The organism is Pseudomonas sp. RA_35y_Pfl2_P32, assembly GCF_963970735.1.
In the GTDB taxonomy this organism is placed as follows: Bacteria; Pseudomonadota; Gammaproteobacteria; order Pseudomonadales; family Pseudomonadaceae; genus Aquipseudomonas.
In genome coordinates this window covers 114,148-228,091 of sequence record NZ_CAXAQF010000002.1, presented here as the reverse complement: position 1 = coordinate 228,091, position 113,944 = coordinate 114,148, and the positions used below count along the sequence as shown (strand labels likewise).

The 113,944-nt window shown below is 62.5% G+C and carries 99 protein-coding genes and 1 riboswitch (2 of these 100 running past the window's edge); of the genes, 48 read left to right on the top strand and 51 right to left on the bottom strand.

Going from position 1 to position 113,944, the window contains the following annotated elements:
- Both proC and AACY45_RS03065 read right to left on the bottom strand, forming a co-directional pair.
- Positions 1–655, bottom strand: partial view of a pyrroline-5-carboxylate reductase gene (gene proC, locus AACY45_RS03070; RefSeq protein WP_339544094.1) — the 5' portion only. It extends 164 nt beyond the left edge of the window; only the first 655 of its 819 coding nucleotides appear in the window; the start codon lies at positions 653–655; the stop codon falls past the left edge of the window.
- Between the two features lie 54 nt (positions 656–709).
- Complete coding sequence (locus AACY45_RS03065) at positions 710–1,402, bottom strand: YggS family pyridoxal phosphate-dependent enzyme (RefSeq protein WP_339544093.1); 693 nt, start codon at positions 1,400–1,402, stop codon at positions 710–712.
- Positions 1,403–1,458: 56 nt separating this feature from the next.
- On the opposite strand from AACY45_RS03065, the gene AACY45_RS03060 reads away from it, so the two are divergent.
- Positions 1,459–2,493: a type IV pilus twitching motility protein PilT gene (locus AACY45_RS03060; protein ID WP_339544092.1), complete on the top strand. Its 1,035-nt coding sequence runs from the start codon at positions 1,459–1,461 to the stop codon at positions 2,491–2,493.
- A 115-nt stretch (positions 2,494–2,608) separates the two neighbouring features.
- Here the strand turns inward: AACY45_RS03060 and AACY45_RS03055 are convergent, their stop codons facing one another.
- Entirely contained in the window at positions 2,609–3,229 is a 621-nt protein-coding gene (locus tag AACY45_RS03055) for a C40 family peptidase (RefSeq protein WP_339544186.1), read from the bottom strand.
- A 250-nt stretch (positions 3,230–3,479) separates the two neighbouring features.
- Here AACY45_RS03055 and AACY45_RS03050 point away from each other — a divergent pair, with 250 nt between their 5' ends.
- Positions 3,480–3,911, top strand: a complete 432-nt coding sequence (locus AACY45_RS03050) for a TM2 domain-containing protein (protein WP_339544091.1) — start codon at positions 3,480–3,482, stop codon at positions 3,909–3,911.
- Positions 3,912–3,964: 53 nt separating this feature from the next.
- Here AACY45_RS03050 and AACY45_RS03045 read toward each other — a convergent pair whose 3' ends face one another.
- From AACY45_RS03045 to gshB, 7 genes are all read right to left on the bottom strand, one after another.
- Positions 3,965–5,236 carry a dihydroorotase gene (locus AACY45_RS03045; protein WP_339544090.1) on the bottom strand — a complete coding sequence of 424 codons (1,272 nt, stop codon included), beginning with the start codon at positions 5,234–5,236 and terminating at the stop codon, positions 3,965–3,967.
- Positions 5,233–6,237, bottom strand: a complete 1,005-nt coding sequence (locus AACY45_RS03040) for an aspartate carbamoyltransferase catalytic subunit (RefSeq protein ID WP_095164512.1) — start codon at positions 6,235–6,237, stop codon at positions 5,233–5,235. Before AACY45_RS03040 ends, AACY45_RS03045 begins: the two co-directional genes overlap by 4 nt.
- A gap of 27 nt (positions 6,238–6,264) precedes the next feature.
- Entirely contained in the window at positions 6,265–6,768 is a 504-nt protein-coding gene (gene pyrR / locus AACY45_RS03035) for a bifunctional pyr operon transcriptional regulator/uracil phosphoribosyltransferase PyrR (RefSeq protein ID WP_166592582.1), read from the bottom strand.
- A gap of 81 nt (positions 6,769–6,849) precedes the next feature.
- Entirely contained in the window at positions 6,850–7,287 is a 438-nt protein-coding gene (ruvX, locus tag AACY45_RS03030; RefSeq protein ID WP_008007435.1) for a Holliday junction resolvase RuvX, read from the bottom strand.
- Positions 7,287–7,859 (bottom strand): YqgE/AlgH family protein, encoded by a 573-nt coding sequence (locus tag AACY45_RS03025; RefSeq protein ID WP_339544089.1) that lies wholly within the window; start codon positions 7,857–7,859, stop codon positions 7,287–7,289. The genes ruvX and AACY45_RS03025 overlap by 1 nt, the downstream gene beginning before the upstream one ends.
- A gap of 93 nt (positions 7,860–7,952) precedes the next feature.
- Complete coding sequence (locus AACY45_RS03020; RefSeq protein ID WP_339544088.1) at positions 7,953–8,843, bottom strand: energy transducer TonB; 891 nt, start codon at positions 8,841–8,843, stop codon at positions 7,953–7,955.
- Between the two features lie 77 nt (positions 8,844–8,920).
- Entirely contained in the window at positions 8,921–9,874 is a 954-nt protein-coding gene (gene gshB, locus AACY45_RS03015) for a glutathione synthase (protein WP_339544087.1), read from the bottom strand.
- A 280-nt stretch (positions 9,875–10,154) separates the two neighbouring features.
- Between gshB and pilG the strand changes: the two genes are divergently transcribed.
- The 7 genes from pilG (at position 10,155) to trhA (ending at position 20,747) form a co-directional block, all read left to right on the top strand.
- On the top strand, positions 10,155–10,559 hold the full coding sequence (gene pilG, locus AACY45_RS03010; protein ID WP_166592586.1) for a twitching motility response regulator PilG: 405 nt from the start codon (positions 10,155–10,157) through the stop codon (positions 10,557–10,559).
- Positions 10,560–10,616: 57 nt separating this feature from the next.
- Positions 10,617–10,982: a twitching motility response regulator PilH gene (gene pilH / locus AACY45_RS03005; RefSeq protein ID WP_339544086.1), complete on the top strand. Its 366-nt coding sequence runs from the start codon at positions 10,617–10,619 to the stop codon at positions 10,980–10,982.
- Positions 10,983–10,992: 10 nt separating this feature from the next.
- Positions 10,993–11,532 carry a chemotaxis protein CheW gene (locus tag AACY45_RS03000; protein ID WP_339544085.1) on the top strand — a complete coding sequence of 180 codons (540 nt, stop codon included), beginning with the start codon at positions 10,993–10,995 and terminating at the stop codon, positions 11,530–11,532.
- Positions 11,533–11,628: 96 nt separating this feature from the next.
- The gene (locus AACY45_RS02995) at positions 11,629–13,689 is read left to right on the top strand and encodes a methyl-accepting chemotaxis protein (protein WP_339544084.1); all 2,061 of its coding nucleotides are present in this window, start codon (positions 11,629–11,631) and stop codon (positions 13,687–13,689) included.
- Between the two features lie 38 nt (positions 13,690–13,727).
- The gene (locus tag AACY45_RS02990) at positions 13,728–19,610 is read left to right on the top strand and encodes an Hpt domain-containing protein (protein ID WP_339544083.1); all 5,883 of its coding nucleotides are present in this window, start codon (positions 13,728–13,730) and stop codon (positions 19,608–19,610) included.
- On the top strand, positions 19,603–20,064 hold the full coding sequence (locus tag AACY45_RS02985) for a chemotaxis protein CheW (protein WP_339544082.1): 462 nt from the start codon (positions 19,603–19,605) through the stop codon (positions 20,062–20,064). Before AACY45_RS02990 ends, AACY45_RS02985 begins: the two co-directional genes overlap by 8 nt.
- Positions 20,065–20,129: 65 nt before the next feature.
- Positions 20,130–20,747, top strand: coding sequence for a PAQR family membrane homeostasis protein TrhA (gene trhA, locus AACY45_RS02980; protein WP_339544081.1), 618 nt, complete (start codon positions 20,130–20,132; stop codon positions 20,745–20,747).
- Between the two features lie 33 nt (positions 20,748–20,780).
- Here trhA and AACY45_RS02975 read toward each other — a convergent pair whose 3' ends face one another.
- A complete protein-coding gene (locus tag AACY45_RS02975) occupies positions 20,781–21,695 on the bottom strand; it encodes a LysR family transcriptional regulator (protein ID WP_339544080.1) in 915 nt (304 codons plus the stop codon).
- 107 nt (positions 21,696–21,802) lie between these two features.
- Between AACY45_RS02975 and AACY45_RS02970 the strand changes: the two genes are divergently transcribed.
- The 3 genes from AACY45_RS02970 to AACY45_RS02960 are packed head-to-tail and all read left to right on the top strand — an operon-like array spanning position 21,803 to position 24,355.
- On the top strand, positions 21,803–23,044 hold the full coding sequence (locus AACY45_RS02970; protein WP_445261154.1) for a D-amino acid dehydrogenase: 1,242 nt from the start codon (positions 21,803–21,805) through the stop codon (positions 23,042–23,044).
- Positions 23,045–23,071: 27 nt separating this feature from the next.
- Complete coding sequence (locus AACY45_RS02965) at positions 23,072–23,422, top strand: RidA family protein (RefSeq protein ID WP_339544079.1); 351 nt, start codon at positions 23,072–23,074, stop codon at positions 23,420–23,422.
- Between the two features lie 30 nt (positions 23,423–23,452).
- A complete protein-coding gene (locus tag AACY45_RS02960) occupies positions 23,453–24,355 on the top strand; it encodes a transporter substrate-binding domain-containing protein (protein WP_339544078.1) in 903 nt (300 codons plus the stop codon).
- Between the two features lie 32 nt (positions 24,356–24,387).
- Here the strand turns inward: AACY45_RS02960 and AACY45_RS02955 are convergent, their stop codons facing one another.
- Both AACY45_RS02955 and AACY45_RS02950 read right to left on the bottom strand, forming a co-directional pair.
- Positions 24,388–25,107 carry a 16S rRNA (uracil(1498)-N(3))-methyltransferase gene (locus AACY45_RS02955; protein WP_339544077.1) on the bottom strand — a complete coding sequence of 240 codons (720 nt, stop codon included), beginning with the start codon at positions 25,105–25,107 and terminating at the stop codon, positions 24,388–24,390.
- A 79-nt stretch (positions 25,108–25,186) separates the two neighbouring features.
- On the bottom strand, positions 25,187–26,593 hold the full coding sequence (locus tag AACY45_RS02950) for an adenosylmethionine--8-amino-7-oxononanoate transaminase (RefSeq protein ID WP_339544076.1): 1,407 nt from the start codon (positions 26,591–26,593) through the stop codon (positions 25,187–25,189).
- Positions 26,594–26,893: 300 nt separating this feature from the next.
- Between AACY45_RS02950 and AACY45_RS02945 the strand changes: the two genes are divergently transcribed.
- Together AACY45_RS02945 and AACY45_RS02940 are read left to right on the top strand one after the other, a co-directional pair.
- Positions 26,894–27,445 (top strand): cytochrome b, encoded by a 552-nt coding sequence (locus AACY45_RS02945; RefSeq protein ID WP_339544075.1) that lies wholly within the window; start codon positions 26,894–26,896, stop codon positions 27,443–27,445.
- 31 nt (positions 27,446–27,476) lie between these two features.
- Positions 27,477–28,070, top strand: coding sequence for a YceI family protein (locus tag AACY45_RS02940; protein WP_339544074.1), 594 nt, complete (start codon positions 27,477–27,479; stop codon positions 28,068–28,070).
- Between the two features lie 67 nt (positions 28,071–28,137).
- Here the strand turns inward: AACY45_RS02940 and AACY45_RS02935 are convergent, their stop codons facing one another.
- The 5 genes from AACY45_RS02935 to ahcY form a co-directional block, all read right to left on the bottom strand.
- Positions 28,138–29,997 (bottom strand): DEAD/DEAH box helicase, encoded by a 1,860-nt coding sequence (locus AACY45_RS02935; protein WP_185818087.1) that lies wholly within the window; start codon positions 29,995–29,997, stop codon positions 28,138–28,140.
- A gap of 226 nt (positions 29,998–30,223) precedes the next feature.
- A complete protein-coding gene (locus AACY45_RS02930) occupies positions 30,224–31,039 on the bottom strand; it encodes a substrate-binding periplasmic protein (RefSeq protein ID WP_339544073.1) in 816 nt (271 codons plus the stop codon).
- A gap of 56 nt (positions 31,040–31,095) precedes the next feature.
- Positions 31,096–32,178, bottom strand: coding sequence for a hypothetical protein (locus tag AACY45_RS02925; RefSeq protein ID WP_339544072.1), 1,083 nt, complete (start codon positions 32,176–32,178; stop codon positions 31,096–31,098).
- A gap of 84 nt (positions 32,179–32,262) precedes the next feature.
- The gene (metF, locus tag AACY45_RS02920) at positions 32,263–33,108 is read right to left on the bottom strand and encodes a methylenetetrahydrofolate reductase [NAD(P)H] (protein WP_339544071.1); all 846 of its coding nucleotides are present in this window, start codon (positions 33,106–33,108) and stop codon (positions 32,263–32,265) included.
- A gap of 156 nt (positions 33,109–33,264) precedes the next feature.
- Positions 33,265–34,674 (bottom strand): adenosylhomocysteinase, encoded by a 1,410-nt coding sequence (gene ahcY, locus AACY45_RS02915; protein ID WP_339544070.1) that lies wholly within the window; start codon positions 34,672–34,674, stop codon positions 33,265–33,267.
- Positions 34,675–34,697: 23 nt separating this feature from the next.
- A riboswitch (S-adenosyl-L-homocysteine riboswitch) is annotated at positions 34,698–34,800 on the bottom strand.
- Between the two features lie 197 nt (positions 34,801–34,997).
- Here ahcY and AACY45_RS02910 point away from each other — a divergent pair.
- From AACY45_RS02910 to AACY45_RS02900, 3 genes are all read left to right on the top strand, one after another.
- Entirely contained in the window at positions 34,998–35,402 is a 405-nt protein-coding gene (locus AACY45_RS02910; RefSeq protein ID WP_339544069.1) for an acyl-CoA thioesterase, read from the top strand.
- A gap of 65 nt (positions 35,403–35,467) precedes the next feature.
- A complete protein-coding gene (locus AACY45_RS02905; protein WP_339544068.1) occupies positions 35,468–36,349 on the top strand; it encodes a formate/nitrite transporter family protein in 882 nt (293 codons plus the stop codon).
- 127 nt (positions 36,350–36,476) lie between these two features.
- Entirely contained in the window at positions 36,477–38,339 is a 1,863-nt protein-coding gene (locus AACY45_RS02900) for a DUF3857 domain-containing transglutaminase family protein (RefSeq protein WP_339544067.1), read from the top strand.
- On the opposite strand, the gene AACY45_RS02895 is transcribed toward AACY45_RS02900, so the two are convergent.
- Positions 38,320–39,495, bottom strand: a complete 1,176-nt coding sequence (locus tag AACY45_RS02895) for an MFS transporter (RefSeq protein WP_339544066.1) — start codon at positions 39,493–39,495, stop codon at positions 38,320–38,322. The two genes, AACY45_RS02900 and AACY45_RS02895, sit on opposite strands and share 20 nt — an antisense overlap.
- Before the next feature lie 193 nt (positions 39,496–39,688).
- Between AACY45_RS02895 and AACY45_RS02890 the strand changes: the two genes are divergently transcribed.
- Positions 39,689–40,522, top strand: coding sequence for an EamA family transporter (locus AACY45_RS02890; protein WP_339544065.1), 834 nt, complete (start codon positions 39,689–39,691; stop codon positions 40,520–40,522).
- Positions 40,523–40,560: 38 nt separating this feature from the next.
- Positions 40,561–40,944: an MAPEG family protein gene (locus tag AACY45_RS02885; protein ID WP_339544064.1), complete on the top strand. Its 384-nt coding sequence runs from the start codon at positions 40,561–40,563 to the stop codon at positions 40,942–40,944.
- 9 nt (positions 40,945–40,953) lie between these two features.
- Here AACY45_RS02885 and mltA read toward each other — a convergent pair whose 3' ends face one another.
- Positions 40,954–42,126 carry a murein transglycosylase A gene (gene mltA / locus AACY45_RS02880; RefSeq protein WP_339544063.1) on the bottom strand — a complete coding sequence of 391 codons (1,173 nt, stop codon included), beginning with the start codon at positions 42,124–42,126 and terminating at the stop codon, positions 40,954–40,956.
- A gap of 129 nt (positions 42,127–42,255) precedes the next feature.
- Here mltA and AACY45_RS02875 point away from each other — a divergent pair, with 129 nt between their 5' ends.
- Positions 42,256–42,705, top strand: coding sequence for a c-type cytochrome (locus AACY45_RS02875; protein ID WP_339544062.1), 450 nt, complete (start codon positions 42,256–42,258; stop codon positions 42,703–42,705).
- 39 nt (positions 42,706–42,744) lie between these two features.
- Here AACY45_RS02875 and AACY45_RS02870 read toward each other — a convergent pair whose 3' ends face one another.
- The 4 genes from AACY45_RS02870 to AACY45_RS02855 form a co-directional block, all read right to left on the bottom strand.
- Complete coding sequence (locus AACY45_RS02870) at positions 42,745–43,140, bottom strand: DUF1090 domain-containing protein (RefSeq protein WP_339544061.1); 396 nt, start codon at positions 43,138–43,140, stop codon at positions 42,745–42,747.
- Between the two features lie 93 nt (positions 43,141–43,233).
- Entirely contained in the window at positions 43,234–44,919 is a 1,686-nt protein-coding gene (gene ligB, locus AACY45_RS02865; RefSeq protein ID WP_339544060.1) for an NAD-dependent DNA ligase LigB, read from the bottom strand.
- Between the two features lie 151 nt (positions 44,920–45,070).
- On the bottom strand, positions 45,071–46,261 hold the full coding sequence (metK, locus tag AACY45_RS02860) for a methionine adenosyltransferase (RefSeq protein WP_339544059.1): 1,191 nt from the start codon (positions 46,259–46,261) through the stop codon (positions 45,071–45,073).
- A 19-nt stretch (positions 46,262–46,280) separates the two neighbouring features.
- The gene (locus tag AACY45_RS02855; protein ID WP_339544058.1) at positions 46,281–47,276 is read right to left on the bottom strand and encodes an ArsR/SmtB family transcription factor; all 996 of its coding nucleotides are present in this window, start codon (positions 47,274–47,276) and stop codon (positions 46,281–46,283) included.
- A 273-nt stretch (positions 47,277–47,549) separates the two neighbouring features.
- On the opposite strand from AACY45_RS02855, the gene tkt reads away from it, so the two are divergent.
- The 6 genes from tkt (at position 47,550) to fba (ending at position 53,806) form a co-directional block, all read left to right on the top strand.
- Positions 47,550–49,547: a transketolase gene (tkt, locus tag AACY45_RS02850; RefSeq protein ID WP_339544057.1), complete on the top strand. Its 1,998-nt coding sequence runs from the start codon at positions 47,550–47,552 to the stop codon at positions 49,545–49,547.
- 186 nt (positions 49,548–49,733) lie between these two features.
- Positions 49,734–50,789 (top strand): erythrose-4-phosphate dehydrogenase, encoded by a 1,056-nt coding sequence (gene epd / locus AACY45_RS02845; RefSeq protein ID WP_339544056.1) that lies wholly within the window; start codon positions 49,734–49,736, stop codon positions 50,787–50,789.
- Between the two features lie 25 nt (positions 50,790–50,814).
- A complete protein-coding gene (locus AACY45_RS02840; RefSeq protein ID WP_339544055.1) occupies positions 50,815–51,978 on the top strand; it encodes a phosphoglycerate kinase in 1,164 nt (387 codons plus the stop codon).
- Positions 51,979–52,011: 33 nt separating this feature from the next.
- Complete coding sequence (locus AACY45_RS02835) at positions 52,012–52,233, top strand: hypothetical protein (RefSeq protein ID WP_095164428.1); 222 nt, start codon at positions 52,012–52,014, stop codon at positions 52,231–52,233.
- A gap of 59 nt (positions 52,234–52,292) precedes the next feature.
- Entirely contained in the window at positions 52,293–52,625 is a 333-nt protein-coding gene (locus tag AACY45_RS02830) for an MliC family protein (RefSeq protein WP_339544054.1), read from the top strand.
- Positions 52,626–52,741: 116 nt separating this feature from the next.
- Positions 52,742–53,806, top strand: coding sequence for a class II fructose-bisphosphate aldolase (gene fba, locus AACY45_RS02825; RefSeq protein WP_027617054.1), 1,065 nt, complete (start codon positions 52,742–52,744; stop codon positions 53,804–53,806).
- Positions 53,807–53,874: 68 nt separating this feature from the next.
- Here the strand turns inward: fba and alr are convergent, their stop codons facing one another.
- Together alr and AACY45_RS02815 are read right to left on the bottom strand one after the other, a co-directional pair.
- Positions 53,875–55,104, bottom strand: coding sequence for an alanine racemase (alr, locus tag AACY45_RS02820; protein ID WP_339544053.1), 1,230 nt, complete (start codon positions 55,102–55,104; stop codon positions 53,875–53,877).
- A gap of 166 nt (positions 55,105–55,270) precedes the next feature.
- Positions 55,271–55,939 (bottom strand): polysaccharide lyase family 7 protein, encoded by a 669-nt coding sequence (locus tag AACY45_RS02815; protein ID WP_339544052.1) that lies wholly within the window; start codon positions 55,937–55,939, stop codon positions 55,271–55,273.
- 326 nt (positions 55,940–56,265) lie between these two features.
- On the opposite strand from AACY45_RS02815, the gene AACY45_RS02810 reads away from it, so the two are divergent.
- From AACY45_RS02810 to AACY45_RS02800, 3 genes are read left to right on the top strand one after another with little or no spacing between them, the layout of a single operon-like run.
- The gene (locus AACY45_RS02810; protein ID WP_339544051.1) at positions 56,266–58,389 is read left to right on the top strand and encodes a putative bifunctional diguanylate cyclase/phosphodiesterase; all 2,124 of its coding nucleotides are present in this window, start codon (positions 56,266–56,268) and stop codon (positions 58,387–58,389) included.
- A gap of 43 nt (positions 58,390–58,432) precedes the next feature.
- On the top strand, positions 58,433–58,924 hold the full coding sequence (locus tag AACY45_RS02805; protein WP_339544050.1) for a M48 metallopeptidase family protein: 492 nt from the start codon (positions 58,433–58,435) through the stop codon (positions 58,922–58,924).
- Between the two features lie 23 nt (positions 58,925–58,947).
- Positions 58,948–59,244: a winged helix-turn-helix domain-containing protein gene (locus AACY45_RS02800; RefSeq protein ID WP_339544049.1), complete on the top strand. Its 297-nt coding sequence runs from the start codon at positions 58,948–58,950 to the stop codon at positions 59,242–59,244.
- 63 nt (positions 59,245–59,307) lie between these two features.
- Here the strand turns inward: AACY45_RS02800 and AACY45_RS02795 are convergent, their stop codons facing one another.
- Entirely contained in the window at positions 59,308–59,760 is a 453-nt protein-coding gene (locus AACY45_RS02795) for a GNAT family N-acetyltransferase (protein WP_339544048.1), read from the bottom strand.
- Positions 59,761–60,025: 265 nt separating this feature from the next.
- Between AACY45_RS02795 and AACY45_RS02790 the strand changes: the two genes are divergently transcribed.
- Complete coding sequence (locus tag AACY45_RS02790) at positions 60,026–60,763, top strand: substrate-binding periplasmic protein (protein WP_339544047.1); 738 nt, start codon at positions 60,026–60,028, stop codon at positions 60,761–60,763.
- A 147-nt stretch (positions 60,764–60,910) separates the two neighbouring features.
- On the opposite strand, the gene yccS is transcribed toward AACY45_RS02790, so the two are convergent.
- From yccS to betI, 10 genes are all read right to left on the bottom strand, one after another.
- Positions 60,911–63,094: a YccS family putative transporter gene (gene yccS, locus AACY45_RS02785; protein WP_339544046.1), complete on the bottom strand. Its 2,184-nt coding sequence runs from the start codon at positions 63,092–63,094 to the stop codon at positions 60,911–60,913.
- Positions 63,095–63,316: 222 nt separating this feature from the next.
- Positions 63,317–64,495: an NAD(P)/FAD-dependent oxidoreductase gene (locus AACY45_RS02780; protein ID WP_339544045.1), complete on the bottom strand. Its 1,179-nt coding sequence runs from the start codon at positions 64,493–64,495 to the stop codon at positions 63,317–63,319.
- 88 nt (positions 64,496–64,583) lie between these two features.
- Positions 64,584–65,921, bottom strand: a complete 1,338-nt coding sequence (gene dbpA, locus AACY45_RS02775) for an ATP-dependent RNA helicase DbpA (protein WP_339544184.1) — start codon at positions 65,919–65,921, stop codon at positions 64,584–64,586.
- A 105-nt stretch (positions 65,922–66,026) separates the two neighbouring features.
- Entirely contained in the window at positions 66,027–67,454 is a 1,428-nt protein-coding gene (mdtD, locus tag AACY45_RS02770; protein WP_339544044.1) for a multidrug transporter subunit MdtD, read from the bottom strand.
- Between the two features lie 131 nt (positions 67,455–67,585).
- Positions 67,586–68,923, bottom strand: a complete 1,338-nt coding sequence (locus AACY45_RS02765) for a TldD/PmbA family protein (protein ID WP_339544043.1) — start codon at positions 68,921–68,923, stop codon at positions 67,586–67,588.
- Positions 68,923–70,365 (bottom strand): TldD/PmbA family protein, encoded by a 1,443-nt coding sequence (locus tag AACY45_RS02760; RefSeq protein WP_339544042.1) that lies wholly within the window; start codon positions 70,363–70,365, stop codon positions 68,923–68,925. The genes AACY45_RS02765 and AACY45_RS02760 overlap by 1 nt, the downstream gene beginning before the upstream one ends.
- 126 nt (positions 70,366–70,491) lie before the next feature.
- The gene (locus AACY45_RS02755; protein ID WP_339544041.1) at positions 70,492–71,187 is read right to left on the bottom strand and encodes an RraA family protein; all 696 of its coding nucleotides are present in this window, start codon (positions 71,185–71,187) and stop codon (positions 70,492–70,494) included.
- Between the two features lie 245 nt (positions 71,188–71,432).
- Positions 71,433–73,136, bottom strand: coding sequence for a choline dehydrogenase (gene betA, locus AACY45_RS02750; protein ID WP_339544040.1), 1,704 nt, complete (start codon positions 73,134–73,136; stop codon positions 71,433–71,435).
- Positions 73,137–73,312: 176 nt separating this feature from the next.
- Positions 73,313–74,785 carry a betaine-aldehyde dehydrogenase gene (betB, locus tag AACY45_RS02745; protein ID WP_339544039.1) on the bottom strand — a complete coding sequence of 491 codons (1,473 nt, stop codon included), beginning with the start codon at positions 74,783–74,785 and terminating at the stop codon, positions 73,313–73,315.
- 110 nt (positions 74,786–74,895) lie between these two features.
- Positions 74,896–75,489, bottom strand: a complete 594-nt coding sequence (betI, locus tag AACY45_RS02740; RefSeq protein ID WP_159998331.1) for a transcriptional regulator BetI — start codon at positions 75,487–75,489, stop codon at positions 74,896–74,898.
- 378 nt (positions 75,490–75,867) lie between these two features.
- Here betI and AACY45_RS02735 point away from each other — a divergent pair, with 378 nt between their 5' ends.
- On the top strand, positions 75,868–77,808 hold the full coding sequence (locus AACY45_RS02735) for a BCCT family transporter (protein WP_339544183.1): 1,941 nt from the start codon (positions 75,868–75,870) through the stop codon (positions 77,806–77,808).
- Between the two features lie 157 nt (positions 77,809–77,965).
- On the opposite strand, the gene choV is transcribed toward AACY45_RS02735, so the two are convergent.
- The 3 genes from choV to AACY45_RS02720 form a co-directional block, all read right to left on the bottom strand.
- Entirely contained in the window at positions 77,966–79,144 is a 1,179-nt protein-coding gene (gene choV, locus AACY45_RS02730; RefSeq protein ID WP_339544038.1) for a choline ABC transporter ATP-binding protein, read from the bottom strand.
- A complete protein-coding gene (gene choW, locus AACY45_RS02725; RefSeq protein ID WP_339544037.1) occupies positions 79,141–79,989 on the bottom strand; it encodes a choline ABC transporter permease subunit in 849 nt (282 codons plus the stop codon). Before choW ends, choV begins: the two co-directional genes overlap by 4 nt.
- Before the next feature lie 65 nt (positions 79,990–80,054).
- On the bottom strand, positions 80,055–81,002 hold the full coding sequence (locus AACY45_RS02720) for a choline ABC transporter substrate-binding protein (protein ID WP_339544036.1): 948 nt from the start codon (positions 81,000–81,002) through the stop codon (positions 80,055–80,057).
- Positions 81,003–81,436: 434 nt separating this feature from the next.
- Between AACY45_RS02720 and AACY45_RS02715 the strand changes: the two genes are divergently transcribed.
- Both AACY45_RS02715 and AACY45_RS02710 read left to right on the top strand, forming a co-directional pair.
- Positions 81,437–82,813 (top strand): L-serine ammonia-lyase, encoded by a 1,377-nt coding sequence (locus AACY45_RS02715; protein ID WP_339544035.1) that lies wholly within the window; start codon positions 81,437–81,439, stop codon positions 82,811–82,813.
- Positions 82,814–83,258: 445 nt separating this feature from the next.
- The gene (locus tag AACY45_RS02710) at positions 83,259–84,362 is read left to right on the top strand and encodes a GlxA family transcriptional regulator (RefSeq protein ID WP_339544034.1); all 1,104 of its coding nucleotides are present in this window, start codon (positions 83,259–83,261) and stop codon (positions 84,360–84,362) included.
- A gap of 97 nt (positions 84,363–84,459) precedes the next feature.
- On the opposite strand, the gene AACY45_RS02705 is transcribed toward AACY45_RS02710, so the two are convergent.
- The 6 genes from AACY45_RS02705 to choX all read right to left on the bottom strand — a co-directional run bounded on the left by AACY45_RS02705 (position 84,460) and on the right by choX (position 89,774).
- The gene (locus AACY45_RS02705) at positions 84,460–84,723 is read right to left on the bottom strand and encodes a hypothetical protein (protein WP_339544033.1); all 264 of its coding nucleotides are present in this window, start codon (positions 84,721–84,723) and stop codon (positions 84,460–84,462) included.
- 311 nt (positions 84,724–85,034) lie between these two features.
- Positions 85,035–86,198, bottom strand: a complete 1,164-nt coding sequence (locus AACY45_RS02700; RefSeq protein WP_339544032.1) for a gamma-butyrobetaine dioxygenase — start codon at positions 86,196–86,198, stop codon at positions 85,035–85,037.
- A gap of 19 nt (positions 86,199–86,217) precedes the next feature.
- Complete coding sequence (locus tag AACY45_RS02695; protein ID WP_339544031.1) at positions 86,218–86,694, bottom strand: thioesterase family protein; 477 nt, start codon at positions 86,692–86,694, stop codon at positions 86,218–86,220.
- 64 nt (positions 86,695–86,758) lie between these two features.
- Entirely contained in the window at positions 86,759–87,724 is a 966-nt protein-coding gene (locus tag AACY45_RS02690) for an L-carnitine dehydrogenase (protein ID WP_339544030.1), read from the bottom strand.
- A 142-nt stretch (positions 87,725–87,866) separates the two neighbouring features.
- Complete coding sequence (locus AACY45_RS02685; protein WP_339544029.1) at positions 87,867–88,754, bottom strand: 3-keto-5-aminohexanoate cleavage protein; 888 nt, start codon at positions 88,752–88,754, stop codon at positions 87,867–87,869.
- A gap of 75 nt (positions 88,755–88,829) precedes the next feature.
- Positions 88,830–89,774 (bottom strand): choline ABC transporter substrate-binding protein, encoded by a 945-nt coding sequence (gene choX, locus AACY45_RS02680; protein WP_339544028.1) that lies wholly within the window; start codon positions 89,772–89,774, stop codon positions 88,830–88,832.
- Between the two features lie 193 nt (positions 89,775–89,967).
- On the opposite strand from choX, the gene AACY45_RS02675 reads away from it, so the two are divergent.
- Complete coding sequence (locus AACY45_RS02675) at positions 89,968–90,912, top strand: GlxA family transcriptional regulator (RefSeq protein ID WP_339544027.1); 945 nt, start codon at positions 89,968–89,970, stop codon at positions 90,910–90,912.
- Between the two features lie 3 nt (positions 90,913–90,915).
- Here AACY45_RS02675 and AACY45_RS02670 read toward each other — a convergent pair whose 3' ends face one another.
- Together AACY45_RS02670 and AACY45_RS02665 are read right to left on the bottom strand one after the other, a co-directional pair.
- Complete coding sequence (locus AACY45_RS02670; protein WP_339544026.1) at positions 90,916–91,332, bottom strand: DUF3010 family protein; 417 nt, start codon at positions 91,330–91,332, stop codon at positions 90,916–90,918.
- Positions 91,333–91,372: 40 nt separating this feature from the next.
- Entirely contained in the window at positions 91,373–91,771 is a 399-nt protein-coding gene (locus AACY45_RS02665; protein ID WP_339544025.1) for a lysozyme inhibitor LprI family protein, read from the bottom strand.
- Between the two features lie 234 nt (positions 91,772–92,005).
- Between AACY45_RS02665 and AACY45_RS02660 the strand changes: the two genes are divergently transcribed.
- The 6 genes from AACY45_RS02660 (at position 92,006) to etfB (ending at position 99,926) form a co-directional block, all read left to right on the top strand.
- On the top strand, positions 92,006–92,983 hold the full coding sequence (locus tag AACY45_RS02660) for a dipeptidase (RefSeq protein WP_095147212.1): 978 nt from the start codon (positions 92,006–92,008) through the stop codon (positions 92,981–92,983).
- A gap of 213 nt (positions 92,984–93,196) precedes the next feature.
- A complete protein-coding gene (locus AACY45_RS02655) occupies positions 93,197–93,727 on the top strand; it encodes a DUF5943 domain-containing protein (protein ID WP_339544024.1) in 531 nt (176 codons plus the stop codon).
- Positions 93,728–93,742: 15 nt separating this feature from the next.
- The gene (dgcA, locus tag AACY45_RS02650; protein ID WP_339544023.1) at positions 93,743–95,803 is read left to right on the top strand and encodes a dimethylglycine demethylation protein DgcA; all 2,061 of its coding nucleotides are present in this window, start codon (positions 93,743–93,745) and stop codon (positions 95,801–95,803) included.
- A 173-nt stretch (positions 95,804–95,976) separates the two neighbouring features.
- On the top strand, positions 95,977–97,923 hold the full coding sequence (dgcB, locus tag AACY45_RS02645) for a dimethylglycine demethylation protein DgcB (protein ID WP_339544022.1): 1,947 nt from the start codon (positions 95,977–95,979) through the stop codon (positions 97,921–97,923).
- A complete protein-coding gene (gene etfA / locus AACY45_RS02640; protein ID WP_339544021.1) occupies positions 97,920–99,140 on the top strand; it encodes an electron transfer flavoprotein subunit alpha in 1,221 nt (406 codons plus the stop codon). Before dgcB ends, etfA begins: the two co-directional genes overlap by 4 nt.
- A gap of 15 nt (positions 99,141–99,155) precedes the next feature.
- The gene (gene etfB, locus AACY45_RS02635) at positions 99,156–99,926 is read left to right on the top strand and encodes an electron transfer flavoprotein subunit beta (RefSeq protein ID WP_339544020.1); all 771 of its coding nucleotides are present in this window, start codon (positions 99,156–99,158) and stop codon (positions 99,924–99,926) included.
- A 796-nt stretch (positions 99,927–100,722) separates the two neighbouring features.
- Here etfB and gbcA read toward each other — a convergent pair.
- Positions 100,723–102,018, bottom strand: a complete 1,296-nt coding sequence (gene gbcA, locus AACY45_RS02630; protein WP_339544019.1) for a glycine-betaine demethylase subunit GbcA — start codon at positions 102,016–102,018, stop codon at positions 100,723–100,725.
- A gap of 282 nt (positions 102,019–102,300) precedes the next feature.
- Between gbcA and gbcB the strand changes: the two genes are divergently transcribed.
- Positions 102,301–103,401 carry a glycine-betaine demethylase subunit GbcB gene (gene gbcB / locus AACY45_RS02625; protein WP_095164347.1) on the top strand — a complete coding sequence of 367 codons (1,101 nt, stop codon included), beginning with the start codon at positions 102,301–102,303 and terminating at the stop codon, positions 103,399–103,401.
- Between the two features lie 124 nt (positions 103,402–103,525).
- Here the strand turns inward: gbcB and AACY45_RS02620 are convergent, their stop codons facing one another.
- Both AACY45_RS02620 and AACY45_RS02615 read right to left on the bottom strand, forming a co-directional pair.
- Entirely contained in the window at positions 103,526–104,350 is an 825-nt protein-coding gene (locus AACY45_RS02620) for an SDR family oxidoreductase (RefSeq protein WP_339544018.1), read from the bottom strand.
- 204 nt (positions 104,351–104,554) lie between these two features.
- The gene (locus tag AACY45_RS02615) at positions 104,555–105,595 is read right to left on the bottom strand and encodes a threonine aldolase family protein (protein ID WP_339544017.1); all 1,041 of its coding nucleotides are present in this window, start codon (positions 105,593–105,595) and stop codon (positions 104,555–104,557) included.
- 131 nt (positions 105,596–105,726) lie between these two features.
- On the opposite strand from AACY45_RS02615, the gene AACY45_RS02610 reads away from it, so the two are divergent.
- The 7 genes from AACY45_RS02610 to purU form a co-directional block, all read left to right on the top strand.
- Positions 105,727–106,443 carry a TraX family protein gene (locus AACY45_RS02610; RefSeq protein ID WP_339544016.1) on the top strand — a complete coding sequence of 239 codons (717 nt, stop codon included), beginning with the start codon at positions 105,727–105,729 and terminating at the stop codon, positions 106,441–106,443.
- A gap of 190 nt (positions 106,444–106,633) precedes the next feature.
- Positions 106,634–107,887 carry a serine hydroxymethyltransferase gene (glyA, locus tag AACY45_RS02605; RefSeq protein WP_339544015.1) on the top strand — a complete coding sequence of 418 codons (1,254 nt, stop codon included), beginning with the start codon at positions 106,634–106,636 and terminating at the stop codon, positions 107,885–107,887.
- 23 nt (positions 107,888–107,910) lie between these two features.
- Positions 107,911–109,161 (top strand): sarcosine oxidase subunit beta, encoded by a 1,251-nt coding sequence (locus AACY45_RS02600; protein ID WP_003206307.1) that lies wholly within the window; start codon positions 107,911–107,913, stop codon positions 109,159–109,161.
- Positions 109,162–109,176: 15 nt separating this feature from the next.
- Positions 109,177–109,506 (top strand): sarcosine oxidase subunit delta, encoded by a 330-nt coding sequence (locus AACY45_RS02595; RefSeq protein WP_095081389.1) that lies wholly within the window; start codon positions 109,177–109,179, stop codon positions 109,504–109,506.
- Entirely contained in the window at positions 109,503–112,520 is a 3,018-nt protein-coding gene (locus AACY45_RS02590) for a sarcosine oxidase subunit alpha (RefSeq protein WP_339544014.1), read from the top strand. Before AACY45_RS02595 ends, AACY45_RS02590 begins: the two co-directional genes overlap by 4 nt.
- A 100-nt stretch (positions 112,521–112,620) precedes the next feature.
- Entirely contained in the window at positions 112,621–113,253 is a 633-nt protein-coding gene (locus AACY45_RS02585; RefSeq protein WP_339544013.1) for a sarcosine oxidase subunit gamma, read from the top strand.
- Between the two features lie 152 nt (positions 113,254–113,405).
- Positions 113,406–113,944, top strand: partial view of a formyltetrahydrofolate deformylase gene (gene purU / locus AACY45_RS02580; RefSeq protein ID WP_339544012.1) — the 5' portion only. It continues 319 nt past the right edge of the window; the window shows 539 of its 858 coding nt (coding positions 1–539); the start codon lies at positions 113,406–113,408; the stop codon falls past the right edge of the window.

The following is a 113,944-nucleotide window of genomic DNA, read 5'->3' as shown; positions in this document are numbered from 1 at the left end:
CACTGGCAACCGCCATGTGCGCGGCGCCGAGGGCGGTTTGCAGGGTCAGTTGGGCCGCGGTTTCCCGAGGCAGGCCGAGCTTCTCGCCAGCGGCGGTCATGGCTTCGATCAGCAGGAAGAAATAGGCCGGGCCACTGCCAGAGACGGCGGTGACCGCATCCAGTTGCTGCTCTTCGTCCAGCCACAGGGCGATGCCCACGGCCGACAGCAGGTCTTGCGCTTGCTGGCGTTGCTCGGCAGTGACCTGGGCGGTTGCGAACAGGCCGCTCACGCCCTGGCGCAGCAGCGCTGGGGTGTTGGGCATGCAGCGTACGATCGGCTGGGCGCCGAGCCAGTTGTTCATGCTGGCGCAGGTGATGCCAGCGGCAATCGAAACCACCAGTTGCTGCGGTTGCAGGCTCGGGCGCAGGGCCTCGCAAACCACTTTCATCGCTTGCGGCTTGACCGCCAGAACCACCACGTCGGCGCCAGCGATGGCGTCTGCGTTGTCGGCGAATACTTCGATGCCGTGCTCTGCGGCCACCCGCGCACGGGTCTCGGCACCCGGGTCGCTGGCGCGAATCTGCGCGGCGTCCAGGCCCTTGGCCCGCAGGCCGCCGATCAGGCTGGCGGCCATGTTTCCGGCACCGATAAAGGCAATACGCGTCTTGCTCATGTCAGGTCCTTTTAAAGTGGGGTACCAGCCAGGGTTCATGGCTGGTCATGTTTTTTACTGATAGTCGCGCGCACCAAACAGGGCCGTACCGATACGGACCCAGGTGGCGCCTTGGGCAATGGCCGACTCGAGGTCGTGGCTCATGCCCATGGACAGTGTGTCGAGCGGCAGGTTGAGGCTGTCGTACAGGCTGTTGTTCAGCTCGCGTACGGCGGCAAAGGCAGCATCCTGCTCGGCGCGATCGTCGGTGGGCTCGGGGATCGCCATCAAGCCGCGCAAGGTCAGGCGCGGCAGGGCGCTGATCGCTGCAGCCAGGGCCGGCAGGTCGGCCGGGGTGCAGCCGGACTTGCTGGCTTCACCGCTGACGTTGACCTGGATGCAGATGTTCAAGGCTGGCAGCTCGGCGGGACGTTGTTCGGACAGGCGTTGTGCGATTTTCAAGCGATCCACGGAATGCACCCAAGCGAAGTTTTGCGCGATATCTCGCGTCTTGTTCGATTGAATGGGGCCGATGAAGTGCCAACACAAGGGCAGGTCGGTCAATTCCCGTTGCTTGCCCAGGGCTTCCTGCAGGTAGTTTTCGCCAAAGTCGCGAACCCCGGCAGCGCACGCTTCGCGGACCGCGGCGGCGGGTTTGGTCTTGCTCACGGCCAGCAGCTGGACGCTGTTTGCGGCACGTTGCGCGGCCTGTTCAGCGCTGCGGATGCGCGCCGCTACCTGGGAGATGTTGTCTGCTATCGTGGACATTCAAGGGACGCCGGCAGTCTGAGGTTCGCGGCATTCTACTGGAATTGAGGAGTGCTATGGATATCACTGAGCTGCTGGCCTTCAGCGTCAAACAGGGTGCCTGCGACTTGCACTTGTCCACCGGCCTGCCACCGATGATCCGGGTGGATGGCGATGTGCGGCGGATCAACCTACCGCCACAGGACGCCCGCCAGGTGACGGCGCTGATCAACGGGCTCATGAGCGAACCACAGCAAGCCGCGTTCGCGCAGGCGCTGGAGCTCGACTTCTGCTACGCGGCGCCGGGTGTCGCGCGTTTTCGGGTCAATGCCTTTCATCAGCATCGGGGACCGGGCGCGGTATTACGGATCATCCCGTCGAAGGTGCCGAGCCTGGACGCACTGGGCCTGGGGGATGTGTTTCGTCGTATTGCCGAGATCCCGCGGGGCCTGGTGCTGGTTACCGGGCCCACGGGCTCCGGCAAGTCCACCACGCTGGCGGCGATGATCGATCACCTCAATAGCCACCGCCATCAGCACATCCTGACCATTGAAGACCCGATCGAGTTCGTCCACGAGCCGCGCAAATGCCTGATCAATCAGCGTGAAGTGCACCGCGATAGCCACAGCTTTGCGGCTGCGCTGCGTTCGGCCCTGCGCGAGGACCCGGACGTGATCCTGGTGGGGGAGATGCGGGACCTGGAAACCATTCGCCTGGCCCTCACCGCCGCCGAGACCGGGCACCTGGTGTTCGGTACCTTGCACACCAGTTCGGCGGCGAAAACCGTCGACCGGGTGGTGGACGTGTTTCCCGGTGACGAGAAGGCCATGGTCCGCTCGATGCTCTCGGAGTCGTTGCAGGCGGTGGTGTCCCAGGCGCTGTTGAAGAAGGTTGGCGGCGGTCGGGTGGCGGCCCACGAAATCATGCTGGGCACTCCGGCGATCCGTAACCTGATCCGCGAGGACAAGGTGGCGCAGATGTATTCGGCGATCCAGACGGGGGGTGCGCTGGGCATGCAGACCCTGGACATGAGCCTGAGGTCGTTGCTTGGGAGGGGATTGATCAGTCGTGAGCATGCGCGAGAGCGGGCGCGCTCGGCGGAAGGCTTATAGCGGTTTCACAAACGCCTTCGCGGGCAAGCGGAGCGCCGCCCGGCCCACTCCCACAAGAATGGTTTTGCCCGCGAAGGATCGAGGCCGATCATGGATCGGCTGCTGAGAGCTTTTATCAGCGCTGAACAATGCGCATGGTGTTCGGCTCTTTCGGCAGAACCCGTTTGGCGACCACATAGTGGTTATCCCAGTACGGTTTCTTCAGGGTGTCGATGGAGACCGACTTGCCACGGCGTGGTGCGTGGATGAAGCGGTCGTTGCCCAGGTAGATGGCAACATGATTGACCCTGCGGCTCTTGAGTTTGAAGAAAATCAGGTCGCCGGGTTTCAGGTCCTTGCGATCGACTTTCAGCCCGTGGCCGGAGGCCATGGCATTGGAGGTGCGCGGCAGGTCGACGGCGGCTACGTCATTGAAGGCGTATTTCACCAGGCCGCTGCAATCAAAGCCTTTACTTGGGCTGCTGCCACCCCAACGATAGGGGGTGCCAAGCACATTGACCGCGCGACTCAAGACATCGCTGCTCTGCTTGGCGGCCATTGGTGGCACCAACGAGCTCTTGGCCTTGCTCAGTTGCGGGCTTTTAACACTGTGTTTGTTTTTGCTGGTAACGGCAGAAACATGAGATTTAGGGGTGTAACCATTAACGTTTGGAAGACGCTGCTCACGATTGGTGGCGTGGGCGGCCAGTGGCAATAATAGGCAAATGGTTAGCCATGTCTTGAAAAATGGACGCATTAGGCAAGGCTCTATATAGGGAACGCGCAACTTTATAACAGCTTTTTTGTCCTTTTCGGGGCCGTTGGTCGATTCCAGCCGGGGCTCAAAACCGTCGAAGCGGCGGCAAATTGGCTTGATTGTCGGACACAAGTCAGGTGGCACAAGGCTTTGCGGGAACTGCCGGGCTGACAAACCACTTGTCGGCACGACATAAAAAAGTCACACAAGTCACAAAATTATTTTTCTATCGCGGCATATGAGGGACTACATGAACACCTATCGTCAGGATGTTTCACCCCAGGACACCCACAGCAAGGTGATCGGTTACCTACTGTGGATTTTCGGCTTTACCGGGGCGCACCGCTTCTATTACGGCAAGCCGGTGACTGGCACGATCTGGTTTTTTACCTTCGGTTTGCTGGGTATCGGCTGGCTGATCGACCTGTTCCTGATCCCGGCCATGGACCGTGAAGCGGATCTGCGTTTTACCGCAGGGCCGATCGAATACAACGTGGCCTGGATTCTGCTGACGTTCCTCGGCGTATTCGGCGTACACCGCATGTATCAGGGGAAGTGGCTCAGCGGCTTGCTGTACCTGGTGACGGGCGGGTTGTTCTTCCTGGGGGTGTTGTATGACTTCTGGACCCTGAACGACCAGGTTTCCGTGCGCAACGCGCAGAACCGCAGCGCCTTCCAGTAAAAGCATCGCGGGCAAGCGGAACGCCGCCCGGCCCGCGATGGGAGTGACGTGGTTCAAGCCTGGTGGCTGATCCGTCCATCCACCAGGGTGTAGCGCACCACGCCCGGCAGGCTGTGGCCGAGGAACGGGCAGTTTTCGCCCTTCGACAGCCAGGTCTCGCCGGCGACGGTCGAGGCGGCCGGATCGAACACCACCAGGTCAGCCGCAGCACCCACCGCCAGCTTGCCCGCCGGCAGGCGCAGGGCCTCGGCCGGGCCAGCGCTGAGGCGTGCCAGCAGGGTCGGCAGGTCGAGCAGGCCGTCTTCGACCAGGGTCATGGCCAACGGCAGCAGCAGTTCCACGCTGCTGATGCCAGGTTCGGTGGCGCCGAACGGTGCCAGCTTGGCGTCGCGCTCGTGGGGTTGGTGATGGCTGGAGATGGCTTGCACCACCCCGCTCTTCACTGCCTCGCGCAGGCCGTCACGGTCGGCGCGGGTGCGCAGCGGCGGTTGCACGTGGTACAGGCTGTTGAAGTCGATCAGCGCCTCGTCGGTGAGGATCAACTGATACAGCGCCACGTCTGCCGTGACCTTCAGGCCCCGGGCCTGGGCCTGGGCGATCAAGGCGACGCCGCGGGCGCTGGTGAGCTGGCTGAAGTGCGCCCGCACGCCGGTTTGCTCCACCAGCAGTAGGTCACGGGCCAGGGCCACGGTTTCGGCGGTTTCGGGAATCCCCGGCAGGCCGAGGAAACTGGCGGTCGGGCCTTCGTGGGCCAGGCCCCCTTCAGCCAGATCATGGTCCTGGGAGTGGAAGATCACCGTCAGGTCGAAGGTGGCTGCATATTCCAGGGCCCGGCACAGGGTGCGGGTGTTGCGGAAGCTCTCCAGGCCGTTGCCGAAGGCCACGCAACCGGTGTCGCGCAGGGCAATCAGCTCGGCCAGTTGCTCACCCTCCAGGCCCTTGCTCAGGGCGCCGATCGGGAACACCTTGGCATTGCCGGCTTCACGGGCGCGGTCGAGGATCAGTTCGGCCACGGCCGAGGTGTCCAGCACCGGCTTGGTGCGGGGCGGACAGCACAGGCTGGTGACGCCACCGGCGGCGGCGGCGCGGGTTTCGCTGGCAATCGTGCCTTTGCGGCTATAACCCGGTTCGCGCAGGGCGACGTTGAGGTCGACCAGCCCGGGCGCGACCACCAGGCCCTGGGCCTCGATGGTTTCAACGGCCACGAAGCCGGCGGGTGCGGCGCCCAGGGCGACGATCTTGCAGGCTTCGATGTGGATGTCGGTGACTTGATCCAGGCCACTGCTTGGATCGATGACGCGGGCGCCGAGAATGCTGAGCTTCACTGGGCGTTCTCCTGCTCGAATTGGCGCTGGGCAGTCTGCCCGCTCATGGCCATGGACAACACGGCCATACGAATGGCGATCCCGTAGGTCACCTGATTGAGGATCACCGAGTGCGGACCGTCGGCCACCGCCGACTCGATCTCCACCCCGCGGTTGATCGGCCCCGGGTGCATGACGATGCAGTCCGGCTTGGCGCCGGCCAGGCGCGCGGTGGTCAGGCCGAACAGGCGGTAGAACTCGCCTTCGCTCGGCAGCAGGCCACCGGTCATGCGTTCGCGCTGCAGGCGCAGCATGATCACCACGTCGACGTCCTTCAGGCCTTCGGTCATGTCGGTGTAGACCTTCACCCCGTATTGCTCGATGCCGATGGGCAGCAGGGTCTTGGGGGCGATCACGCGGATGTCCGGGCAGCCGAGGGTTTTCAGTGCCAGCATGTTCGAGCGTGCAACCCGCGAGTGCAGGATGTCGCCGACGATCGCCACCGAGAGGTTCTCGAAGCTGCCCTTGTGCCGACGAATGGTGAGCATGTCGAGCATGCCCTGGGTCGGGTGGGCGTGCCGGCCGTCACCGCCGTTGATGATCGCCACCTGCGGGCAGACGTGTTCGGCAATGAAGTGCGCGGCGCCGGAGTCGCCATGGCGCACGACAAACATGTCGGCCGCCATGGCTTCAAGGTTGCGCAGGGTGTCGAGCAGGGTTTCGCCTTTGCTCGCCGATGAGGTGGACACGTTGAGGGTGATCACGTCGGCCGACAGCCGCTGGGCCGCGAGTTCGAAAGTGGTGCGGGTGCGGGTGGAGTTCTCGAAGAACACGTTGCACACGGTCTTGCCGCGCAGCAACGGGACTTTTTTCACCGCCCGCGCGCCGACTTCGAGGAACGAGTCGGCGGTGTCGAGGATTTCCGTCAACAGCTCGCGGCGTAGGCCGTCGAGGGAGAGGAAGTGGCGCAGCTGGCCCTGATCATTGAGCTGCAGCGGGCGCTTGGTATCTAGAGGCGTCATCGCGAGGGGGACTCTCAATAGGGCGGATTAAAGGGCGAGGTCTTGCAGTTCGAGCGCCAGTTCCGGGCCGGACAGTTTGACCCGTTCATGGGCGGCCAGGGACAGGGTCGCGCCGACTACGTTCGGGCGGATCGGCAGCTCGCCGGCGTCCAGGTCCAGCAGGCAGACCAGGGTCACGCTGGCGGGGCGGCCATAGTCGAAGAGTTCGTTCATGGCGGCGCGGATGGTCCGCCCGCTCATCAGTACGTCGTCGATCAGCACCAGGTGCTGGCCTTCGATCTCGAAGGGCAGGGCCGAAGGGCGCACTTGCGGGTGCAGGCCATTCTGGCTGAAGTCGTCGCGGTAGAAGGAAACGTCCAGGGTGCCCAGTGGCGCGTCGCTGCCCAGTGCTTCGAGCAGCGCCTGAGCGACCCACACGCCGCCGGTGCGAATACCGATGTAGCGCGGCTCGCTGATGCCGCGTTTGGCCAGGTAGGCGTCAAGCTGGGTCGCCATCTGGCTGATCAGTTCGGCGGGATTGGGCAGGCTCATGGTTGCTCCTTCATGGGCCCGAGCCGGGACTTGCAGGGAAAGGCTCGGGTTGTAGCTAAGAGAGACGCTTGCTGCGGCTCTTCAGGATTCGAACAGGGCGCTGTTTTCGTCGAGCCAGCCTTGCAGCAGCAGGGCGGCGGCGATGGCGTCGACCGGGTTGTCGCGGTAGCTGCCTTTCTGCCCACCTCGGACCAGGCGTTCGCCTTTGGCCTCGAAAGTGGTCAGGCGTTCATCGTGGGTATAAAAGGGCAGGTTGTAGCGGCCATTGAGGCGCCGGGCGAACTTTTCCGCTCGCAGGCACATGTCGCTGGGCGTGCCATCCATGTTCAGCGGCAAGCCAACCACCACCGCGTCGGGCTTCCACTCCTTGATCAGGGCTTCGACCTGATTCCAGTCGGGAATGCCGTTTTGCGCCTTGAGGGTGCACAGCTCGCGGGCCTGGCCGGTAATCACCTGGCCAACGGCCACGCCGATCTGCTTGGTGCCGTAGTCAAAACCGAGGATCAGACGCAGGGCCATCAGGCGTGCCCTGCCTGGCTGGTGAGCAGGCTGAGGTTGACGCCCAGGTGCTTGGCCGCGGCTTCCAGGCGCGATTCGCTGCTGGTGTTGAACAGGATGTCGGTGTCGAACGGGCAGGTCAGCCAGGCGTTGTCGGCCAGTTCGGCTTCCAATTGCCCGGCTTCCCAGCCGGCATACCCGAGGGCGATCAGGCTCTTGGCCGGGCCCACGCCGTCGGCGATGGCAAACAGCACGTCCTGGGAGGTGGACAGGGACAGTTCGCCCTCCAGATCAACGGTCGCCTGGAACGTCATGCCCGAGGGGTGCAGGACAAATCCACGGTCGGTCTGCACCGGGCCGCCGGTGAAAATCGGCACATGCTGGCACAACACCGGGGGTTCGACGTCAGGGCGCAACTGCTCAAGAATATCCGCCAGGCTCAGGTCCTGCGGGCGGTTGATCACCAGCCCCATGGCACCATTGGCCGTGTGCTCGACGATGTAGGTCAAGGTGTGCGCAAAGTTCGGGTCGGCCATGTGGGGCATGGCGATCAGGAAGTGATGCTTGAGGTAGCTGGGGATGACGTTTTTCATGTGCGCTAGTGTGGCGTTGGAGGGGCGAACTGACAAGCTGGGGATGTGCAGGAAATGCCCAAATAGCCCGAACAACACTGATCATCTGTGGGGTCAGTTGCTGGAGAGCCGGTCGCCACGGGCAAACCTCCAGGTGCGAATGATCTCCAACCGGTCGATGTCCGACAGGTCGCCGGTAAAAGGCGCAAAGGGTGCTGCCAGGCGCACGATACGTTGGGCCGCCTGGTCCAGCAGTGGCTGGCCGGAAGACTCCAGGACCAGCACTTCATACAGCGAGCCGTCACGGTTGATCGAGACCATCAGGCGCAAATTGCCGTAGATCTGTTTGCGCCGCGCTTCGTCGGGGTAGTTCAGGTTGCCGATGCGCTCGACCTTCTTGCGCCATTCATCCTTGTACCAGGCACCCTTGTCGCGCATGGTCGAGGCCGCACTCAGGCGGTGGATGCGCGGGCGCTTGGCGTACAACTGTTGTTCGTTGGCCAGTTCCGCCTCGAGGCTGGCGATGTCGCTGGACAGCTGGGCACTGTCGAAGATCGGTGTCACCGGCTTGGGCGCCGGCGCCGACTTCACTTCTTCTTTCCTGGTCGCGGCTTTCTTCGGGGCCGGCGCCACGGTGGTCACGGCAGCCTTGGGGGCGGCCTGGGGTTTGACCGCGGGCGGTGGCGTGACCTTTTGCACCTTGTTGTCCTGGAAAGGCGCGATCTCGGTGGTCTTGGGGATCGCCTTTTTATCCAGGGTGCCGCTGCCTTGCTGATTTTCCTGGGCCAGGAAGTCGGCTTTTTTCGGCTTGGTTTCGCTTTTGAAGGTGGCGAGGGTGATTTCCAGGGTTCTGCTGATCTGCTTGGGTTCGGCAAAGGTGAACCCCAGGCCGAGGATCAGCGCCAGGTGGATCAACGCTGCCAGGAACAGGGTAAATCCGAGGCGATCGGCCGGGCGCACGCCGCGGTGGGCGAGTTCAGGGGGCAGATCGGACGGCAGGGTCATGACAAGGAAACCAACATCGCGTTTTGCACAGGCCGCGCATGATAACGCAATGTTGGTCTGCCCTTGGGGGTTCTATATCAACGAGCCTTAAGCTTCTGATCGATGGCTGTCATCAGCATTTCGCCGATGTTCGTGCCAAATGCATTGTCGATCTCGCGAATGCAGGTCGGGCTGGTGACGTTGATTTCGGTCAGGTGCTCACCAATCACGTCGAGGCCGACGAACAGCAGGCCTTTTTCCCGCAGGGTCGGGCCGACCTGGGCGGAGATCCAGCGATCCTTGTCGCTCAGTGGGCGGGCTTCGCCACGGCCACCGGCGGCCAGGTTGCCGCGGGTTTCGCCCTGGGCCGGGATGCGCGCCAGGCAGTAGTCCACCGGCTCGCCATCGATCATCAGGATGCGCTTGTCGCCATCCTTGATTGCCGGCAGGTAGGCCTGGCCCATGATCTGCTGGGTGCCCAGGGCGGTCAGGGTCTCGAGGATCACTGACAGGTTCGGATCGCCTGCGCGATGACGGAAGATCGAGGTGCCACCCATGCCGTCCAGCGGCTTGAGGATCACATCGCCGTGTTTGGCGGCGAACTCACGCAACACGTCGGCGCGGCGGCTGACCACGGTCGGCGGGGTGCACTGGGGGAAGAGGGTGGCGAACAGTTTTTCATTGCAGTCGCGCAGGCTCTGGGGCTTGTTGACCACCAGCACGCCGGCGCGCTCGGCTTGCTCGAGCAGGTAGGTGGAGTAGACGAACTCCATGTCGAAGGGCGGATCCTTGCGCATCAGGATCACATCCAGGTCGCTCAGCAGCGCGTCGGTCTCGGCTTGCAGCTCGAACCATTTCTGCGGGTCGGCGAAAACCTTCAACGGTCGCATGCGCGCCCGCGCCTCACCTTCGCCCTGGTACAGGTCGCTCTGTTCCATATAGAACAGCTCCCAGCCGCGCGCCTGGGCGGCCAGCAGCATGGCCAGCGAACTATCCTTTTTATAGGAAATGCTGGCGATAGGGTCCATGACAATCCCGACGCGAACGCTCATGGGTGTTTCCTCGAATTTGAAGGGCTGGGTGTGTCTTGTGCAGGAGCCAGCTCGCTCCTACAAAAAAACCAGCCGAAGGCCAGAAAAAGTGGCGTCAGAGTGGCGCCCGGTGGGTTCCCGGTCAAGGAAAAACCGCCTCGCGGGCCGGCCGATAGATTGGACATGGAGACTGTGCTAAAAAGGCTGGCATGTCGCGCTGGCCCTTGATCAACAAGGGTTTTGAGCCAACGGACAGCCGCAAACGGACAAACTGATTCGCCCAGGCGATGGTAGAGCAGATATGGAACAGCATTCCAACGCCTTGAAGGTCATGGTAATCGACGATTCGAAGACCATCCGCCGTACCGCTGAAACCTTGTTGCGCAATGCGGGCTGCGAGGTGATCACTGCCATCGACGGTTTTGATGCGCTGGCCAAGATTGCCGACAATCATCCGGGGATCATTTTTGTCGACATCATGATGCCGCGTCTGGATGGTTATCAGACCTGCGCTTTAATCAAGAACAACAGCGCGTTCAAGGCCACGCCCGTGATCATGCTGTCGTCCAAGGACGGCTTGTTCGACAAGGCCAAGGGCCGGATTGTCGGTTCCGATCAGTTTTTGACCAAGCCATTCAGCAAGGAAGAACTGTTGAACGCGATTCGCGCTCATGTACCGGGCTTCGCTGCCGATGCGCCGCTGTAAGACACGTACAGTGATGCCCGGCCAACCGGCCTGGTATCTACAAGAATGGGGAAGACCATGGCACGTATTCTGATCGTCGATGACTCGCCGACCGAAATGTACAAACTCACCGGCATGCTGGAAAGGCACGGCCATGAAGTGTTGAAGGCGGAAAACGGCGCCGATGGCGTGGCGCTGGCTCGCCAGGAAAAACCCGATGCCGTGTTGATGGACATCGTCATGCCCGGCCTCAACGGCTTCCAGGCGACCCGTCAACTGACCAAGGACCCGGAGACCGGCCATATTCCGGTGATCATCATTACCACCAAGGACCAGGAGACCGACAAGGTCTGGGGCACTCGCCAGGGCGCCAAGGACTACCTGACCAAGCCGGTGGACGAAGACACCCTGATCAAGACCTTGAACGCCGTGCTGGCAGGCTGACGGCCGCGCCATGGCCGAGTCGCTGAGCGCTTTTGAACGGCTGCTGCAGATCGACCAGCGTTGCCGGTTGCTGGCGGCCGACTTGCCGTCCCAGCCAACCCGCAATCACGGTTGGAGCGGCATTGGCTTTCGCCTGGGCGAACACTGGTACGTGGCGCCCATGGGCGAGGTCAGTGAAGTCCTGCATGAGCCGCGCCTGACCCAGCTGCCGGGGGTCAAGCCGTGGGTCAGGGGAGTGGCCAACCTGCGTGGCCGCTTGCTGCCGGTGATGGATCTGTGCGGTTTCCTTGGTGCCGAGTTGTCGGCTCAGCGCAAGCAGCGCCGGGTCCTGGTGGTCGAGTACAAGGAAGTGTTCGTCGGGCTGATGGTCGATGAGGTGCTGGGCATGCAGCACTTCGATCAAGCCCGGTTCGAGCCGGGTGCGGCGGGCGGCCAGGACGGCCCGGCGGCGGCTTTCATCAAGGGCCGGTTCGAGCGTGAGCAACGCTGGCAGGTGTTCAGTCCGTTTGCCGTGGCACAGTCACCACGCTTCATGGATGTGGCGGTGTAGGGTACCTGTAGCAACTGCCGAAGGCTGCGTCCGAGTGCGCAGCACTCGCAAGGACTCCGGTGCGGTTTCACAATGTGGGTCAACAGGCGAAGATCGATGATTAAAGTCAACACGGGCACCTCAAGCGATGGATCGCGCAGTCGTTCGCAGATCATTGCGCTGTTCATCGCGCTGATCGTGTTCATCGTGCTGTTGTTCGCCAACTTTGCTTACCTCAACACCCAGGCCTCCTACGACAAGCAGTACATCGGCCACGCCGGTGAGCTGCGCGTGCTGTCCCAGCGAATCGCCAAGAACGCCACCGAAGCGGCTGCCGGCAAAGCCGCGGCGTTCAAGCTGCTCAGCGATGCGCGCAATGACTTTGCCCTGCGCTGGGGCTACCTGAAAAAGGGCGACCCTGCCACCGGCCTGCCGCCGGCACCCGCGGTGGTGCGTCCGCAAATGCGGGCCGTGCAACTGGATTGGGAGCGGTTGCTGAAAAATACCGACGCGATCCTCTCCAGTGAACAGACGGTGCTGTCGCTGCACCAGGTGGCTGCGACGTTGGCCGAGACCGTGCCGCAGTTGCAGGTCGAGTACGAAAAAGTCGTCGAAATCCTGCTGCAGCGCGGCGCGCCGGCCACTCAGGTGGCCAAGGCCCAGCGCCAGTCGCTGCTTGCCGAGCGCATCCTTGGCGCCGTCAACACGGTGCTGGCCGGCGATGAAAACGCCCAACAGGCCGCCGATGTGTTTGGCCGTGACGCGGCGCGCTTCGGCCAGGTACTCAACGGCATGCTGCAGGGTAATCCGGCGCTCAAGGTCAGCCAGGTCGAGGACCGCGATGCCCGTGCCCGCTTGACCGAGATCGCCGAGCTGTTCCAGTTCGTCTCGGGCTCGGTGGATGAAATCCTCGAAACCTCGCCCCAGCTGTTCAAGGTCCGCGAGTCGGCGGGCAACATCTTCAACCTGTCGCAGACCTTGCTGGAAGAAGCCTCGCACCTGGCCAATGGCTTCGAAAACCTGGTGGGCGGGCGTTCCACCGATACCATCGGCGGTTACGTGCTGGGTCTGCTGGCGCTGACCTCAATCATCCTGATCGGCCTGGTGATGGTGCGTGAAACCAACCGCCAGTTGCGCGAGACCGCCGAGAAGAACGAGCGCAACCAGAACGCGATCATGCGCCTGCTCGACGAGATCGAAGACCTGGCTGACGGCGACCTGACGGTCACGGCCTCGGTGACCGAAGACTTCACCGGGACCATTGCCGACTCCATCAACTACTCGGTCGACCAACTGCGCGACCTGGTGGCCACCATCAACCTCACGGCCGGCCAGGTGGCCGCCGCCGTGCAGGAAACCCAGGCCACGGCGATGCACCTGGCCCAGGCCTCGGAGCACCAGGCCCAGCAGATCAGCGAAGCCTCGGCCTCGATCAACGACATGGCCCAGTCCATCGACCAGGTCTCGGCGAACGCCGCCGAGTCATCGGCCGTGGCCGAGCGCTCGGTGGAAATCGCCAACAAGGGCAACGAAGTGGTGCACAACACCATTCACGGCATGGACAACATTCGTGAACAGATCCAGGACACCGCCAAGCGCATCAAGCGCCTGGGCGAGTCGTCCCAGGAAATCGGCGACATCGTCAGCCTGATCGACGACATCGCCGACCAGACCAACATCCTGGCCCTCAACGCGGCGATCCAGGCCTCTATGGCCGGCGACGCCGGGCGCGGGTTTGCCGTGGTGGCCGACGAAGTGCAGCGCCTGGCTGAACGTTCGTCCGCCGCCACCCGACAGATCGAAACCCTGGTGCGGGCGATCCAGACCGATACCAATGAAGCGGTGATTTCCATGGAGCAGACCACCACCGAGGTGGTGCGCGGCGCGCGGCTGGCGCAGGATGCCGGGGTGGCCCTGGAGGAAATCGAAGGCGTTTCGAAAACCCTCGCGGCGCTGATCCAGAGTATTTCCAATGCGGCGCAGCAACAGACGTCGTCGGCGGGGCAGATTTCCTTGACCATGAACGTGATCCAGCAGATCACCACGCAAACCTCGTCGGGCTCCACGGCCACTGCCGAGAGCATTGGCAACCTGGCGAAAATGGCCAGTCAGTTGCGGCGCTCGGTGTCCGGCTTCACCTTGCCGGCGGTACCGGAGCACGGAACCGACAAGGCCTGAACCCTGCACGCTGGGAACGAATTTTGACTGGAGTGGTTATGGGTGATCGGCACGACTATGTGGCCCTTGAATGGGTCAAGGGCGAAATTGCCGAAACGCTGAAGCAGGCCTACCTTGCCCTCGATCACCTGGTCGAGGACCCGCAGGCGCTGCACGCGCTCGAGCAATGCCTGGCTGGCATCCACCAGGTCCATGGCAGCCTGCAGATGGTCGAGTTCTACGGTGCGGCCCTGCTCGCCGAAGAGATGGAGCACCTGGCGGCGGCCTTGCAGCGCGGCATGGTGGCTCATCGCGACGAAGCCATTCGCCTGCTGCAACAGGCCCTCGGCCAATTGCCGATTTACCTCGACCGCGTGCTCAGCGCCCGGCGGGACCTGCCCCTGGTGGTGTTGCCGCTGATCAACGACCTGCGCAGCGCCCGAGGCGAGGGCCTGCTCGCGGAAACCAGCCTGTTCAGTCCGCAACTGCAAGACCTGCCTGCCCTGACGGATGCACAACTGGCGCTGCTGGAGCCGGCAGAGTTGCCCAATGTGCTGCGCAAACTGCGGCAGATGCTGCAGATGGGCCTGGTCGGCCTGCTGCGCGAACAGGATGACAGCACCAACCTCGGTTACCTGGCCAAGGTCTTTGCACGCCTTGAAGCGCTGTGTGCCGATGCGCCACTGAGCCCGTTGTGGCAGGTGGCTTCAGCGCTGGTCGAAGGCATGCTCAGTGGCCGTATCGATAACAGTCCGGCGCTGCGCAGCTTGTTCAAGGAGACCGACAAGGAACTCAAGCGCCTGCTTGAACACGGCATGCCGGCCATCAACCAGGCGGCGCCACCCGATCTGCTGAAAAGCCTGCTGTTTTATATCGCCAAGGCGCAATCCCCCAGTGCCCGGATGTTAATCATGAAAGATCGCTACGGGCTGGATGACGCCCTGCCTGACAACGCCTTGCTCGACGCCGAGCGCGCGCGCCTGGCCGGGCCTGACCGCGACGCCATGCGCTCGGTGCTGGCCGCCTTGTGCGAGGAACTGGTGCGGGTCAAGGAGCGCCTGGACCTGTTCGTGCGTAGCGACCGCCAGCATGCCTCGGACCTCGACAGCCTGCTGGCGCCGTTGCGGCAGATTGCCGACACCCTGGCAGTGCTCGGTTTTGGCCAGCCACGCAAGGTCATCATCGACCAGTTGGGCGTGGTGATGAGCCTGGCCCAGGGCCAGCGCGAGCCCAACGACGCGATCCTGATGGACGTCGCCGGCGCCTTGCTCTACGTCGAGGCGACCTTGGCGGGTATGGTCGGCATCGTCGAGCAAAGCCGTGAAGAAAGCCGGCTGCCGACCACCGACCTGACGCAGATCCACCAGATCGTCATCAAGGAGGCCCGGCTGTGCCTGCAGCAGGCCAAGGACATGATCGTCGAATACATCGATGCCCACTGGGATCGCCAGCCGTTGCAGTTGCTGCCGGACCTGCTGACCCAGGTCCGCGGTGCATTGGTGATGATTCCCCTGCACCGTGCCGCCAGCCTGCTCGAAGCGTGCAACAGCTACATTCGCGAGCACCTGCTGGCGGACCGCACGCCACCGGATTGGCAGCACCTGGACAACCTGGCCGATGCCATCACCAGCATCGAGTATTACCTGGAGCGCTTGAGCGAGGACCCGCAGACCCTCGGCGAGCAGGTGCTGGATGTGGCCGAGCAGAGTCTGGCGACACTTGGCTACTTGCCCAGCGCCACTCAGTTGCCGCCGTTCAATCCGTCGCCGAGTACCGATGACGGTCGGTTCGCCGAAGCTGACCCGGCCGCCCAACAATCGCTGGCAGATGCCCTGGCCAGCCCGGTTTCGGCGGTCAACCCGCCGGCCATGAGCACCCCTGGCAGCCTGCAACCTCCGCCGGCCGATGAAGAGCCGATAGATGACGAGCTGCGCGAGGTATTCCTCGAGGAGACCGCCGAAGTCCTCGATATCCTGCGTGAGTACCTGCCGCGCTGGTCGGCCAGCCCGGGCAGTGCTGCGGTCCTGGGCGAACTGCGGCGGGCCTTTCATACCTTGAAGGGCAGTGGGCGGATGGTCCGCGCGCTGGTGCTCGGCGAGCTCGCCTGGGCCGTGGAAAACCTGCTCAACCGGGTACTTGAACACAGTGTCGAGCCTGGGCCACAGGTCGACGAACTGCTGCGCGACACACTGCAACTGCTGCCGGAACTGGTGGCGGAATTCGCCGCCAACAATCAGCGCCAACGCGATGATGTCGACCACCTGGCGGCCCGTGCCCACGCGTTGGCCCGGGGCGCTGCGCTGCCCGAGCCGGCGAGCGGGGCCCACGACCCGCAGTTGCTGGAGATTTTCCGCAACGAAGCCGATACCCACCTCAACAGCCTCAAGCGCTTTCTTGAGCAAGCTGGCGAACATCTGCCGTTGCAGGCCACTGACGAGTTGCAGCGCGCGCTGCATACCCTCAAGGGCAGTGCCTCGGTGGCCGGTGTGGTGCCGATCGCCGAACTGGCGGCACCCTTCGATCAACTGGCCCGCGAATACAAGGCGCACCTGCTGGCCCTGGACCTGGATGAAGTCGAACTGCTGCTGGAGGCCGAAGACTTGCTGCGCCGTGGCCTGGCGCAATTGCAGGACGACCCGCTGGTGGAAATCCGCGGCGCCCCTGACCTGATCCAGCGCACCCAGGCGCTGCTTGCCGAGCGCCTGGAGGCCTGGCACAGCGCGTCCGACAGCGGCGTGCGGATCAACCGTGATCCGCAGTTGATCAACAACTTCCTGGCCCAGGGCATGGACATCCTGCTGGACGCCGAAAGCCTGTTGCGACGCTGGCAGCAACACCCCGGCGAGCGCCAGGAGCTGAGTGCCTTGCTGGATGAGCTGACGACCTTGGGCGAAGGCGCACACCTGGCTGACCTGCACCCGATGGATGAGTTGTGTGAGGCCTTGCTCGACCTGTACGGCGCCGTGGAGGAAAGCAGCCTGGCGGTCAGCGAACGGTTCTTCCACGAGGCACAAAGTGCCCACGAAGCCTTGATCAACATGCTCGACGAACTGGCGGCGGGCCAGGAAGTCAGCCACCAACCGGCTCGCGTGCACGCCCTGCGCGATCTGCTCAATGAGGGCCTGGATCCGTCCGCGATGGGCCTGATCCGCAGCGATGGCAGTCGCACCCTGAGCATCACCGAACTTGGCAGCGTCACCGCCGAACTGGGGCAGTCCTCGCCGACGCCGTTGACGGTGGACGATGAAATGGTGGCGATCTTTCTCGAAGAGGCCGTGGACATCCTGGAGAGCGCCGGGCAAGCCCTGCAGCGGTGGCTCGCGGAACCGCAGAGCCCGGCCCCGTTGTTGTCGCTGCAACGGGACCTGCACACCCTCAAGGGTGGGGCGCGGATGGCCGAGATCGGACCGGTGGGTGACCTGGCCCATGAGCTGGAAAGTCTTTACGAGGGCTTGGTGGACCGGCGCTTGAGCTACAGCGTCGAGCTGGGCCTGCTGTTGCAGCACAGCCACGACCGCCTCGCGCAACTGCTGGAGCAACTGCAACGCCAACAACCGCTGGACGATTGCACGGCATTGATCGAGGCTATCGCGCAGTGGCGCCAAGGCAGCGCCAACCCTGCCGACGCCGCTGCGCAGGCGCCCGCCGAGGATGCGCCGGGTAATGACCCGGAGTTGCTGGAAATCTTCCTCGAGGAAGGCTTCGACATCATCGACAGTTCCGGCGCGGCTTTGCTGCGCTGGCAGGCCGATCCGCAAAACCGCCAGGAAATGGAAACCCTGCTGCGCGATCTGCACACCCTCAAGGGCGGCGCGCGGATGGTCGAGATCGCGCCGATTGGCGACCTGGCCCATGAATTGGAATTTCTCTACGAAGGCCTGTCGACTGGCTTGCTGCAGGCCACACCGGCGCTGTTCGGGTTGTTGCAACGCAGTCATGACCGGCTGGCGCAGATGCTTGACGCCACCCGCGCCGGTCAACCGGTAGCGCCGGCCGAGCGCCTGATCGAGGCGATCCAGGCCTTCAGTCACCCCTCGGCGGTCGTGCAGGCGGCGTCAGTGACGCTCGACAGCCCGGCGCAGAACAAGCCGGAGCCGCCCGCGTTGCCCGCCGAGGTGGGCGCCGACATGGTCAAGGTGTCCGCCGAACTGCTCGACGACCTGGTCAACCTGGCCGCCGAGACTTCAATCTTTCGTGGACGTGTCGAGCAGCAGGTCAACGATGCCCGGGTGACCTTGAGCGAGATGGAAACCACCATCGAGCGCATGCGCGATCAACTGCGCCGCCTCGACACCGAAACCCAGGGACGCATCCTCAGTCGCCAGCAAGTCGACGCCGAGCGCCTGGGCTATGAAGAGTTCGACCCCTTGGAAATGGATCGCCATTCCCAGTTGCAGCAGTTGTCGCGGGCGATGTTCGAGTCCGCTTCCGATCTGCTCGACCTCAAGGAAACCCTCGAGCGGCGCAACCACGACGCGGAAAACCTGCTGCAGCAACAGGGGCGGATCAACAGCGAACTGCAAGAAGGCCTGATGCGCACGCGCATGGTGCCGTTCGAGCGGATGCTGCCGCGCCTCAAGCGCATCGTCCGCCAGGTCTCCAGCGAGCTGGGCAAGGACGTCGAGTTCATCGTCGGCAACGCCGAGGGCGAGATGGACCGCCATGTGCTTGAGCGCATGGCCGCCCCGCTGGAGCACATGCTGCGCAACGCCATCGACCATGGCCTGGAGTCCCCGCAGGTGCGCCGCGCCGCCGGCAAACCCGAGCAGGGGCGGATCAGCCTGGACCTGTCCCGCGAGGGCGGCGATATCATTTTTGACATCCGCGACGACGGTGCCGGCGTGCCCCTCGATGCCGTGCGGCGCAAGGCGATCAAGCGCGGGCTGCTGGCTCCCGAGAGCACCCTGAGTGACCGCGACGTGCTGCAGTTCATCTTGCAGCCTGGCTTTTCCACCGCCGAGAAGATCACCCAGATCTCCGGGCGCGGGGTGGGTATGGACGTGGTGCATGAAGAGGTGCGCCAGCTCGGCGGCCTGATGAGCATCGATTCGGTCCCGGGCAAGGGCGTGCACTTTCGCATTCGCCTGCCATTCACGGTGTCGGTCAACCGGGCGCTGATGGTGCAGTGTGGCGGGGATCAGTATGCGATTCCGCTCAACACCATCGAGGGCATGGTGCGGGTCTTGCCCAGTGAACTGGAGGGCCGTTACCAGTTGGATCCGCCCCGGTACGAGTACGCCGGGCAAGGCTACGAACTGTGCTACCTGGGCGAGTTGCTCAAGACCAGCGTGCGCCCGCGCTTGCTGGGGCAGAACCTGCCGCTGCCGGTGTTGCTGGTGCAGTGCAACGAGCGGCATATCGCGGTGCAGGTCGACGCCATGGCAGGCACCCGGGAAATTGTGGTCAAGAGCCTTGGCCCGCAGTTTGCCGCGGTGCAGGGGCTGTCGGGTGCGACGATTCTGGGCGATGGCCGGGTGGTGCTGATTCTCGACCTGCTGGCGCCGCTGCGGGCGATGCAGGTGCGTTTGCCGGCGCAGGCCGCGACCAGCCCGGAAGGAGAGCCGCAGCGCTCGATGCTGGTGCTGGTGGTCGACGATTCGGTCACCGTGCGCAAAGTCACCAGTCGGTTGCTGGAGCGCCACGGCATGAGCGTGCTCACGGCCAAGGACGGGGTGGACGCCATGCAGCTGCTGGAAGAGCACATGCCCGACCTGATGCTGCTGGACATCGAAATGCCGCGCATGGATGGCTTCGAAGTGGCCACCCAGGTGCGCAACGATCCCCGCCTGCAACACCTGCCGATCATCATGATCACCTCGCGCACCGGGCAAAAACACCGCGACCGGGCAATGGCCATCGGCGTCAACGACTACCTCGGCAAGCCGTACCAGGAGTCGGTGCTGCTCGACAGTATCGCCCTGTGGAGCAAGGCCCATGCTTGAGCACCGTACCAGCCACCTCACCGGGCTGTTGTTGCCCCTGGCCGACCGCACCCTGATCCTGCCCAACGTCGCCGTTGCCGAGCTGATCGACTACCAGCCCGGGACCTTCGACCTCGACTCTCCGCCCTGGTACCTGGGCCAGGTCATCTGGCGCGACCGACAGATCCCGTTGTTGAGTTTCGAGTCGGCCTGCGGCAGCAAAACCGTGATCGGCGAACGCGCACGCATCGTCATCCTCAACACCCTCAGTGGGCGAGCCAACCTCAGGTTCATTGCCCTGCTGGTCCAGGGTATCCCGCGCTCCTGCAAGCTCGACAGCCAGCTGAGTTACGTCGACGTGCCGCTGTGTGCGCTGGAACAGGCGGCGGTGCAAGTTGTCGACCAAGTGGCAAAAATCCCCGACTTGCTGGCGTTGGAGGCGTTGTTGCTGGGGGCGGGGTTGGTTGTTGAATGAGCGTTCCCATATAGACGTATGAACGTGTTCATGTGTCGTTGTCTGGCGTTTGCATTGGGAGGCCCATGTACCACGGAGAAAGATTCAACGCCTGGAGCCATTTGTTCGGGGCGGTTGCGGCGTTTGTCGGGGTGGTCTGGTTGTTGGTGGTCGCGAGTCTCGATGGCAGTCCCTGGAAGATTGTCAGCGTGGCGATCTACGGGGTGACCTTGCTGGTGCTGTACAGCGTGTCGACGGTCTATCACAGCGTGCGCGGGCGGGCGAAGGTGATCATGCAGAAGGTCGATCACCTGTCGATCTACCTGCTGATTGCCGGCAGCTACACGCCTTTTTGCCTGGTGACCCTGCGTGGTCCCTGGGGCTGGTCGTTGTTCGGGATTGTCTGGGCGCTGGCGGTGATCGGCATGCTGCAAGAGATCAAGCCGCGCTCCGAGGCGCGGATTCTGTCGCTGGTGATCTACGCGGTGATGGGTTGGATCGTGCTGGTGGCAGTCAAGCCGCTGATCGCCGCGCTAGGCACGGCGGGGTTTGCCTGGCTGGCGACTGGCGGGGTGTTTTACACCGTCGGCATCATTTTCTTTGCCCTCGACAGCCGGCTGCGCCATGCCCACGGGATCTGGCACCTGTTTGTGATCACTGGGAGCTTGCTGCATTTCGTGGCGATCCTGCTTTATGTGATTTGATGGGGGGGCAGGGACAGCGCTTTCGCGGCGTTGCTACGCACGCCCGACCAACCTGTCCAGTTGCTCTTGCGCGCGGTGGCTGAAGATGGTCAGCAGCTCGCTCAGGGTGTGCGGTGGCGGTTCGGTCGCACGGGTCACCGCATACAGGGTGATCGGCAGCTCCGGCGCCAGGGGGCGAATGGCGGTGGTCCCGGGCGAGGCGCCCAGGGCGGTGAAGGGGTCAATCACGGTCAGGCCGGCCCCGGATTCGACCATTGCCCTGGCCAGTGAATACGTTTGCACCGCGATGCTGACTCGGGGTGGTGGCTCGACGGCCTTGAGGTAACTGTCGAGTCGGGCCGACAGTGGATCGGCACTGGACAGCCCGATCAGCGGCGCGTCGGCCAGGGCCTGCAGCGGCAGCGGCTGGCCTTCTTCCTCCAGGGCCCAGTAACCGGCCGGCGCCAACGCCACCAACACCCCACTGGCCAGCGCCTGGGCCTTGAGCCCTGGGTGATCGGGCAATTGCAGGGTCAGGGCGACATCGATTTCGCGCATCAGCAGGTTCTGCACCAGCTCGCGGCTGTGGGCACTGGACAGCTCGCAGGCGATCTCCGGATAGCGTTGCGTCCATTCATGAATGGCCGGCGGCAACAACGACAGGGCCAGTGCCGGGGTCGCGCCGATCCGCAGGCTGTGGCCCGGCTCGCGGCGCAGGCTCTGGGCCAGGCGTCGCACCCCTTGCAGGCTTTCGGCGACCTTGTCGACCTCACGCTCCAGCTCCAGCGCTTCCGGGGTGGCCTGGAGTTTGCCGCGTACCCGTAGAAACAACGGGAAACCCAGGTGCTGCTCAGCGTGTTGCAGCACTTTGGTCACGGCGGGTTGGGAGACGTGCAGCAATTGCGCGGCAGCACTGACCGAACCGGTCTGGCGGATGGCCTGGAAGATCTCGATGTGGCGAAGGCGCATGGCGAGTCCATAACCTTTGTTTATGGGCTGACCATCTTTATTCATTGTTCGGCGCCTGTCACCTGGCTCTAACCTCGGGCTCGTCTCAACAACGGTTAAGGACTGACATGGCTCAGCGTGTATGCATCATCGGCGGCGGCGTCATTGGCCTGGCAACGGCTTACGCACTGGTGCGCGATGGCGTTGAGGTGACCCTGGTCGAGGCGCGGGATTCGCTGGGCAGTGAAACCAGCTTTGCCAATGGCGGCCAGTTGTCCTATCGCTACGTGGCGCCCCTGGCCGATGCCGGCGTGCCGTTGCAGGCCATTGGCTGGATGCTGCGCGGTGACTCACCGTTGAAGCTGCGCCCTCGCTTCGACCCGGCGCAGTGGCGCTGGATGGCGTCCTTTCTGGGGGCCTGCCGCTCCTCCGTCAACCGCACCAATGCAGCCCATCTGTTGCGCCTGGCGTTGTTCAGCCAGTCCACCCTGCAGGCCTGGCGCGAAGACGATGCCTTGGACGGTTTCCACTGGCGGCGCAACGGCAAGCTGGTGACCTTTCGCAACACCGCGAGCTTCGAGCACGCCCGCCACAAACTGGCCGACCCCCAGCAACAGCAGGTGCTGTCGTCTGCCGACTGCGCCCGCCTGGACCCGGCGCTGGCCGATGCACCCTTTGTTGGCGCGATCTACACCCCCGATGAGGAAGTTGGTGACTGCCACGGCTTTTGCCAGCAACTGGCGGCGCGTTTGCGGGCCTCAGGCCGTTGCCAATTCCGCCTGGGCCAGGCTGTGACCTGCATTCGCCAGGCGAACGGCGTGGTGAGCGCCATCGAATTGGGGGACGAAGTGCTGCCGGTGGAGCACCTGGTCATCGCTGCCGGCCATCGCAGCCCACTGCTGGCGTTGCCTGGGGTGCACCTGCCACTGTATCCGCTGAAGGGGTATAGCCTGACCGTGCCGATCGGCGCCCAGCACCGGGCCCCGGACCTGAGCATCACCGACTATGACCGCAAGATCGTCTACGCGCGCATTGGCGAGCAACTGCGGGTGGCGGCTATGGTCGACATCGTCGGTTTTGACCCGGCGCTGGACCCCAAGCGCCTGGCCCTGATCAAGCGCCAGGCGCGTGACACCTTTGCCAATGCCGGTGACTACGAGCAGGTCATCGAATGGGCCGGCATGCGCCCGGCGACCCCCAGCGGCGTGCCGCTGCTGGGTGCAACGGAATATTGCAACCTGTGGCTGAACCTCGGCCATGGCGCCCTGGGTTTCACCCTGGCCTGCGGCAGCGCGCAGTTGCTCAGTGAGCTGATCGGCCAGCGCCGCCCCTCCATTGACCTGCAGGGCTTTTCGCCCCGTGCGGCCTGAACCATTACCCAAGAGAAGGACTATCCGATGACCATCAGCCGTATCCAGACCCATCCACGCTTGTCCGGTGCCGTGACCTTTGGCGACCTGGTGTTTCTCTCCGGCCAGGTGCCGGGTGATGCCACCGATGCCGGTGGCCAGACTCGCCAGGTACTGGAAAAAATCGACGCGCTGCTGGCCGAGGCGGGCAGCGACAAGGATCATCTGCTCAGCGCGACCATTTACTTGAAGGATATCGGTGAGGATTTCGCGGCGATGAATGACGTCTGGTCGGCCTGGCTGTCGCCTGGCCAGGCACCGAGCCGCACCACCTTGCAGGCCGAACTGGCCCGCCCGCAGGTGCGGGTCGAAATCACTGTTATCGCGGCCCGCCGCTAAGTCATCCATCACCCACAACGGAGAATAACAATGCAAAAAATCACGTTGCTCGGCTGCACCCTGGGCCTGTTGCTCGGCACTCAAGTGCAGGCTGAAGAAGGCCCGCTGGGCCCCACCCTGAGCAAGATTGCCAGCGCCCAAAACATTACGCTGGGTTATCGCGATGCGTCGGTGCCATTCTCCTACGTGGGTGACCACTCGGGGCAACCGATGGGTTACTCGGTGGACTTGGCGAGCAAGATTGTCGAGCGTGTGCAGCAGAAGCTCGCGGCGCCCCAGCTCCAGGTCAAATACAACCTGGTGACCTCGCAAACCCGCATCCCGCTGGTGCAGAACGGCACGGTCGACCTGGAGTGTGGCTCGACCGGCGTGACGGCTGAACGACAAAAGCAGGTGGCGTTTTCCTACGGCTTTATCTATGTCAAAGGCCAGTTGCTGACCGCCAACGACAGCGGGATCAAGAGCTTCGCCGACCTGCGTGGCAAGAACGTGGTGACCACCGCGGGTACCACCAACGAGCGGTATCTGAAGAGCTACAACGTCGACAACAAGATCGACATGTTCGTGATCAGCGCCAAGGACCACGGTGAAGCCTTCCAGATGTTGCAGTCTGGTCGAGCAGCGGCGTTCTACATGGACGACGCGCTGCTCTACGGTGAGCGCGCCAAGGCTCGCGACCCGCACAAGTGGGTGGTGGTCGGGGAAGAGCAGTCGCGGGAAATCTACAGCTGCATGGTGCGCAAGGACGATCCGCAGTTCCTCGCCCTGGTGAATTCGACACTGGGTGAGCTGTACAGCTCAGGGGAAATCAACGGGATCTACCAGCGCTGGTTTGAACAGCCGATCCCGCCAAAAGGCCTGAACCTTGAGTTCCCGATGACCAGCGAACTCAAGGCGATCATTGCCAAGCCGACGAGTGATCCGGTGCAGTGATTTTCAGATCAGGAGATCGCAGCCTGCGGCCCTTAGAAATCGCCCCATAACTGTTGTGCCACCGCCAGCGCCACCACCGGCGCGGTTTCGGTGCGCAACACGCGAGGGCCCAGGCGTGCGGCGTGAAAACCGCCCGCCTTGGCCTGCTCCACTTCAGCGTCCGACAAGCCACCTTCGGGGCCGATCAAGAAGGCCAGGGTCGCGGGTTTGGCGTGGCTCGCCCATGGCTGCGCCACCGGGTGCAGCACCAGTTTCAGCTCGGCCGGGACCTGCTTGATCCAGTCTGCCAGCAGCATCGGCGGATGGATCACCGGCACCCGCGAGCGCCCACATTGCTCGCAGGCGCTGATCGCCACTTGGCGCCAGTGCTGCAGGCGTTTGTCGGCGCGTTCGTCCTTGAGCCGCACTTCGCAGCGGTCACTGAAAATCGGCGTGATTTCACTCACCCCCAGCTCCGTGGCTTTCTGAATCGCCCAATCCATACGCTCACCCCGGGACAAGCCCTGGCCCAGGTGAATCTGCAGCGGCGACTCGATTTGCCCGGCAACACTTTCGGTCAGCGCCACGCGCACACGCTTCTTGCCGACTTCCGCCAGTGTGCCGAGGTATTCCTGGCCTGAGCCGTCGAACACTTGCAGCGCATCGCCCTCGGCCATGCGCAGCACGCGGCTGATGTAATGGGCCTGGGCCTCCGGCAATTCATGCTCGCCAAGACTCAAGGGGGCATCGATAAAGAAGCGGGACAGTCTCATGCGGGGTCTCTGTAAAAGGTGTCATTCGTCTGAGTGGGCGTTGACTGCTCAGCCACAGCCCATGTGGGAGCGATGGCTGCTAGCCCGGATCACGGAACCCAGGGTGGAAGTCCTTCGGCACCGCGACGCTGACCGAGTCGCGGGTGGCGATGTCGATGCCTTCGCTGGCCACTTCGGCGAGGAAGTCGATCTGCTCGGGGGTGATCACGTAGGGCGGCAGGAAATACACCACGCTGCCCAACGGGCGCAACAGCGCGCCGCGCTCCAGGGCGTGCTGGAACACTTTCAGGCCGCGACGCTCTTGCCACGGATAGGCCTCTTTGCTGGCCTTGTCCTTGACCATCTCGATGGCCAGTACCATGCCGGTCTGGCGCACTTCCGACACGTTCGGGTGATCGGCCAGGTGTGCGGTCGAGGTCGCCATGCGCTGGGCCAGGGCCTTGTTGTTCTCGATGACGTTGTCCTGCTCGAAAATATCCAGGGTCGCCAACGCGGCGGCACAGGCCAGCGGGTTGCCGGTGTAGCTGTGGGAATGGAGGAACGCGCGCAGGGTCGGGTAGTCGTCGTAAAAGGCGCTGTAGACCTCGTCGGTAGTAACGCAGGCCGCCAGTGGCAGGTAGCCGCCCGTCAGGGCCTTGGACAGGCACAGGAAGTCCGGGCGGATGCTGGCCTGCTCACAGGCAAACATGGTCCCGGTACGGCCGAAGCCGACGGCGATTTCGTCGTGGATCAGGTGTACGCCGTAGCGGTCACAGGCTTCGCGCAGCAGCTTGAGGTACACCGGGTGGTACATGCGCATGCCGCCCGCGCCCTGGATCAACGGCTCGACAATCACTGCCGCAACGCTGTCGTGGTGCTCGGCCAGGGTTTGCTCCATCGCCGCGAACATGTTCCGCGAATGTTCTTCCCAGCTCATGCCGTCGGGGCGCAGGTAGCAATCAGGGCTCGGCACCTTGATGGTGTCCAGCAGCAGGGCTTTATAGGTTTCAGTGAACAAGGGCACGTCGCCGACCGACATCGCGGCCATGGTCTCGCCGTGGTAGCTGTTGGTCAGGGTGACAAAACGCTTCTTGTTCGGCTGGCCGCGGTTGAGCCAGTAGTGAAAGCTCATTTTCAGTGCGACTTCGATGCACGATGAGCCGTTATCGGCGTAGAAGCACCGGGTCAGGCCTTCCGGCGTCATCTTCACCAGGCGCTCGGACAGTTCGATCACCGGTTGGTGGCTGAAGCCGGCGAGGATCACGTGTTCGAGTTGGTCGACCTGATCCTTGATCCGCTGGTTGATCCGCGGATTGGCGTGGCCGAACACGTTGACCCACCAGGAGCTGACAGCGTCGAGGTAACGCTTGCCTTCGAAGTCCTCCAGCCACACCCCTTCACCCCGTTTGATCGGGATCAACGGCAGTTGTTCGTGGTCTTTCATCTGGGTGCAGGGATGCCACAACACCGCGAGATCGCGCTGCATCCACTGATTATTCAAGCCCATGTAAATTCTCCTCGAGACGGCGCGCTGGTTTCGCGGGCAAACAATCGCGCAAGCCTATGCAATGCTGGGCATGCGGACAACCTATTGTGGTTTTTTCAGTTGCCTGGACTGAACAGAAACCCGCTTTGCGGGGCACGTTTGTGGTGCCTGGAGGACAAGTGTCTCACGTGGTTAATCTTTCCTTAACCAACCGGCACCAGACTCCAGATCGTATTTCTCGATATTTCAAAGCAAATTTTTCCGCTTTAATTCGATAGATAACTCGATAGTCTTGATCGCAGTTCTTACAGGATGTGGGCAATGCAGCTACGTAACTCTTCCTCCCGCTACGGTTGGGTCAGTATTTTCATGCACTGGGGTGTCGCCCTGGCAGTGGTTGGTCTGTTCGCCCTGGGCTTGTGGATGGTCGGGCTGGATTACTACAGCACCTGGCGCAAGGATGCCCCGGACCTGCATAAAAGCATGGGTCTGGTGCTCTTCGCGATCATGCTGCTGCGGGTGCTCTGGCGTTGGATCAGCCCGCCACCGCCGACCCTGGCCAGCTACGATCGCCTGACCCGCATCGGCGCCAAGATCGGCCACGGGTTTCTGTATGCCAGCCTGTTTGCGGTAATGATTGCCGGTTACCTGATTTCCACCGCAGACGGTGTCGGGATACCGGTGTTTGGTTTGTTCGAAGTCCCTGCCCTGATTTCCGGTCTACCGGACCAGGCAGACCTGGCCGGTGAGATTCATTTCTACCTGGCATGGGCGCTGGTGATTGTCTCCGGCCTCCATGCGTTGGCCGCATTGAAGCACCACTTTATCGATCGTGATGTGACCCTGGCACGCATGCTGGGTCGCAAAGCCTGATGTTCAACCTCGACTCCAAGGAATAGAAAGCATGTTGAAAAAGTCTCTCGCCGCTCTGGCAATCGGTACTGCTCTGCTGTCGGCCAACGTGATGGCAGCCGACTATGTGGTCGACAAGGAAGGTCAGCACGCCTTCGTTGACTTCAAGATCAGCCACCTGGGCTACAGCTTCATCACTGGTACTTTCAAGGATATCGACGGCAAGTTCAGCTTTGACGCTGCCAAGCCTGAAGACAGCAAGATCGAGTTCAACGTCAATACCGCCAGCGTATTCACCAATCACGCCGAGCGCGACAAGCACATCGCCAGCCCTGACTTCCTGAATGCGGGCAAATTCGCCAAGGCGACGTTTGTTTCCACCAGCGTCAAATCCACTGGCAAGAATGCCGATGGCAAGGACACAGCTGATGTCGCAGGCGACCTGACCATCCTGGGCGTGACCAAGCCAGTAGTGGTCAAGGCCACGTTCCTGGGTGAAGGCAAGGATCCATGGGGCGGCTACCGTGCCGGCTTCGAAGGCACTACCCACATCAAGCGTAGCGATTTCGGCAAGCAAAAGGACCTGGGCCCTGCTTCCGACGCTGTTGAGCTGTACGTTACGTTCGAAGGTGTGAAAGCGAAGTAATATTCGCCGCCACAAAAAAACGCCCCGACTCACAAGAGCCGGGGCGTTTTTTTTGACGCGGACAAAATCAGCGGTTGCGGGTCAGCAGCGCTGGTTTTTCGCCACGTGGACGGCTTGGCAGTTGATCGAGCTGCTCAGGTGTCGGGAACCGATCGGTCTTGGACTCCTTGTGAATGATCTTGGGTGCCGGACCGCCGCGCGGGTTTTGTACCGCGGGTTCCTGGCGTGGCTGATCATCACGGGCTGGGCGACGGTTGCGGGACTCCTCGCGACGGGCCTGGCCGTCACGGGGGGCGCCACTGCGTGGGCCGCTGCGCTTGGCTGGCGGAGTGCCAGTGCTGGCGCCGCTGCTGTTGCGTGGACCGTTCTGCCGGCCTTGTGGCTGGCCAGTGCGTGGTGCGCCGGCGCCTGCGCCTTGTGCCGGGGCGCCTGGACGGCGACCACGGCCCTGGGCCGGTTTCTGCTGTGGCACGTAGTCGACGCGGTTACCGAAGTTATCCACATCGTCGTCGAGGAACTCGTCCGGTGCCCGATCAGCGGCCGCACGTGGAGCAGGGCGCTGCTGTTCGCGGGCAGGCGTGCCTTCACGCGGCTTTTGCGCCGGGCGCTCGCCACGGTTGGCTGCCGGCTTTTCCTTGCCGCCCTTGTCCTTGCCTTTGTCCTTGCGACCGCCGCCACCGCCACCGCCGTTCGGACCGTCGCCGCGCGGGCCACGTGGGTTGCGCGGGTTACGCACATCCGGACGCTCGCGCACTTCAGGTTTCTCGGCCTCGACGCTGCTGGCATCAAACCCCATCAGGTCGCCATCGGCGATCTTCTGCTTGGTCATGCGCTCGATGCTTTTCAGCAGTTTTTCTTCGTCCGGGGCCACCAGCGAGATCGCCTCGCCCGAACGACCGGCACGGCCAGTACGGCCAATGCGGTGTACGTAGTCTTCGTCGACGTTCGGCAGCTCGAAGTTGACCACGTGGGGCAACTGGTCGATGTCCAGGCCGCGCGCCGCGATGTCGGTAGCCACCAGGATCCGCACTTCACCGGCCTTGAAGTCGGCCAGGGCTTTGGTGCGGGCGTTCTGGCTCTTGTTACCGTGGATGGCCACGGCGCTCAGGCCGTGTTTGTCCAGATACTCGGCCAGGCGGTTGGCGCCGTGCTTGGTGCGGGTGAAGACCAGGACCTGTTCCCAGGCACCGGCGGTGATCAGGTGCGCCAGCAGCGAACGCTTGTGGCTCGCCGGCAGGCGGAACACACGTTGCTCGATCCGCTCGACCGTGGTGTTCGGCGGCGTGACTTCGATGCGCTCGGGGTTGTGCAGCAGCTTGCCAGCCAGGTCGGTGATGTCCTTGGAGAAGGTCGCCGAGAACAGCAGGTTTTGGCGTTTGGCCGGCAGACGGGCCAGGACCTTCTTCACGTCATGGACAAAACCCATGTCGAGCATGCGGTCGGCTTCGTCGAGCACGAGGATTTCCACGTGGGACAGGTCGACACTGCCTTGGCCGGCCAGGTCGAGCAAACGTCCCGGGCAGGCGACCAGCACGTCTACACCGCGGGCCATGGCCTGAACCTGAGGGTTCATGCCAACGCCGCCGAAGATGCAGGCACTGACGAACTTGAGGTCGCGGGCATAGAGCTTGAAGCTCTCGTGCACCTGGGCGGCCAGTTCGCGGGTCGGAGTCAGGACCAGTACGCGCGGCTGGCGCGGGCCGTGACGCTGGGACTTGTCCGGGTGACCGTTGGGGAACAGGCGTTCCAGAATCGGCAGGGCAAAGCCGCCGGTTTTGCCAGTGCCTGTCTGTGCCGCAACCATCAAGTCGCGACCTTGCAACACGGCGGGAATGGCCCGCTGTTGCACCGGAGTAGGCTGGGTGTAGCCGGCGGCTTCGATGGCGCCGACTAAAGCCTCGGAGAGACCGAGGGAAGCAAAGGACATGAGTAATCCTGTTTTAGTTAGGGCTTGGCCCAATGGGATAGTCTTGCCTGGCGCGAGTGGCGTTTGAGAGAAGCGCAATCGCGTCCGGTCCTGCTGGGCCCTGATGGCTCATCTTCGAGTGCTCGCGCGGGCTGGAAAGCTGCGCTGTAGCGATGTCGAGAGACCTGAAACAGTGCCGAGCGTCCGGGCGTAAGCCTGGCGGGAAGGCCGGAGTATAACAGAGCAATCACTGTGCGCTGCTTTCCTGCTGCTCAACGGTTTTTTCTTCACGGGCTTGCGGGTTCACAAGAGGCAGGTCCTTGACCGGTGCCGCGCCATACCGTGCGCTGAGCTGGGCATAGGCCGGCTCACGCTTGAAGCGCTTGAGTTCGGCGCCGAAACGTTGCACCAGCAGGTCCATGCCGGCATTGCGGCGCACCGCCAGGAACTGGCTCTCGCGGCTGATGACGGTCGGGTTTTCGCTGATCTGGTCGCGCAGGTTGAGGCTGTCGAGCAGGGTTTGCCCGACCCGGCGGTCGGTGATCAGCAGGTCGATGCGCCCGCGTGCCAGCTTGCCGAAGTTGGCTTCATGGGTCGGCGCCGGCTCCCGGGTGAACAGCGTGGACTCACGAAAGTCCTGGCTGTACAGGTAGCCGGGGGAGGTGCCGATGGTCAGGCCACGCAGGTCTTCCAGGGTTTTGAAAGGGTGCGGGCGGGCGTTGGCATAAAACATCACGAATTCGACTTGCGACAGCGGTTCGCTGGGGTAGAGCAGGATGGCGTCGCGTTCGTTGCTGTGGAAGATGTCCAGTGCGCCGTCGGCCAGCCCTTGATCGAGCATGGCCAGGCAGCGTTTCCATGGCAGGAACTGCCATTGCACTTCGATTCCCAGGCGTTGGAAGACGATGGCCGTGGTTTCGTAGTCCAGCCCCCGGGCCTGGCCATTTTCTTCGTAAACGTAGGGCGCCCAGGGCTCGGTGACGATGCGCAACTTTTCCGCCCGGGCAGCAAAGCTCAGGCATACAAGAAGCGCGGCTGTCAGCAATTGGGCAATGACGGGCATCGCTGGAGATTACGACGAGAGGCGGTGAAATAGCTAGAGGCGGTCTAGCCTGAGGCTTAGTCGCCTTTTGCCTGCATCAGATGTAGGTAGATGGCTCGGCGTCGCCGGCCCAGGACCAGGCGGTTGATCGGGTGGTTGAACCAGCGTTCCAGTTGATCGTTTTCCAGCGGCCGTTTCAGGCGTTTTTCCACATTGGCATGGGCCTTTTCCCACCAGACCTGCGTACAGGCCTGATCAAACGGATTGGCATGGCGGTAGCAGCCGTAGAGGATTTCGCGCATGAACTGGCGCTGCCGCCGGGGCAAGGCCAGGGTCACGATTTTGTAGGCCAGGCGTTGCAGGGCCGGTGGGCGCGGCAGCGTCGCCGTCACCAGGGCTGTCTCGTCCAGGGCCAGGGTGCTCGTGGGGTTGGCCCGGTGTTTTTCCAGCCAGGCATTGGTCTTGGCGCGAAACAGCTCCTTGCGGCTCCAGTAGTGGTGGATCAGGTCCGGGCATTCGCGCACCTGGCGCTGGCGGTAGGCGGCCACCGACAGGCAGAACTCTTCAAGGGTGTAGGCACCCTGGGCCAGGGGGTACAGCTCGTCCATCAGGGCGAGGGAGTGGGTGAGGATGTCGGCATCTTCGCGGTACAGGCCGATCACTCCGGAGTTCAGCAGCGGCATCTGGTCGTCCGCCAGTTGTCGTTGTTGCAGCACCTCGGCCAGGGTCTGGTAGAGGAGGGTCTGTTTGTTGGCGCCGTAGGGCATGCCGAGGGTGTTGCACAGCAGGGTGCCGGGCTGGATGCGTCGGAACAGTTCCAGGGGCGAGCAGTGGAAGAAGGTGTCGGTGTCGATCAGCAGGGCCAGTTCCGACTCGGCCATCACCTGTTGCATGACGGCGTGTTTGGCGCGGAAGTGGTAGCCGTGGGGGGCTATCCAGCCTTGGCGGGTGGCTTCGTCGAACTGGCGGATCCGTACCGGCAGGTCGCGGTAGGGCGCCGGGTTGTCGGTGAAAACCTGGATGTCGAGCGCTTCCCCCGGGGTCTTGCGCAGGCCCGCCAAGGCGCTGGCAATACTGAAGAGTGCTTCCTGGTGGTAAGTGCAGGCACCGTAGACCAGGTAGATCAGTTGTGGGGTCGGCGTTGGGCTAGGTATCGACATCTACTGCGGTTTTCCAGGGTGAGTGGCAGATAAAAAAAGGCCCTGCAGTTCGCCAGGGCCATTTTTCTGAATGCTCTGCCGTGATCAGCGCGGCAGTTGCAGATTGTTCCAGACAGCGAGGCTAGGATCAGCCTGGTTCAGGGTATAGAAATGCAGCCCTGGTGCACCGCCCTGCAACAAACGTTCACACATCTGCGTGATCACCTGCTCGCCGAAACCCTGAATGCTCTGGGTGTCGTCGCCGTAGGCTTCCAGCTGCTTGCGGATCCAGCGCGGAATTTCCGCACCACAGGCATCGGAGAAGCGCGCCAGCTTGCTGTAGTTGGTGATCGGCATGATGCCCGGCACGATCGGGATGTTCACGCCCATCGCCTGTACACGCTCGACGAAGTAGAAATAGCTGTCGGCGTTGAAGAAGTACTGGGTGATCGCACTGTTGGCGCCTGCGTTGGCCTTGCGAACGAAGTTGGCGATATCGTCTTCGAAATTGCGCGCTTGCGGATGCATTTCCGGATAAGCGGCGACTTCGATGTGGAAATGATCGCCGGTTTCTTCACGAATGAATTGCACCAGGTCATTGGCGTGGCGCAACTCGCCACTGGCCATGCCCATGCCCGACGGCAGGTCACCGCGCAAGGCAACGATCCGGGTGATGCCCGCCGCCTGGTACTGGCTCAGCAGGCCGCGCAGGTCAGCCTTGCTGTCGCCGACGCAGGACAGGTGCGGCGCAGCAGGGACTTTGACTTCGCTTTCCAGTTGCAACACGGTGTTGAGGGTACGATCACGGGTCGAACCGCCAGCGCCATAGGTGCAGGAGAAGAAGTCGGGGTTGTAGGTGGCCAACTGACGAGCAGTGGCCAGCAGCTTTTCATGCCCAGCATCGGTCTTGGTCGGGAAGAACTCGAAGCTGTAGCGACGATCTTGGGACATGGTCATATCCTTGGAAGCACGTAAGGCGGACGTTGACCCCCTGCAGGAGCGAGCTTGCTCGCGAAAAACGTGAGGGCAACGCGTTTATCCAGACACCACGCGTTATCGTTAACGTCCATCGCGAGCAAGCTCGCTCCTGCAAGAAGAGTCGGCCGATCAGTAGCGGTAAGCGTGCGGCTTGAACGGACCTTCGACGGTCACGCCGATGTAGTCGGCCTGGGTCTTGGTCAGTTGAGTCACGACGCCGCCGAAACCGCGGACCATTTCCAGGGCCACTTCTTCGTCGAGTTTCTTGGGCAGTACTTCAACGGTCAGGCGCTCGGCTTTCTGGGCTGGCGACAGGTCGGCGTACTTCTGGCCGAACAGGAAGATCTGCGCCAGGACCTGGTTGGCGAACGAACCGTCCATGATGCGGCTTGGGTGGCCGGTCGCGTTGCCCAGGTTCACCAGGCGGCCTTCGGCCAGCAGGATCAGGTAGTCGTCGTTCTGTGCGTCGAAATCACCAGGGCCGGTGCGGTGGATCTTGTGCACCTGTGGCTTCACTTCTTCCCATGCCCAGTTCTTGCGCATGAAAGCGGTGTCGATTTCGTTGTCGAAGTGGCCGATGTTGCAGACAACAGCGCGCTTCTTCAGGGCCTTGAGCATGTTCGAGTCGCAAACGTTGACGTTGCCGGTGGTGGTCACGATCAGGTCGATCTTGCCCAGCAGCGCCTTGTCGATGCTTGCTTCGGTGCCGGTGTTGATACCGTCGATGAACGGCGATACCAGTTCGAAACCGTCCATGCAGGCTTGCATGGCGCAGATCGGGTCAACTTCGGAAACCTTGACGATCATGCCTTCCTGGCGCAGGGACTGGGCCGAACCCTTGCCCACGTCGCCGTAGCCGATGACCAGCGCTTGTTTGCCGGACAGCAGGTGGTCGGTACCACGCTTGATCGCATCGTTGAGGCTGTGACGGCAGCCGTACTTGTTGTCGTTCTTGCTCTTGGTCACCGAGTCGTTGACATTGATGGCCGGGATTTTCAGCTCGCCCTTGGCCAGCATGTCCAGCAGGCGGTGCACGCCGGTGGTGGTTTCTTCGGTCACGCCATGGACGCGATCCAGTACCGCCGGGTATTTTTTGTGCAGCAGCTCGGTCAGGTCGCCGCCGTCGTCGAGGATCATGTTGGCCTCCCATGGCGCGCCATCCTTGAGGATGGTTTGCTCCAGGCACCACTCGTACTCTGCTTCGGTCTCACCTTTCCAGGCGAACACCGGAATGCCGGCCGCGGCGATGGACGCGGCAGCCTGGTCCTGAGTCGAGAAAATGTTGCAGGACGACCAGCGCACTTCGGCACCCAGGGCGACCAGGGTTTCGATCAGCACGGCAGTCTGGATGGTCATGTGGATGCAGCCGAGGATCTTCGCACCCTTGAGCGGTTGCTCTTCGGCGTACTTGCGACGCAGACCCATCAGGGCCGGCATTTCCGATTCGGCGATGATGGTTTCGCGACGGCCCCAGGCAGCCAGGGACATGTCGGCGACTTTGTAGTCGGTGAAATCTGCAGGCGTGTTGACAGCGCTCATGAAGAGCCTCCATTCGTAATGTATGCGAATGGGCGCCGTTGTGCGTTTAGTGTCCGGCGGTTCAAGGCCAGGCAACGCCCCATCCGAGCCTGACAGGTCTAGCCTGCTGCAGCGCCCCTCGGACAGGTGGCGGGAAAACGGTAGCAACCGAAGATGACCGTTTTGAAACGGGGGCGATTATAGCGGGCCGGGCGGATCTTCCAAAGGGTTTCTGTCGGCTGGTTGATAATCTTGATCGAGACCATAGTCGATGCTGCGTAGAGCTCTGCGTCGGGCTCTGCCATGATGGCCGGCATCAATTGGCAAGACGGTCAGGAGTGAGCATGAATTTCCACACCCGCAAATGGGTAAAACCCGAAGACCTCAACCCCAACGGCACGCTGTTCGGCGGTAGCCTGTTGCGCTGGATCGACGAAGAAGCGGCGATCTATGCCATCGTCCAGTTGGGCAACCAGCGCGTGGTCACCAAGTACATTTCCGAAATCAACTTTGTCAGCGCCTCGCGCCAGGGCGACATCATTGAGTTGGGCATCACCGCCACCGAGTTCGGTCGTACCTCGATCACCCTGACCTGCGAAGTGCGTAACAAGATCACCCGCAAGAGCATTCTCACGGTGGAAAAGATGGTCTTTGTGAACCTCGGCGAGGACGGCCTGCCGGCCGCGCACGGGCGGACCGAGATCAAGTACGTCAAGGACCAGTTCCAGGATGACGCCGGCGTCGAATAAAACACAGAACGCAAGCCGCTCCTCGCGTGTCGTACCTAAACGACACGCCACAGGTTGCGGACGCCATGAACACTGAAAAAAACGGCAAGACCCCGAACCTTTCGGCGCAGGAACAGCACGACGTCGACAAGAACCAGCCACCGCGCGCGGCGGTGCTGCATGAAATCATTCGCACCCAGGGTGACCAGGAGTTGGAACGCAGTATTGCTGCGCTCTGGTGGTCTGCCTTGGCCGCAGGCTTGACCATGGGCCTGTCGCTGATGGCCATGGGTCTGCTGAACTCGCGACTGCCGGACGGCGAAGCCTTCAAGGTGATCGCCAGTTTTGGCTACTGCGCGGGTTTCCTGGCGGTGATCCTTGCCCGCCAGCAGTTGTTTACGGAAAACACCCTGACCGCCGTGCTGCCGGTCATGACCAAACCCACGTTGAACAATTTCGGGCGGCTGTTGCGCCTGTGGGCAGTGGTGCTGTTTGGCAATCTGTGCGGGACCTTGCTGGTCGCCTACGTGATGTTGCACCTGCCGATTTTCGACACCCGGACCGACCTGGCCTTCCTCGACATCGGGCGCAAGGTCATGGAAAACGATGCCAGCAAAATGTTCGCCAAGGGCATTGTCTCAGGCTGGATGATCGCCACCATGGTCTGGATGATCCCTTCCATGGAAAGCGCCAAGATGTGGATCATCATCCTCATCACTTACCTGATGGCGCTGGGGGACTTCACCCACATCGTGGTCGGTTCGGCCGAAGTCTCCTACCTGGTGTTCGCTGGCGAGTTGTCATGGGCGGACTTCTGGCTAGTGTTTGCGGGTCCTACGCTGGCGGGGAACATCATCGGCGGCAGCTTCATCTTTGCCTTGCTCAGTCATGCACAGATTCGCAGCGAGAGCGGACCGCCGAAGAAGACCAACGCGCCAGTGGCTGATCCGCACACATCGGATAAATGAGGCCTGGTTCACCCTGGATGCGCGGGTAGAAGCCTGAATTTCAAGAATTATTGAAAGGTGTCGAAATGATTGCGCAGCGCTTGCTGTATATTGCGAACGCTTCCTATTCATAAAAAGACGGATCTTTATGCACTTCAAAGGCTTCTCTTCTGCGCGCCTGCTAGGTGCGCTACTGGTGTCTGTCCTGGCTGTGGGCACCGTCCAGGCCAAGGATGATGGCACTGACCTTTCGATCACCATCGAGAAAGAAATCCAGACCCATGTGGTCAATGCCGACGGCAGTTTTGTCGCTACCCTGGAAACGGTGCACCTGATCAACGAAGAGCGGGCGATCAAGGCCTGGGCCCAACGTTCGATGAGTTACAACCGGACCCTGGAAACCTTGGAGGTGGTCCAGGCGTATACGCAAAAGCCTGACGGGCGCAAGGTGCAGGTCAAGGCCGACCAGATCAAGGAGCAGCAGGAGCGTGCGTCGGCGGATGCACCGATGTTCCAGGACACGCTGCTCAAGGTGGTGATCTTCCCTGAGGTTGCCGTGGGTGACCGCCTGGTGCTTCAGTTTAAAAAAAAGCGCAGCACGGCGCTGTTTCCTGGCCAGTTTGAAGACCTGTCCTACCCGGCGTTTTTCCCTATCCGGCAATTCACCCTGATCTATGATCTGCCGGCCGACATGCCGCTGCACGCCGATGCCAAGGGGTTCACCGCGACCACGCCGGCTGCCGGGCCGGGACGCAAAATCTATCGCTGGGACTATGTGCCTGCGCAAAAGGCGCGAATCGAGCAGGGGGCGGTGTCTTACCTGGACTACGGCCAATACCTGGCGGTGTCGACGTTCAGCCATTTCGCCGCATTCGCCAAAGCCTACGATGCACGGGCCCACAGCACCCTGACGCCGCAGATCCAGGACCTCGCCAACGGCCTCACGGCCGGGCTCGACACGCCCCGGGCCAAGGCGATTGCGCTCAGCGACTGGGTGCGCAAGAACATCCGTTATGTTGCGGTCTACGTCGGCCCGGGCGGTGTAGTGCCCCATCCGGTGGACACGATTCTGGCCAACCGCTATGGCGACTGTAAGGACCACGTAGCGCTGCTGGAAGCCATGCTGGCGGCGGTGGGAATCGAGAGCTCGCCGGCCCTGGTCAACCTGGGCAATGCCTATGTGTTGCCCAAGGTGCCGACGCTGGGGCTGCTCAACCACGCCATTACCTATGTGCCGAGCCTGAACCTGTATCTTGACTCCACCGCCGAAGGCATTGCCGCGGGTTACCTGCCGGTGCCCGTGCTGGACAAGCCGGTGGTCCTGAGCAAGTCCGGTGATGTTGGACACACGCCGGCCACTCAAGAGGGCCTGGTGGAAAACAGCATGCTGTTCAAGGTCTCGTCAAAAGGCGCGGCCGACTTCAGCCATACCTCCAATGTGATCGGCTGGGCCGCCGAAGTGAACCGCTATGGGGTCAGGTCGATGAAGCCCGCCGATCGCGACCTGCTGATCCAGCAGGTCCTTGCGTCCTGCGGGCTCAATGGCAGCGGCACGTTTGATGCCGGGAAGTTCGAGGGGAGCGGCCAGGACTATGAAATGAACATGGCCGGGCGCGTGGAAAACCTGGTCAACCTGCCAGGGCCGATCGGGGTGCTGACCATGAGCAGCCTGGCCGGTGGCATTGCGCAAAGTGTCTTTGGTCTGCTCATGGAGCCGGAGCGGACTCAGGCATTCACCTGCATTTCCGGGGTGACCGAGGAGCAGGCGCGCTTTGAGTTCCCGCAGGATGTCAGCATTCTCGCGGCACCGAAAAACGTGACGCTGAGCCATGAGCGGTTCGACTACCGTTCGACCTATGCCCGCGAGGGCAACGCGGTGGTGGTCAAGCGCCGCTTCGACTTCAAACAGCCGGGCGCGGTGTGCACCCCGGAGGACTTCAAGTCGATGAAAACCATGGCGCAGGCCGCGGCCAATGACCTGAAAAGCCAGATCATTGTGCAGTCGCTTTAAGCTCCAGGGCATTCGCCCGCCGTTGCCGGTAAATGAAGTACAGCGCGGTCAGCACGGTCAAGCCGCTGACCAGCGCGCCGGTCCAAGGCAGGTCCGCCAGATCGGCACCGCTGGCCACCACCAGCCCGCCGATCCAGGCGCCGGCAGCGTTGCCCAGGTTGAAGGCGCTCTGGTTCAGGGTCGAGCCCAGGTTGGGGGCTTCATGGGCCTGGTCGATGATCAGCAGTTGCAGGATCGGGCACAGGGCAAAGGCAAATATGCCCCAGAGCACCAGGGTAATGGCCGCCGGGATCACCGAGTGGCTGGTCTGGCTGAACGCCGCCAACACCACCATGACCGCCAGTGCCATGCCCACCAGTGAGGGCAACAAGCGGCTGTCGGCCAGCTTTCCACCCAGCATGCTACCCGCCGTCAGGCCGACGCCAAACAACAGCAGCATGAGGGTCACGCCGTGGGGGCTGACACCGGTGATGTCCTGCAGGATCGGCGCGATGTAGGTAAACACGCTGAACAGACTGGTGGACGCCAGCACGCTCATGCCCAGTGCCAGCAAGACACTGGGCTTGCCCAGTACCTTGAACTCACTGGCCAGGTTGGCCTTGTCCATGGCGATTTCCTTGGGCAACCACAGCCATTGGGCGAGGGCCGCAATCACCCCGATGACCGACACCGCCCAGAACGTCGAGCGCCAGCCGGCATACTGGCCCAAGGCCGTGCCCAGGGGCACGCCCAGCACATTGGCCAGGGTCAGGCCGGTGAACATCATGGCAATCGCCTGGGCCCGCTTGTTCGGTGCCACCAGGCCAGCGGCGACCACCGAGCCGATGCCAAAGAAGGCGCCATGGCACAGCGCGGTGATCACCCGGGCCGCCATCAGCGTGGCGTAGTTCGGCGCCAGGGCGCAGAGGATGTTGCCGAGGATGAACATCAACGTCATGCCCAGCAATGTGGCCTTGCGGGGCATGTTGGCGGTGCCGATCGCGAGGATCGGCGCACCGAATACCACGCCCAGGGCATAGCCGGTAATCAGCAGGCCGGCGTCGGGGATGCTCACCGCAAGGTCGCGGGCGACATCGGGCAGCAGGCCCATGATGACAAATTCGGTGGTGCCGATGCCAAAAGCGGCAACGGCCAAAGCAAGCAAGGCCAGTGGCATGCGCAAGGTCTCTATGGGTAGTCTTGACGCTTTGATCAGGCGAACGCCTGCCGGCTCCCGAGTCGTTGACGAGTCAGGCAGCAGCAGAAATTTATTGGAATAAGTATGTGCGCAAGTGAGTGCGGCGTGGTCGCTTGCAGTATAAACAGCTGCTGACATATGGCGAATCAATTCTCTTGGGCAAGGAGGCGACGTGCTCGCGACAGTTCTGGTTTTAGTGGCGGCGCTGTTGCACGCGGCCTGGAATACCCTGATCAAGTTCAGCGCTGAACGTTTGCTGGTGGTGGCCTGCATGGACAGCGTGGCGCTGTTGTTCGTGGCATTGGCGCTGCCGTTCGTGAGCTTGCCGCCACTGGACATCTGGCCGTGGATCCTCGCTTCGGCGGCCTTTGAACTGCTCTATCGCTACCTGCTGATCCAGGCTTACCGGGTGGGTGACCTGGGCCTGGTCTATCCACTGATGCGCGGGTTGTCGCCGCTGGTGGTGCTGGCGTTGACCCTGATCTTCGCCGGTGAGGTGCTGACCACCCAGCAGATCCTCGGCATCTTGCTGATCCCGTTCGGCATGCTCTGCCTGCTGTGGCAGGGCGGTGGCGGCGAGCGCTTGCCGTGGACGATGCTGCCGGTGGTGGCATTGATCGGCCTGTGCATCGGCTGCTACACCTTCATCGATGGCCAGGCCATCCGCCGCTGGTCGCACCCGCTGGATTACCTGGTCTGGGTCACGTTGCTCAGTGCCTGGCCGTTCCCGTTGCTGGCCATGGTCAGCAGGCGGCCGGCATTCATGCTGTTCTGGCGAGAGCAGTGGCGGCTGGGGCTGGCGGTCGGATTCTGCGTGTTGTTCAGCTACGCTCTGGTGCTCTGGGCCATGCAGTTGGGGTCGATTGCCGAAGCGGCGGCGTTGCGCGAGATCAGCGTGATCCTGGTGGTGCTCTTCGGTATGCGTTACCTCAAAGAACCTTTTGGCAGACCACGGCTCTTAGCCTGTGGGCTGGTGCTGATTGGCATACTCGTGATGAAGTTCTGAGCCCAGGCTCATAAAAACCCAAAAAGAAGGAATCGGTAATGACTGTGGCTCTGTGGTGCATCTTGATCGCGATTTTCCTGCCGTATCTGTGTACAGCCATCGCCAAGGCCGGCGGCGGCTACCGGCTGCGGGACAACCATGACCCGCGCGCGTTTGCGTTGACCCTGGATGGCTTTGCCAAGCGCGCGCATGCGGCCCAGCTCAACAGTTTCGAGATCACCCCGGCATTCGCCGCGGCGGTCATCGTCGCGCATCTGGCCGGCAACGCCGAGCTGGTGACGATCAACGTGTTGTCAGTGTTGTTCATCACCAGCCGCCTGCTGTACATCATCTGCTACCTGGCCGACTGGGCGATCCTGCGGTCGCTGGTGTGGTTTGTCGGGGTCGGGCTGATCGTCAGCTTCTTTTTCGTCTCGATCTGACCCGGCCAGTCACTTAGTGTCAGGTACCTGTGGCAGTTGGGGCAGCGGTGCGCCTTTTGGCCACAACATCCAGATCTGTCCCTGCTGTTTCATGTCGCCGGCCAGGTGCCCGGCGGCATCGCCGGTTCCCCAGAACAGGTCGGCGCGCACTTCGCCCGTGATCGCGCCACCGGTGTCCTGCGCGGCTACCGGGCGGACCAGTGGGGTGCCATCAGGGCGAGTGGTCGATAACCACAGCAGGCTGCCCAGCGGAATCACCTTGCGATCCACCGCCACGCTGTAACCCGACGTCAGCGGCACGTTCAGCGAGCCGCGCGGGCCTTCGTTGCTGTCGGGGTTGCGGGTGAAGAACACATAGCTCGGGTTGCTGGCCAGCAGCTCGGGAATGCGTGTCGGATTGGCCTTGGCCCAGGCGCTGATGGCGCCCATGGTCACTGCTTCTTTCTTCAGCTCGCCCTGTTCCACCAACCAGCGGCCAATGGGCCGATACGGGTGGCCGTTCTGGTCGGCATAGGCGATGCGCAGTTGTCGGCCATCGGCCAGTTGGACCCGGCCCGAACCCTGGATCTGCAGGAATTGCAGGTCCATCGGGTCGGTCAGCCAGGCCACCACCGGGGCTTTGACCCCTTGGGTTCCGATGGTGGCAGCGTCGTCGTACGGCTTGAGTACTCGCCCTTCAAGGCGGCCGCGCAGACGCTTGCCCTTGAGCTCGGGGTAAATACTATCGAGGGAGACGATGATCATGTCTTCCGGCACGCCGTAGATCGGCACGTGGGCTGCCGGTGTCTGCGTCAGGCTGCCGGGGTACACCGGTTCGTAGTAGCCGGTGATCAAGCCGTTGGCATTGCCGCCGGAGGAGCGCAAGCCGTAGACCTGGAGCTGTTCCTTGAGGAAGGCGCGGATCGCCGTGGCGTCTTGTGGCACGCTGGCCGCCGCCGCGCAGGGCGCGCCCCAGACCGGGTCGGCCTTGAGGCGGGTGCAGGCGCTGCGCCATGAACCGAACCCGGCCAGCAGGTCGTTATCGGACACCGCGGGCAAGGCGTCCCAGGTCGCGCTGGCGTAGGTGGCGATCGCGTGGGTTTGCGGCTGGGTATTGTCGCCACCATTGCAACCGGCGAGGAGGGCGATCATCGGAAAGGTCCAGCCCAGGTGCTTGCGCCAGGCCTTGAAACGACTGTTCATGCGGTACTTCCTGTGATCGGCTGCCGGAGCCCTTCAGGCATTCCGGCAACCCTTATTGTTAATAGGGCTATTGGTCTTTGCGGATCAGGCGAGGATACTGGCCGCCGATTTCCGTGACCTTGAGCCACCATGACTCTTAAAAGAATTTCTATTGTATTGCTGGCCTGCCTGACGCTGTCTGCCTGTGGCGGTGTCGATCCGAACTCGCCGCTGGGTCAGCGCAAGGCGATCTTCAAGCAAATGCTCAAGACCGGCGAAGACCTGGGCGGCATGTTGCGCGGGCGCGTACCGTTCGACGGTCCGCGTTTTGCCGAAGGCGCCGTCAAGCTCGATACCCTGTCCCGGGAGCCGTGGAAGCATTTTCCTCAGGTTCGCGAGGAGGATCACAGCAGCGCCAAGGATGAGGTCTGGCAGAAACAGGCGCGCTTCCAGGAAATGGCCCGCACGCTGGAAGCGGCCACCGCTGAGCTGGTGGTCGCCAGCCAGGTCCAGCCCTACAAGGCAAGCAACCTCGGCCCTGCGGTGCAGAAAGTCGAAGACGCGTGCAGTGCCTGCCATAAAGAATTTCGCGACCACTGAGTGCGCTGGCGTCTGTAGGCGCTGGGTTCGGCGTTGTGCTTACTTATCCAACTCGTCCAGCGCTTCCTGCAATTCCTTGCGGGATTCAGCGAGTTTGTCTTTGCGTTTGTTGATCCTCTCCGGATCGCCCTTTTTCATCGCCTTGTCGAGGTCGGCCTGACGCTTGCTGACTTCGTGCTTGGCGTCGAGCACCTTGCTTTCGCGTTCTTTTTTCAGGGAGGCATCGGTGCAGTGGGCGGTGACTTCGCTCAGGGCCTTTTCCAGGCCGGCCTGTTGCTCGGCATTGCCGTGGGCCTTGGCTTGCTCGATCTGCGTGCTGATGGCCTGGCGCTTGGCGGCGCAGCCGGTGAGTTCCGGGGCTTGTTCGGCCGCCATCAGGGGGGCAGCCAGGACGCTGCACAGGGTCAACAGGGCGAGCGGTGAAAGACGTTTCATGAAGGCTCCGTTCAACAGGTAATCAAGTCAGCGAGCAGATGGTCGGTTTGAGCGCATCGATACTCGTTGGGTTCAAGGGTGCAGGTATCCCGGTCACTCAAACCCGTCGATACCGGCAGCTTGCAATTGTTCGCTCAAGGCCAGCACGTGCGGGTCACGAAAAAAGGCGCTCAATTGCGCCGCGCGGCCCGGGCCGATTGCACCTTCGGCTAACCATTGGCCAGTGTCTCGCTGTGCCAGCAACTGCCATGGGCCCTCCAGGCTGGCATCACCCGTGGGCGGAACACCCAAGGCCTTTAGCCAGCGGGCGAATGGTTGCTGACGGGCACGTTGCAGACTCTCCAGCAGGCGCGCGCTGTTGCGCTCGCCGAAGCCGGCAATGGTAGCAAGCTCTTGGGCATCGAGGGTCAACCAATCCAGTAACCCTTTGATACGACCGGCCTGGACCAGCTTCTCCCAGGTGCCAGGGCCCACCTGCGTCAAGGCCAGGCCCTGCTTGCCACTGAGCCAGGTCAAGCGCGCCAGGAACTGGCTTTCACAGCCGGGAGTCGGTTGCCAGCAACTCAGTGAATGGAAGTCTTCAGCGTGCGGCACCTGGACCTGGGCGCGTTCGGTGCTGCGCAACACCACGCTGTCGAGTCGCGGGATGGTCAGGCCGGCCAGGCTGATTGAAACGTGATCACCGGGGCGGATATCCAGGCGCTGCCAACGCTGCAGTGAGCTGACGCTCACTCGCCGGATCTGCCGGTCATCGAGGATGAAGGGCGCAAGCTCCAGTACCGGGGTGATGCGTCCGGTGCGCCCGGTCTTGAAGTGCACCTTGCGCACCTCGGCCAAGGCCTGGGCGAAGGGGTATTTCCAGGCGATGGCCCAATACGGTGACCTGGCTTGCCAGCGTTCGGCTGGCGGCCGTTGCTGCTGGCGCAGAACGATGCCGTCCGTGGCGAACGGCAGCGGCGTGCGGTACCAGTGTTCGCGCCAGCGTTCGGCATCGGCAAAGGTCTGGATCGGTTGGCTGAAGGGCTGCGTGTCGCTGAACCCCAGGTCAGTCAGGGCAGCGGCACGGACGGGCAACTCGACGGGGCCCCGGGGCCAGTCCCAGACAAACAGACCGATGCCGTCGGCCTCCTGTGGCTGCAGGGTCTTGCGGGCCATCAGCCCGGCCACATTGCTGCGGGCATTGAGGCTGCCCGCCGTGGCCTGCACGTGATCCGTCAGGCGCCAATACAGTTCGCCCTGCACCAACAGGTCCATGGGCTGCGGCAATTGCTGGGGAATGGCGCTGAGCTTGCGGGCCTGGGCGGTCCAGTCCTGCCCCAGGATGCCGTCGCCCCGACTGATGGCCTGGGTCAATCGGCCCTGCTGGTAAACCAGGGTCACGGCCACCCCGTCGACCTTGGGTTGCACCCAGACCTGCTGGCGTGAGGCGAGCCAGTCTTTGACGGCCAGGCCGTCGCGGAGTTTGTCCAGGCCGGTATGGGGCGTGGGATGGGCCAGGGTGCCGCGCGCGGTCAGCAGCGGATTGTCGGCTGCCGCGCTCGCATTGAAGCAGCTACGCCAGGTGCTGAGCCGGGCGCGGGACTGGTCGTAGAGTTCATCGGCGATCGGTGATTGACCCAGGCGGTGGTAGCGTTCGTCCCAGCGCTGGATCTGTTGCTGCAGGGCTTCGATTTCAGCGCCGGCGCGCTCGGCCGGCCAGTCGGGGCAGGGGCTGGCATTGGCCAGCAGGCAGGCGCTGCCCAGGCATAGGCCGAGCAACAGGGGGGAGAGAACCGGCATCGTGAGCGTCCTTGCCCGAGGGGGAGAAACTCAAGGCTAGATCAGGACCGAAGCGGGTGTTGCGCAGTGCTTTGCAGGGTGTGTCGCCACCCCAAAAAACACAAGCCCCGCGCGGCGAACCGGGCGGGGCTTGTGTGGTAGGCCGTTGGGCTTACAGGCCGGCAGCAGCGCGCAAGGCGTCGGCGCGGTCGGTTTTTTCCCAGGTGAACGTGGTGAAGGTGTCTTCGCCCACGGTCTTGGTCTCTGGGGTACGACCGAAGTGGCCGTAGGCAGCCGTCTCACGGTACATCGGGTGCAGCAGGTCGAGCATGGTGGTGATCGCGTAGGGACGCAGGTCGAACACTTCGCGCACCAGCTTGACGATCTTGTCATCGCTGATCTTGCCGGTGCCGAAGGTGTTCAGCGAGATCGAGGTAGGCTGAGCGACGCCGATGGCGTAGGACACCTGAATCTCGCAACGCTCGGCCAGGCCAGCCGCCACGATGTTCTTGGCCACGTAACGACCGGCGTAGGCGGCCGAACGGTCAACCTTCGATGGGTCCTTGCCGGAGAACGCGCCGCCGCCGTGACGGGCCATGCCGCCGTAGCTGTCGACGATGATCTTGCGACCGGTCAGGCCGCAGTCGCCCACCGGGCCACCGATGATGAACTGGCCAGTCGGGTTGATGTGGAACTGGGTGTCCTTGCTCAGCAACTCGGCCGGCAGTACGTGCTTGACGATCAGCTCCATCACGCCTTCGCGCAGGTCTTTGTACGACACGTCCGGGTTGTGCTGGGTCGACAGGACGACGGCGTCGATGCCGACGACCTTGCCGCCTTCGTAACGGCAGGTGACCTGGGACTTGGCGTCCGGACGCAGCCACGGCAGCAGCCCGGATTTACGGGCCTGGGCCTGGCGCTGCACCAGTTGGTGCGAGAAGGTGATCGGCGCAGGCATCAGCACTTCGGTTTCGTTGCTGGCGTAGCCGAACATCAGGCCCTGGTCACCGGCGCCCTGGTCTTCTGGCTTGGCGCGGTCGACACCCTGGTTGATGTCCGGGGACTGCTTGCCGATGATGTTCATTACGCCGCAGGTTGCGCCGTCGAAACCAACGTCGGAGCTGGTGTAGCCGATGTCGGTGATGACGTCACGAACGATCTGCTCCAGGTCAACCCAGGCCGAGGTAGTGACTTCGCCGGCGATGATCGCCACGCCCGTTTTCACCAGCGTCTCGCACGCCACGCGGGCGAACTTGTCTTCAGCAATGATTGCGTCCAGCACCGCATCAGAAATCTGGTCGGCGATTTTGTCCGGATGCCCTTCAGACACGGACTCGGAGGTGAAAAGGGAGTATTCGCTCATCTCGATGTTTTCCTGAAATTTACCGATGGTGAGTGTCGCCAGCCGGTCGCTGAAAATGGCGGACCTGGATCTGGAAACCATTACGTAAGCCTACATAGAGACTTTCCCCGGGAACGAGTCCCGCAGCGGTGGCCCAACGGGCCAGATCGTCCTGTTCAAACCCCAACCAAAGATCACCGCAGGCCTCCCTGGCCCAACTTTGGTTGTGACTGCATAAATCTGTCACCAGCAGGCTGCCGCCTGGTTGCAGCAAGCCAGCCATGTGCTTGAGTGCATCGGCGGGGGCGGCGAAATGGTGCAGGACCATATTCAGTACCACGCAGTCCGCTGCCAGGCCCACGCCATTCAAAGCATCGGCCAACTGCAGGCTGACGTTAGTCAGCGTTTCACGTTCACACACCTGGCGCGCCAGTTCGAGCATCGCCGGGCTGTTGTCGAGCGCCGTGACCTGGCTGAAGCGCCGGGCCAGCTCCGGGAGAAAACTGCCATCCCCGGGGCCGACTTCGATTGCCGTGGCCGTGTCACTGAAGCTCAGTTTGTCGAGCAGCGCCAGCACGCTTTCGCGGTACTGCGGCAGGCCGGCAATCAAGTCTTGCTGGGCGCGAAATTTCTCCGCAACCCGTGAGAAAAAGTCCTGGCTTGCGGCAGCCCGTTGCCCGTGAACCTGTGTGATGCGCGATTGCACGTCGCCGGGCAGGGTCAGGTTATCGACTTCTTCGAGCAGGGCCGCATGCAGCTTGCCGCCTGGCAAGTCGGTGTGGGGCAGGGCGCGCCGGTAAAAAATCGCATTGCCTTCACGGCGAGTCGCCACCAGGTCGGCCTGGGCCAGCACTTTGAGGTGGTGGCTCATGCCCGATTGACCAGTGGCAAAGATCTGCGCCAGCTCCAGTACGCCAAACGAGTCATTGGCCAGGGCGCGCAATACATTCAGGCGCAACGGATCGCCGCCGGCCTTGCACAGGGCCGCCAGCTCATCGCAATCGTCAGGGCGAATGGAAGGCGCACGTAAGTTCATAAGGCCGGCAGTCTAGTCACGCCTCGAAATCACCGCAAGGTCAATATCAAAAAGTTTTGATATTGCTCGATGGATGGCACTTCTTCCGCCGAACCTTACTCTACAAACAAAATGCGGAAAGGTTTCACCTAAGCAATGCGCATTTATCCATAGGAATAATGTGCCTGATCGACTATCTGTCATTGCCCCGAGGCTATCCGCTGAGGGAAAATGCTCGCCTTTTTTCCGTGCCGTTTTATTCACTCTCGATTCAAAATCCTCAGGAGAACAGCGATGCCCAGCCGTCGTGAGCGTGCCAACGCCATTCGTGCCCTCAGCATGGATGCCGTGCAAAAAGCCAACAGCGGCCATCCCGGTGCCCCTATGGGTATGGCGGATATCGCCGAAGTACTTTGGCGTGACTACCTCAAGCACAACCCGAGCAATCCATCGTTCGCCGACCGTGACCGCTTCGTGCTGTCCAACGGTCACGGCTCGATGTTGATCTACTCGCTGCTGCACCTGACTGGCTACGACCTGTCGATCGATGACCTGAAAAGCTTCCGTCAACTGCACAGCCGTACTCCGGGCCACCCGGAATTCGGTTACACCCCTGGCGTTGAAACCACCACTGGCCCACTGGGTCAGGGCCTGGCCAACGCTGTGGGCTTCGCCCTGGCGGAAAAAGTCCTGGCGGCGCAGTTCAACCGCCCAGGGCACAACGTTGTCGATCACCACACCTATGTGTTCCTGGGTGACGGCTGCATGATGGAAGGCATTTCCCATGAAGTCAGCTCCCTGGCCGGCACCCTGGGCCTGGGCAAGCTGATCGCCTTCTACGATGACAACGGCATCTCCATCGACGGCGAAGTCGAAGGCTGGTTCACCGATGACACGCCGAAGCGTTTCGAAGCCTACAACTGGCAAGTGATCCGCAACGTTGACGGTCACGACCCGGAAGAGATCAAGATCGCGATCGAGACGGCCCGCAAAAGCGAGCAGCCGACCCTGATCTGCTGCAAGACCACCATCGGCTTCGGTTCGCCGAACAAGCAAGGCAAGGAAGACTGCCACGGCGCCCCACTGGGTGACGCGGAAATCGCCCTGACCCGTGCGGCGCTGAAGTGGAACCACGGCCCGTTCGAAATCCCGGCCGACATCTACGCCGAATGGGATGCCAAGGAAAGCGGCCGCGCCGTTGAAGCCGAGTGGGATCAGCGTTTCGCTGCCTACTCCGCCGAATTCCCGGCGTTGGCCATCGAGTTGATGAGCCGTCTCAATGGCGACCTGCCGCTGGACTTCTCGGCCAAGGCCGACGAGTACATCGCGCAAGTGGCCGCCAAGGGCGAAACCATCGCCAGCCGCAAAGCCAGCCAGAACGCCTTGAATGCCTATGGCCCACTGCTGCCAGAACTGCTCGGCGGTTCGGCTGACCTGGCCGGCTCCAACCTGACCCTGTGGAAAGGCTGCAAAGGTGTTTCGGCTGAAGACGCCAGCGGCAACTACATGTACTACGGCGTGCGCGAGTTCGGCATGAGCGCCATCATGAACGGTGTTGCCCTGCACGGCGGCCTGGTGCCTTACGGCGCAACCTTCCTGATGTTCATGGAATACGCCCGCAACGCGGTACGCATGGCGGCGCTGATGAAAAAGCGTGTGATCCATGTCTACACCCACGACTCCATCGGCCTGGGCGAAGACGGCCCGACGCACCAGCCGGTCGAGCAGCTGACCAGCCTGCGGACCACACCAAACCTGGACACCTGGCGCCCATCCGACGCGGTCGAATCGGCCGTGGCCTGGAAGCATGCGATTGAGCGCAAGGACGGTCCTTCGGCGTTGGTCTTCTCCCGTCAGAACCTGCAACACCAGGTTCGTACCGACGCGCAGATCGCCGACATCAGCCGTGGCGGCTATGTGCTCAAGGACTGTGCCGGCGAACCGGAACTGATCCTGATCTCCACCGGTTCCGAAGTGGGCCTGACCGTTCAGGCGTACGACAAACTGACCGAGCAGGGTCGCAAAGTGCGTGTGGTTTCCATGCCGTGCACCAGCGTCTTCGAAGCCCAGGACGCCGGCTACAAGCAATCGGTCCTGCCGTTGCAGGTCAGCGCCCGTATCGCCATCGAGGCGGCTCACGCCGACTACTGGTACAAGTACGTGGGCCTGGAAGGCCGCGTCATCGGCATGACCACCTACGGCGAGTCGGCGCCTGCGCCTGCCTTGTTCGAAGAGTTCGGCTTTACCCTGGAGAACATCCTGGGCCAGGCTGAAGAGCTGCTGGAAGACTAAGCACAACGCGGTGGTCTCATGACCACCGCGGTCCCCTGTAGGAGCGAGCTTGCTCGCGATGGTGGTCCAAACAACGCGGGCATTCAGGTCCCCAGCGTTATCGTTAACGACCATCGCGAGCAAGCTCGCACCTACAAGGGTTTTGTGTTTGTCGAGATTTCTCTGACTGCGTCTATCGAGAACCCCATGCCTCAACCGCGTCCTTACAAAGTTGCACTCAACGGCTACGGCCGCATTGGTCGTTGCGTCTTGCGTGCGTTGTTCGAGCGAGGCTCGGCGGCAGGGTTTGAAATTGTCGCGATCAACGATCTGGCTGACATGGCCAGTATTGAATACCTGACACGCTTCGACTCCACCCACGGCCGGTTTCCCGGCGAAGTGAAGGTCGAGGGCGATTGTCTGCATATTAATGGCGACTGCGTGCAGGTCCTGCGCAGTGCCACCCCCGAAGGCATCGATTGGGCGTCCCTAGGCGTCGATCTGGTGCTCGAATGTTCCGGTGCCTACAACACCCGCGCCGACGGCCAGCGGTTCCTCGACGCCGGCGCACCACGGGTATTGTTCTCCCAGCCGATGGCCAGCGAGGCCGATGTCGACGCCACCATCGTCTTTGGCGTCAACCAGGACTGCCTGACCGGCGCTGAACTGCTGGTGTCCAACGCGTCCTGCACCACCAACTGCGGTGTGCCGTTGCTGCGCCTGCTGGACCAGGCGTTCGGCCTGGACTACGTGTCGATCACCACCATTCACTCGGCAATGAACGACCAGCCGGTAATCGACGCCTATCACCACGAGGACCTGCGCCGCACGCGCTCGGCGTTCCAGTCGGTGATCCCGGTGTCCACGGGTCTGGCGCGTGGCATCGAACGCCTGCTGCCGGAACTTGCCGGGCGAATTCAGGCCAAAGCGGTACGGGTGCCGACGGTGAACGTGTCCTGCCTGGATATCACCATGCAGACGGTGACCGACACTGACGCCACCGAGGTCAACCGGCTCCTGCGCGAGGCCGCCACCAGCGGCCCGCTCAAGGGATTGCTGGCCTACACCGAATTGCCTCACGCCAGTTGTGATTTCAACCATGACCCACATTCGGCGATTGTCGATGCCAGTCAGACCCGCGTTTCCGGCCCTCGGCTGGTGAACGTCCTGGCCTGGTTCGACAACGAATGGGGTTTTGCCAACCGAATGCTGGATGTTGCAGAACACTATCTGCAAACAGCTATCAAGAAACCTGCTCTCTAACCTGAGCTAACAGGAAGTGCGACCCATGACCGTGTTGAAGATGTCCGACCTCGATCTGCAAGGTAAGCGCGTATTGATCCGCGAAGACCTCAACGTCCCAGTCAAGGACGGTGTAGTCACCAGCGATGCGCGTATCCTGGCTTCGCTGCCGACCATCAAGCTGGCCCTGGAAAAAGGCGCGGCCGTGATGGTCTGCTCGCACCTGGGTCGTCCGACCGAAGGTGAATTTTCGGCCGAGAACAGCCTGGCACCCGTGGCTGCCTACCTGAGCAAGGCGCTGGGTCGTGACGTGCCGCTGGTGGCCGACTACCTGGGCGGCGTCGATATCAAGGCCGGCGACATCGTGCTGTTTGAAAACGTGCGCTTCAACAGAGGCGAGAAAAAGAACGCCGACGAACTGGCGCAGCAGTACGCGGCCCTGTGCGACGTGTTCGTGATGGACGCCTTCGGCACCGCGCACCGTGCCGAGGGTTCGACCCACGGCGTGGCCAAGTTCGCCAAGGTGGCCGCTGCTGGCCCCTTGCTGGCTGCCGAACTGGATGCACTGGGCAAGGCCCTGGGCGCTCCGGCCCAGCCAATGGCCGCCATCGTGGCCGGCTCCAAGGTGTCGACCAAGCTGGACGTGCTCAACAGCCTGAGCCAGATCTGCGACCAGTTGATCGTCGGCGGCGGCATCGCCAACACCTTCCTCGCGGCAGCTGGGCACCCGGTCGGCAAGTCCCTGTACGAGCCGGACCTGCTGGACACCGCGCGCGCCATCGCGGCTAAAGTCAGCGTGCCACTGCCGGTCGACGTGGTGGTTGCCAAGGAATTCGCCGAGAGCGCCGCGGCCACCGTCAAGCTGATCGCTGATGTGGCAGAAGATGACATGATCCTGGACATCGGCCCGCAGACTGCCGCGCATTTCGCCGAGCTGCTGAAGTCCTCGAACACCATTCTGTGGAACGGTCCGGTCGGTGTGTTCGAATTCGATCAGTTCGGCAACGGCACCAAAGTGCTGGCCCAGGCCATCGCCGACAGCTCTGCATTCTCCATCGCGGGCGGCGGCGATACGTTGGCGGCTATCGATAAATATGGCGTTGCCGAGCAAATCTCCTACATTTCTACCGGTGGCGGCGCGTTCCTCGAATTCGTCGAAGGCAAGGTGCTGCCGGCCGTCGAAGTCCTGGAAAGCCGGGCCAAGGCCTGAGGCCGCCCGTTGACCAGGCAAAGGAGTGTTCACATGGTCAAGACGTTAGCGACGTTGATCGCCGCGGCGGTGCTGGCCGGCTGTGGGAGTAATCCCAAGGCCGCCAAGGACCCGGACACCGGTGCGCCAGACAAAGGCTGTTACCAGGCGGACTGGCAGGCGGAAACCAACCCGGTGCTCAACAAGCGTTCCGGGCCCGAGGGCCTGGATAAATACGAGACGCACACTCCGGCCAAGGAACAGGGTTGTCCCTGACCGGCCTGGCTCACTAACGCCCAGTGCGGTGGGCAGTGGCCGACCGCCGAGGAAGATGGATGAAAGGCTTGATCGCCGTGGCGTCCCTGGCAGTACTTGCCGGTTGCGCCAGTTTGAACCCGTTTGCATCAGCGCCGGCAGCGACCGGCACGTGGACCGACTGGGTCTGTGACAGCCAGGCCCAGGTGCACTGGCGCTTCACCGACGCCACGCGCGATAGCGTACAAGTGCGGTTGGGGGATGACCAGGTGCATCGCTTGAAGCTCGAGCCGGCCGGCAGTGGCACGTTGTACAGCGACGACCAATTGGCGTTTCACCTCAAGGGTGAGGAAGGCCTGGTGTACTGGGTTGCTACCAATGATTTGATCGGCCGTGGCTGCAAGGCCAAGTAACACACGGCGAATGCACGCAGATCGGCCTTACCCCCGATCAGCAATAACTTGAATAGCAGCCGCCGCTACGGCAGGCTTGCACGATTAACGACCCTAAACCGGGAGAGACACACACAATGGCACTTATCAGCATGCGCCAGATGCTGGACCACGCCGCCGAATTCGGCTACGGCGTTCCAGCTTTCAACGTCAACAACCTTGAGCAGATGCGCGCCATCATGGAAGCCGCTGACAAGACTGACTCCCCGGTGATCGTCCAGGCTTCGGCCGGCGCCCGTAAATACGCTGGCGCGCCCTTCCTGCGGCACCTGATCCTGGCGGCAATCGAAGAATTCCCGCATATCCCGGTGTGCATGCACCAGGACCACGGCACCAGCCCTGACGTCTGCCAGCGTTCGATCCAACTGGGCTTCAGCTCGGTGATGATGGACGGCTCCCTGGGTGAAGACGGCAAGACCCCGACCGACTACGACTACAACGTCCGTGTCACCCAGCAGACCGTCGCCCTGGCCCACGCCTGCGGCGTATCGGTAGAAGGCGAGCTGGGCTGCCTGGGTTCGCTGGAAACCGGCATGGCCGGTGAAGAAGACGGCATCGGCGCCGAAGGCGTGCTGGATCACAGCCAGATGCTGACCGACCCGGAAGAAGCGGCTGACTTCGTCAAGCGCACTCAGGTCGATGCCCTGGCGATCGCCATCGGTACCAGCCACGGCGCCTACAAGTTCACCAAGCCCCCTACCGGTGACGTGCTGGCGATCGACCGCATCAAGGAAATCCACAAGCGCATCCCTAACACCCACCTGGTGATGCACGGTTCTTCCTCGGTTCCGCAAGAGTGGCTGGCGATCATCAACCAGTACGGCGGCGACATCAAGGAAACCTACGGCGTACCGGTTGAGGAAATCGTCGAAGGCATCAAGCACGGCGTGCGCAAGGTCAACATCGACACCGACCTGCGCCTGGCGTCCACCGGTGCGATGCGTCGCCTGATGGCCACCAACCCGAGCGAGTTCGACCCGCGTAAATTCTTCGGTGCCACCGTGACCGCCATGCGCGACGTGTGCATTGCCCGCTACGAAGCCTTCGGTACCGCCGGCAACGCCTCGAAGATCAAGCCGATCTCCCTGGAAGCGATGTACCAGCGTTATCTGAAAGGTGAGTTGAACGCCAAGGTCAACTAAGTCCGAGCGTGACGCTGCCCGCATAAAAAACCCGCCGAGAGGCGGGTTTTTTGTGGCTGGCGATGGGCTTATTTGTCCACCAGCAGTTTCGGGTTGGAGTTACCCCACACCGTGTACAGGTCGGCCAGCAGCGCGCCGTTGATGTCTTCGACTTCTGCCTGGGCAATCTCGACAGTGCCTTGCTTGCCGAACAGCACCACCTCATCGCCGCTTTTCACGCTGGGTACGTCGGTAACGTCGACCATCAGGGTGTTCATCGAGACCTTGCCCACCACCGGCACGCGATGGCCGTTGATCAGTACGATGCCCTTGTTGGTGAACGCACGGCGGTAGCCGTCGGAGTACCCCACGGTGATGTTGGCCAGTTTTGTGTCACGGGCCAGGGTGAAGGTGCGGTCGTAGCCGACCGTGTTGCCCTTGGGGTAGCTGTTGACCGAGGCGACGTGGGATTTGAACTGCATCACCCGGGTGTATTCGGTATGGGACGGCACGGTGTCGCCGAACAATGCGCCGCCGGGGCGGACCATGTCGAGGTGCGACTCGGGCACTTCCAGGGTGGCGAAGGAGTTGGCCGCATGCAGGGTGATCTTGCTGCGGTCCAGTTGGGCCACGCTCATCAGCCATTGGGCTTGCTGGTTGAACGCTTTGAGGCCGGCACGCACGTCGGCGGCGTCCTCGACCGCGAAGTGGGTCATGATTGCCCGCACGTCCAGGTTTGGCACCTTGGTAATGGCTACCGCGTCACGACGACCCTGGGCGGTGGTCATTTCCACGCCATTGCGGCTCATGCCGCTGGAGTTCAGGCCAATGTGCACCACCAGGGGCCGGCCATGCTGTTCGGCAATCAGGCTGGCTTTGACGGCGAAGTCGAGGTTGCCCACCAGCTCTTCGACGTTGTAGGGCAGGGCTGCTTCCAGCTCGCTCAAGGCGGCCGTGCGCACGCGGATCAATTGGCCCTTGAAGCCGCTTTCGCGCACCACACGGATTTCTTCGTTGCTGGCAACGCCCACGCAGGGCACACCCATGGCGATCACCGAGGGCATCAGCAGGCCAATGCCGTGGCCGTAGGCGTCCGCCTTGAGTACGGCGCAGAGTTTTGACTTGTCGGCGAGGGTGGCTTGCAGGGCGCGAATGTTGTTTTCGAACGCGCTCTTGTTGATTTCAACCCAGGCGTTGCTGTCCTGGGCGTGGGCCTGAGCCACCCCGTCGACCATCGACAAAGGAGGCGCGGCGAAGACTGGGTTGTGCAACAAAGCCATGCCCAGAGAGAGTGCGAGAAGGGAGCGAGTAAAGGGCATTGGGTGTGTCTCCATGACGTTCTTGTAGGGGGTGTCGTATTTGCGCGGGGCAATACTCAGATTGTCCTACAGAAATGTCGACCCCCTCGACGCGGATCTGTCTGAAAGCGTCGTGGTGCTGCATCTGTGTCCCGTCACCGTGCTGACTCGCCCGTACCACACCCGTTTATTTATCGTGATCGATGTCCAGCTTGCTGAAGGTCACCTTGCCGCCTTCCTGGCTGTTGCCACTGTTGTCCTGCACATAGACCCCGGCCTTGAAGTACAGCGGTTTGTCGCGCCAGGTGGTGCTGATCTTGCTGTCCCACTGGGAGCCGGCGGCGCTGATGCCCAGGGCACCTGCCGGGCTCAAGTGGATCAGGTAGGAGAAGTCACGGTCGAGTTTGACGCCACTGGCGATGATGATCACCCGGCCTTCGGCGTCATCCGGGCGCATCCGTACCTTGGCGACGATGTTGCCGGTGGCGGTTGTGCTTTTGTACTGGTACTCGAGTTTCAGCAGCGGCTTCTGGCTGTTGTACGCGTGGATCTGGCCGATGACCAGCTTGCCCGAACTCGGCACCTGATTCACCGCCAGGGTCGCCCGCAACGAGTTGTCGGCCGCCGGGTAGAGCCAGTTGCGCAAGGTGCCGTTGCTGAAGGTTTCGCGCAGTTCAGTCCGCGGATAGATCGCATTTTCAGTGCGGGTGCCGGTGACGGGGGCCCAAAAAAACAGGGTGCCGGTGTTGGAGTGGAAATACGGGCTCTTGAAGCCGCTGACCAGTTTAGGGGTGTCGATGGTAGCCGGAGGGGTGCCAACGGGGACGCTGAGGTTCCAGGTTGCGAGATCGATCATCGTCAAAGGTTTCCACGAGTGCTGGCTGAAATGATGCGGCGAAAGCTCTGGCCCGCCCATCTTGAGGATGGCTTTTATAAGCCGGAGCGGGTGCTTTGTTAATGCCCGCCTGGCGATTAATTGGCGTCAGTGAAATGGCGACGTGCCACACGTCGCGGTTTGCGGGGCCTGTAAAGACAGTCCGTTAGTCGGGCGGTGCCTGCTTTGACAGGGTGATGGCGTGTTGATGACTACTGATTGGGCAAAACCCGGTCTAGAGTGAAGCCACAACATTTGTCCGGTTTTTTTCGGTAATCCGTTTCACCCTTCCCAGAAAGAGAAGCAGCATGGAATGCGCGCAACCTAAGCCAGGTGACGGCCGCTCAGTTCTTTTGATCGTTGATGACTACCCGGAAAACCTGGTCAGCATGCGTGCGTTGCTGCAGCGTCAGGACTGGCAGGTGATGACCGCTGCCTCGGGCCTGGAAGCCCTGAGCCTGTTACTCGAGCACGAGGTCGACCTGGTGCTGCTGGATGTGCAGATGCCGGGCATGGATGGCTTCGAAGTCGCCCGCCTGATGCGCGGCAGCCAACGCACCCAACTGACCCCGATCATTTTCCTGACCGCCAACGAGCAATCCCCGGACGCGGTGATCAAGGGCTATGCCCATGGGGCGGTGGACTATCTGTTCAAGCCGTTCGATCCGCAGATTCTCAAGCCCAAGGTCCAGGCCCTGCTGGAGCATCAGCGCAGTCGCCGGGCCTTGCAGCAGTTGAGCCAGGACCTGGAGGCGGCGCGGGCCTTCAATGCCTCGGTGCTGGAGAATGCCGCCGAAGGCATCCTGGTGGTGGACGAAGATGGGCGAGTCCGCTTCGCCAACCCGGCCATGTGTCGTTTGCTCAGCGCCCGGGTCGACGAGTTGCAGGGGACAAGCTTCATCGACTTTCTGCAAAAGCCGCCGATCGCGCTGTGGGCCGGTTCGGATATCCATGCCCACTACCGCCGCGGTGAGACCTGGCGTGCCCATGATGCGATGCTGCGGACCGCGTCCGGCCAGCAAGTGCCCGTGGCCCTGTCGTGTGCGCCGCTGCCGCCCGAGCAGCGGGCCATGGTGGTGACCGTGCTCGACATGTCGGTGGTCTGCCATCTGCACCAGCAGCTGGAGTTCCAGGCGGTCACCGATCCGCTGACCGGCCTGCTCAACCGCCGGGGGTTTTACCAGGCTACGGAAAACCTGCTGCTGCGCGGCGAGCGCGCGGGCAGTGTCTGGGTGTTGTTGTACCTGGACCTGGACGGCTTCAAGCGGGTCAATGATTCGTTGGGGCATGACGCCGGCGATCGGGTGCTGCGCTGGGTCGCGGAGCAGTTGAAGGCTTGCCTGCGTCCCTTCGATATCCTGGGGCGCGTGGGCGGGGATGAATTCACCGCGTTGCTCGACCTCGAGTTTGCCGAGCAAGCGGCGAAAATGGCGGAAAGACTCATAGAAAGGGTGTCGATCTGTCAGCAGATTGACGGGCTGGACGTGGCGCTGGGCGCGAGCATCGGCATCGCCACGTATCCGGATTGCGGCGCCAGCCTCGACGATTTGCTGCGCACCGCCGATATCGCCATGTACGAGGCCAAGCGTGCAGGGCGCCAGCAGTACCGCTTTTACGACCACGATATGAATGGTCGCGCGCGTACCCGCTTGATGCTCGAGGAGAGTGTGCGCTCGGCCATCGAGCAAAAGGATTTCAACCTGGTCTACCAGCCTCAGGTGGCGATGGTCGACGGGCGCATACGTGGGTTCGAGGCCTTGTTGCGTTGGCAGCATCCCAGTGTGGGCGATGTCCCGCCAGGGTTGTTCTTGCCGTTGCTGGAAGAAGCGCAGTTGATCAGCCGTCTGGGCAGTTGGATTTACCAGAGCAGTGCCCAGCAACGAAAGGCCTGGGACAACCTGTTCAGCGAGGACATGGTGCTGGCGGTCAGCCTGAGCAATACCCAGTTCGGCCTGCCCAACCTGGCCACTGAGTTGCGGCTTGTGCTGGAGCGCCATCAATTGATGCCCCATCAGTTGGAACTGGAAATCACCGAAGACGCCTTGCTGCGCAACCCCGATGAAGCGCGCAAGCAACTGCGCCTGCTGCGCAACCTCGGCGTAAGGGTGGCGCTCGACGACTTTGGCTCGGGGCCTTGTTCGTTGACCCATCTGCGTGATGCCGAGCTCGATACCCTGAAGCTGGACCGGCAACTGATCGCCCGGATATTGCACTCGCCCCGGGATGCGGCGCTGGCGCGCAACATCATTGAGCTGGCGGGGCAGTTCGGCGTTCAGGTGATCGCCGAAGGGGTTGAATCGGTTGCCCAGTATCAGTGGCTGCTAGCCAACGGTTGCCCCTTTGGCCAGGGTTGCCTGGTGGCGCAGCCCCTGATGGCGGACGAGGTCAGGGACTTTGTGCAGCCGTTCGACTGGAGCGCGGCGACCGCCTGAATTCGCTACACTGGCGGTCTTTTGTGACTTGTGTTGTTGCCCCATGACCGCGCTCAAATACCTCCAGGCTTATCCCGCCGCCCTGCAACAGCAAGTGCGCCAACTGATCGAGCAGGATCAGTTGGGGGGCTATCTGAGCCAACGCTACCCGGACAAGCACGCCGTGCAGAGTGACAAGGCGCTGTACAGTTATGCGTTGGAGCTCAAGCAGGAATTCCTGCGCAACGCACCGGCCATCGACAAAGTGCTGTTCGACAACCGTCTGGACCTGACCCATCGTGCTTTGGGCCTGCACACGGCCATTTCTCGAGTGCAGGGCGGCAAGCTCAAGGCCAAGAAAGAGATCCGCATTGCCTCTTTGTTCAAGGAGGCCGCGCCGCAGTTCCTGAAGATGATCGTGGTCCACGAGCTGGCGCATTTCAAAGAGTCCGACCACAACAAGGCGTTCTACAAGTTGTGCGAACACATGCTGCCCGGTTATCACCAGCTGGAATTCGATTTGCGGGTTTATCTGACCTGGCGGGACATGCAGTAACCATCACAAGCAGGAGTGTCTGGATGGACGTGAGCAAGACCAAGAGCAGCTTCTACCGCCGCCTGTACGTGGCGTACCTGATCGACAGCGGGCTGGCCAGCAGCGTCCCGGCACTGACCGACATCACCGGCATGCCCCGGCGCACGGCCCAGGACACCATTGCCGCGCTGGCGGACCTGGATGTGGTCTGTGAGTTCGAGCAGGAGGAGGGCGCGCGCAACCATGCGGGGCGCTACTGCATTCGCGAGTGGGGGGCGATCGATCCGCGCTGGATCGAACAGCACCTGCGCCAGATCAAGGCCGTGCTGGGTTATCCCTGAGGGGTTGCCTGGTAGTGCTGGCGCCTGCGCTGGTTAACCAGCACCTACCGGGGGAAAAGGCCTTCAGGGCCGTCGCATGCCAATATGCGCGATGCCGTCTTCCAGGTATTGCTCGCCGGCCACGGCAAACCCATAACGCCCGTAATAGTCCTGCAGATGGGCCTGGGCCGACAGGTAGATCGGGGTCTGCGGCCAGTACTTCTCGGCCTGCTTGAGCGCCTGCGTCATCAACTCATGACCCAGGCCCCGGCCCCTGGCCTGCGGTGCAACCACCACCCGTCCCAGCACCACGTCACCGCCTTGCGAGGTCGGGTCGAGCAGGCGCAGATAGGCCACCAGTTGATCACCGTCCCAGGCCATCAAGTGGCAGGTGTCGCTGTCCAGGTCCTGGCCATCGACTTCCTGGTAGGCGCACTTCTGTTCGACCACGAACACCTGTGTGCGCAACTGCAAAATGGCATACAGCTGCTCTTTGCCCAAGTCACTGTGGTGTTTGCAAACCCATTCAACCGTCATCTTCGCGTCCTTAGAAAAGTCTGGTCCTGATACTAAGCGTCTGGCCACTGGATGTCTTGCCCGCAGGAAATTCTGTGACAAAGACCAAAATGCCATCATTCAGCTCGCGCGGATTCGTCATCTTTGTGTAATCTGCCTGGAGGCGCTTTGCCGAGGCCAAGGTCAGTTACTGTTATAGCCCGGGTGGTCGCCGTCAGTCGGCCTGCGGGATATCGAGTTCGGCTACAAACACGCTGGGCTACGCGCCCTCTAAGGATTCCCGGGCATGCCGCGATTGCATCGAGCCTTCGCCTTGATTGGCCTGCTGTTGCTGAGCCAGAGCGCTGCAGCGGACAAGCTGCGCCTGGTGGCCGATGCCTGGCCGCCCTTCACCGACGCCACGTTGGTCAATGGTGGGTTGGCCACCGATATTGTCAGCACCGCACTGGCACGGGCCGGTTATGCCAGTGATTTCCAGCAGGTGCCCTGGGCCAGGGCGTTGCTGGGCTTGGGCGAAGGGCGCTACGACGTGCTGGTGAATGCCTGGTACAACGAGGAGCGCACCCAACTTGGGCAGTATTCCGCCGAATACCTGCTCAATCGCATCCGCTTTCTCAAGCGCAGGGATGCACCCATCGAATACAACAACCTGCTGCAGTTGCACACCTACCCGATCGCGGTCGTGCGTGGTTATGCCTATTCCCCGGAGTTCGACGGCTACGCGGCCCTGCAAAAGGTTCAGGTGCACAACTTCGCCATGGCCGTGCGCATGCTGGCGGCAGACCGGGTGCAACTGACCCTGGAGGACGAGTATGTGGCCCGCTACTACCTGGCGCGCGAATCACCCAAGGTGCGCAACGCAGTGGAGTTCCTGCCCCGGCCCTTGAGTGAAAACAGCCTGCACATCCTGGTCAGCCTGAAGAACCCGGACCACGCGAAGATCGTCGCCGGATTCGACCGGGAAATCGCTGAAATGAAGGCTGATGGGAGTTACGACAGGCTGCTCCGTCAGCATGGGATGTAAAACTCTGTGGGGGCTGCCGAGGGCTGCGATCTTTTGATCCTGGTTCTGGGGGCATCGCCTCCGGTTTACTTCGCTGCACCTCCTCTCGATGCATGCGGCTTCGCCGCACGGCGCTACGCGCCTCCCCCCGACAGCCCCCCTCGGCGATCAATCCTCGCGCGTGTCCTTGATCAAATGCGCCGCCAGCGTCCTTAACGGCCCGAGCTGACGGCAGATCAACGCCAACTGGCTCTGCACCAGGCGCTGCCCTTCATCGATTTCGTCCGGCATCTGCTCAAGCTCCGCGGCCAGGGCTTCTTCGGCGTCGCTGTGAATGGCGATCGGCAGTTTGTTCGCCAGGCCTTGGGCTATTTCGTCGATGCTCGCCGCCAGGCTGACGCCGGCACCTTCGATCAGGTGTTCGCGCACTTCATCCGGGAGCTGGGTCTCGCGGTGCGCGCCCAGGCCCGAGAGGTAGCTGAGCAACGTGTGGGACAGCACCAGGAAGCGGAAGCCGACGTCCGCCTCCTTACGGAAATGCCCAGGTTCCATGAGCATGTTGGCCAGGGTGGTGGACAGTGCGGCATCGGCGTTGTGCGCGTTGCGGCGGGCCAGGCGGTAGGCCAGGTCGTCCCGTTTGCCGGCGGCATACTGCTGCATGATTTGCCGCAAGTAGATGCTGTTGCAGGTCAGGGTGTTGGCCAGCACCTTGTTCAGCCGGCGACCCTGCCAGTCCGGCAGGAACAGGAACACCGCCAGGCCGGCGATCAGGCTGCCAAGCAAGGTATCGAACAGGCGCGGCAGGAACAGCCCGTAGCCGTCACCGACCTGGTTGAAGCAGAACAGCACCATCACCGTGATTGCCGCTGTGGCCAGGGTGTAGCGGGTGGTGCGGTTGATAAAGAACACCACCCCGGCGGCAATCGCGAAGCACGATTGCACCAGCGGATTGGGGAACAGGTCGAACAGCGCCCAGGCCACGGTCAGGCCGATGGCGGTGCCGATGATCCGTTGCCCAAGTTTGCGCCGGGTCGCGCCGTAGTTCGGCTGGCAGACAAACAGGGTGGTGAGGATGATCCAGTAGCCTTGCGAGGGGTGGATCAAATGCACCATGGCGTAGCCGATGGTCAGCGCCAGGGGCAGGCGCAGGGCATGCCGGAACAGCAGGGAGGTGGGCGTCAGCTGGGTGCGCAGGCGGGTCCAGACATCCTTGAGGTTGCGCGGCGAGCGGTCGAGCAGGCTGCTGTCGGTAGCATCGGCGAGGCTGTCGGGGTTGCTTGCATCGCTGAGCAGGCGGTCGAGGGTGCCAAGGTTGGCGGCCAAGGCCCGCAAGGAGCGCAACAGGCCGCGCCAGGCCGGGTTGCTCTGGATGCGCAGGTGTTCCAGGGAGGCGTCGAGGTCGTTGAGGGCCTGGGCGAAGCTCGCATCGTAGACGAACGGCTGGCGCATCTGGATCGACTCGGCCAGCGCCCGGCAGGCCTTGCCTTGCTGGCGCAGCAGGCGTTGGCAGCGGAACAGCACGTCACTGTGGAAGAAGGCATCGGCCAGGGCGTTGTAGGGGTAGTGCGAGGAGCTGGCGCGCTCGTGGATGTCCTGGGCGAGGAAGTACAGCTTCAGGTAGCGGCTGACCTTCGACCCCGGCCGTCCGTTGCCGACCCGGTGCAGGATGATTTCCTTGGCGGCGTTCAGGGCGGCGACCACCCGCCCGTTCTGCTGCGCCAGTTCGAGGCGCCGGGCCTCGACGTCCATCTGCCGGATCGGCTCGAACAGCGAAGATTTGAGCTTGAGGTAAAACCCCAGCTCGCGGAACAGCCGCGCCAGGCTTTGTTGTACCGGTTGGTTGGAAAACAGCGCCTGCCACAGCACCGAGAGCAGGCCGTACCAGGCCGCTCCGGCCACCAGCAGCAGGGGCTCGTGCCACAAGTCGGTGACCGCGCCGCCGCGCTGGTCGACGCCAATCATGGTGTAGACCGCGAGAATCAGGGTCGCCGAGGCAATTGCCCCATACCGCTCGCCCAGGGCGCCGAGCATGGTCAGGCCAAAGCTGGCCAGCGCCAGGGCGCACACGAAGATATAGGGGTAGGGGAATAACAGCTCGACCGAGAAGGCCGCGACGCTGAAACACACCAGCGTGACCGCCAGCGCATTGAGCCGGCCTTGCCAGCTGTCGTCGGTTTCGGCCAGGGCGCTGGCGATAATCCCCAGGAACAGCGGGATCAGCAGGCCCATCTCATCCTGGTACCAGCACAGCGCCATGCTGCCGGTCAGGGCGATGAATACCCGCACGCTGTAGCTGAATTTATCCAGTGCCCAAAGGCGACGCAGAGACTGACGAAACGAAGTCGATGGCATGAAGTGCGAGGGCCTTCCGGGGCAATGACGCTAAATTGAGCCAGTAATGACGCCGACGCAATGGCGCCGATCACATCTGACAGCAAAATCTGTTCCTTCCCTGGTAAACACGCCCCCTGTAGGAGCCGAGCTTGCTCGCGATAGCGGTCTAACGGCCAACATCACTGTTGAATGTTAATCCGTCATCGCGAGCAAGCTCGGCTCCTACAGGGCCGTGGGGTGTCAGACGTACTGCGCCGCCGCGTAGCCCGAAGCCCAGGCCCACTGGAAGTTGAAGCCGCCCAGGTGGCCGGTGACGTCCAGCACTTCGCCGATGAAATACAGCCCGGGGCTTTTCAGCGACTCCATGGTCTTGGAGGACACTTCATGGGTGTCGACACCGCCCAGGGTGACCTCGGCCGTGCGGTAGCCTTCGGTGCCGGCCGGTACCAGCGTCCAGCTCGCCAGCTTGTCAGCGATCTCGGCGATTTCGGCGTGGGTGTACTGCTTCATCGGCTTGGAGACGAACCAGTTGTCAGCCAAGAGGTTGGCCATCTTCTTGGTGAAGATCTCGCCAAGCAGGGTTTTGAGCTCGCTGTTCGGCCGTTCGGCTTGCTGTTGTTGCAGCCAGGCCGGTACGTCGTGGTCGGGCATCAGGTTGATTTCAACCGTGTCGCCGGACTGCCAGAACGAAGAAATCTGCAGGATCGCCGGACCGCTGAGACCGCGATGGGTGAACAGGATGTTCTCGCGGAAACTCTGCTCGTTGCAGCTCACCAGGCAGTCCACCGAGGTGCCGGACAACTCGCCGCACAGCGCCTTGAGCTGGTCGGTGATGGTGAACGGTACCAGGCCGGCGCGGGTCGGCAGCAGTTCGTGACCGAACTGGCGGGCGACCTGATACCCGAAGCCTGTGGCACCCAGGGTCGGGATCGACAGGCCGCCGGTGGCGATCACCAGGGACTCGCACGTCAATTGGCCGAGGGTGGTGTCCAGCAGGTAGCCGCTGGCGAGCTTCTCGATGGTCTGGATCGAGGTGTCCAGGTGCAGGCTGACGCCGGCCTGGTCGCACTCGCTGAGCAGCATCTCGAGGATGTCACTGGACTTGTTATCGCAGAACAGTTGGCCGAGCTTCTTCTCGTGGTACGGCACGCCATGCTTGGCCACCATGCCGATGAAATCCCACTGGGTGTAGCGGGCCAGCGCGGACTTGCAGAAATGCGCATTCTGCGAGAGGAAATTGCTCGGTTCGGTGTACATGTTGGTGAAATTGCAGCGCCCACCGCCCGACATGAGGATTTTCTTGCCGGCCTTGTTGGCGTGGTCCAGCAACAACACCTTGCGCCCGCGCCCGGCGGCGGTCAGCGCGCACATCAACCCTGCGGCGCCAGCGCCAATGATCACGACTTCGGTAGAGCGCAAAACGGTGTCCTCACACGAATTTTCAATTCACCGACCAACCAATGTGGGGGCCCGCCCCCACAGGGATCTTCTTTGGGGAGTAGATCGCTTACAAAATCCGCACGCGCAACGAGCGGCCCTTGATCTTGCCTTCGCTCAAGCGCTGCACGGCCTGCTTGGCGATGCTGCGGTCCACGGCCACGTAGGCCTGGAAGTCGAAGATCGCGATCTTGCCGACCTGGGCACCCGGCACGCCGGCGTCGCCGGTCAGTGCGCCAAGGATATCGCCCGGACGAACCTTGTCCTTGCGCCCGGCACCGATGCACAGGGTGCTCATGGCCGGCAGTAGCGGACCGCCGCCCTGGGAGGGCAGGTTGCTCAGTTGATCCCAGCTCAGCGGCGACTTCTGCAGCAACTCGATGGCTTGGGCGCGGTGGGCTTCGGACGGCGCCACCAGGCTGATCGCGATACCTTTTTCACCGGCACGACCGGTACGGCCGACGCGGTGGATGTGGATTTCCGAATCCCGGGCCAGCTCGACGTTGATCACCATGTCCAGCGCGTCGATGTCCAGGCCGCGGGCTGCCACATCGGTAGCCACCAGGACCGAGGTACTGCGGTTGGCGAACATCGCCAGAACCTGGTCACGGTCACGTTGCTCCAGGTCACCGTGCAGGCCGACGGCCGAGATGCCCTTGGCGGTCAGGTGGTCGACGGTTTCCTGCACTTGCTGCTTGGTGAAGCAGAAGGCCACGGTGGACTGCGGACGGTAGTGCGCAAGCACCTTGACCACGGCGTCCATGCGTTCTTCCGGGGAAATCTCGAAGAAGCGCTGCTCGATCTGGGTGTCGTCGTGGAACGCCTCGGCCTTCACTTGCTGCGGGTTGCGCATGAACTTGGCGGCCAGTTGCTTGATGCCCACCGGGTAAGTGGCGGAGAACAACAGGGTCTGGCGGCGCTCCGGGCTCTGGGCAATGATTTCTTCGATGGAATCGTAGAAACCCATGTCGAGCATGCGGTCGGCTTCGTCGAGGATCAGCGTGTTCAGGCCGTGCAGGACCAGCGAACCCTTGCGCAGGTGCTGCTGGATGCGGCCCGGGGTGCCGACGATGATGTGCGCACCGTGCTCCAGGGAGCCGATCTGCGGGCCGAACGACACGCCGCCACACAGGGTCAGGACCTTGATGTTGTCTTCGGCACGGGCCAGGCGACGGATTTCCTTGGCGACCTGGTCGGCCAGCTCGCGGGTCGGGCAGATGACCAGCGCCTGGCAACCGAAGAAGCGCGGATTGATCGGGTTCAGCAGGCCGATACCAAAGGCGGCGGTCTTGCCGCTGCCAGTTTTGGCCTGGGCGATCAGATCCATCCCCTTGAGGATCACCGGCAAGCTTTGCGCCTGGATCGGCGTCATCTCGGCATAACCCAAAGAGTCGAGGTTAGCCAGCATGGCGGCGGACAGCGGCAAAGTATTAAAAGCGGTGGCGATGGTGGTCACGGGACTGGCCTGCAAAACAAAATGTCGCGCAGTGTACCAGTCCGGTGGCCATTCGCCCTAAGGTTCGATGTGCGGTTCCGGACGTTTGACGCGCCGTCCGTCTTCTCTGGACAGCTGGGAGAAGATCGCCGCGGCCAGCATGGCCATGATGCCGACGGTGACAAAGGTCATCTGGAACGCCCCCAAAATGGTGTCCACGCCATCGTTGCCGACGTCGGCGCTAAAGCCGCCGAGCAAGGCGCCGGCGCAGGCCACCCCCAGGCTCAGGGACAGTTGCGCGACCACCGACAGCAGGCTGTTGCCGCTGCTGGCGCTGGCGTCGTCGAGGTCGATCAGGGTCACGGTGTTCATCGCGGTGAACTGCAGGGAGTTGATGGCCCCGAGAATAGCCAGGTGCACCAGCAGCAGCCAGTAGGGCGTCTGCTCGCTGACCAGGCCCATGTTCGCCAGCATGATCCCCAGCGCCAGGGTGTTGCCGGTGAGCACGATGCGGTAGCCAAAACGCTCGATCAACGGTCGCGCCACCGACTTGGCAAGCATGGCAGCCGCGGCCAGTGGCAACATGCTCATCCCGGCCAGGGAGGGCGAATAACCCAGGGCCACCTGCAGTAGCAATGGCACCAGGAACGGCAATGCACCGCTGCCCAGGCGGGCGAACAGGTTGCCCAGAATGCCCACGGCAAAGGTCCGGGTCCTGAACAGCGACGGCGCGAACAACGGGTTGTCGATATGCCCGGCCCGCAGCCAGTAGGCGGCCAGGCAAGCCATGCCACCGAACAGCAGCAACATGACCCGCAGGTGCGGCAGGTGCAGTTCGCCCAGGCCTTCCATGGCGATGGTGATCAGCACCATCGCCGCGCCGAACAGCACGAAGCCCAGGCCATCGAAGCGCGTGCGCTCACTGCCCCGCAGGTCGGGGATGAACTTCCAGACGGCGTAGCAACCGACCAGGCCCACCGGCAGGTTGATCAGGAAGATCCAGTGCCAGGTCAGGTACTGCACCATCCAGCCGCCCATGGTCGGCCCGATCAAAGGACCGAGCAGACCGGGGATGGTGATGAACCCCATGATCCGCACCAGCTCCGAACGCGGGTAGGCGCGCAGCACCACCAGGCGTCCGACCGGCAGCATCAAGGCGCCGCCCAGGCCTTGGATCACCCGGGCGCCGATCAGCATGCTCAGCGTCTGCGACAGCGCGCAGAGCAGGGAGCCAAAGCTGAACAGCAGGATCGCGCCGAAGAAGATCTTTTGGGTGCCGAAACGGTCGGCGATCCAGCCCGACGCGGGAATCAGCAGTGCCACGGTGAGCATGTAGGCAATGATCACCCCCTGCATGCGCAGTGGGTCTTCGGCCAGGTCGCTGGCCATGGCGGGCAGGGCGGTGTTGAGGATGGTCCCGTCGAGGGACTGCATGAAAAACGCAATCGCCACCACCCAGGGAATCCAGCGGGCGGTGGTGGCGTCCAGGTCAGGGCGATTGGGCATGGGACCTCTTGGAAAATGACAGTTCAAGTCCCTGTAGGAGCTGGCTTGCCAGCGAAGGCGGCACATCCAAAATCAGCAGCGCCTGACCCCCCGCATCGCTGGCAAGCCAGCTCCTACAAGGTTTTGCGGTCTTACAGGGTCAACGTCAACCGCTTGATCAACGCCCCTGGCAGCAACGCCGATGCCGTGGCGCGCTGGTCGTAGGTGCTGGCCGACAGAATCAGCTCGCGCTCCTGGGTCAGCGCCTCCAGCTGCGAACCCAGCAGGCTGTAGGCACTGTCGTCGAAACGCATGGTGTTGACCGGCGCCTGGATCTCGCCGTTCTCGACCCAGAAGGTGGCGAAGCGGGTCATACCCGTCAGGCGCGCGGCCGGCTGGTCCGAGTAGTTCAGGTACCACAGGTTGCTGATGTACAGGCCGGTGCCCAGTTGCTTGAGGATTTCGGCTTCGGGCAGGGTGCCGGCGGCCATGTTCAGGGCGCTGGGCGACTCACCGCCGCCCGCACCGTTGGCGGTCAGGCCATACTCGGCGGCGCTGCGCGAGCTCACCAGTTGCTCGCCTGCCGCGCCGGCGACAATCAGTGCCAGGTCGCTGCGCGGATAGCCCTCGCCGGAAAACGCCGGGCTCAGGGAACCGCTGACTTTTTCGTCCAGGCCCAGCAGCGGGCTGAAGTGCTGGTCGCCGCCGTAGAGTTTTTGCAACGGACTGCTTTTGCTGGCAATCGACTGCGCCGAGAAACCACCCCAGCAGAGCATGCCGAGAATCTCGTCAAGCGCGGCCGGTGCCAGGTAGGCGCGGTAGTGCCCGGGCGCCAGGGTATGCAGTGGGCGGCCCAGATACTCCAATTGCTCGCGCGCCTGTTCGAAGCGCTTGGCAAAACCGGCGTCGCTCCACTCATGCCCGGCGTAGCTGGCCTTGACCGCCTGGCCGTTGGCGTGGAACAGGCTGAAGTCGAAGTTGAAACTGTTGGCCTGGTGCCAGCCGAAGGCACCGGCTGAGCTGGCGAAACCACGGCTGATGGGGCCGGCGGCATAAAAACCGACCAGGTCCAGGCCTTCGGCTGCGCGGGCGATCTGTTCCACCACTTGGGCGGTGTCCGGCAGCGGATGCTCCTGCACTTGCGTGCTCTGCCAGCCATCGGGGTTGAGCAGCAGGTACGGGTCCGGCGGCAACAAGGGCAGGGTCTCGCGCAACTGCTGCAGGCCCTCGGCCAGGCGTTGCTGGTCGACTTGCGGGTCGCCGGCCAGGGTGATGTCGAGGTCGGCATGCCGGCCCTCGTTGATCAGCTTGAACCCCAGGCTGGCCTGCTGGACGTGACCGGCCTGGCGCACCTTGGCGTGGTTGAAGCGGACGAACGCCGAGGATTCGGCGGCATAGCTCAAGGTGAATTGCTCAGGCTCGCGCAGGGCGCCGCGCAGCCAGGACACCAGTGACTTGAATTGTTCGACCTGACTCAATGGGCTGCTCATCAGGCATCTCCCCCAAACACATCAATGTTGCTGAATACGCAGGCCGGCGAGGCATGCCCCACGCGGATCACCTGGTTCGGTTCGCCTTTGCCACAGTTCGGCGTGCCCAGCACCTTGAACGTACTGCGGTTGCCGACGGCGCTGAGGTTGTTCCAGAACTGCGCGCTGATGCCCCGGTAATTGGGGTTCTTCACCACGCCCTTGAGTTCGCCGTCTTCAATCAGTTGGCCCCACTCGCAGCCGAACTGGAACTTGTTGCGCGCATCGTCGATGGACCAGGAGCGGTTGGTCGACATCAGCACCCCGTGTTCGATGCCGCCAATCAGTTGTTCGAGGGACTGCTCGCCCGGCTCGATGTTGAGGTTGGCCATGCGGTCGATCGGCGGCCGGTTCCAGCCGCAGGCCCGGCTGTTGGCGACGCCGCCCAGACCGGCGCGGAACTGCGACAGCGCACCGCCCAACGGACGCTCCAGACGGCCCTCGCGGATCAGGAACTGCTTGCTGGCGGCAGTGCCGTCGTCGTCATGGGCGTAGCTGGCGAGCTCTTCGGGAATCTCCGGGTCGAAGGTCACGTTGAGCAGCCGGGAGCCATATTGCAGGTGGCCGAAGTCGCTGGCCTTGACGAAGCTGGTGCCGGCGTAATTGCGCTCGTCACCGAGGATGCGGTCCAGTTCCAGCGGGTGGCCGATGGATTCGTGGATCTGCAGCATCATCTGGTCGGGCATCAGCAGCAGGTCGCGCGGACCTTGCGGGGTGTTGGGGGCGAGCAGCAACTGCAGGGCCTGGTCGGCGACCTGAGGGCCGGCGCCGATCAGCCCGCAACGACTGATGACATCGGCGCTGCCTTGCTGGCCGAAGTTCTCGCGGCCCAGGCTGCGGGTCTGGCTGTCATGGCCGTCGTAGGCCGTGACGTCCAGGCCCGGGTAGACAAAACGTTGCGCCTGGCGCAGTTCGGCGCCGGCACTGTTGAGGTAAATCTGTTCGACATGGTTGATGCCGATGCTGACCTGCCAGTTCACCAGGCGCTCGTCCTTGGGCACGGCGGCGGATTCGGCGCCGAGCAGTTGGTAGCACTCGCTGAGGGACGGGAAGGGCTGTTGCAGATTCGGTGACAGGTAGTCGCCACGTTCGCTGGAAACGGCGTGTTGGCGCAGGTCGAGCAGGGCGTGGGCCGCGAGCGCGCGGGCCTGTTGTTCGGCGCGGTCGAGGGCGGCCTGCAGGCCGGCGGGCGACAGGTCATTGGTCGCGGCATAGGCCTCGACGCCATTGACCCGGGCGGTCAGCATCGCGCCTTCGTCGCGGCTCAGGCGGGGCGGCTCGGCGACGTTCTTGCGTACCGACAGGTACTGGCCAGACTCGCGCACGTAGCGCAGCGAAAAAAATTCAGCGCCCGTGCGCAGGGCCGCGAAACGCTGCTTGAGCTGGGGATGGAAATCGAACATGCACGAACCTCCTTGTGAGTGACGGTGACCTCAAGGGCCGCATCGCGGGCAAGCGGAGCGCCGCCCGGCCCGCTCCCACCTGGGTTCCAACCTGTGGGAGCGGGCTTGCTCGCGATGCGTTTGGCGTCAGACCGGGCAGCCCTTGGCGCGCAGGATGGCGTCGAAGCGATCCGGGTCCAGGGTGCCGGCTTCGATAGCCGCCAGCGTAGCCTGTTCGCGGGCCAGCAGGTCGTGGCAACGCACCAGCAGTTCCGGCAACTCGGCGCGGGCGGCGGCAACCACGCCGTCACCGTCGCCGATCATCAGGTCGCCGGGCGCTACCAGCATGCCGGCGCAGGAGATCGGTACGTTGATCTCGCCACCGCCGTCGGTGCTCGGGCCTCGGTGCACGCCACCGATGGCATAGGCCGGCAGCTCGCCGGTCTGCCATTCGTCGAGGTCGCGCAGGGCGCCGTTGATCACCACGCCGACGATGCCGGCCTTGAGGGCCATGGCGCGCATGATGCCGCCGAACACGGCGCGGGTCAGGTCGGCGCTGCCGTCGATCACCAGCACGTCACCGGGGCGGGCCATCTGCATGGCCTTGAGGATCATCAGGTTGTCGCCGGGGCGTACGCGCACGGTCAGGGCGCTGCCGAGCATCGGCGTATTGCCATGGAAGGCCTTGAGCCCCAGGCCTCCGACGTTGCGCCCCAGGCAGTCACTGACGGCGGCGGCGGGGATCTTGCTGAACTCGGTCAGCCATTTCGGATCGAGGGGTTCTACGTTGGGATTGATCAGATAGCCGGTGGGCCATTTGCTCGAAGACACGACATCAAACATGAGTAAGCCTCGTGGCCAGCCAGGTGGCGGCTTGTCGGTGGGGCGGGGGGGTGAAACGTTTGCGCGGTACCTAGAGTAGGCCGGCGCGGGGGGTGGGGGCAAGGGTGGTATAGGTGCAGGAGGGAGGGGGTGTGGCGTCTGGTCGGACGCCATCGCGGGCAAGCCGCAAGCGGGCGCCCGCTCCCACAAGAGACCTCATTCTCCTGTGGGAGCGGGCTTGCCCGTGATGCGCCGAAGGCGCCGGTTTACTGCGCGGTCCGGCTCACTTCACGCAGCGGCTTGCCACGTACCGGGGCGTCGCCCGCAACGTAGTACTTGGCCTGGCTGCGCGGCAACGGCTGGCGACCGCGGATCTTGTCGGCGATTTTCTCGGCGATCATGATCGTTGGCGCGTTCAGGTTGCCGGTGGTGATCAGCGGCATGATCGAGGCATCGACGACGCGCAGGCCCTGCATCCCGTGGACGCGACCTTCGCCATCGACCACCGCCATCTCGTCGGTGCCCATCTTGCACGAGCAGGACGGGTGGAACGCGGTTTCGGCGTGTTCGCGGATGAAGGTGTCCAGTTGCTCGTCGGTTTGCACCTCGATGCCCGGGCTCAGCTCGCGACCACGGAAGGGGTCGAGTGCCGGCTGCTGCATGATTTCCCGGGTCAGGCGGATGCCGTCACGGAATTCCTGCCAGTCCTGTTCGGTGGCCATGTAGTTGAACAGGATGCTCGGGTGCTGGCGTGGATCCTTGGACTTGACCTGGATCCGCCCACGGCTTGGCGAACGCATGGAGCCCATGTGTGCCTGGAAGCCGTGCTCTTTGACCCCGTTGCTGCCGTTGTAGTTAATCGCCACCGGCAGGAAGTGGTACTGGATGTTCGGCCATTCGAAGTCAGGACGGGTACGGATAAAACCGCCGGCTTCGAACTGGTTGCTGGCGCCGATCCCGGTGCCGTTGAACAGCCATTCGGCACCGATGGCCGGCTGGTTGTACCAGAGCAGCGACGGGTACAGGGACACCGGTTGGGTGCAGGCGTATTGCAGGTACAGCTCAAGGTGATCCTGCAGGTTCTCGCCCACGCCTGGCAGGTCGTGAACCACCGGGATGTCCAGGCTTTCCAGAAGCTTGGCCGGGCCGACGCCGGAGCGTTGCAGCAGTTGCGGGGACGCGATCGCGCCGCTGCACACCAGCACTTCTTTGCGGGCACGGGCTTCAACCGTTTCCTCGGCGCTGCCGACCAGGTAACGCACGCCGACCGCTCGCTTGCCTTCAAACAGAATCTTGTCGGTCAGGGCGTGGGTGACGATGTTCAGGGTCGAACGCTTCTTGGCAGTGTCCAGGTAACCGCGAGCGGTACTGGCGCGACGGCCATTAGGCGTGACGGTACGGTCCATCGGGCCGAAACCTTCCTGCTGGTAGCCGTTGAGGTCTTCGGTGCGCGGGTAACCGGCCTGGACGCCTGCTTCAACCATCGCGTGGAACAGCGGGTTGTTGCCGGCTTTGGGCGTGGTCACGCTGACCGGGCCTTCGCCACCGTGGTAGTCGTTCGGGCCGATGTCGCGGGTTTCCGCTTTGCGGAAATACGGCAGGCAGTCCAGGTAGCTCCAGTCTTCCAGGCCTGGGAGTTTGGCCCAGCCGTCGTAGTCCATGGCGTTGCCACGGATGTAGCACATGCCGTTGATCAGGGACGAGCCACCCAGGCCCTTGCCGCGACCGCATTCCATCCGGCGGCCGTCCATGTGTGGCTCTGGATCGGTTTCGTAGGCCCAGTTGTAGCGTCGGCCTTGCAGCGGGAACGCCAGGGCTGCCGGCATTTGTGTGCGGAAGTCAAAACGATAGTCCGGTCCACCGGCTTCCAGCAGCAGGACGGTGACGCCTTCGTCTTCGGTCAGACGGGTCGCCAGGGTGTTACCGGCCGAGCCGGCACCCACAATGATGTAGTCGTATTCTTGGGACATTGGATGCACCCTCTTTGATGGTGGTCAGGTCAGGCCGGGTGAGTGCTTTGCACTCAATCGCCAGCAGGCTGGCTCCCACAGGGGATTGGGGATGCCACAGATTTGGTGCATGACACCAAACCTGTGGGAGCCAGCCTGCTGGCGATGACGGCCTCGCAGGCGAGGCGATTGACGCCTTAGAACACCGAGGCGTAATCGCCCAGTTCGACCTGTACCGATTTGATGCGAGTGAAATTGTTCAGCGAGCTGATGCCGTTCTCACGACCCACGCCCGACTGCTTGTAGCCACCGACCGGCATCTTGGCGTCGGATTCGCCCCAGGCGTTGATCCAGCAGATACCGGCTTCGAGCTGATGAATCACGCGGTGGGCGCGGTTCAGGTCCTTGGTGACGATACCGGCGGCCAGGCCGAAGTCGGTATCGTTGGCACGGCGGATCACTTCTTCTTCGGTTTCGTAGGTGAGGATGCTCATCACCGGGCCGAAGATTTCTTCACGCACGATGGTCATCTCGTCGGTGCAGTCAGTGAACACGGTCGGCGCAACGAACGCGCCCTTGGCGAATTCGCCGTCGGTCAGGCGGTTGCCGCCGCACAGTACGCGAGCGCCTTCTTCCTTGCCCTTGGCGATGTAGCCCAGCACGCTTTCCATGTGGGCGAAGCTGACCAGCGGACCGAAGTTGGTGTTCTCGTCTTGCGGGTCGCCCACACGGATGCGCGCAACACGCTCGACGATCTTGGCTTCAAAGGCGGCTTTGAGGTGGCTCGGTACGAAGACGCGGGTGCCGTTGGTGCAGACCTGACCGGAGCTGTAGAAGTTGGCCATCATGGCGGTGTCGGCGGCGCGATCGAGGTCGGCGTCGTCGAAGATGATCAGCGGGGACTTGCCGCCCAGTTCCATGGTCACGTCCTTGAGCGAAGAGCTCGAGGCGCTGGCCATGACCTTCTTGCCGGTGTCGGTGCCGCCGGTGAAGGAGATTTTCTCGATGCGTGGGTGCTCGGTCAGCCAGGTGCCGACTTCACGGCCGCTGCCGGTCAGGACGTTGAACACGCCATCCGGAACGCCGGCTTCGGTGTAGATCTCGGCCAGTTTCAGGGTGGTCAGGGACGTCACTTCGCTCGGCTTGAAGATCATCGCGTTACCCGCCGCCAGGGCCGGGGCGGATTTCCACAGGGCGATCTGGATCGGGTAGTTCCACGCGCCGATGCCGGCCACGACGCCCAGCGGCTCGCGACGGGTGTAGACGAACGAGGTGGTGCGCAGCGGGATCTGCTCGCCTTCGATGGCGGGCACCAGGCCGGCGTAGTATTCCAGCACGTCAGCACCGGTGACGATGTCGACGTAGCGGGTTTCGGAGTACGACTTGCCGGTGTCCAGGGTTTCCAGGGCGGCCAGTTCGTCGTTGCGCTCACGCAGGATGTCGACGGCACGGCGCAGGATGCGCGAACGCTCCATGGCGGTCATCGCGGCCCAGATTTTCTGGCCTTTTTCGGCGCTGACCACGGCGCGTTCAACGTCGTCGAAAGTGGCACGTTGCACGTTGGCGAGAACTTCACCGTTAGCCGGGTTGATGGCTTCGAAGGTGGCATCGCTGCCAGCATCGCTGTAGCCGCCGTCGATGTAGAGTTTTTGCAGTTCGAAACGGGCCATAAAGTCCTCGCAAGTGCATAAGTGGTTGGCGTTGGTCGCAACGGTGGTGCCCTATGCATGTGGCATCACCGAGTCGCGACAGTTCAGGGGCTGAGCGTTTTATGTGTGCTCTAGCACGCCTGCTTGGCCAGTTGGAAATCCATGTATTCGTACGCAATCTGGTGCGCTTGCGTGGTGTCGAAAGCATCTCCCGACAGCGCGCCGCGCAACCACAGGCCGTCAATGAGGGCCGCCAGGCCGCGGGCGGCACTGCGCGCTTGATCAAGCGGCAACACTCGGCGGAACTGGCAGCACAGGTTGGAATACAGGCGGTGATCGTTGATCCGCTGCAACCTGTGCAAAGACGGGTGGTGCATGCTGGTGGCCCAGAAGGCCAGCCAGGTTTTCATTGCCGGGCCATTGACCTGGCTGGCGTCGAAGTTGCCTTCGATAATCACCTGCAGGTGAGCCCGCGGGCTGTTGTCCTCCAGCGCCTGACGGCGCGCGGTGACGTTCTCGCTGAGGACGCTCATCAGGTACTGCGCCGTGGCGGCGATCAGGCCGTTCTTGTCCTTGAAGTAGTGACTGATGATGCCATTCGAGACACCGGCCAAACGGGCGATCAGCGCAATGCTGGCGTCCCCCATTCCGACCTGATCGACGGCCAGCAAAGTGGCTTCGATCAATTGCTGGCGGCGGATGGGTTGCATACCGACCTTGGGCATCTGCACATCTCCTTAGGCCTTCCGGCAGGCGCAAAACGTCTGTCGGATTGAGGGCCAGTCTATTTTGTTTTGATTGAACGTTCAATCAACAAAGAATAAGATCTGCGACAAATCGTCGCTACCTACAGGTTTTTCCTACGTACGGTTGGCGGAAAAACGGCATCCAAAAATGCTCGAAACCCACGTGCTCTGGCGCTTGCGGGCTTCGGGCTTTTTTCGGGGTGTCTTTATATCACCCGTCGGTCGGCTGCCCACTAACCGATTAGTCGGGTGCTGCCTTGCCTTGTGTCCTTCTCTCGCACTGCCTGGAGCATCTGTGCAATGAGTTCTGCCTCTCTGATAAAGACCCCACCCGAGAAGGTGACGGTCAACGGTTGGGTGTTCTACACCTCTACCGCGTTGATCCTGCTGTTGACCGCCATCCTCATTACCGCGCCGCAAGAAGCCGGGAGAATGCTGGGGATTGCCCAGGCCTGGTTGTCGCGCAGCTTTGGCTGGTACTACATGGTGGTGATTGCCGCCTACCTGGTGTTTGTGGTCGGCCTGGCGTTCTCGTCCTACGGCAAGCTCAAGCTGGGCAGCAAGGACGATACCCCGGACTTCAGCTATGGCGCCTGGGCCGGGATGCTGTTCTCGTCCGGTATCGGCATCTCGCTGCTGTACTTCGGTGCGTCGGAGCCCCTGGATCACTACTTCAACCCGCCGGAAGGCGTGGCGGGCAGCCAGTTGGCAGCGCGCCAGGCGGTGCAACTGACGTTCCTGCACTGGGGCCTGCATGGCTGGGCGATCTACGCCCTGGTCGGCCTGGCCGTGGCGTACTTTGCCTACCGTCATAACCAGCCGCTGGCGCTGCGTTCGGCGCTCTATCCGCTGGTCGGCGAGCGTTGGGTCAAGGGGGCGGCCGGTCATGTGGTGGACGGCTTCGGCATGTTCGTGACCCTGCTGGGCCTGGTGACCAATCTGGGGATTGGCTCGCTGCAGGTGTCTTCGGGGCTGGAGAACCTGTTTGGCATGGAACACAGCAACACCAACCTGCTGATCGTGATCATCGTGATGAGCACCGTGGCGACCATCGCAGCCGTGTCGGGTGTGGAGAACGGCATTCGTCGCCTGTCCAACCTGAACATCGTGCTGTTCAGTGGCCTGCTGATTTTTGTGCTGTTGTTCGGCCCGACCCTGCACCTGCTCAACGGCTTCGTGCAGAACGTCGGTGACTATCTCAATGGCGTGGTGCTGAAGACTTTCGACCTGTATGTGTACGAAGCCGACACCGCCAAGTCCGAGCGCTGGCTGGGCCTGTGGACCCTGTTCTACTGGGCCTGGTGGATTTCCTGGGCACCTTTCGTCGGCATGTTCATCGCGCGTATTTCCCGTGGCCGGACCGTGCGCGAACTGGTCGCCGGTGTGCTCCTGATTCCGCTGGGCTTCACCTTGGCCTGGCTGTCGATCTTCGGTAACTCGGCCCTGGACCTGGTGATGAACCAGGGGGCGGTGGAGCTGGGCAAGACGGCGCTCGAGCAGCCGTCGATGGCGATCTATCAGTTGCTCGAGCATTACCCGGCGTCGAAAGTGGTGATCGGGGTGTCGATCTTTGTCGGCTTCGTGCTGTTCCTGACCCCGGCCGACTCCGGCGCGGTGATGATGGCGAACCTGTCCTGCAAGGGCGGCAATGTGGATGAAGATGCGCCGCACTGGCTGCGGATCTTCTGGTCGGTGGTGATCACCCTGGTGACCGTCGGTCTGTTGTTCGCCGGTAACTTCGAAGCCATGCAAACCATGGTGGTGCTGGCCGGGCTGCCGTTCTCGGTGGTGCTGGTGTGCTTCATGTTCGGTTTGCACAAGGCCATGCGCCAGGACGTGCAGATCGAACAGGAACAGGCCGAGCTGGCGGCGCGGGGTCGTCGTGGTTTCAGCGAGCGGCTGACGGCACTGGAACTGCAACCGACCCAGGCGATCGTGCAACGTTTCATGGACAAACACGTGAGCCCGGCGCTGGAAGACGCGGCGGCGCAGTTGCGCACGCAAGGGCTGGACGTGCAAACGCTGCTGGGTAAAGCCAAGCGCTGCATGGGCCTGCGGATCGAGATGGATGAGGGCAACCCGTTTGTCTACGAGGTCAGCCTGGACGGTTACCTGGCGGCGCCAAGCGAGTCGCCGAGCCCGGATGAAACCCGCACCCGTTACTACCGTGCCGAGGTGTACCTGCACAACGGCAGCCAGGAGTACGACTTGATGGGCTTCACCCAGGATCAGATCACTCGTGACGTGCTCGATCAGTTTGAAAGCCATCGGCAGCTCCTTGGCCGTGTCTATAGCTGAGTTTCGATAAGGCGCGGTGTTTCATCTTAAGCACTGCGCCGTATTCATCGCGGGCTTGCCCGCGATGGCGCCACTAGCGTCAACCTGCATACCCAGGTTTTCCTATAAACAAAAACGCCGCGATCCTTTCGCGGCGTTTTTGTGTCTGGTGCCTGGTCTATCCCAGGTTCTTGCCGAGCAGCGCGTGGTACAGCTCGCTGTCGCCGAGAATCCCCACCACATGGTTATTGTCGTGCAGCACCAGCTTGTTGCCGGTCTGGTAACGAATCTGCAGCGCGTCACGCATGCCGATGCTGGAGTCCACCAGGGTCGGCCGTCGGCCCAGGCCTTCTACTGCTTGCCCCGGGACCCAGTTCTGCAGGTCCAGGCTCGCACCGTTCTGGCGGGCGCCCTTGATGGTGTTGCCTTCGGCCAGGTCCAGCCACGAGTCGCCACCCGGGTCCAGGCACACCGAACCGTTGATGCGCTTGCAGTTGTCCAGGGTGCGCATCAGGCTGCGACCGCAAAGGACGTTGAGCGGGTTGGTGTGGGCGACGAAGGTGCGCACATAGTCGTCGGCCGGGTTGAGCACAATCTCTTCGGGCTTGCTGTACTGGATGATCCGGCCGTCTTTCATGATCGCGATGCGGCTGCCCAGTTTCAGCGCCTCATCGAGGTCGTGGCTGACGAACACGATGGTCTTGCTCAGCTTGCGTTGCAGTTCCAGCAGTTCGTCCTGCAGCCCCTGGCGGATCAGCGGGTCGAGGGCCGAGAAGGGTTCGTCCATCAGCAGGATGTCGGCGTCCATCGCCAGGGCGCGGGCCAGGCCCACACGTTGCTGCATGCCGCCGGACAGCTCATCGGGTTTCTTGTTGCGCCATTGGGTCAGGCCCACCAGCTCCAGTTTATCGTCGACCAGCTTGCGTCGTTCCTTCTCGGGACGACCCTGCATTTCCAGGCCAAAGCTGATGTTCTCGCGCACGGTCAGCCAGGGCATCAGGGCGAACTTCTGGAACACCATGGCGATGCGCTTGGTGCGCATCATTTTCAGCTCTGCCGGGGTACACGAGGCGATATCGATCTGCCGGCCTTCGTGCTCGACGAACAGCTTGCCACGGCTCACCGTGTTCAGGCCGTTGATACAGCGCAGCAGGCTCGACTTGCCGGAGCCGGAGAGGCCCATCAGTACGCAGATTTCACCTTTCTCGACGTCCAGGCTGGCCTTTTCCACGCCAACGATCTGTCCGGTCTTTTTCAGGATTTCATTGCGCGTCATGCCCTGGTCCAGCAGTTTCAGGGCCTCGCGTGGATCCTTGGAGAAGATAACGTCGACGTTATCGAAGCGGATTATGCTCATGCGTCACCCCCTACTACTTTTGCATCGGGTTGTTTGCAGATACGGTCGAGCATGATTGCCAGCAGGACGATCGCCAGCCCGGCTTCAAAGCCCAGGGCGATATCGGCGGTGTTCAGTGCGTTGACCACGGGTTTGCCCAGGCCATCGGCCCCCACCAGCGCGGCAATCACCACCATCGACAACGACAGCATGATGCACTGGGTGATACCGGCCGCGATGCTGGGCATCGCGTAGGGCAGTTCTATTCGCGAGAGCAACTGCCGGCGCGAGCAGCCAAAGGCCTTGCCGGCGTCCATCAGTTCTTGTGGCACATCACGAATGCCCAGGTAGGTCAGGCGGATGGGCGCGGCAATCGCGAACACCACCGTGGAGATCAGCCCCGGGACAACACCCAGACCAAACAGGGTCAGGGTAGGAATGAGGTACACGAACGTCGGTACGGTCTGCATCAGATCGAGTACCGGACGCATCATGGTGTAGAACATCGGTTTGTGCGCAGCAACGATGCCCAACGGCACGCCTATGAGCACGCAGACCAGGGTGGCGAACAACACCTGGGCCAGGGTTTCCATGGTTTCCTGCCAGTAACCCAGGTTGAGGATCAGCAGGAACGACAGGACGACGAAGCCGGTCAGGCCCCACTTGCGTTGAATTAAGTGAGCCAGCAAGGCGATCAGGCCGATCAATGCCAGCGGGTTGAACCAGGTCAGCGCAAACGTCACGCCGTGGATCATCGTTTCCAGTGTCACGGCAATCGCATCAAAGGTATTGGCGCCGTGTTGCGTCAACCATTCAACGAAGGCAGCGATGTACTGGCCTAAAGGGATTTTCTGATCAATCAGCATGGTAGTGAACGTCCGCATGCAAGGAAAAAAACAGCCCGGGCGAGCACGCTCGCCCGGCGTCGCGATTACTGCCCGAGCTTGGCTTTCACGGCTTCCAGCCCTGGTTTACCGTCAATGGTGGTGACGCCAGCGAGCCAGGTATCGAGGACCTGTGGGTTGTTCTTCAGCCACGCTTTGGCAGCCGCGTCCGGTTTCATCTTGTCGTCCAGAACGTTACCCATGAGGGTACTTTCCATGTTCAGGGTGAACGACAGGTTCTTCAGCAACTGCCCAACGTTGCTGCACTCCTGGCTGTAGCCCTTGCGAGTGTTGGTGTAGATGGTGGCCTGGCCATAGTTGGGGCCGAAGAAATCGTCCCCGCCGGTCAGGTACTTCATCTTGAATCGGGTGTTCATCGGGTGCGGTTCCCAGCCCAGGAACACCACGTCGGTGTTACGGCGCGAGGCGCGTTCGACCTGGGACAGCATGCCGGCTTCGCTGGACTCGACGACCTTGAACCCAGCGTCCTTGAGACCGAAGGCGTTCTTGTCGATCATGCTCTGGATCATGCGGTTGCCGTCGTTGCCCGGCTCGATCCCGTAGATCTTGCCGTCCAGTTCCTTCTTGAACTTGGCGATGTCGGCGAAATCCTTCAGGCCTCTTTCGTATAGGGCCTCTGGCACCGCGAGGGTGTACTTGGCGTTTTCCAGGTTGGCGCGCACGGTCTCCACGGTGCCGGCCTCGCGGTACGGCTTGATGTCGTTTTCCATGGTCGGCATCCAGTTGCCGAGGAAGATGTCCATGTTCTTGCCGTCGGCCAGCGACTTGTAGGTCACGGGCACGGAGATCATGGTGGTCTTGGTCTTGTAGCCCAAGGCGTCGAGGATGACGCTGGTGGTGGCGGTCGTCACGGTGATGTCGGTCCAGCCAACATCGGAGAAGTTTACGGTGCTGCATTGAGCCGGCTCTGCGGCTTGAGCCAGCACCGGCAGACTCAGCATGGCGGCCAACAACAACGACGGGGAACCTTTCATGGGTGGACTCCTTGGTGTTTTTTTGGCGGTGTTCCGACAGGAAACCGCACTTATAAGTGTTGCGGTTGGTGGCGCCTGGCGACTGCTCTGCCACGGCGCCTCGCAATCGAGTCGTAACCGATCATGTACCAGTGAAAATCTGACGCCTACAGGGTGCGTCGTATCCAGTACAGGGAGGGTCGCATCCAGTGTCAGCGAGGTCGTTTACAGCTTTATTCGGACCTTTTCAGCCCTCTGCACCGCAAAAAAGCCGCCGCACTGTGTCGTCTGCGGCCAGCGGCGTTAGTGGGCATGGTTACGTCGGTGTGAGACGTCGAACGACCGCGCAAAAGCCTGATGATGCGACCAGTCAACGGATTGCTGCTTGAGCGTAGCAGCTCCGTCGCCAGGCGCTTTGACGCCTGGAATCTGCTCATCGAGGAGTCCCGTACGTCATGGCTATCAGTGTTTTCGACCTGTTCAAAATCGGCATCGGCCCTTCCAGCTCGCACACCGTCGGACCCATGCGCGCGGCCGCCTTGTTCGTCGAGTCGCTGCGTGAAAAGCGCCTGTTGGAGCAGGTACGGCGCATTGAGGTGCAACTGTATGGCTCGTTGTCGGCCACGGGCATCGGCCATGGCAGCGACAACGCGGTGATCATGGGCTTGATGGGGGAATGGCCGGACGCAATCGATCCGTCGTTAATCGGTATGCGTATCGAGACCCTGCGCGAAACCCGGATCTTGCTGCTCGATGGTCGCTGGCCGGTGCCCTTCGTCTGGTCGCGGGACATGCGCCTGATCGACGAAAACCTGCCCTTTCATCCCAACGCCATGTCGTTGGTGGCCGAAGGTGAGGAGGGCGAGCTGCACCGCGATACCTACTATTCGGTCGGCGGCGGTTTTGTGGTGGATGAGGCCCAGGCCTCAAGTGGCGTGGTGGACCTGGACCGCACTGTGCTGCCCTACGACTTTTCCAGTGCGGTGGAGTTGCTTGCCCTGTGCCAGAAGCACAACCTGCGGGTCGCCGAATTGATGATGGCGAACGAGAAGGTCTGGCGTTCGGAAGAGGACATCCGCAGCGGCCTGATGAAGCTCTGGCGCGCCATGCAAGATTGCGTCGAACAGGGCCTCAAGCACGAAGGCATCCTGCCGGGCGGCCTCAACGTACGCCGGCGCGCTGCCAAGTTGCATCGCAGCCTGCAGGAACTGGGCAAGCCCAATGTGATCGGCTCGACCTTGAGCGCCATGGAGTGGGTCAATCTGTTTGCCCTGGCGGTCAACGAAGAAAATGCTGCGGGCGGGCGCATGGTCACGGCGCCGACCAACGGCGCGGCGGGGATCATCCCGGCGGTGCTGCATTACTTCATGAAATTCAGCGAGGCGGTGACCGACGCCAACGTGGTCGATTACTTCCTCGGCGCTGCGGCCGTGGGCATCCTGTGCAAGAAGAATGCGTCGATTTCCGGTGCCGAGGTTGGCTGCCAGGGCGAGGTCGGTTCTGCCTGTGCCATGGCGGCAGCCGGGCTGGCGGAGATTCTCGGGGCCACGCCGGAGCAACTGTGCAACGCGGCGGAAATCGGCCTGGAACATAACCTGGGGCTGACCTGCGACCCGGTCGGCGGCCTGGTGCAAGTGCCCTGCATCGAGCGCAACGCGATTGCGGCGGTGAAGGCGATCAACGCGGCGCAGATGGCGTTGCGCGGCGACGGCCAGCACTTCATTTCCCTGGATCGGGTGATCCGCACCATGCGCGACACCGGGGCCGACATGCATGACAAATACAAAGAGACTTCGCGCGGTGGCTTGGCGGTCAGTGCGGTGGAGTGCTGAGAACTCGCGATACCGCCAGACCAGTCAAAACTGCGCGCTAAGTGAACACCTACACCCCGACGCGCCACCTTTTGGCGCGTCGCTATCAGATAAGCCCACGACTCCCGCGCCTGGATCCAAACCGGCGCTGACCGTCTGTCACCCGTGCCTGCGGTGACACTCTTTACCGATGCCCTGTAGCCCTGTTCCCACAAGTGCTACCGATTTGCTCACAGGCAGGGGGGCGGAGTACTTGCCATCCTTGCTGGCACTCATAGTCCCTACTTCCTGCGTGTCATATATAGACACATGACGACGTCGTTTTCAGGAGTTATTGAATACCCATTCAACTTTAGGCATGGCAATTGCTCTGTCATTACAAAGCCCGTCTCCCACGCGAGAACGATGGCCATAACAAGAGCCTCCGCCTGAGGCCATCACCCGCTTTGTGTGAGGAGATACCGCGATGACGTCGTTCAACTCCGGGGCGCAACCCCAGAACCGTGCGCCTCAATCCATCGGCTTTTTGCTGCTGGACAATTTCACGCTGATTTCTCTGGCCTCCGCAGTCGAACCCCTGCGCATGGCCAACCAGTTGTCCGGTCGCGAGCTGTATCGCTGGACGACCCTCACCGTCGACGGTGGCCAGGTCTGGGCCAGTGACGGCCTGCAAATCACCCCCGACGCCTCGATGCACAAAGCGCCGCCACTGGACACCATCATCGTCTGCGGCGGTATCGGCATCCAGCGTACGGTGACCCGCGAACACGTGTCGTGGTTGCAAAGCCAGGCCCGTCAATCGCGCCGTCTTGGCGCCGTCTGCACCGGCAGCTGGGCATTGGCCTGCGCAGGGTTGCTGGACGGTTTTGATTGCAGCGTGCACTGGGAATGCCTGGCGGCGATGCAGGAAGCCTTCCCGCGCGTGGTCATGAGCACCCGTTTGTTCACCCTCGACCGCAACCGCTTCACCAGCTCCGGCGGCACCGCGCCACTGGACATGATGCTGCACCTGATCAGCCGCGATCACGGCCGGGAACTGTCGGCGGCGATTTCGGAAATGTTTGTCTACGAGCGCATTCGCAACGAACAGGATCACCAGCGCGTGCCACTCAAGCACATGCTGGGCACCAACCAGCCGAAGCTGCAGGAAATCGTCGCGCTGATGGAGGCCAACCTGGAAGAGCCGATCGACCTCGATGAACTGGCGGTGTACGTCGCTGTGTCCCGTCGACAGCTGGAGCGGCTGTTCCAGAAGTACCTGCACTGCTCGCCGTCGCGCTACTACCTCAAGCTGCGCCTGATCCGCGCCCGGCAGTTGCTCAAGCAAACGCCGATGTCGATCATCGAAGTGGCTTCGGTCTGTGGTTTTGTCTCCACGCCGCACTTCTCCAAGTGCTACCGCGAATACTTCGGCATCCCACCGCGTGACGAACGTGTGGGCTCCAACAATTCCCAGCAGGTGGCGATGATGCCGATTCCGCAGGCACTGGTATTGGCACCGTTGTCCGGGCCGATGTCGGCGTTGAGTCAGGCGCGTAATGAGTCGACGTTCGCCAGTGTAAGGCTTTAAACCGAGTCGCCTTCATTCGCGGGCAAGCCCGCTCCCACATTGATTTGTGAACGACACAGATCCAGTGTGGGAGCGGGCTTGCCCGCGAAGGCGTTTATCAGGCGCTGCGGCTTTGCTGATAGACCGCCAATGCCGGCAACAGCTGCTTGTCGATGGCCTGGCGCACGGCCGGCAGGATGGTTGCGCTGCTGGTGTACATCTGCTTGATCATGGTCCGCAGTTCCGTTGCCCGTTCGTTGTTCAAACCCCGTACCGCGCACTCGCAGGCCTGCTCGGCGGTAGCGCCAGGGGGCACGGCAAATCCCAGCGCCTTGAGCTGACCCAACAGGTCTTCCTGGTCAATCAAATCGGTGTACATCATGACGCAATCCTTCTTCAGGGAACGGTGTCGTGATTCGATTCTGGTGGGGGCTTGGGGTCGGGGCAAGGACGAATTGGCGTAATGGCCGCGATACCTATGAACAGGTCGTTTTCGGCTAACTCACCCTGTCGGGGAGTGGGCACACTGACCGCAGCTCGCTACACGAAGGTTTGGTCACCCTCGCGCAACGGCTCCTCAACAGTACCCTCCTCAGCTCCGATCTTGTCACGGCTTGATCGGAGTTTTTTTGTCAGTGGATCCAGGGATGCCCAGGCCTGTGCGAGCTTGCTCGCGATGAACGATGACGCGGTTTAGCGCTGTAGCACCAGGATTCGTGATAACAACTCATCACGATCGATGTAGCACCCCTGGAAATGCCGGGCGCCGCGGGTGGGGTCGAAGGCGTTGCGGGCATGGAGGGTGCGGCGGTTGTCGAAGCACCAGAGTTCGCCGGGCTCCAGGCGCTGGATCAGGCGGAACCGGGGTTCGCGGGTCATGGCGATAAAGCGCCGATAGGCGCGATAGAGGTCGGGCATCTGTTCGACCGACGTATCGAACGGACCGCGCAGGAAATTCGCCATGCGGATCTCCGCCACTTGCCCGGTTGCATCCAGGGCGATGATCGGAGCCTGGCAGCGGTAGTCGCTGTGGCGATCTTTGTTGCGAAACTCCACGGGGATTTCGCACAGCGCACGAAAGGCGTCGGGGTCCTCCTGGCGCAAAGCATGGGCAATGGCGAAACCATCGACAAAAATACTCTCGCCCCCGTCCGCGTCATTGACCAGGCAATGCAGGAATTGCAGCCCCGGTTGCAACTCCCGGGTCGGCAAATCGCTGTGCAGCGGCAGGTTGAAAGCGGTGTAGGCGTTGCTGTCGGCGTCGGCCCGCGATTGCACGTTGAACAGCACGCCAAAATTGCTTTCGCGAATGAAGGAAATCCGTTGGGCGATCGCTGTGAGTGAGCCCGGCTCAGTGGGCACGCCACGCACCTGGCTCAAGCCGATATCGCGCAATGCCAGCAGCCATTGCAGCAGGGCCTGGGAGTCCTCCATCAGCGCCTGGTACTCGAACACCGGCAGCTGCAACTGGCTGTCCCACAGCTGGCTTTGCGGTTTTGCCGCACGGCGCTCGGCGCGGGAAGCGTCGTCATAGGCGTGGGCGCGCAACCAACCGGGGTCGAAGCGGCTGACATGGCCGTCCTGCCAGTCGATGCGCAGGCAGCCCTCGCTATCCACCCGGGTGCTGAGGGGGAGCAGGTCTGCAGGAACGTCGACGATTTCCAGCACCTGCTCGCGGGTCACGCTGTAGACGCAGTCGGCGCAGGGGCAATTGTCCCGTAGCCAGGGGTGATGGAAGGGGCTGGTCCGGCCATCGGCCCACTGCACTGACACGCGATCCGCCAGGGTGTGCACGGCGGTCAACGCGCTGATCATTGGGTAACGGCGAAAGTCGGCAATGGGGGCGGCGGTGTTCATGGGGCTGCTGTTCCTGTGGTTATTTTTCCGTAGGCAGTGCGATCACCCGGCCGAGGTAGGCGGGTGTGGGCAGGTCTGATTGCAGCGCGGTCATGGCCAGCAGCTTGTGCGCCACTTGCTCGCTGAACGGCGCCGAACGCGGGCCGGCCAGGTCGACGTGGAGCAGCATCTGCTCGTTGCCCGCCAGTGCCTGTGCCTCTCCCACCTGGTGCAGGCTGTGGTAGAGGTGCAGGCGCTTGCGGTCGTGGCCGATGATCTGCGTTCGCACCTCGACGTCAGTGCCGAGCTTCACTTCGTGCAGGTAGTTGAGGTGCAGTTCGAGGGTGAACAGCGAGTGGCCGGTGGCCGCGCGGTTATCGCTGTCCATGCCCAACTGGTCCATCAATGCGTCGGTGGCGTAGCTGAAGATCAGCAGGTAAAAGGCATCGCGCAAATGGCCGTTGTAGTCGACCCAGTCGGGGATGATGGTGGTTTGGTAGGTGGTGAGGGTGGGCATGTTTCAGGTTCCGATAGGGGTGGTGACGGGACTGGCGCTTTCGCGGGCCAGAGCAACCGATTCATTACTCGCTGAAGCTCATCCCGTGCTTTTCCTTGGTGATTTTCACCGCGTCCAGTACGGCCAACAGGCAGTCATCACGATAGCGCTCCAGCGCCGCAATGCTGTGGTTGCCCAACTGTTCGCGGGTGCCGTCCACCACATCATCGATCAGTTTTTCGGTCAACTGCGGTGCGGGCAGGTAAGTCCAGGGCAACTGCAACGCCGGGCCGAATTGCGCCATGAAATGACGCATCCCGGCATCGCCGCCGGCCAGGGTGTAGGTGAGGAACGTGCCCATGAACGACCAGCGCAACCCGGCGCCAAAGCGGATCGCATCATCGATCTCGCCAGTGGTGGCCACGCCATCGTTGACCAGGTGCAGTGCCTCGCGCCAGAGCGCTTCGAGCAAGCGGTCGGCGATAAACCCCGGCACTTCCTTGCGCACATGCAGCGGGCGCATGCCCAGGGATTCATACACCTTCATTGCCGCTTGAACGGCTTCAGGCGCGGTGTTTTTGCCGCCGACCACTTCCACCAGAGGCAGCAGGTAAACCGGGTTGAACGGGTGCCCGACCACGCAACGTTCAGGGTGCGTCGAGCGCGCGTAGAACTCGCTCGGTAACAGACCCGAAGTACTGGAGCCGATCAAGGCGTTTGGCTTGGCTGCCGCGCTGATTTTTCTGTGCAGTTCCAGTTTCAGATCGAGGCGCTCAGGGGCGCTTTCCTGAATGAAATCCGCGTCACGAACGCATTCTTCAATCGTCGCGACGACGCGCAACCGATCCTGTGAGGCGCCGGGTGCCAGGCCTTGTTTTTCCAGGGCGCCCCAGGCGTTGGCGACACGCTTGCGCAGCGCCGCCTCGGCCCCGGGCGCAGGATCCCAGGCCACCACGTCCAGGCCATGGGCGAGGGCGCGGGACACCCAGCCGCTGCCGATGACACCGCTGCCTAACGCTGCGAAGGTTTTGATTTCGGTGATAAAAGTCATGGGACGTCCTGAAAGAATTCGGTGATCCCCTGTGGGAGCGAGCTTGCTCGCGATGACGGTATTCCTGCCGCAGAAGATGCATTGGATGTTCCGACGCCATCGCGAGCAAGCTCGCTCCCACAGGGTTAGGTGTAGGTTCGGGTTAACCGCGCTTGCTCAGGCCCATCTTCAGCCGCCCTTCGGCCGGGGTCAGGACGCGGGCGCCGAGGCGGCTGAGGATTTCGCCGGCGCGCTCGACCAGTTGGCCGTTGGTCGCCAGCACGCCCTTGTCCAGCCAGAGGTTGTCCTCCAGGCCGACCCGCACGTTGCCGCCCAGCAGCACCGCTTGTGCCGCCATCGGCATCTGCATGCGACCGATGCCGAAGCCGGCCCACACCGCATTGGCCGGCAGGTTGTCGACCATGGCTTTCATGGTGGTGGTATCGGCCGGTGCGCCCCACGGGATGCCCAGGCACAGCTGGAACAGTGGGTCGTCGAGCAGGCCTTCCTTGATCAGTTGTTTGGCGAACCACAGGTGACCGGTGTCGAAGATTTCCAACTCGGCCTTCACGCCCAGCTCTTGAATACGTTTGGCGCCCGCGCGCAACTGCGCCGGGGTGGACACGTAAATGGTGTCGCCGTCGCCGAAGTTCAGGGTGCCGCAATCCAGGGTGCAGATTTCCGGCAGCAGTGCTTCAACGTGGGCCAGACGGGTCAGCGGGCCGACCAGGTCGGTGTTGGGGCCGAACTCCATCGGGTTCTCGCCCGCACCGATCTCCAGGTCGCCACCCATGCCGGCGGTGAGGTTGACGATGATGTCGACATCCGCTTCGCGAATGCGCTCCATCACCTCGCGGTACAACGCCACGTCACGGCTGAATTTGCCGGTTTCAGGATCGCGAACGTGGCAGTGGACGACGGTGGCGCCGGCCTTGGCGGCTTCCACGGCGGCGGCGGCGATTTGTTTCGGGGTGACCGGCACGTGTGGGCTCTTGCTGGTCGTGTCGCCAGCACCGGTGAGTGCGCAGGTGATGATGACGTCGTGGTTCATGAGGCGGGTTCCTTACAGGCGTGATGATCCCGTTCGCAGCCCCGCAGGGCTGCGACGCGGTGGTTCAATCGGGGTTTATTGGCTGGTCAGTTGCAAATGCTCAGCGGCCGGTTTGCCATCGAAAGTGGTCACACCTTCGAGCCAGCGTTGCTTGTCTTGCGGGTGATCTTTCAGCCATTGCTTGGCCGATTCGAAAGCGTCTTTGTGATCGAGCAGCGGCTGCATCATCCGGCTCTCATCTTCGGCGGTGTAGGTCAGGTTGCTCAGCAACTTGCCGATGTTCGGGCATCGCTCGGCGTATTTCGGCGCGGTGACGGTCCAGACCGTGGCCTTTCCTTCGTTCGGGCCGAGCGCATCTTCACTGCCGGTGAGGTAGGTCATCTGCACGTTGACGTTCATCGGGTGCGGCGCCCAGCCGAAGAACACCACGGCTTCCTTGCGCCGCACGGCACGGTCCACCGCCGCGAGCATGCCGGCCTCGCTGGACTCGACCAGCTGGAATTTACCCAGGCCGAACTGGTTCTTGGCGATCATTGCCTTGATCTGGGTGTTGGCGCCCGAGCCGGGCTCGATGCCATAGATCTTGGCGCCCAGTTCTTTTTCGAACCTGGCGATGTCGGCGAAGGTCTTCAAGCCCTTGTCGGCCAGGTAAGTCGGCACGGCCAGGGTGGCGCGGGCGTCCTTGAGGCTGGGCTCAGCCAGGACCGTGACCTGCTTGGCCTCGACGAACGGGGTGATGGTCTGGGTCATCAGTGGGTTCCAGTAGCCGAGGAACAGGTCCAGGCGCTGGTCGCGGATGCCGGCGAAGATGATCTGTTGCGAGGCGCTGGTCTGTTTGGTTTTGTAGCCGAGGCCGTCCAGCAGGACCTGGGTCATGGCACTGGTGGCGATCACGTCGGTCCAGTTGACCACGCCCATGCGCACGTTCTGGCACACGGCAGGGTCGGCGGCCATGGCGCCGGAACTCAGGAAAGCACTCGCGCTGAGCGCAAGAACACAGCGGCGGGTCAGTCGTTTCATGGTGGGGTCCTCGGCAGTCGTTTTTGTCGGTTCCGGCGTCTGTTGCGTCGGTGAGGTCAACGTTACGCAGCTCTACAGGGCAGAAAACGCACTGCGGCGACCCGCTCTTGCACTGCAGCGACCTGTGCCCTTGTCGGGCGCTTGCAAGTGGCGTATCAACGTCTCCACGCTGCCCGCCATCGGAGTACGCTCCATGTCCCAGGATTTTTACTTTCTACTGCTGCCGGGCTACTCGGCGATTGGTTTCATTTCGGCGATCGAGCCGCTGCGGGTGGCCAACCGCTTTCGTGGCGAGCTGTACCGCTGGCACGTGTTGAGCGCCGATGGCGGGCCGGTACTGGCCAGCAACGGCATGTCGCTCAACGCCGACGCGGCGCTGGAGCCGCTGAAGAAGGGCGCGACCTTGCTGGTGGTCGCCGGCTTCGAGCCGCTGAAGTTCGTCGACCCGGCATTGGCGCACTGGTTGCGCCGCCTCGATCAGGAGGGTGTGACCCTCGGCGGCATCGACACCGGCAGCGTGGTCCTCGCCGAGGCCGGTCTGCTGGACGGTCATCGGGTGACCTTGCACTGGGAAGCCATCGAAGCCTTCAAGGAGTCCTACCCACAACTGAGCGTCACCCAGGAGCTGTTCGAGATCGACCGCCGGCGCATCACCTCGGCTGGCGGCACAGCGTCCATCGACCTGATGCTCGATTTGATCGCCCAGGCCCACGGCCCCGAGCTGGCGATCGAAGTGAGCGAACAGTTCGTGCTGGGGCGCATTCGCCCGCGCAAGGACCACCAGCGCATGCAGATCGCCACGCGCTACGGCATCAGTAACAAGAAGCTGGTGCAGGTGATTGGCGAGATGGAGCAGCACAGCGAGCCGCCCCTGAGCACCCTGCAATTGGCGGAGTCGATCAAGGTCACCCGGCGCCAGCTGGAGCGCCTGTTCCGCCTGCACCTGAACGACACACCGAGCAATTTCTACCTGGGCCTGCGCCTGGAAAAGGCCCGGCAACTGCTGCGCCAGACCGACATGAGCGTCCTGGAGGTGAGCATCGCCTGCGGATTCGAATCGCCGTCGTACTTCACCCGCAGCTACCGGACCCGGTTCGAGCGCTGTCCGCGGGAGGATCGGCGTACCGTCAAGGCGTGATCCTTACGTCTTCATCAGTGCCGAACACGCCGCTTTATACGCCTCATGCTGATATTTGTTGAGGGTGGCCGGCAGGGCGAAGTCGTGTTTTTTGTACTGCGCGTTGAGGGTCTGGGGTGACAGCAGGGTCACTTCGCAGCTGTCGAGCAGCTGGAATACACCTTCGATCTTGAAGGTGGTCGGGCCGCCGGCAAACTCGCCTTTCTTGCTGCGCTTCTTGATCGCGATGCGGTCGATCGAGTGCTCGCGGACGAACGAAGCGACTTGCGCGGCGAAACGTTTGACGTTGGTGGCGTCGTCGTCATCGTCCAGGGCAATTTTCTTGGTGGCCAGGGCGACATGGCTGAGCGCCTGGCCGTCGAGGGAGGCGACGGCGATGATCGCTTCGCTGCCTTTGATTTCGATGCCGCAGAGTTTCATGGAGGTCGCCTTTTACAGTGCGTCGTTGAGGGGGGCTTGGTTACTGAGCCAGTGACTCCAGGAACTCCGAGCGTTCGTCACTCTTGTTCGCCAGGCAGTCGTTCTGGTCGATGATGTAGGCCTTGCTGCCCACGGCGGCAGGGAACGGCGCGATCGCGCAATCGGCGTCCCGGGACTTGACCCAGAGCTGCTCGGCGACCTGCAGCTTGCCGGTGATGTCTGCCAATTGCGCCTTGTTGCCTGCATATTCGGCCCTGAACCGCTCCAGCAACCCCAGGTAGTTGTCCTTGAGCAGTTGTTCGGCGGTGGTCTTGTTGTAGGCCGAGCATTCCAGGGTCTGGATGTCGTTTTCGACCGCATCGCAAGGGTTGTTGTCAGCGTCTTCAGCCGCCTGTACCCCGGTCGCTATCAGTGCCAATGCGAAGAAGATCGATTTCATTGAGCTGTCGTCCTAATTCCGTGAAGCATCCAGTGATGCGGCGGATTCTGGCCCAAGCGCCGGGTAAAGAACAGACGGGCAAACCGGTGGTGATGTAACCCTTTGTCGTGGATTGACGCTTTCGGCAAACCCCCTGTCGTTTTTGCACCCGGCTGCCCGGGCACCGAGGCATATGCTGACCCAAAGCGCCGGCAGACGATTCGGCGCATGAATCGCCAATAAGGGGACAGCCTGATGAGCCCAGCCGAACTGCACGCCGACAGCATCGTTATCGACGGGCTGATCATTGCCAAGTGGAACCGTGAGCTGTTTGAAGACATGCGCAAAGGTGGCCTGACCGCGGCCAACTGCACCGTGTCGGTGTGGGAAGGGTTCCAGGCTACCGTCAACAACATTGCCGCCAGCCAGAAACTGATCCGCGAGAACGGCGACCTGGTGATGCCGGTACGCACCACCGCCGATATCCGCAAGGCCAAGGAACTGGGCAAGACCGGGATCCTCTTCGGCTTCCAGAACGCCCATGCCTTCGAAGACCAGATTGGCTATGTCGAAGTGTTCAAGCAGCTCGGCGTTGGCATCGTGCAGATGTGCTACAACACCCAGAACCTGGTGGGCACCGGTTGCTACGAGCGTGACGGCGGCCTGTCGGGTTTCGGTCGGGAAATCGTGGCCGAGATGAACCGTGTCGGCGTGATGTGCGACCTGTCCCACGTCGGCTCCAAGACTTCGGAAGAAGTCATCCTCGAATCGAAAAAACCGGTCTGCTATTCCCACTGCCTGCCGTCGGGTCTTAAAGAGCACCCGCGCAACAAATCCGATGAAGAACTGAAGTTCATCGCCGATCACGGTGGTTTTGTCGGCGTGACCATGTTTGCGCCATTCCTGGCCAAGGGCATCGATTCGACCATCGACGACTACGCCGAAGCCATCGAATACACCATGAACATTGTCGGCGAAGACGCCATCGGCATCGGTACCGACTTCACCCAGGGCCACGGCCAGGACTTCTTCGAATACCTGACCCACGACAAGGGCTACGCCCGCCGCCTGACCAGCTTCGGCAAGATCATCAACCCGCTGGGCATCCGCACTGTGGGCGAGTTCCCGAACCTGACCGAAACCCTGCTCAAGCGCGGCCATCCCGAGCGTGTGGTGCGCAAGATCATGGGCGAGAACTGGGTGAACGTTCTCAAAGACGTCTGGGGCGAGTGAATAACTCTGGAGCCTACTCCGCTCGCCGATAGCTGCGTCAGGTCCTCGCGCCAAGCTCGCCGTACGTCCCGTACTGTCTCGCTTGTCGCTCCGGTCCTTCCTTGCTCTCGACGTGCTCGCTACGGCTCCAAAGTCATTCACACAACTTGTTTATAAGAGCAAAGCAAAAGCTTTGCTAAGCACTGACCACGAATTTTCTGGAGTTTAGTTTCCATGGCCAAGATCGCCCCGCAATTGCCAATCGAAGTCGACAGCGAGACCGGTGTCTGGACCTCCGACGCCCTGCCGATGCTGTACGTGCCGCGCCATTTCTTCGTCAACAACCACATGGGCATCGAAGAAGTACTGGGTGCCGACGCCTATGCCGAGATCCTCTACAAGGCCGGCTACAAGTCCGCCTGGCACTGGTGCGAGAAGGAAGCCGAATGCCACGGCCTGGAGGGTGTCGCGGTGTTCGAGCACTACATGAAACGCCTGTCGCAACGCGGTTGGGGCCTGTTCAAGATCCAGGACATTGACCTCGACAAAGGCACTGCAAGCGTCAAGCTCGAACATTCGGCGTTTGTCTATGTGTACGGCAAGGTAGGACGCAAGGTCGACTACATGTTCACCGGCTGGTTTGCCGGTGCCATGGACCAGATCCTGCAGGCGCGCGGCAGCAAGCTCCGCACGGTCGCCGAACAGGTTTACGGTGGCTCCGAAGAAGGCCACGACGACGGCTTGTTCACCGTCAAGCCGTTGTAAGTCGAGGATCCTGCCATGGCTTTCGAAGCAATGTTCCAGCCGATCCAGATCGGCAAACTGACCATCCGCAACCGCGTGCTCAGCACCGCGCACGCCGAGGTGTATGCCACCGACGGCGGCATGACCACCGATCGGTACGTCAAGTATTACGAAGAGAAAGCCAAGGGCGGGATCGGCCTGGCGATTTGCGGCGGTTCGTCGGTGGTGGCCATCGACAGCCCGCAGGAATGGTGGAGCTCGGTCAACCTGTCCACCGACCGCATCATTCCGCACTTCCAGAACCTGGCCGACGCCATGCACAAGCACGGCGCCAAGATCATGATCCAGATTACCCACATGGGCCGTCGCTCGCGTTGGGACGGTTTCAACTGGCCGACCCTGATGTCGCCATCGGGCATCCGTGAACCGGTGCACCGCGCCACCTGCAAGACCATCGAGCCGGAAGAAATCTGGCGGGTCATCGGCAACTACGCCCAGGCCGCGCGTCGGGCCAAGGCCGGCGGCCTGGACGGCGTCGAGCTGTCGGCCGTGCACCAGCACATGATCGACCAGTTCTGGAGCCCACGGGTCAACAAGCGCACCGATGAATGGGGTGGCACCTTCGAAGGCCGCATGAAGTTCGGCCTGGAAGTGCTCAAGGCGGTGCGTGCCGAGGTCGGTGACGACTTCTGTGTCGGCATCCGCCTGTGCGGTGACGAGTTCCACCCGGACGGTCTGTCCCACGAAGACATGAAACAGATCGCCAAGTACTACGACGACACCGGCATGCTCGATTTCATCGGTGTGGTCGGCTCGGGGTGCGACACCCACAACACCCTGGCCAACGTGATCCCCAACATGAGTTATCCACCGGAGCCGTTCCTGCACCTGGCGGCCGGGATCAAGGAAGTGGTCAAGGTTCCGGTACTGCATGCGCAGAACATCAAGGACCCGAACCAGGCCACGCGGATTCTGGAAGGCGGCTACGTCGACATGGTCGGCATGACCCGCGCCCATATCGCCGACCCGCACCTGATCGCCAAGATCAAGATGGGCCAGATCGACCAGATCAAGCAATGCGTCGGTGCCAACTACTGCATCGACCGGCAGTACCAGGGCCTGGATGTGTTGTGCATCCAGAACGCCGCGACGTCCCGTGAATACATGGGTGTGCCGCACATTATCGAGAAGTCCACCGGGCCGAAACGCAAGGTGGTGGTGGTCGGTGCCGGTCCGGCCGGGATGGAAGCTGCGCGCGTCGCGGCGGAACGTGGCCATGACGTGACCCTGTTCGAGAAGAAGGAATTCATCGGCGGACAGATCACCACGGCCTCCAAAGCCCCGCAACGGGACCAGATCGCCGGTATCACCCGCTGGTTCCAGCTGGAACTGGCTCGCCTGAAAGTCGACCTGCGCCTGGGCGTGGCCGCCGATGCGGCGACCATTCTCGACCTGCGTCCGGACGTGGTGGTGCTGGCGGTGGGCGGCCATCCGTTCCTGGAGCAGAACGAGCACTGGGGCGCGGCCGAAGGCCTGGTGGTCAGTAGCTGGGACGTGCTCGACGGCAAGGTGGCGCCCGGCAAGAACGTGCTGGTCTACGACACCATCTGTGAATTCACCGGGATGTCGGTGGCCGACTTCCTGGCCGACAAGGGTTGCCAGGTCGAGATCGTCACCGACGACATCAAGCCCGGCGTGGCGATTGGCGGTACGTCGTTCCCGACTTACTACCGCAGCATGTACCCCAAGGAAGTGATCATGACCGGCGACATGATGCTGGAAAAGGTCTACCGCGAGGGCGACAAGCTGATTGCCGTGCTGGAGAACGAATACACCGGCGCCAAAGAGGAGCGGGTGGTCGACCAGGTGGTGGTGGAAAACGGCGTGCGGCCGGATGAAGAAATCTATTACGCGCTCAAGGACGGTTCGCGCAACAAGGGCCAGGTCGACGTCGAAGCCCTGTTCGCGATCAAGCCCCAGCCCTCGTTGAGCCAACCGGGGGACGGCTACCTGCTGTTCCGCATTGGCGACTGCGTGGCCCAGCGCAACACCCATGCCGCGATCTACGACGCGCTGCGGTTGTGCAAGGATTTCTAAGAGCTTGCACATAGCCCTGTAGGAGCGAGCCTGCTCGCGATGGACGTGAACGATGACGCGGGGAGTCTGATTCAGCGCGGTGTTCTCAGGTTTTTCGCGAGCAGGCTCGCTCCTACAAGGGATCAAGCAAGGCATCCAGATAGTTAAGCCCGAGGTCTTTGGGAGCAACACCCATGTTGAACACAATTCTTCCCCTCCTGCTGTTTGCTGCCCTGGGCCTGGCTGTCCTGGGCGCCTTGCGGCGGGTGGCCATGTGGCGCCGGGGCCGGGCTTCGAAAGTCGACCTGATCGGCGGCCTGCTGGCTATGCCCAAGCGCTACATGGTCGACCTGCACCACGTGGTGGCGCGGGACAAATACATCGCCAATACCCACGTCGCCACGGCCGGTGGCGCGGTGGCCTCCGCGGTGCTGGCGATCCTGGTCCACGGATTTGGCCTGCATAACCGCTTCCTGGGGTACGCGCTGCTGTTGATGACGGCAGTGATGTTTGTCGGGGCGATCTTCGTTTACCTGCGTCGGCGCAACCCACCGGCCCGGTTGTCCAAAGGCCCGTGGATGCGCTTGCCGAAAAGCCTGCTGGCATTCTCGGCGTCGTTTTTCCTGGTGACCCTGCCGGTGGCGGGCATTCTCCCGGAGCACTTCGGCGGGTGGCTGCTGGCGGCGATCCTGGGGCTGGGAGTGTTGTGGGGGGTGTCTGAGTTGTTCTTCGGCATGACCTGGGGCGGGCCGATGAAACACGCCTTTGCCGGTGCCCTGCACCTGGCCTGGCACCGACGCGCCGAGCGGTTTGGCGGCGGTCGTTCGACCGGCCTCAAGCCGCTCGACCTGAACGATCCACAAGCGCCCCTGGGCGTGGAAAAACCCAAGGATTTCACCTGGAACCAACTGCTGGGATTTGACGCCTGCGTGCAGTGCGGCAAGTGCGAAGCCGCGTGCCCGGCGTTTGCTGCCGGTCAGCCGCTGAACCCGAAAAAGCTGATTCAGGACATGGTGGTCGGCCTGGCCGGTGGCACCGATGCGAAGTTCGCGGGCAGCCCCTATCCGGGCATAGCCATCGGCGAGCACGCCGGCAATCCGCACCAGCCGATCGTCAATGGCCTGGTGGACGCCGAGACCCTGTGGTCCTGCACCACCTGCCGTGCCTGCGTCGAGGAATGCCCGATGATGATCGAGCACGTCGATGCCATCGTCGACATGCGCCGCCATCTGACCCTGGAAAAAGGCGCGACCCCGAACAAGGGCGCCGAAGTCCTGGAAAACCTGATCGCCACCGACAACCCGGGCGGCTTCGCCCCGGGTGGGCGGATGAACTGGGCGGCGGACTTGAACCTCAATTTGATGAGCGAGAAACAATCCACCGACGTGCTGTTCTGGGTCGGCGACGGGGCCTTTGACATGCGCAACCAGCGCACCCTTCGGGCTTTCGTCAAAGTCCTCAAGGCGGCCAAGGTCGAGTTCGCCGTCCTCGGCCTGGAAGAGCGCGACAGCGGTGACGTGGCTCGCCGCCTGGGCGATGAGGCAACCTTCCAGCTGTTGGCCAAACGCAATATCCAGACCCTGGCCAAGTACCGCTTCAACCGCATCGTCACCTGCGACCCGCACAGCTTCCACGTGCTGAAAAACGAGTATGGCGCCTTCGACGGCAACTACCTCGTGCAACACCACAGCACTTACATGGCAGAAATCATCGATGCCGGTGCGCTCAACCTCGGCCAGCACAAAGGCAGCAGCGTGACCTACCACGACCCGTGCTACCTGGGGCGCTACAACGGCGAATACGAGGCCCCGCGCCAAGTGCTGCGTGCCCTGGGTATCGAGGTCAAGGAGATGCAACGCTCGGGCTTTCGCTCACGCTGCTGCGGTGGCGGTGGTGGGGCGCCGATCACCGACATCCCCGGCAAGCAACGGATTCCCGACATGCGCATGGAAGACATCCGCGAGACCGGCGCCGAACTGGTGGCCGTGGGCTGTCCACAATGCACGGCGATGCTCGAAGGGGTGGTCGAACCGCGCCCCCTGATCAAGGACATTGCCGAGCTGGTGGCCGATGTGTTGCTCGAAGACGCCGCACCGGCCAAGGCCCCGATCCAACGCCAACCTGCGCAGGTGCATGTATGAGCGACATAATCCGCCGCGATCCACGGGCCGAGTGGATCGCCCGCAACCGCCTGCACCCGCTGCATGCGGCCCTGCAATCGCAGCAACACAGCTGGATGGGGCCGAACGGCGTGATCCGCAAGAATCCCCATGGCATCGGCTTCATTGGCCCCAACGGCCTCAAGCGCATCGACCGCAGTGGCGCCCAGCAGGGCGGGACGGCCAAGCGCACGGCGGCGGTGCAGGTGCAGTTGCCGTTGCATCAGGTGCCGACGCCGGCGTTCTACATCAGCGTGGTGCCGGACATGGTCGGTGGGCGCTTGAGCAGTCACGACCGCGATCTGCTGGGCCTGGCCCATCAGTTGGCCGGCAGCGACGGCGCGGTGTTGGCGGTGGTGTTTGGCGAACACAAGGAAACCACCTTCGCCAGCGCCGGTGTCGACCGCCTGCTGGTGCTCGAGGGCGACGAATTTGCCGGTTATGCACCGGAACAACGGGTGCAGGGGTTGCGGGCTGTGGATAACCAGTTCAGCCCACGTCACTGGTTGCTGCCGGACAGTCGCAGCGGTGGTGGTGAACTGGGTCGGCGCTTCGCCGCCGCCCTGGGCGAGCGCCCGGCCACGCGGGTCTGGCAGGTCAAGGATCAGGCGTGCATCGGGCGTGCCGGTGCTGGCCTGCAGGACCTCGCCCGACCGCTCTCGCGCTTGATCCTGGCGGCGGTGGAATGCGCCGAACCGGTCAGCGAAACCCGTCACGAAGCCTTGCCGGTGGAGTTATCCACAGCCGTGGCGCGCAGCCTGTCGCGCATCGAGGATCTGGGGGCGGTGGCGGTGGACCCGGCGGCGATTCCCATGGCCGAGGCCGAGTTCATTTTCTCCGGCGGTAACGGGGTCAAGGACTGGAACCTGTTCCACCAGACCGCCGCTGCCCTTGGCGCGACCGAAGGCGCTTCGCGGGTCGCGGTGGACGACGGCTTCATGGCGCGCGATCGTCAGGTCGGGGCGTCCGGCACCTGGGTCACGGCACGGGTTTACGTGGCCGTGGGGATTTCCGGGGCAATCCAGCACCTGCAAGGCATCGGTGCCTGCGACAAGGTGGTGGCGATCAACCTCGACCCGGGCTGCGACATGATCAAGCGGGCCGACCTGTCGGTCATTGGCGAGAGCGCCGAGGTGCTGCAAGCCTTGATCGCGGCAGTCGCGGCCTATCGCAACGACGCCAAGCGCGATGCGGCTTAACGGAAGGAATGGGTCATGAGTACACACGTCATCAGCCTGGTCTCGATTGGCGCCCACCCGACCTCCGGCCGGCCACGCCGCGCCGAACAGGATGCACGGGCGGTTGAACTGGGTTTGCAACTGGCTGGGGATAACCTGCAAGTGCTGCACGCCGGCGACATCGCCGAGCCCGCGTTGCGGGCCTACCTGGGGATGGGCCTGGAGCAGTTGCACGTGCTCGAGCAACCGCCAGGCGCCGATGCACTACCAGCCTTGGCCGACTACTTGCGTGGCGCCGGCGCCCAGGTGGTGCTGACCGGCAGCCAGGCGGAAACCGGCGAAGGATCGGGCATGTTGCCGTTCCTGCTGGCCGAAAACCTCGGCTGGCCGCTGGTGGTGGGCCTGGCGCAGGTCGAGTCGATCGACGGCGGTTCGGCATTGGTGCTGCAAGCGTTGCCACGCGGTCAGCGGCGTCGCTTGAAGGTGCGCTTGCCGTTCCTGGCGACTGTGGATAACGCCGCGCCCAAGCCTCGCCAGAGCGCCTACGGCCCGGCCCAACGTGGAGTATTGCAAGCTGATGAAGTAGAGATCGTCGACGATGAACTGTTGGCCGTCTCGACCCTGCAACCAGCCAAGTCACGGCCTAAACGCTTGAAGGTGATCAAGGCCAAGAGCGGCGCCGACCGGATGAAAGCGGCCACCGCCAAGGCCAGCGGCGGCGGTGGGCAGGTGCTCAAGGGCGTGAGTGCCGAGGAGGGCGCGCAGGCGATCCTCAAGTTGTTGATCGAAGAAGGGGTGGTGCGTTAGTCCCTGCGCCCTGGGTAAGGCTTGCCGGGCGCTGCGCCGGCGAACCGGCTCCCGCCAAAGGTCAGTCTTCCGGTTTTACCCACAATCGCTGTTAGCGCTTCTGTGGATAAGGTGTTCACCCCTCGCTACACCCCACGTCAATCAAGCCCTGCAGGCCTTTGTACGAAAAACAACCAGGCTGACTCATTGTTTTTTCGAGCTTTTTTCCGCGATCAAGGCGCTATTGGGGGCACGACTTGCCCCCAATCTCTGTTGGCGCTTCTGTGGATAAGATGTTCGCTGTCGGCTGTAGGCCATATAAACCGGGGCTTGCAGGCTTTTGGTCAATAACTGATCAAATGCCTGCTTTTCACTGGCTAACCTCACGCAAACCCACGAAATATAACGCCTGGACGCGGTTTTCCACAAAGCCCTGCAAGTTGCCCCCAAAGTCTGTTGGTGCTTCTGTGGATAAGGTGTTTGCGATCCTCTGTAGCTCAGGAAGTACGTGGCTTACAGAGGTTTGATCAAAAAACATACAATACCTGGGGGAAACCGGTGATTTGAATAAGTCACGGATTTTATTGGCGTTGTTTGGAAAAAATTTGCGGGGAATCCACAGTTGCCCACATTTGCTGTGGGCTGAGTTGTGGATAACGTGTTCGCACAAGGCTGGGGCCTAGCCCTGCAGGGGTGGGAGCGCTGTAGATCGAAAATTGAACAGTATTGTAGGGGGGCTTGCGGGCGAATGGCACTGCGGTGTGTCAGGTGCAATGCCATCGCGAGCAAGCTCACTCCTACAGGGTGGGAGGCGGGGTCAGCCGGTGACGGGGACACCCTTGAGGTACGGTGCAGGTTCGGCGCCCAGGTTGCTCAACATGCGCTCGCTGTACCAGTCCACGAAGTTCACCACCCCGAACTCGTAAGTCTTGGAGTACGGACCCGGCTGGTAGGCGGTGGAGTTGATGCCGCGCTGGTTCTCTTCGGCCAGGCGCCGGTCCTGGTCGTTGGTGGCGTCCCAGACCTGGCGCATGCGGTCGACGTCGTAGTCGACGCCTTCGACAGCGTCCTTGTGGACGATCCACTTGGTGGTGACCATGGTTTCCTGGGCGCTGATCGGCCACACGGTGAACACAATGATGTGGTCGCCCATGCAGTGGTTCCAGGAGTGCGGCAGGTGCAGGATGCGCATCGAGCCCAGGTCCGGGTTCTGGATACGGCCCATGAGTTTTTTGCAGCCTTGCTTGCCGTCCAGGGTCATCGACACGGTGCCCTTGAGCAGCGGCATGCGCACGATGCGGTTACGCAGGCCGAAGCTGGCGTGGGCGTAAGGGATCTTCTCGGCTTCCCAGGCGGCGGCAGAGGCGGCCACGTGGTCCTTGAACGCCTGGTCGGCGCGCGGGTCGGTGACGTCGTCCCATTCGAGCAGGGTTTTCAGCAACTCGGGGTGCGAGGCGTTGCAGTGGTAACACTCGCGGTTGTTCTCCAGCACCAGCTTCCAGTTGGCTTTTTCCATCAAGGTGGTGGTGATCGCCACCTTGGTGTTTTCCATGTCGTACGGTTCCATGTAATGGGTCAGCGTCGACAGGAAGTCATCGATGGCCGGCGGATTTTCCGCCAGGCTGATGAAGATGTAGCCGCCTGCGGTCTTCACGTTCACCGGCTTGAGGCCGTACTGCTTCATGTCGAAGTCGTCGCCCATCTCGGTGCCGGCAAACAGCAGGCGGCCGTCGAGCTCGTAGGTCCACTGGTGGTAGTGGCAGACCAGCTTGGCCACCTTGCCCTTGTCGCTGGTGCACAGGCGCGAGCCACGGTGGCGGCAGACGTTGTGGAAGGCATGCACCACCCCCTCGGCACCGCGAATCACGATGATCGGGTTCTTGCCGACCTGCAGGGTCAGGTAGTTGCCCTTGGTCGGGATTTCGCAGGTCATGCCGGCGATCAGCCACTCTTTCTGAAAGATCTCCTGCATGTCGATATCGAACAGCCGGTCGTCGGAGTAGAACGGCTGCGGCAGTGAGAACGTGCGCTCACGTTCCTGCAGCATTTGGGCGGTGGCCTTGCGTGCGGGTTCCAGCGGATCGCCCAGGCTGATTTTTGCGGTGACGTCCATCGATTGAGTCCTCATGGCCATTCTGTGTGGCCGGCGAATAGTGGCTGATACGGTTGCTACGCAAGACACAAACAGTGTTTATCTGTTGAGGCGAGTGTGGGGCTGCCGCCGCCCAGAACCTTATCCACGAGCGACATGGCCCACTCTGTTCCCGACGCTCAACCCCCGGTAACAAGGGGCTGGTCGCGATAAGCATGTGAATGTCGCAGATAGGTAAATGGTCGGTCGGCGCTATACGCAGAATCGCCAACATGAGGCCGGTAGTCGGCCGTGGAGATCAGCATGTCCAACAGCTTCCTGAACCCGGTAACCACCCAGACCTGGGCCAATGGTCGACACATTGTCCGTTGCGTCAAAGTCATCCAGGAAACCTGGGACGTGCGCACCTTCTGCTTCATGGCCGACCAGCCAATCATGTTCTTCTTCAAACCGGGGCAGTTTGTCACCCTGGAGCTGGAAATCGACGGCCAGCCGATCATGCGTTCGTACACCATCTCCAGCTCGCCTTCGGTGCCTTACAGCTTCTCGGTAACCATCAAGCGGGTGCCGGGCGGCAAGGTCTCCAACTGGCTGCACGACACCCTGCATGAAGGCCAGGAGCTGGCGGTGCACGGGCCGGTCGGGCTGTTCAACGCGATGGACTTCACCGCACCGAAAGTGCTCTACCTCAGCGGTGGCGTCGGCATTACCCCGGTGATGTCGATGGCGCGCTGGTTCTACGACACCAACGGCAATGTCGACATGGTGTTTATCCACAGCGCCCGTTCGCCCAAGGACATCATCTATCACCGCGAACTGGAGCACATGGCCTCGCGGATCGATAACTTCAGTCTGCACCTGATTTGCGAAAAGCACGGCCTGGGCGAGCCCTGGGCCGGGTATCGGGGTTACCTGAACCATAAGATGCTCGAACTGATGGCGCCGGATTTCCTCGAGCGGGAAGTGTTCTGCTGCGGTCCGACGCCGTACATGAATGCGGTCAAGCGCCTGCTGGAGGCCGCTGGCTTCGACATGACGCGCTACCACGAGGAATCCTTCGGCGCCACACCACCAGAAGCGCGTGCCGATGCGGTGGAGCAAGCCGAACAGGCAGCCGATGCCCCGGAAATCGACATCGCCGACCTGCACCAGGTGGAGTTCACCGCGTCTGGCAAGAGCATCCGCGTGGCCCCGGGAGAAACCGTGCACGCGGCGGCGGCCAAGCTTGGCCTGCTGATTCCCAAGGCCTGCGGCATGGGCATTTGCGGGACCTGCAAGGTGATGAAGCTGGGCGGTGAGGTGGAGATGGACCACAACGGCGGGATCACCGAGGAAGACGAGGCCGAAGGGTTCATCCTGTCGTGCTGCAGCGTGCCGAAGGGCGACGTGCGCATCGAATTCTGATACGGCAACCTGTAGGAGCGAGCTTGCTCGCGATGGACGTCAACGGTAACGCTGGCGTCCTGATGCCCCGCGTTGTTCTGTCGTCCTTCGCGAGCGAGCTCGCTCCTACAGGGATCGCGTTTTTTCAGTCAACGAATAGGTCGGGCATCAGCTTTTCTTTGCTCCCAGGCTCAAACCGGTAATGCTCGAAATCGCTCACACCGTTTTCGCGCAAAATCTCTTCATCAATCAACAAACGCCCAGTCAGGCTGCGCGCGCTGCTGCTCAAGATGACATGGGCGGCGTCGGCCATGATCGCAGGCAGGCGTGCATGCTTGAACGATTCCCTGGAGCCCAGCTGAAACTCGATGGCCGCCGTGGCAATCATGGTCTGCGGCCATAACGAGTTGACGCTGATGCCATGGTTCTGGAATTCCTCGCTCATGCCCAGGGTCAGCATGCTCATGCCGTACTTGGTCACGGTGTAGGGGCTGTACTGGGCAAACCACTGAGTCGCCAGGTTCAACGGCGGCGAGAGGTTGAGGATGTGCCCGGCGGATTTTTTCAGATAGGGCAGGGCGGCTTGGCTGCACAGCAGCACCGCACGGGTGTTGATCTGGTGCATCAGGTCGAAGCGCTTGAGTTCGATGTGGGCAACGCCGGTGAGCTTGATCGCCCCGGCGTTGTTGACCAGCGCATCAATCGCGCCGAAGTGTTGATTGGCCTTGGCCAGTGCCTGGCGCACCGCCTCTTCATCGCGCACATCCACCTGCAGGGGCAGGGCCTTGCCGCCCGCGGCTTCCACTTCCTCGGCCACGCTGAAGATGGTCCCGGGTAGTTTGGCGTGGGGTTGCGCGCTTTTCGCGGCAATCACGATATTGGCCCCGTCCCTGGCGGCACGCAGTGCAATTTCACGGCCGATACCACGACTGGCGCCGGTGATGAAGAGGGTTTTGCCTTGAAGTGACATGCGCATGCTCCTGCTTATTGTTATGTGAGCGTAAGGGCTCGACAGACAATGTAGACGAAGTATTCAGGCGCGAACGGTCAGGTTGTGGGGCTTTTTGTAGGCGCGAGCTTGCTCGCGATGGACGTTAACGAAAACGCGTGATTTCAGGATGAACACAGCGTCTTCAAGTCCATCGCGAGCGGGCTTGCTCCTACAGGGGGGAGGTTAGTGAGACATCACGTCGCGAATGTCCGCAGCCAGTTCCCGCACCCGCTCTTCCTCGGTGTCCCAGGAGCACATGAAGCGTGCGCCGCCCTTGCCGATGAAGGTGTAGAAGCGCCAGCCCTTGGCGGTCAAGGCAGCGATGGCCGGTTCCGAGAGTTGCAGGAATACGCCATTGGCCTGTACCGGGAACATCAGTTCGACGCCCGGAATGTCGCTGACCAGTTCTGCCAGCAGTTGTGCGCAGTAGTTGGCGTGGCGGGCGTGCTTGAGCCAGGCATCGTGTTCCAGCAGGCCGACCCAAGGCGCTGAGAGGAAGCGCATTTTCGATGCCAGTTGCCCAGCCTGTTTGCAGCGGTAGTCGAAGTCTTCGGCCAGTTTCTGGTTGAAGAACAGAATCGCCTCGCCCACCGCCATGCCGTTTTTCGTGCCGCCAAAACACAGCACGTCGACCCCGGCTTTCCAGGTCAGGTCGGCTGGCGAGCAATCGAGGAACGCGCAGGCGTTGGAAAAACGTGCGCCGTCCATGTGCAGGTTCAAGCCCAGCTCTTTGCAGGTGGCGCTGATGGCGCGGATTTCTTCTGGGGTGTAGACGCTGCCGACTTCAGTGGCCTGGGTCAGGGTCACGACCCGCGGCTTGGGGTAGTGGATGTCCTGGCGCTTGAGGGCGATCTCGCGGATCGACTCCGGGGTCAGCTTGCCGTTTTCAGTGCGCGCGGTGAGCAGCTTGGAGCCGTTGGAGAAAAATTCCGGGGCGCCACATTCGTCGGTTTCGACGTGGGCGGTTTCCGAGCAGATCACGCTGTGGTAACTCTGGCACAACGACGACAGGGCCAGGGAGTTGGCGGCGGTGCCGTTGAAGGCGAAGAACACTTCGCAGTCGGTTTCGAACAGTTTGCGGAAGTAGTCCGAGGCGCGGGCAGTCCACTCATCGTCGCCATAGGCGCGCTGGTGGCCCTGGTTGGCCTGCTCCATGGCCGCCCAGGCTTCGGGGCAGATGCCGGAATAGTTGTCGCTGGCGAATTGTTGGCTCTTATCGGTCATGGCCGGCTTCCGTGGTCGAGGCGCTTATGGTGAAGCGGCTCGTGGTCAATGAGGGTGCGCACTTTAGCGAAGATCATCCGCAGAGCACACGCGATGTGTCTGTCAGAAAGCTACACAGTCGAGGGGTAATTATGCACGTGACGCAGCGTGACGGTGCACTCGATCTGCTCAAATGGTTGGCACTGTTGAGCATGGTCCTCGATCACCTGCGTTATGTCGGCGGGTCGCTCGATATGCTCTATGTGCCGGGGCGCCTGGCGTTTCCCTGGTTCTGCCTGGCAATGGCGGTCAACCTGGCACGCACGCCGGCAGCGGCGACCGGCGGTCAGTGGCGCTACCTGGGGTGGTTGCTGCTGTTTAGCCTGGTCAGTGAAATTCCCTACCGCCTGTTTATTCCCGACCCTGACGTGCTGAACGTGTTGCCCACGCTGGCGCTGGGGTTGCTGGTTGCGCGTGGCTGGTTGCACCAGGACCTGCAATCGCGGGGCCTGGGGCTGGTTGCGTTGCTGCTGGCGACGCTGTTCAGTGAGCGACTGATGTTTGGCGTTTTTGGGGTGTTGCTGCCGTTGGCGACCTTGCTGGTGATTCGTCGACCCTGGTACTGGTCCGTGTTGCCGGGGCTGGTCTGCCTGGCGGCGAATCAATGGCAGGTGCTGTTTTACGCCGCGCGGTTGGGTCATGGTGCAGCCGTCCTCGGCATTGCCGTTTGTCTGATTGCGCCATTGCTGGGTCTGGTCTTGTTGCGACATACCAGACATCTCAAGCCACCGCCGATGCGCCGTTGGGCGTATGCCTTGTATCCGCTACATTTTCTGCTTCTGTTACTCGTCCGCAGTATCGCCGCATAACCGTGTGTGTTGATCTTGTGACCGAGTACGACGTGTCCATTTCAGCCCATGTCGTAAACGCACCTTTGCGTGGCGTCCGTAGGCATTTGACCGGTCTGCGCCGGTCATACCATCGCATCAAAGGGCACTGCCGCCAGGTCGGTGCCTCACCAAGACAAAATGGCGCACCACCGCCGCTGGGAGAGACGCGATGTTCAGCAAGCAAGACCAGATCCAGGGTTACGACGATGCACTGCTGGCGGCGATGAATGCCGAGGAGCAACGCCAGGAAGATCACATCGAGCTGATCGCGTCAGAGAACTACACCAGCAAGCGTGTCATGCAAGCACAAGGCAGTGGCCTGACCAACAAATACGCCGAAGGTTATCCGGGCAAGCGTTACTACGGTGGCTGCGAGCACGTGGATAAAGTCGAAGCGCTGGCCATCGAGCGCGCCAAGCAACTGTTCGGCGCCGACTACGCCAACGTCCAGCCGCACTCCGGCTCCTCGGCCAACAGCGCGGTGTACCTGGCCCTGATCCAGGCGGGCGACACCATCCTGGGCATGAGCCTGGCCCACGGTGGTCACTTGACCCACGGTGCCAAGGTGTCGTCCTCGGGCAAGCTGTACAACGCCGTGCAGTACGGCATCGACACCAAGACCGGCCTGATCGACTACGACGAGGTCGAGCGCCTGGCTGTCGAGTGCCAGCCGAAGATGATCGTCGCCGGCTTCTCGGCCTACTCCAAGACCCTCGACTTCCCACGCTTTCGGCAGATTGCCGACAAGGTCGGTGCGCTGCTGTTCGTCGACATGGCCCACGTTGCCGGCCTGGTCGCTGCCGGCCTGTACCCTAATCCACTGCCGTACGCCGACGTAGTCACCACCACCACCCACAAGACCCTGCGCGGTCCGCGTGGCGGCCTGATCCTGTGCAAGTCCAACGAAGCAATCGAGAAGAAGCTCAACGCCGCCGTGTTCCCCGGCGCCCAGGGCGGCCCGCTGATGCACGTGATTGCCGGCAAGGCCGTGTGCTTCAAGGAAGCGCTGGAGCCAGGCTTCAAGGCTTATCAGCAACAAGTGATCGACAACGCCCAGGCCATGGCCAGCGTGTTTATCAAACGTGGCTACGATGTAGTGTCCGGCGGCACCGACAATCACCTGTTCCTGGTCAGCCTGATCCGCCAGGGGCTTACCGGCAAAGACGCCGACGCCGCCCTGGGCCGTGCGCACATCACGGTTAACAAGAACGCGGTGCCGAATGACCCGCAGTCGCCGTTTGTCACTTCCGGCCTGCGCATTGGCACCCCGGCGGTCACCACCCGCGGCTTCAAAGTGAGCCAGTGCGTCACGCTGGCCGGCTGGATCTGCGACATCCTCGACAACCTCGGCGATGCCGATGTCGAGGCCAATGTCGCCCAGCAGGTTTCGGCCCTGTGCGCTGACTTCCCGGTTTATCGCTGAGTGCGGTTTTTGGAGTAATGACTATGCAACGCTACTCAGGCTTCGGCCTTTTCAAGCACTCCCTCAGCCACCACGAAAACTGGCAGCGCATGTGGCGCACGCCGACCCCGAAAAAAGTCTACGACGTGGTCATCGTCGGCGGTGGCGGGCATGGTCTGGCGACCGCCTACTACCTGGCCAAGGAGCACGGCATCACCAACGTGGCCGTGGTCGAGAAAGGCTGGCTGGGTGGCGGTAACACCGCGCGCAACACCACCATCGTGCGCTCCAACTACCTGTGGGACGAGTCGGCGCACCTCTACGAACACGCGATGAAACTCTGGGAAGGTTTGTCCCAGGACCTCAACTACAACGTGATGTTCTCCCAGCGTGGCGTCTACAACCTGTGCCACACCCTGCAGGACATTCGTGACTCCGAGCGTCGGGTCAGCGCCAACCGCCTCAACGGCGTCGACGGCGAATTGCTCAACGCCAAGCAGGTCGCCGACGAGATTCCGTACCTGGACTGCTCGAAGAACACTCGCTACCCGGTGATGGGCGCGACCGTCCAGCGTCGCGGCGGTGTGGCCCGTCACGATGCCGTGGCCTGGGGCTTTGCCCGGGCCGCCGACGCCCTCGGCGTGGACCTGATCCAGCAGACCGAAGTGATCGGCTTTCGCAAGGAAAACGGCGTGTGCATCGGCGTCGAAACCAACAAGGGCTTCATCGGCGCCAAGCGCGTTGGTGTGGTGACCGCCGGTAACTCCGGGCACATGGCCAAGCTCGCCGGCTTCCGCCTGCCCATCGAATCGCACCCGCTGCAAGCGCTGGTGTCCGAGCCGATCAAGCCGATTATCGACAGCGTGATCATGTCCAACGCGGTGCACGGTTACATCAGCCAGTCCGACAAGGGCGACCTGGTGATCGGCGCCGGTATCGACGGCTACAACGGCTACGGCCAGCGCGGTTCGTACCCGGTGATCGAGCACACCATCCAGGCCATCGTCGAAATGTTCCCGGTGCTGTCGCGGGTGCGCATGAACCGCCAGTGGGGCGGCATCGTCGACACCACGCCGGATGCCTGCCCGATCATTTCCAAGACCCCGGTGCCGAACATGTTCTTCAACTGCGGTTGGGGCACCGGTGGCTTCAAGGCCACGCCGGGTTCGGGCAACGTGTTTGCGGCGAGCCTGGCCAAGGGTGAAATGCACCCGCTGGCGGCGCCTTTCTCCATCGACCGGTTCCACAACGGTGCGCTGATCGACGAACACGGCGCTGCGGCCGTCGCCCACTAACAGGAGAAATTTCCTATGTTGCATATCTTCTGTCCTCACTGCGGCGAACTGCGCTCCGAAGAGGAATTCCACGCATCGGGCCAGGCGCATATCCCGCGTCCACTGGATCCGAACACCTGCACCGACGAGGAGTGGGGTGATTACCTGTTCTTCCGTGACAACCCCCGTGGCCTGCACCACGAACTCTGGGATCACGTCGCCGGCTGCCGCCAGTACTTCAACGTCACCCGCGACACCGTGACCTACGAGATTCTCGAAACCTACAAGATCGGCAGCAAGCCGCAGTTCACCGACAAGACTGAAAGTCCGAAAGCGGCCGCGCAGGCTCTGGGAGCGAAGGTATGAGCCAGATCAATCGCCTGTCCAACGGTGGACGGATCGACCGCAACAAAGTCCTCAGCTTCACGTTCAACGGCCAGGTGTACAAGGGCTTTGAAGGTGATTCCCTGGCCGCGGCCCTGCTGGCCAACGGTGTCGACATCATCGGTCGCAGCTTCAAGTATTCGCGGCCACGCGGGATCTTCGCCGCCGGTGCCGAAGAGCCGAACGCGGTGCTGCAGATCGGCGCCACCGAAGCCACCCAGATCCCCAACGTGCGTGCCACCCAACAGGCGCTGTACCAGGGCCTGGTCGCCACCAGCACCAACGGCTGGCCCAGCGTGAACAACGACATGATGGGGATTCTCGGCAAGGTCGGCGGCAAGCTGATGCCGCCGGGTTTCTACTACAAAACCTTCATGTACCCGCAATCGTTCTGGATGACGTACGAGAAGTACATCCGCAAGGCCGCTGGCCTGGGTCGCTCGCCGACCGAAAACGATCCGGACACCTACGACTACATGAACCAGCACTGCGACGTGCTGGTCGTCGGTGCCGGCCCCGCTGGCCTGGCCGCGGCACTGGCGGCTGCACGCAGCGGGGCGCGGGTGATCCTCGCCGATGAACAGGAAGAGTTCGGCGGCAGCCTGCTCGACTCCCGTGAAAGCCTCGACGGCAAGCCGGCCGCCGAATGGGTCGCCAGCGTCATCGCTGAACTGAAAGACACCCCGGACGTGCTGCTGTTGCCGCGCGCCACGGTCAACGGTTACCACGACCATAACTTCCTGACCATTCACGAGCGCCTCACCGACCACCTCGGCGACCGCGCTCCGATCGGCCAGGTGCGCCAGCGCATCCACCGGGTTCGCGCCAAGCGCGTGGTGCTGGCGACCGGCGCGTGCGAGCGGCCGCTGGTCTACGGCAACAACGACGTGCCGGGCAACATGCTGGCCGGTGCGGTCTCCACCTACGTGCGCCGCTATGGCGTCGCACCGGGCAAGAAGCTGGTCCTGAGCACCAACAACGATCACGCCTATCGCGTGGCCCTGGATTGGCTCGATGCCAGCCTGCAAGTGGTGGCCATCGCCGATGCCCGCAGCAACCCACGCGGTGCGCTGGTGGAAGAAGCCCGGGCCAAGGGCATCCGCATCCTGACCGGCAGCGCGGTGATCGAAGCCCGTGGCAGCAAGCACGTGACCGCTGCTCGTGTGGCCGCGATCGACGTCAAGGCGCACACCGTGACCAGCCCGGGCGAATGGCTCGAGTGCGACCTGGTGGCCAGTTCCGGCGGCTACAGCCCGGTGGTTCACCTGGCGTCGCACTTGGGCGGCAAGCCGACCTGGCGTGAGGACATCCTCGGTTTTGTCCCGGGTGAAGCACCGCAGAAACGCGTGTGTGTCGGCGGTATCAACGGTGTCTATGGCCTCGGCGATTCCCTGGCCGATGGTTTTGAAGGGGGCGCTCGCGCCGCTGCCGAAGCCGGGTTCCAGAGCGTCGAGGGCGTATTGCCCAAAGCCCTGAGCCGCCATGAAGAGCCGACCCTGGCGCTGTTCCAGGTGCCCCACGAAAAGACCACTGCACGGGCGCCGAAGCAATTTGTCGACCTGCAGAACGATGTCACCGCGGCGGCCATCGAACTGGCCACCCGCGAGGGTTTCGAGTCGGTCGAGCACGTCAAGCGCTACACCGCACTGGGCTTCGGCACCGACCAGGGCAAGCTGGGTAACGTCAATGGCCTGGCCATCGCGGCCCGCTCGCTCAACGTGACCATCCCACAGATGGGCACCACCATGTTCCGCCCCAACTACACGCCGGTGACATTCGGCGCGGTAGCCGGTCGTCACTGTGGGCACATTTTCGAGCCGGTGCGGTATACCGCGCTGCATCAATGGCACCTGAAAAACGGCGCCGAGTTCGAAGACGTCGGGCAGTGGAAGCGTCCCTGGTACTTCCCGAAAAACGGTGAAGACCTGCATGCCGCGGTCAAGCGCGAATGCCTGGCGGTGCGCGAAAGCGTCGGCCTGCTGGATGCCTCGACCCTGGGCAAGATCGATATTCAAGGGCCGGATGCGCGCGAATTCCTCAACCGTGTCTACACCAACGCCTGGACCAAGCTCGACGTGGGCAAGGCGCGCTACGGCCTGATGTGCAAGGAAGACGGCATGGTCTTCGACGACGGTGTGACGGCGTGCCTGGCCGACAACCATTTCGTCATGACCACCACCACCGGCGGCGCGGCTCGCGTGCTGCAGTGGCTGGAGATCTACCACCAGACCGAATGGCCTGACCTGAAGGTGTACTTCACTTCCGTGACGGACCACTGGGCCACCATGACCCTGTCCGGGCCGAACAGCCGCAAGCTGCTCAGCGAAGTCACCGACATCGACCTGGACAAGGACGGCTTCCCGTTCATGACCTGGAAAGAGGGCCTGGTGGGTGGCGTGCCGGCGCGGGTGTTCCGGATTTCCTTTACTGGTGAGCTGTCGTACGAAGTCAACGTGCAGGCCGACTACGCCATGGGTGTTTTGGAGAAGATTGTTGAGGCGGGGAAGAAGTACAACCTGACGCCATATGGCACTGAGACCATGCACGTGCTGCGCGCCGAGAAGGGTTTCATCATCGTTGGCCAGGACACCGACAGTTCGATGACCCCGGACGACCTGAACATGGGCTGGTGTGTGGGTCGCACCAAACCGTTCTCGTGGATCGGCTGGCGGGGCATGAACCGCGAAGACTGCGTGCGTGAGCAACGTAAGCAGTTGGTGGGCCTCAAGCCGATCGATCCGACCAAGTGGTTGCCGGAAGGCGCGCAGTTGGTGTTCAACACCAAGCAGGCGATCCCGATGAGCATGGTCGGTCACGTAACGTCCAGTTACCTGCACAACTCCCTGGGCTATTCGTTTGCCATGGGCGTGGTCAAAGGCGGCTTGAAGCGCATCGGTGAGCGAGTGTTCGCATCGTTGGCCGACGGCAGCGTGATCGAGGCGGAAATCGTTTCTTCGGTGTTCTTCGATCCAAAAGGTGATCGGCAGAACGTTTGATGGCCTCGAGATCTGTGGGTGGGCTACCCATCGCTAGCCTGCTAGCGATGGCGGCAGTGCCGCCACCACAGGGCCTAACAGAATTCAGCAAAGGTGCTTTATGACCGCAGCCAATGTGTACCCACAACGCCCAACCACCGGGGCCAAGGCCGAGTCGTCGTTGCATCATGCCGACCTCGCCAGCCTGGTGGGCAAGGGCCGCAAAAACGCCGGCGTGATCGTGCGTGAGAAAAAACTCCTCGGCCACCTGACCATTCGTGGCGATGGCCACGATGCCGCATTCGCCGCCGGTGTGCACAAGGCCCTGGGCATCGAATTGCCGGGTGCGTTGAGCGTCATCGTCAAGGGTGAAACCAGTCTGCAATGGATGGGGCCGGATGAATGGCTGCTGATCGTGCCGAGCGGTGAAGAGTTCGCCGCCGAGCAGAAGCTGCGTGAGGCCCTGGGTGAGTTGCACATCCAGATCGTCAACGTCAGCGGCGGCCAGCAGATCCTCGAACTGAGCGGCCCGAACGTGCGCCAGGTGCTGATGAAGTCCACCAGCTACGACGTGCACCCCAACAACTTCCCGGTGGGCAAGGCGGTGGGCACGGTGTTCGCCAAGTCGCAACTGGTGATCCGCCACACCGCAGAAGACACCTGGGAACTGCTGATCCGTCGTAGCTTCTCGGATTACTGGTGGTTGTGGTTGCAGGACGCGGCGGCCGAGTACGGGCTTAGCGTCCAGGCTTGATGAAAACCTGTAGGAGCGAGAGCTTGCTCGCGATGAACCCAAGGACGACGCGTTCTTTCTGATTCAACGCGTTGCCTTGAAGTCCATCGCGAGCAAGCTCGCTCCTACAGGAAGGCAGCTTCATCCACCGATTTCACAGGAGTCACCGCACTATGAGCCGCGCCCCAGACACATGGATTCTGACCGCCGACTGCCCCAGCGTCCTCGGCACCGTGGACGCGGTGACCCGCTTTCTGTTCGAGCAGGGCTGCTACGTCACCGAGCACCACTCCTTCGATGACCGGCTCTCGGGGCGTTTTTTCATTCGTGTGGAGTTTCGCCAGCCCGATGGATTCGACGAGCAGTCGTTCCGCGCCGGCCTGGCTGAGCGTGGTGAAGCCTTCGGGATGATTTTCGAGCTGACCCCGCCGCACCACCGGCCGAAAGTGGTGATCATGGTTTCCAAGGCCGATCACTGCCTCAACGATCTGCTCTACCGCCAACGTATCGGCCAGTTGTCGATGGACGTGGCGGCGGTGGTCTCCAACCACCCGGACCTCAAGCCCCTGGCCGACTGGCACGGCATTCCGTATTACCACTTCCCCCTCGACCCCAACGACAAGCCCTCGCAGGAGCGCCAGGTGTGGCAGGTGATCGAGGAGTCCGGTGCCGAACTGGTGATCCTTGCGCGCTACATGCAAGTGCTGTCGCC

Coding starts and splice junctions, on each gene's coding strand:
- AACY45_RS03065 (WP_339544093.1), bottom strand. CDS start 1,402: ATGTCCACGATAGCAGACAACATCTCCCAGGTAGCGGCGCGCATCCGC.
- AACY45_RS03060 (WP_339544092.1), top strand. CDS start 1,459: ATGGATATCACTGAGCTGCTGGCCTTCAGCGTCAAACAGGGTGCCTGC.
- AACY45_RS03055 (WP_339544186.1), bottom strand. CDS start 3,229: ATGCGTCCATTTTTCAAGACATGGCTAACCATTTGCCTATTATTGCCA.
- AACY45_RS03050 (WP_339544091.1), top strand. CDS start 3,480: ATGAACACCTATCGTCAGGATGTTTCACCCCAGGACACCCACAGCAAG.
- AACY45_RS03040 (WP_095164512.1), bottom strand. CDS start 6,237: ATGACGCCTCTAGATACCAAGCGCCCGCTGCAGCTCAATGATCAGGGC.
- pyrR (WP_166592582.1), bottom strand. CDS start 6,768: ATGAGCCTGCCCAATCCCGCCGAACTGATCAGCCAGATGGCGACCCAG.
- ruvX (WP_008007435.1), bottom strand. CDS start 7,287: ATGGCCCTGCGTCTGATCCTCGGTTTTGACTACGGCACCAAGCAGATC.
- AACY45_RS03025 (WP_339544089.1), bottom strand. CDS start 7,859: ATGAAAAACGTCATCCCCAGCTACCTCAAGCATCACTTCCTGATCGCC.
- AACY45_RS03020 (WP_339544088.1), bottom strand. CDS start 8,843: ATGACCCTGCCGTCCGATCTGCCCCCTGAACTCGCCCACCGCGGCGTG.
- gshB (WP_339544087.1), bottom strand. CDS start 9,874: ATGAGCGTTCGCGTCGGGATTGTCATGGACCCTATCGCCAGCATTTCC.
- pilG (WP_166592586.1), top strand. CDS start 10,155: ATGGAACAGCATTCCAACGCCTTGAAGGTCATGGTAATCGACGATTCG.
- pilH (WP_339544086.1), top strand. CDS start 10,617: ATGGCACGTATTCTGATCGTCGATGACTCGCCGACCGAAATGTACAAA.
- AACY45_RS03000 (WP_339544085.1), top strand. CDS start 10,993: ATGGCCGAGTCGCTGAGCGCTTTTGAACGGCTGCTGCAGATCGACCAG.
- AACY45_RS02995 (WP_339544084.1), top strand. CDS start 11,629: ATGATTAAAGTCAACACGGGCACCTCAAGCGATGGATCGCGCAGTCGT.
- AACY45_RS02990 (WP_339544083.1), top strand. CDS start 13,728: ATGGGTGATCGGCACGACTATGTGGCCCTTGAATGGGTCAAGGGCGAA.
- AACY45_RS02985 (WP_339544082.1), top strand. CDS start 19,603: ATGCTTGAGCACCGTACCAGCCACCTCACCGGGCTGTTGTTGCCCCTG.
- trhA (WP_339544081.1), top strand. CDS start 20,130: ATGTACCACGGAGAAAGATTCAACGCCTGGAGCCATTTGTTCGGGGCG.
- AACY45_RS02975 (WP_339544080.1), bottom strand. CDS start 21,695: ATGCGCCTTCGCCACATCGAGATCTTCCAGGCCATCCGCCAGACCGGT.
- AACY45_RS02970 (WP_445261154.1), top strand. CDS start 21,803: ATGGCTCAGCGTGTATGCATCATCGGCGGCGGCGTCATTGGCCTGGCA.
- AACY45_RS02965 (WP_339544079.1), top strand. CDS start 23,072: ATGACCATCAGCCGTATCCAGACCCATCCACGCTTGTCCGGTGCCGTG.
- AACY45_RS02960 (WP_339544078.1), top strand. CDS start 23,453: ATGCAAAAAATCACGTTGCTCGGCTGCACCCTGGGCCTGTTGCTCGGC.
- AACY45_RS02955 (WP_339544077.1), bottom strand. CDS start 25,107: ATGAGACTGTCCCGCTTCTTTATCGATGCCCCCTTGAGTCTTGGCGAG.
- AACY45_RS02950 (WP_339544076.1), bottom strand. CDS start 26,593: ATGGGCTTGAATAATCAGTGGATGCAGCGCGATCTCGCGGTGTTGTGG.
- AACY45_RS02945 (WP_339544075.1), top strand. CDS start 26,894: ATGCAGCTACGTAACTCTTCCTCCCGCTACGGTTGGGTCAGTATTTTC.
- AACY45_RS02940 (WP_339544074.1), top strand. CDS start 27,477: ATGTTGAAAAAGTCTCTCGCCGCTCTGGCAATCGGTACTGCTCTGCTG.
- AACY45_RS02935 (WP_185818087.1), bottom strand. CDS start 29,997: ATGTCCTTTGCTTCCCTCGGTCTCTCCGAGGCTTTAGTCGGCGCCATC.
- AACY45_RS02930 (WP_339544073.1), bottom strand. CDS start 31,039: ATGCCCGTCATTGCCCAATTGCTGACAGCCGCGCTTCTTGTATGCCTG.
- AACY45_RS02925 (WP_339544072.1), bottom strand. CDS start 32,178: ATGTCGATACCTAGCCCAACGCCGACCCCACAACTGATCTACCTGGTC.
- metF (WP_339544071.1), bottom strand. CDS start 33,108: ATGTCCCAAGATCGTCGCTACAGCTTCGAGTTCTTCCCGACCAAGACC.
- ahcY (WP_339544070.1), bottom strand. CDS start 34,674: ATGAGCGCTGTCAACACGCCTGCAGATTTCACCGACTACAAAGTCGCC.
- AACY45_RS02910 (WP_339544069.1), top strand. CDS start 34,998: ATGAATTTCCACACCCGCAAATGGGTAAAACCCGAAGACCTCAACCCC.
- AACY45_RS02905 (WP_339544068.1), top strand. CDS start 35,468: ATGAACACTGAAAAAAACGGCAAGACCCCGAACCTTTCGGCGCAGGAA.
- AACY45_RS02900 (WP_339544067.1), top strand. CDS start 36,477: ATGCACTTCAAAGGCTTCTCTTCTGCGCGCCTGCTAGGTGCGCTACTG.
- AACY45_RS02895 (WP_339544066.1), bottom strand. CDS start 39,495: ATGCCACTGGCCTTGCTTGCTTTGGCCGTTGCCGCTTTTGGCATCGGC.
- AACY45_RS02885 (WP_339544064.1), top strand. CDS start 40,561: ATGACTGTGGCTCTGTGGTGCATCTTGATCGCGATTTTCCTGCCGTAT.
- mltA (WP_339544063.1), bottom strand. CDS start 42,126: ATGAACAGTCGTTTCAAGGCCTGGCGCAAGCACCTGGGCTGGACCTTT.
- AACY45_RS02875 (WP_339544062.1), top strand. CDS start 42,256: ATGACTCTTAAAAGAATTTCTATTGTATTGCTGGCCTGCCTGACGCTG.
- AACY45_RS02870 (WP_339544061.1), bottom strand. CDS start 43,140: ATGAAACGTCTTTCACCGCTCGCCCTGTTGACCCTGTGCAGCGTCCTG.
- ligB (WP_339544060.1), bottom strand. CDS start 44,919: ATGCCGGTTCTCTCCCCCCTGTTGCTCGGCCTATGCCTGGGCAGCGCC.
- metK (WP_339544059.1), bottom strand. CDS start 46,261: ATGAGCGAATACTCCCTTTTCACCTCCGAGTCCGTGTCTGAAGGGCAT.
- AACY45_RS02855 (WP_339544058.1), bottom strand. CDS start 47,276: ATGAACTTACGTGCGCCTTCCATTCGCCCTGACGATTGCGATGAGCTG.
- tkt (WP_339544057.1), top strand. CDS start 47,550: ATGCCCAGCCGTCGTGAGCGTGCCAACGCCATTCGTGCCCTCAGCATG.
- epd (WP_339544056.1), top strand. CDS start 49,734: ATGCCTCAACCGCGTCCTTACAAAGTTGCACTCAACGGCTACGGCCGC.
- AACY45_RS02840 (WP_339544055.1), top strand. CDS start 50,815: ATGACCGTGTTGAAGATGTCCGACCTCGATCTGCAAGGTAAGCGCGTA.
- AACY45_RS02835 (WP_095164428.1), top strand. CDS start 52,012: ATGGTCAAGACGTTAGCGACGTTGATCGCCGCGGCGGTGCTGGCCGGC.
- AACY45_RS02830 (WP_339544054.1), top strand. CDS start 52,293: ATGAAAGGCTTGATCGCCGTGGCGTCCCTGGCAGTACTTGCCGGTTGC.
- fba (WP_027617054.1), top strand. CDS start 52,742: ATGGCACTTATCAGCATGCGCCAGATGCTGGACCACGCCGCCGAATTC.
- alr (WP_339544053.1), bottom strand. CDS start 55,104: ATGCCCTTTACTCGCTCCCTTCTCGCACTCTCTCTGGGCATGGCTTTG.
- AACY45_RS02815 (WP_339544052.1), bottom strand. CDS start 55,939: ATGATCGATCTCGCAACCTGGAACCTCAGCGTCCCCGTTGGCACCCCT.
- AACY45_RS02810 (WP_339544051.1), top strand. CDS start 56,266: ATGGAATGCGCGCAACCTAAGCCAGGTGACGGCCGCTCAGTTCTTTTG.
- AACY45_RS02805 (WP_339544050.1), top strand. CDS start 58,433: ATGACCGCGCTCAAATACCTCCAGGCTTATCCCGCCGCCCTGCAACAG.
- AACY45_RS02800 (WP_339544049.1), top strand. CDS start 58,948: ATGGACGTGAGCAAGACCAAGAGCAGCTTCTACCGCCGCCTGTACGTG.
- AACY45_RS02795 (WP_339544048.1), bottom strand. CDS start 59,760: ATGACGGTTGAATGGGTTTGCAAACACCACAGTGACTTGGGCAAAGAG.
- AACY45_RS02790 (WP_339544047.1), top strand. CDS start 60,026: ATGCCGCGATTGCATCGAGCCTTCGCCTTGATTGGCCTGCTGTTGCTG.
- yccS (WP_339544046.1), bottom strand. CDS start 63,094: ATGCCATCGACTTCGTTTCGTCAGTCTCTGCGTCGCCTTTGGGCACTG.
- dbpA (WP_339544184.1), bottom strand. CDS start 65,921: ATGCTGGCTAACCTCGACTCTTTGGGTTATGCCGAGATGACGCCGATC.
- mdtD (WP_339544044.1), bottom strand. CDS start 67,454: ATGCCCAATCGCCCTGACCTGGACGCCACCACCGCCCGCTGGATTCCC.
- AACY45_RS02765 (WP_339544043.1), bottom strand. CDS start 68,923: ATGAGCAGCCCATTGAGTCAGGTCGAACAATTCAAGTCACTGGTGTCC.
- AACY45_RS02760 (WP_339544042.1), bottom strand. CDS start 70,365: ATGTTCGATTTCCATCCCCAGCTCAAGCAGCGTTTCGCGGCCCTGCGC.
- AACY45_RS02755 (WP_339544041.1), bottom strand. CDS start 71,187: ATGTTTGATGTCGTGTCTTCGAGCAAATGGCCCACCGGCTATCTGATC.
- betA (WP_339544040.1), bottom strand. CDS start 73,136: ATGTCCCAAGAATACGACTACATCATTGTGGGTGCCGGCTCGGCCGGT.
- betB (WP_339544039.1), bottom strand. CDS start 74,785: ATGGCCCGTTTCGAACTGCAAAAACTCTACATCGACGGCGGCTACAGC.
- betI (WP_159998331.1), bottom strand. CDS start 75,489: ATGCCCAAGGTCGGTATGCAACCCATCCGCCGCCAGCAATTGATCGAA.
- choV (WP_339544038.1), bottom strand. CDS start 79,144: ATGAGCATAATCCGCTTCGATAACGTCGACGTTATCTTCTCCAAGGAT.
- choW (WP_339544037.1), bottom strand. CDS start 79,989: ATGCTGATTGATCAGAAAATCCCTTTAGGCCAGTACATCGCTGCCTTC.
- AACY45_RS02720 (WP_339544036.1), bottom strand. CDS start 81,002: ATGAAAGGTTCCCCGTCGTTGTTGTTGGCCGCCATGCTGAGTCTGCCG.
- AACY45_RS02715 (WP_339544035.1), top strand. CDS start 81,437: ATGGCTATCAGTGTTTTCGACCTGTTCAAAATCGGCATCGGCCCTTCC.
- AACY45_RS02710 (WP_339544034.1), top strand. CDS start 83,259: ATGACGTCGTTCAACTCCGGGGCGCAACCCCAGAACCGTGCGCCTCAA.
- AACY45_RS02705 (WP_339544033.1), bottom strand. CDS start 84,723: ATGATGTACACCGATTTGATTGACCAGGAAGACCTGTTGGGTCAGCTC.
- AACY45_RS02700 (WP_339544032.1), bottom strand. CDS start 86,198: ATGAACACCGCCGCCCCCATTGCCGACTTTCGCCGTTACCCAATGATC.
- AACY45_RS02695 (WP_339544031.1), bottom strand. CDS start 86,694: ATGCCCACCCTCACCACCTACCAAACCACCATCATCCCCGACTGGGTC.
- AACY45_RS02690 (WP_339544030.1), bottom strand. CDS start 87,724: ATGACTTTTATCACCGAAATCAAAACCTTCGCAGCGTTAGGCAGCGGT.
- AACY45_RS02685 (WP_339544029.1), bottom strand. CDS start 88,754: ATGAACCACGACGTCATCATCACCTGCGCACTCACCGGTGCTGGCGAC.
- choX (WP_339544028.1), bottom strand. CDS start 89,774: ATGAAACGACTGACCCGCCGCTGTGTTCTTGCGCTCAGCGCGAGTGCT.
- AACY45_RS02675 (WP_339544027.1), top strand. CDS start 89,968: ATGTCCCAGGATTTTTACTTTCTACTGCTGCCGGGCTACTCGGCGATT.
- AACY45_RS02670 (WP_339544026.1), bottom strand. CDS start 91,332: ATGAAACTCTGCGGCATCGAAATCAAAGGCAGCGAAGCGATCATCGCC.
- AACY45_RS02665 (WP_339544025.1), bottom strand. CDS start 91,771: ATGAAATCGATCTTCTTCGCATTGGCACTGATAGCGACCGGGGTACAG.
- AACY45_RS02660 (WP_095147212.1), top strand. CDS start 92,006: ATGAGCCCAGCCGAACTGCACGCCGACAGCATCGTTATCGACGGGCTG.
- AACY45_RS02655 (WP_339544024.1), top strand. CDS start 93,197: ATGGCCAAGATCGCCCCGCAATTGCCAATCGAAGTCGACAGCGAGACC.
- dgcA (WP_339544023.1), top strand. CDS start 93,743: ATGGCTTTCGAAGCAATGTTCCAGCCGATCCAGATCGGCAAACTGACC.
- dgcB (WP_339544022.1), top strand. CDS start 95,977: ATGTTGAACACAATTCTTCCCCTCCTGCTGTTTGCTGCCCTGGGCCTG.
- etfA (WP_339544021.1), top strand. CDS start 97,920: ATGAGCGACATAATCCGCCGCGATCCACGGGCCGAGTGGATCGCCCGC.
- etfB (WP_339544020.1), top strand. CDS start 99,156: ATGAGTACACACGTCATCAGCCTGGTCTCGATTGGCGCCCACCCGACC.
- gbcA (WP_339544019.1), bottom strand. CDS start 102,018: ATGGACGTCACCGCAAAAATCAGCCTGGGCGATCCGCTGGAACCCGCA.
- gbcB (WP_095164347.1), top strand. CDS start 102,301: ATGTCCAACAGCTTCCTGAACCCGGTAACCACCCAGACCTGGGCCAAT.
- AACY45_RS02620 (WP_339544018.1), bottom strand. CDS start 104,350: ATGTCACTTCAAGGCAAAACCCTCTTCATCACCGGCGCCAGTCGTGGT.
- AACY45_RS02615 (WP_339544017.1), bottom strand. CDS start 105,595: ATGACCGATAAGAGCCAACAATTCGCCAGCGACAACTATTCCGGCATC.
- AACY45_RS02610 (WP_339544016.1), top strand. CDS start 105,727: ATGCACGTGACGCAGCGTGACGGTGCACTCGATCTGCTCAAATGGTTG.
- glyA (WP_339544015.1), top strand. CDS start 106,634: ATGTTCAGCAAGCAAGACCAGATCCAGGGTTACGACGATGCACTGCTG.
- AACY45_RS02600 (WP_003206307.1), top strand. CDS start 107,911: ATGCAACGCTACTCAGGCTTCGGCCTTTTCAAGCACTCCCTCAGCCAC.
- AACY45_RS02595 (WP_095081389.1), top strand. CDS start 109,177: ATGTTGCATATCTTCTGTCCTCACTGCGGCGAACTGCGCTCCGAAGAG.
- AACY45_RS02590 (WP_339544014.1), top strand. CDS start 109,503: ATGAGCCAGATCAATCGCCTGTCCAACGGTGGACGGATCGACCGCAAC.
- AACY45_RS02585 (WP_339544013.1), top strand. CDS start 112,621: ATGACCGCAGCCAATGTGTACCCACAACGCCCAACCACCGGGGCCAAG.